This is a genomic window from Marinococcus halophilus (genome assembly GCF_002265875.1).
Lineage (GTDB): Bacteria > Bacillota > Bacilli > Bacillales > Marinococcaceae > Marinococcus > Marinococcus halophilus.
Window position 1 is genome coordinate 115,344 of the sequence record NZ_NPFA01000004.1, and the last position, 97,514, is coordinate 212,857.

The 97,514-nt window shown below is 48.5% G+C and carries 108 protein-coding genes and 2 riboswitches (1 of these 110 only partly in view); of the genes, 20 read left to right on the forward strand and 88 right to left on the reverse strand.

The window, feature by feature from the left end:
• The 5 genes in view from bshA to CHL76_RS05750 are tightly spaced (at most 12 nt apart) and all read right to left on the reverse strand, a layout consistent with a single transcriptional unit that may run on beyond the window.
• Positions 1-769: the 5' portion of an N-acetyl-alpha-D-glucosaminyl L-malate synthase BshA gene (gene bshA, locus CHL76_RS05730; RefSeq protein WP_079476570.1), read on the reverse strand. Its footprint begins 359 nt before the window's first position; 769 of the gene's 1,128 nt are visible here — the first part of the coding sequence; it begins with the start codon at positions 767-769; its stop codon lies off the left edge, out of view.
• Between the two features lie 2 nt (positions 770-771).
• Positions 772-1,482: a bacillithiol biosynthesis deacetylase BshB1 gene (bshB1, locus tag CHL76_RS05735; protein WP_094908089.1), complete on the reverse strand. Its 711-nt coding sequence runs from the start codon at positions 1,480-1,482 to the stop codon at positions 772-774.
• The gene (gene mgsA, locus CHL76_RS05740; RefSeq protein ID WP_079476572.1) at positions 1,472-1,891 is read right to left on the reverse strand and encodes a methylglyoxal synthase; all 420 of its coding nucleotides are present in this window, start codon (positions 1,889-1,891) and stop codon (positions 1,472-1,474) included. Before mgsA ends, bshB1 begins: the two co-directional genes overlap by 11 nt.
• Before the next feature lie 12 nt (positions 1,892-1,903).
• Entirely contained in the window at positions 1,904-2,707 is an 804-nt protein-coding gene (gene dapB, locus CHL76_RS05745) for a 4-hydroxy-tetrahydrodipicolinate reductase (protein WP_094908090.1), read from the reverse strand.
• Positions 2,704-3,045: a nucleotide pyrophosphohydrolase gene (locus CHL76_RS05750; RefSeq protein ID WP_079476574.1), complete on the reverse strand. Its 342-nt coding sequence runs from the start codon at positions 3,043-3,045 to the stop codon at positions 2,704-2,706. The genes dapB and CHL76_RS05750 overlap by 4 nt, the downstream gene beginning before the upstream one ends.
• Positions 3,046-3,172: 127 nt before the next feature.
• Between CHL76_RS05750 and CHL76_RS05755 the strand changes: the two genes are divergently transcribed.
• On the forward strand, positions 3,173-4,042 hold the full coding sequence (locus tag CHL76_RS05755) for a YitT family protein (RefSeq protein WP_079476575.1): 870 nt from the start codon (positions 3,173-3,175) through the stop codon (positions 4,040-4,042).
• 73 nt (positions 4,043-4,115) lie between these two features.
• Here CHL76_RS05755 and CHL76_RS05760 read toward each other — a convergent pair whose 3' ends face one another.
• The 36 genes from CHL76_RS05760 to prsW all read right to left on the reverse strand — a co-directional run bounded on the left by CHL76_RS05760 (position 4,116) and on the right by prsW (position 37,134).
• Positions 4,116-4,793: a zinc metallopeptidase gene (locus CHL76_RS05760; protein ID WP_079476576.1), complete on the reverse strand. Its 678-nt coding sequence runs from the start codon at positions 4,791-4,793 to the stop codon at positions 4,116-4,118.
• Between the two features lie 71 nt (positions 4,794-4,864).
• Complete coding sequence (locus tag CHL76_RS05765; protein ID WP_079476577.1) at positions 4,865-5,467, reverse strand: DUF1405 domain-containing protein; 603 nt, start codon at positions 5,465-5,467, stop codon at positions 4,865-4,867.
• A gap of 51 nt (positions 5,468-5,518) precedes the next feature.
• Positions 5,519-6,778, reverse strand: coding sequence for a tetratricopeptide repeat protein (locus CHL76_RS05770; RefSeq protein ID WP_094908092.1), 1,260 nt, complete (start codon positions 6,776-6,778; stop codon positions 5,519-5,521).
• A 285-nt stretch (positions 6,779-7,063) separates the two neighbouring features.
• Positions 7,064-8,164 (reverse strand): prephenate dehydrogenase, encoded by a 1,101-nt coding sequence (locus tag CHL76_RS05775; protein WP_079476579.1) that lies wholly within the window; start codon positions 8,162-8,164, stop codon positions 7,064-7,066.
• A 79-nt stretch (positions 8,165-8,243) separates the two neighbouring features.
• The gene (gene hisC, locus CHL76_RS05780; protein WP_079477043.1) at positions 8,244-9,344 is read right to left on the reverse strand and encodes a histidinol-phosphate transaminase; all 1,101 of its coding nucleotides are present in this window, start codon (positions 9,342-9,344) and stop codon (positions 8,244-8,246) included.
• A gap of 35 nt (positions 9,345-9,379) precedes the next feature.
• Positions 9,380-10,204, reverse strand: coding sequence for a tryptophan synthase subunit alpha (gene trpA, locus CHL76_RS05785; protein ID WP_094908093.1), 825 nt, complete (start codon positions 10,202-10,204; stop codon positions 9,380-9,382).
• Positions 10,197-11,399 carry a tryptophan synthase subunit beta gene (gene trpB, locus CHL76_RS05790; RefSeq protein ID WP_079476581.1) on the reverse strand — a complete coding sequence of 401 codons (1,203 nt, stop codon included), beginning with the start codon at positions 11,397-11,399 and terminating at the stop codon, positions 10,197-10,199. The genes trpA and trpB overlap by 8 nt, the downstream gene beginning before the upstream one ends.
• Positions 11,377-12,042, reverse strand: a complete 666-nt coding sequence (locus CHL76_RS05795; protein WP_079476582.1) for a phosphoribosylanthranilate isomerase — start codon at positions 12,040-12,042, stop codon at positions 11,377-11,379. Before CHL76_RS05795 ends, trpB begins: the two co-directional genes overlap by 23 nt.
• Positions 12,017-12,799, reverse strand: coding sequence for an indole-3-glycerol phosphate synthase TrpC (gene trpC, locus CHL76_RS05800; protein WP_094908094.1), 783 nt, complete (start codon positions 12,797-12,799; stop codon positions 12,017-12,019). The genes CHL76_RS05795 and trpC overlap by 26 nt, the downstream gene beginning before the upstream one ends.
• Positions 12,792-13,817 carry an anthranilate phosphoribosyltransferase gene (gene trpD, locus CHL76_RS05805; protein WP_079476584.1) on the reverse strand — a complete coding sequence of 342 codons (1,026 nt, stop codon included), beginning with the start codon at positions 13,815-13,817 and terminating at the stop codon, positions 12,792-12,794. Before trpD ends, trpC begins: the two co-directional genes overlap by 8 nt.
• Positions 13,795-15,318 carry an anthranilate synthase component I gene (trpE, locus tag CHL76_RS05810; protein ID WP_307725190.1) on the reverse strand — a complete coding sequence of 508 codons (1,524 nt, stop codon included), beginning with the start codon at positions 15,316-15,318 and terminating at the stop codon, positions 13,795-13,797. Before trpE ends, trpD begins: the two co-directional genes overlap by 23 nt.
• Positions 15,319-15,558: 240 nt before the next feature.
• Positions 15,559-15,948, reverse strand: a complete 390-nt coding sequence (gene aroH / locus CHL76_RS05815) for a chorismate mutase (RefSeq protein ID WP_332908337.1) — start codon at positions 15,946-15,948, stop codon at positions 15,559-15,561.
• 4 nt (positions 15,949-15,952) lie between these two features.
• A complete protein-coding gene (gene aroB, locus CHL76_RS05820) occupies positions 15,953-17,032 on the reverse strand; it encodes a 3-dehydroquinate synthase (RefSeq protein WP_094908096.1) in 1,080 nt (359 codons plus the stop codon).
• Positions 17,033-17,035: 3 nt separating this feature from the next.
• On the reverse strand, positions 17,036-18,208 hold the full coding sequence (gene aroC, locus CHL76_RS05825) for a chorismate synthase (RefSeq protein ID WP_094908097.1): 1,173 nt from the start codon (positions 18,206-18,208) through the stop codon (positions 17,036-17,038).
• 113 nt (positions 18,209-18,321) lie between these two features.
• Positions 18,322-19,137: a CheR family methyltransferase gene (locus CHL76_RS05830; RefSeq protein ID WP_158219084.1), complete on the reverse strand. Its 816-nt coding sequence runs from the start codon at positions 19,135-19,137 to the stop codon at positions 18,322-18,324.
• 180 nt (positions 19,138-19,317) lie between these two features.
• Positions 19,318-19,491, reverse strand: a complete 174-nt coding sequence (locus tag CHL76_RS05835; RefSeq protein WP_079476589.1) for a YqaE/Pmp3 family membrane protein — start codon at positions 19,489-19,491, stop codon at positions 19,318-19,320.
• A 69-nt stretch (positions 19,492-19,560) separates the two neighbouring features.
• A complete protein-coding gene (ndk, locus tag CHL76_RS05840) occupies positions 19,561-20,010 on the reverse strand; it encodes a nucleoside-diphosphate kinase (RefSeq protein ID WP_079476590.1) in 450 nt (149 codons plus the stop codon).
• An 83-nt stretch (positions 20,011-20,093) separates the two neighbouring features.
• Positions 20,094-21,065: a heptaprenyl diphosphate synthase component II gene (gene hepT / locus CHL76_RS05845; RefSeq protein ID WP_094908098.1), complete on the reverse strand. Its 972-nt coding sequence runs from the start codon at positions 21,063-21,065 to the stop codon at positions 20,094-20,096.
• Positions 21,066-21,076: 11 nt separating this feature from the next.
• Positions 21,077-21,937: a menaquinone biosynthesis protein gene (locus CHL76_RS05850; protein WP_158219085.1), complete on the reverse strand. Its 861-nt coding sequence runs from the start codon at positions 21,935-21,937 to the stop codon at positions 21,077-21,079.
• Between the two features lie 48 nt (positions 21,938-21,985).
• Positions 21,986-22,846, reverse strand: a complete 861-nt coding sequence (locus CHL76_RS05855; protein ID WP_079476593.1) for a UbiA-like polyprenyltransferase — start codon at positions 22,844-22,846, stop codon at positions 21,986-21,988.
• Between the two features lie 30 nt (positions 22,847-22,876).
• Complete coding sequence (locus CHL76_RS05860; protein ID WP_079476594.1) at positions 22,877-23,581, reverse strand: demethylmenaquinone methyltransferase; 705 nt, start codon at positions 23,579-23,581, stop codon at positions 22,877-22,879.
• Positions 23,582-23,596: 15 nt separating this feature from the next.
• Positions 23,597-24,355, reverse strand: coding sequence for a heptaprenyl diphosphate synthase component 1 (locus CHL76_RS05865; protein WP_079476595.1), 759 nt, complete (start codon positions 24,353-24,355; stop codon positions 23,597-23,599).
• Between the two features lie 98 nt (positions 24,356-24,453).
• Positions 24,454-24,681, reverse strand: a complete 228-nt coding sequence (gene mtrB, locus CHL76_RS05870) for a trp RNA-binding attenuation protein MtrB (protein ID WP_079476596.1) — start codon at positions 24,679-24,681, stop codon at positions 24,454-24,456.
• Positions 24,682-24,761: 80 nt separating this feature from the next.
• Positions 24,762-25,328: a GTP cyclohydrolase I FolE gene (folE, locus tag CHL76_RS05875; RefSeq protein WP_079476597.1), complete on the reverse strand. Its 567-nt coding sequence runs from the start codon at positions 25,326-25,328 to the stop codon at positions 24,762-24,764.
• Positions 25,329-25,442: 114 nt separating this feature from the next.
• Positions 25,443-26,477, reverse strand: a complete 1,035-nt coding sequence (locus CHL76_RS05880) for an NAD(P)H-dependent glycerol-3-phosphate dehydrogenase (RefSeq protein WP_079476598.1) — start codon at positions 26,475-26,477, stop codon at positions 25,443-25,445.
• A 14-nt stretch (positions 26,478-26,491) separates the two neighbouring features.
• Positions 26,492-27,148, reverse strand: coding sequence for a glycerol-3-phosphate 1-O-acyltransferase PlsY (gene plsY, locus CHL76_RS05885; protein ID WP_079476599.1), 657 nt, complete (start codon positions 27,146-27,148; stop codon positions 26,492-26,494).
• Positions 27,149-27,180: 32 nt separating this feature from the next.
• Positions 27,181-28,494, reverse strand: a complete 1,314-nt coding sequence (gene der / locus CHL76_RS05890; protein WP_079476600.1) for a ribosome biogenesis GTPase Der — start codon at positions 28,492-28,494, stop codon at positions 27,181-27,183.
• 142 nt (positions 28,495-28,636) lie between these two features.
• Positions 28,637-29,692 carry a type 2 isopentenyl-diphosphate Delta-isomerase gene (fni, locus tag CHL76_RS05895; protein ID WP_079476601.1) on the reverse strand — a complete coding sequence of 352 codons (1,056 nt, stop codon included), beginning with the start codon at positions 29,690-29,692 and terminating at the stop codon, positions 28,637-28,639.
• Between the two features lie 12 nt (positions 29,693-29,704).
• Positions 29,705-30,859 carry a 30S ribosomal protein S1 gene (rpsA, locus tag CHL76_RS05900; protein ID WP_079476602.1) on the reverse strand — a complete coding sequence of 385 codons (1,155 nt, stop codon included), beginning with the start codon at positions 30,857-30,859 and terminating at the stop codon, positions 29,705-29,707.
• A 63-nt stretch (positions 30,860-30,922) separates the two neighbouring features.
• Positions 30,923-31,507, reverse strand: coding sequence for a lysophospholipid acyltransferase family protein (locus CHL76_RS05905; protein ID WP_079476603.1), 585 nt, complete (start codon positions 31,505-31,507; stop codon positions 30,923-30,925).
• Positions 31,497-32,183: a (d)CMP kinase gene (cmk, locus tag CHL76_RS05910; protein WP_079476604.1), complete on the reverse strand. Its 687-nt coding sequence runs from the start codon at positions 32,181-32,183 to the stop codon at positions 31,497-31,499. Before cmk ends, CHL76_RS05905 begins: the two co-directional genes overlap by 11 nt.
• Before the next feature lie 164 nt (positions 32,184-32,347).
• Positions 32,348-33,022, reverse strand: coding sequence for a flagellar brake protein (locus CHL76_RS05915; RefSeq protein WP_079476605.1), 675 nt, complete (start codon positions 33,020-33,022; stop codon positions 32,348-32,350).
• A 47-nt stretch (positions 33,023-33,069) separates the two neighbouring features.
• Entirely contained in the window at positions 33,070-34,911 is a 1,842-nt protein-coding gene (locus tag CHL76_RS05920; protein ID WP_094908099.1) for a bifunctional homocysteine S-methyltransferase/methylenetetrahydrofolate reductase, read from the reverse strand.
• Between the two features lie 26 nt (positions 34,912-34,937).
• Positions 34,938-36,041, reverse strand: a complete 1,104-nt coding sequence (locus CHL76_RS05925) for a methionine biosynthesis PLP-dependent protein (protein WP_079476607.1) — start codon at positions 36,039-36,041, stop codon at positions 34,938-34,940.
• Between the two features lie 92 nt (positions 36,042-36,133).
• Positions 36,134-36,240, reverse strand: a riboswitch (SAM riboswitch).
• Positions 36,241-36,298: 58 nt separating this feature from the next.
• Positions 36,299-36,463: a hypothetical protein gene (locus CHL76_RS17180; protein ID WP_179124127.1), complete on the reverse strand. Its 165-nt coding sequence runs from the start codon at positions 36,461-36,463 to the stop codon at positions 36,299-36,301.
• A gap of 23 nt (positions 36,464-36,486) precedes the next feature.
• Positions 36,487-37,134, reverse strand: coding sequence for a glutamic-type intramembrane protease PrsW (gene prsW / locus CHL76_RS05930; RefSeq protein ID WP_094908100.1), 648 nt, complete (start codon positions 37,132-37,134; stop codon positions 36,487-36,489).
• Between the two features lie 102 nt (positions 37,135-37,236).
• Between prsW and CHL76_RS05935 the strand changes: the two genes are divergently transcribed.
• On the forward strand, positions 37,237-38,211 hold the full coding sequence (locus tag CHL76_RS05935) for an asparaginase (protein ID WP_079476609.1): 975 nt from the start codon (positions 37,237-37,239) through the stop codon (positions 38,209-38,211).
• 35 nt (positions 38,212-38,246) lie between these two features.
• On the opposite strand, the gene CHL76_RS05940 is transcribed toward CHL76_RS05935, so the two are convergent.
• Both CHL76_RS05940 and CHL76_RS05945 read right to left on the reverse strand, forming a co-directional pair.
• The gene (locus CHL76_RS05940; protein WP_094908101.1) at positions 38,247-39,233 is read right to left on the reverse strand and encodes a YpdA family putative bacillithiol disulfide reductase; all 987 of its coding nucleotides are present in this window, start codon (positions 39,231-39,233) and stop codon (positions 38,247-38,249) included.
• Between the two features lie 12 nt (positions 39,234-39,245).
• Positions 39,246-40,010: a metallophosphoesterase gene (locus CHL76_RS05945; RefSeq protein WP_094908102.1), complete on the reverse strand. Its 765-nt coding sequence runs from the start codon at positions 40,008-40,010 to the stop codon at positions 39,246-39,248.
• A gap of 129 nt (positions 40,011-40,139) precedes the next feature.
• Between CHL76_RS05945 and CHL76_RS16820 the strand changes: the two genes are divergently transcribed.
• Positions 40,140-40,346: a hypothetical protein gene (locus CHL76_RS16820; protein WP_143747442.1), complete on the forward strand. Its 207-nt coding sequence runs from the start codon at positions 40,140-40,142 to the stop codon at positions 40,344-40,346.
• On the opposite strand, the gene CHL76_RS05955 is transcribed toward CHL76_RS16820, so the two are convergent.
• Genes CHL76_RS05955 through CHL76_RS05965 form a run of 3 tightly spaced genes read right to left on the reverse strand, consistent with a single transcriptional unit; the run spans position 40,327 to position 43,121 of the window.
• Positions 40,327-40,611, reverse strand: coding sequence for a hypothetical protein (locus tag CHL76_RS05955; protein ID WP_079476613.1), 285 nt, complete (start codon positions 40,609-40,611; stop codon positions 40,327-40,329). The genes CHL76_RS16820 and CHL76_RS05955 overlap by 20 nt on opposite strands.
• Positions 40,604-42,094, reverse strand: a complete 1,491-nt coding sequence (locus CHL76_RS05960; RefSeq protein WP_158219086.1) for a RecQ family ATP-dependent DNA helicase — start codon at positions 42,092-42,094, stop codon at positions 40,604-40,606. The genes CHL76_RS05955 and CHL76_RS05960 overlap by 8 nt, the downstream gene beginning before the upstream one ends.
• Positions 42,066-43,121: a YpbB family protein gene (locus CHL76_RS05965; RefSeq protein WP_079476615.1), complete on the reverse strand. Its 1,056-nt coding sequence runs from the start codon at positions 43,119-43,121 to the stop codon at positions 42,066-42,068. The genes CHL76_RS05960 and CHL76_RS05965 overlap by 29 nt, the downstream gene beginning before the upstream one ends.
• A gap of 173 nt (positions 43,122-43,294) precedes the next feature.
• Here CHL76_RS05965 and CHL76_RS05970 point away from each other — a divergent pair, with 173 nt between their 5' ends.
• The 3 genes from CHL76_RS05970 (at position 43,295) to serA (ending at position 46,028) form a co-directional block, all read left to right on the forward strand.
• Complete coding sequence (locus tag CHL76_RS05970; protein WP_079476616.1) at positions 43,295-43,543, forward strand: ferredoxin; 249 nt, start codon at positions 43,295-43,297, stop codon at positions 43,541-43,543.
• 122 nt (positions 43,544-43,665) lie between these two features.
• Positions 43,666-44,157 (forward strand): inorganic diphosphatase, encoded by a 492-nt coding sequence (locus CHL76_RS05975; protein ID WP_094908103.1) that lies wholly within the window; start codon positions 43,666-43,668, stop codon positions 44,155-44,157.
• A 254-nt stretch (positions 44,158-44,411) separates the two neighbouring features.
• Positions 44,412-46,028: a phosphoglycerate dehydrogenase gene (gene serA, locus CHL76_RS05980; protein ID WP_233133227.1), complete on the forward strand. Its 1,617-nt coding sequence runs from the start codon at positions 44,412-44,414 to the stop codon at positions 46,026-46,028.
• Between the two features lie 38 nt (positions 46,029-46,066).
• Here serA and CHL76_RS05985 read toward each other — a convergent pair whose 3' ends face one another.
• The 10 genes from CHL76_RS05985 to CHL76_RS06030 form a co-directional block, all read right to left on the reverse strand.
• Positions 46,067-46,555, reverse strand: a complete 489-nt coding sequence (locus CHL76_RS05985) for a GNAT family N-acetyltransferase (RefSeq protein WP_094908104.1) — start codon at positions 46,553-46,555, stop codon at positions 46,067-46,069.
• An 81-nt stretch (positions 46,556-46,636) separates the two neighbouring features.
• A complete protein-coding gene (locus CHL76_RS05990) occupies positions 46,637-47,071 on the reverse strand; it encodes a hypothetical protein (protein WP_079476619.1) in 435 nt (144 codons plus the stop codon).
• Entirely contained in the window at positions 47,068-47,655 is a 588-nt protein-coding gene (locus CHL76_RS05995; protein ID WP_094908105.1) for a cob(I)yrinic acid a,c-diamide adenosyltransferase, read from the reverse strand. Before CHL76_RS05995 ends, CHL76_RS05990 begins: the two co-directional genes overlap by 4 nt.
• Positions 47,656-47,669: 14 nt before the next feature.
• Complete coding sequence (locus tag CHL76_RS06000; protein WP_094908106.1) at positions 47,670-48,998, reverse strand: ABC transporter ATP-binding protein; 1,329 nt, start codon at positions 48,996-48,998, stop codon at positions 47,670-47,672.
• On the reverse strand, positions 48,998-49,999 hold the full coding sequence (locus CHL76_RS06005; RefSeq protein WP_186807338.1) for a FecCD family ABC transporter permease: 1,002 nt from the start codon (positions 49,997-49,999) through the stop codon (positions 48,998-49,000). The genes CHL76_RS06000 and CHL76_RS06005 overlap by 1 nt, the downstream gene beginning before the upstream one ends.
• A gap of 22 nt (positions 50,000-50,021) precedes the next feature.
• On the reverse strand, positions 50,022-50,957 hold the full coding sequence (locus CHL76_RS06010; RefSeq protein WP_158219087.1) for an ABC transporter substrate-binding protein: 936 nt from the start codon (positions 50,955-50,957) through the stop codon (positions 50,022-50,024).
• A 19-nt stretch (positions 50,958-50,976) separates the two neighbouring features.
• Positions 50,977-51,711, reverse strand: coding sequence for a class I SAM-dependent methyltransferase (locus CHL76_RS06015; RefSeq protein ID WP_094908109.1), 735 nt, complete (start codon positions 51,709-51,711; stop codon positions 50,977-50,979).
• Between the two features lie 21 nt (positions 51,712-51,732).
• Positions 51,733-53,478: an ATP-binding protein gene (locus CHL76_RS06020; RefSeq protein WP_094908110.1), complete on the reverse strand. Its 1,746-nt coding sequence runs from the start codon at positions 53,476-53,478 to the stop codon at positions 51,733-51,735.
• Positions 53,475-54,194 carry a response regulator transcription factor gene (locus CHL76_RS06025; protein ID WP_079476626.1) on the reverse strand — a complete coding sequence of 240 codons (720 nt, stop codon included), beginning with the start codon at positions 54,192-54,194 and terminating at the stop codon, positions 53,475-53,477. The genes CHL76_RS06020 and CHL76_RS06025 overlap by 4 nt, the downstream gene beginning before the upstream one ends.
• 92 nt (positions 54,195-54,286) lie before the next feature.
• Positions 54,287-55,000 (reverse strand): pseudouridine synthase, encoded by a 714-nt coding sequence (locus CHL76_RS06030; RefSeq protein ID WP_079476627.1) that lies wholly within the window; start codon positions 54,998-55,000, stop codon positions 54,287-54,289.
• A gap of 80 nt (positions 55,001-55,080) precedes the next feature.
• Here CHL76_RS06030 and CHL76_RS06035 point away from each other — a divergent pair, with 80 nt between their 5' ends.
• On the forward strand, positions 55,081-55,608 hold the full coding sequence (locus CHL76_RS06035) for a hypothetical protein (protein ID WP_094908111.1): 528 nt from the start codon (positions 55,081-55,083) through the stop codon (positions 55,606-55,608).
• Here CHL76_RS06035 and scpB read toward each other — a convergent pair.
• Both scpB and CHL76_RS06045 read right to left on the reverse strand, forming a co-directional pair.
• Complete coding sequence (scpB, locus tag CHL76_RS06040; RefSeq protein WP_094908112.1) at positions 55,593-56,165, reverse strand: SMC-Scp complex subunit ScpB; 573 nt, start codon at positions 56,163-56,165, stop codon at positions 55,593-55,595. The two genes, CHL76_RS06035 and scpB, sit on opposite strands and share 16 nt — an antisense overlap.
• Positions 56,162-56,902 (reverse strand): segregation/condensation protein A, encoded by a 741-nt coding sequence (locus CHL76_RS06045; RefSeq protein ID WP_094908113.1) that lies wholly within the window; start codon positions 56,900-56,902, stop codon positions 56,162-56,164. Before CHL76_RS06045 ends, scpB begins: the two co-directional genes overlap by 4 nt.
• A 134-nt stretch (positions 56,903-57,036) precedes the next feature.
• On the opposite strand from CHL76_RS06045, the gene CHL76_RS06050 reads away from it, so the two are divergent.
• A complete protein-coding gene (locus CHL76_RS06050) occupies positions 57,037-57,567 on the forward strand; it encodes a DUF309 domain-containing protein (protein WP_094908114.1) in 531 nt (176 codons plus the stop codon).
• 54 nt (positions 57,568-57,621) lie between these two features.
• On the opposite strand, the gene CHL76_RS06055 is transcribed toward CHL76_RS06050, so the two are convergent.
• The 14 genes from CHL76_RS06055 to CHL76_RS06120 all read right to left on the reverse strand — a co-directional run bounded on the left by CHL76_RS06055 (position 57,622) and on the right by CHL76_RS06120 (position 70,391).
• Entirely contained in the window at positions 57,622-57,999 is a 378-nt protein-coding gene (locus tag CHL76_RS06055; RefSeq protein WP_079476632.1) for a GNAT family N-acetyltransferase, read from the reverse strand.
• A 219-nt stretch (positions 58,000-58,218) separates the two neighbouring features.
• A complete protein-coding gene (gene ribH / locus CHL76_RS06060) occupies positions 58,219-58,692 on the reverse strand; it encodes a 6,7-dimethyl-8-ribityllumazine synthase (protein WP_079476633.1) in 474 nt (157 codons plus the stop codon).
• Positions 58,693-58,704: 12 nt separating this feature from the next.
• Positions 58,705-59,913, reverse strand: a complete 1,209-nt coding sequence (locus CHL76_RS06065) for a bifunctional 3,4-dihydroxy-2-butanone-4-phosphate synthase/GTP cyclohydrolase II (RefSeq protein ID WP_094908115.1) — start codon at positions 59,911-59,913, stop codon at positions 58,705-58,707.
• Positions 59,914-59,943: 30 nt separating this feature from the next.
• Positions 59,944-60,543 carry a riboflavin synthase gene (locus tag CHL76_RS06070; RefSeq protein WP_094908116.1) on the reverse strand — a complete coding sequence of 200 codons (600 nt, stop codon included), beginning with the start codon at positions 60,541-60,543 and terminating at the stop codon, positions 59,944-59,946.
• Positions 60,544-60,547: 4 nt separating this feature from the next.
• Positions 60,548-61,630 (reverse strand): bifunctional diaminohydroxyphosphoribosylaminopyrimidine deaminase/5-amino-6-(5-phosphoribosylamino)uracil reductase RibD, encoded by a 1,083-nt coding sequence (ribD, locus tag CHL76_RS06075; RefSeq protein WP_158219088.1) that lies wholly within the window; start codon positions 61,628-61,630, stop codon positions 60,548-60,550.
• A 167-nt stretch (positions 61,631-61,797) separates the two neighbouring features.
• Positions 61,798-61,947, reverse strand: a riboswitch (FMN riboswitch).
• Positions 61,948-62,021: 74 nt separating this feature from the next.
• Positions 62,022-62,459 (reverse strand): peptidylprolyl isomerase, encoded by a 438-nt coding sequence (locus CHL76_RS06080; protein ID WP_094908117.1) that lies wholly within the window; start codon positions 62,457-62,459, stop codon positions 62,022-62,024.
• Between the two features lie 16 nt (positions 62,460-62,475).
• On the reverse strand, positions 62,476-63,801 hold the full coding sequence (gene lysA, locus CHL76_RS06085) for a diaminopimelate decarboxylase (RefSeq protein WP_094908118.1): 1,326 nt from the start codon (positions 63,799-63,801) through the stop codon (positions 62,476-62,478).
• 93 nt (positions 63,802-63,894) lie between these two features.
• Entirely contained in the window at positions 63,895-65,196 is a 1,302-nt protein-coding gene (locus tag CHL76_RS06090) for a pyrimidine-nucleoside phosphorylase (RefSeq protein WP_094908119.1), read from the reverse strand.
• A gap of 29 nt (positions 65,197-65,225) precedes the next feature.
• Positions 65,226-66,041: a purine-nucleoside phosphorylase gene (locus CHL76_RS06095; RefSeq protein WP_079476639.1), complete on the reverse strand. Its 816-nt coding sequence runs from the start codon at positions 66,039-66,041 to the stop codon at positions 65,226-65,228.
• A complete protein-coding gene (locus CHL76_RS06100) occupies positions 66,042-66,884 on the reverse strand; it encodes a purine-nucleoside phosphorylase (protein ID WP_079476640.1) in 843 nt (280 codons plus the stop codon).
• A complete protein-coding gene (deoB, locus tag CHL76_RS06105; RefSeq protein ID WP_094908120.1) occupies positions 66,877-68,070 on the reverse strand; it encodes a phosphopentomutase in 1,194 nt (397 codons plus the stop codon). The genes CHL76_RS06100 and deoB overlap by 8 nt, the downstream gene beginning before the upstream one ends.
• A gap of 19 nt (positions 68,071-68,089) precedes the next feature.
• Positions 68,090-68,977 (reverse strand): site-specific tyrosine recombinase XerD, encoded by an 888-nt coding sequence (gene xerD / locus CHL76_RS06110; protein ID WP_094908121.1) that lies wholly within the window; start codon positions 68,975-68,977, stop codon positions 68,090-68,092.
• A 157-nt stretch (positions 68,978-69,134) separates the two neighbouring features.
• Entirely contained in the window at positions 69,135-69,623 is a 489-nt protein-coding gene (gene fur / locus CHL76_RS06115; RefSeq protein ID WP_079476643.1) for a ferric iron uptake transcriptional regulator, read from the reverse strand.
• 225 nt (positions 69,624-69,848) lie between these two features.
• Positions 69,849-70,391 carry an NUDIX hydrolase gene (locus tag CHL76_RS06120; RefSeq protein WP_371862242.1) on the reverse strand — a complete coding sequence of 181 codons (543 nt, stop codon included), beginning with the start codon at positions 70,389-70,391 and terminating at the stop codon, positions 69,849-69,851.
• A 152-nt stretch (positions 70,392-70,543) separates the two neighbouring features.
• Here CHL76_RS06120 and uppP point away from each other — a divergent pair, with 152 nt between their 5' ends.
• Positions 70,544-71,374: an undecaprenyl-diphosphatase UppP gene (uppP, locus tag CHL76_RS06125; protein WP_079476645.1), complete on the forward strand. Its 831-nt coding sequence runs from the start codon at positions 70,544-70,546 to the stop codon at positions 71,372-71,374.
• A gap of 50 nt (positions 71,375-71,424) precedes the next feature.
• Here uppP and CHL76_RS06130 read toward each other — a convergent pair whose 3' ends face one another.
• The gene (locus tag CHL76_RS06130) at positions 71,425-71,925 is read right to left on the reverse strand and encodes a PTS sugar transporter subunit IIA (protein ID WP_079476646.1); all 501 of its coding nucleotides are present in this window, start codon (positions 71,923-71,925) and stop codon (positions 71,425-71,427) included.
• A gap of 286 nt (positions 71,926-72,211) precedes the next feature.
• Between CHL76_RS06130 and CHL76_RS06135 the strand changes: the two genes are divergently transcribed.
• The 3 genes from CHL76_RS06135 to CHL76_RS06145 are packed head-to-tail and all read left to right on the forward strand — an operon-like array spanning position 72,212 to position 75,527.
• Positions 72,212-72,922 carry a lysophospholipid acyltransferase family protein gene (locus tag CHL76_RS06135; protein WP_079476647.1) on the forward strand — a complete coding sequence of 237 codons (711 nt, stop codon included), beginning with the start codon at positions 72,212-72,214 and terminating at the stop codon, positions 72,920-72,922.
• Between the two features lie 14 nt (positions 72,923-72,936).
• The gene (locus CHL76_RS06140; RefSeq protein ID WP_094908123.1) at positions 72,937-74,043 is read left to right on the forward strand and encodes a glycosyltransferase family 2 protein; all 1,107 of its coding nucleotides are present in this window, start codon (positions 72,937-72,939) and stop codon (positions 74,041-74,043) included.
• A complete protein-coding gene (locus tag CHL76_RS06145; RefSeq protein ID WP_094908124.1) occupies positions 74,040-75,527 on the forward strand; it encodes a phytoene desaturase family protein in 1,488 nt (495 codons plus the stop codon). The genes CHL76_RS06140 and CHL76_RS06145 overlap by 4 nt, the downstream gene beginning before the upstream one ends.
• 86 nt (positions 75,528-75,613) lie before the next feature.
• Here the strand turns inward: CHL76_RS06145 and CHL76_RS06150 are convergent, their stop codons facing one another.
• Entirely contained in the window at positions 75,614-76,483 is an 870-nt protein-coding gene (locus CHL76_RS06150; protein ID WP_079476650.1) for an AraC family transcriptional regulator, read from the reverse strand.
• A 163-nt stretch (positions 76,484-76,646) separates the two neighbouring features.
• On the opposite strand from CHL76_RS06150, the gene CHL76_RS06155 reads away from it, so the two are divergent.
• From CHL76_RS06155 to CHL76_RS06170, 4 genes are all read left to right on the forward strand, one after another.
• A complete protein-coding gene (locus CHL76_RS06155) occupies positions 76,647-77,261 on the forward strand; it encodes a hypothetical protein (protein ID WP_094908125.1) in 615 nt (204 codons plus the stop codon).
• A 136-nt stretch (positions 77,262-77,397) separates the two neighbouring features.
• Entirely contained in the window at positions 77,398-77,766 is a 369-nt protein-coding gene (locus CHL76_RS06160) for a GntR family transcriptional regulator (RefSeq protein ID WP_079476652.1), read from the forward strand.
• Complete coding sequence (locus CHL76_RS06165; RefSeq protein ID WP_094908126.1) at positions 77,766-78,653, forward strand: ATP-binding cassette domain-containing protein; 888 nt, start codon at positions 77,766-77,768, stop codon at positions 78,651-78,653. Before CHL76_RS06160 ends, CHL76_RS06165 begins: the two co-directional genes overlap by 1 nt.
• Entirely contained in the window at positions 78,640-79,341 is a 702-nt protein-coding gene (locus CHL76_RS06170; RefSeq protein WP_094908127.1) for a hypothetical protein, read from the forward strand. The genes CHL76_RS06165 and CHL76_RS06170 overlap by 14 nt, the downstream gene beginning before the upstream one ends.
• 56 nt (positions 79,342-79,397) lie before the next feature.
• Here CHL76_RS06170 and CHL76_RS06175 read toward each other — a convergent pair whose 3' ends face one another.
• The 4 genes from CHL76_RS06175 to CHL76_RS06190 all read right to left on the reverse strand — a co-directional run bounded on the left by CHL76_RS06175 (position 79,398) and on the right by CHL76_RS06190 (position 83,927).
• Complete coding sequence (locus tag CHL76_RS06175; RefSeq protein ID WP_094908128.1) at positions 79,398-79,574, reverse strand: CsbD family protein; 177 nt, start codon at positions 79,572-79,574, stop codon at positions 79,398-79,400.
• A gap of 96 nt (positions 79,575-79,670) precedes the next feature.
• Complete coding sequence (locus CHL76_RS06180) at positions 79,671-80,480, reverse strand: SDR family NAD(P)-dependent oxidoreductase (RefSeq protein WP_307725191.1); 810 nt, start codon at positions 80,478-80,480, stop codon at positions 79,671-79,673.
• A gap of 102 nt (positions 80,481-80,582) precedes the next feature.
• On the reverse strand, positions 80,583-81,863 hold the full coding sequence (gene hisD, locus CHL76_RS06185; RefSeq protein WP_094908130.1) for a histidinol dehydrogenase: 1,281 nt from the start codon (positions 81,861-81,863) through the stop codon (positions 80,583-80,585).
• 141 nt (positions 81,864-82,004) lie between these two features.
• Complete coding sequence (locus tag CHL76_RS06190) at positions 82,005-83,927, reverse strand: right-handed parallel beta-helix repeat-containing protein (RefSeq protein ID WP_186807337.1); 1,923 nt, start codon at positions 83,925-83,927, stop codon at positions 82,005-82,007.
• Positions 83,928-84,045: 118 nt separating this feature from the next.
• Between CHL76_RS06190 and CHL76_RS06195 the strand changes: the two genes are divergently transcribed.
• Both CHL76_RS06195 and CHL76_RS17355 read left to right on the forward strand, forming a co-directional pair.
• Positions 84,046-84,813: a helix-turn-helix transcriptional regulator gene (locus tag CHL76_RS06195; protein ID WP_094908131.1), complete on the forward strand. Its 768-nt coding sequence runs from the start codon at positions 84,046-84,048 to the stop codon at positions 84,811-84,813.
• 260 nt (positions 84,814-85,073) lie between these two features.
• On the forward strand, positions 85,074-85,205 hold the full coding sequence (locus CHL76_RS17355) for a hypothetical protein (protein ID WP_261763919.1): 132 nt from the start codon (positions 85,074-85,076) through the stop codon (positions 85,203-85,205).
• A gap of 74 nt (positions 85,206-85,279) precedes the next feature.
• On the opposite strand, the gene CHL76_RS06200 is transcribed toward CHL76_RS17355, so the two are convergent.
• On the reverse strand, positions 85,280-86,038 hold the full coding sequence (locus tag CHL76_RS06200; RefSeq protein ID WP_079476660.1) for an SDR family NAD(P)-dependent oxidoreductase: 759 nt from the start codon (positions 86,036-86,038) through the stop codon (positions 85,280-85,282).
• Between the two features lie 136 nt (positions 86,039-86,174).
• Between CHL76_RS06200 and CHL76_RS06205 the strand changes: the two genes are divergently transcribed.
• A complete protein-coding gene (locus CHL76_RS06205) occupies positions 86,175-86,750 on the forward strand; it encodes a DUF4256 domain-containing protein (RefSeq protein WP_079476661.1) in 576 nt (191 codons plus the stop codon).
• Positions 86,751-86,754: 4 nt separating this feature from the next.
• Here the strand turns inward: CHL76_RS06205 and CHL76_RS06210 are convergent, their stop codons facing one another.
• From CHL76_RS06210 to CHL76_RS06220, 3 genes are all read right to left on the reverse strand, one after another.
• Positions 86,755-87,624, reverse strand: coding sequence for a PhzF family phenazine biosynthesis protein (locus CHL76_RS06210; RefSeq protein WP_079476662.1), 870 nt, complete (start codon positions 87,622-87,624; stop codon positions 86,755-86,757).
• Positions 87,625-87,693: 69 nt separating this feature from the next.
• On the reverse strand, positions 87,694-88,602 hold the full coding sequence (locus CHL76_RS06215; RefSeq protein WP_079476663.1) for an NAD(P)/FAD-dependent oxidoreductase: 909 nt from the start codon (positions 88,600-88,602) through the stop codon (positions 87,694-87,696).
• A gap of 67 nt (positions 88,603-88,669) precedes the next feature.
• On the reverse strand, positions 88,670-89,056 hold the full coding sequence (locus tag CHL76_RS06220) for an RrF2 family transcriptional regulator (RefSeq protein ID WP_094908132.1): 387 nt from the start codon (positions 89,054-89,056) through the stop codon (positions 88,670-88,672).
• Positions 89,057-89,238: 182 nt separating this feature from the next.
• Here CHL76_RS06220 and CHL76_RS06225 point away from each other — a divergent pair, with 182 nt between their 5' ends.
• Entirely contained in the window at positions 89,239-90,852 is a 1,614-nt protein-coding gene (locus tag CHL76_RS06225; protein WP_143745447.1) for a phytoene desaturase family protein, read from the forward strand.
• A gap of 72 nt (positions 90,853-90,924) precedes the next feature.
• Here the strand turns inward: CHL76_RS06225 and CHL76_RS17440 are convergent, their stop codons facing one another.
• The 6 genes from CHL76_RS17440 to CHL76_RS06255 all read right to left on the reverse strand — a co-directional run bounded on the left by CHL76_RS17440 (position 90,925) and on the right by CHL76_RS06255 (position 97,459).
• Positions 90,925-91,143 carry a helix-turn-helix domain-containing protein gene (locus CHL76_RS17440; protein WP_079476666.1) on the reverse strand — a complete coding sequence of 73 codons (219 nt, stop codon included), beginning with the start codon at positions 91,141-91,143 and terminating at the stop codon, positions 90,925-90,927.
• A gap of 119 nt (positions 91,144-91,262) precedes the next feature.
• Entirely contained in the window at positions 91,263-92,327 is a 1,065-nt protein-coding gene (locus tag CHL76_RS06235) for a MupG family TIM beta-alpha barrel fold protein (protein WP_079476667.1), read from the reverse strand.
• Positions 92,328-92,377: 50 nt separating this feature from the next.
• On the reverse strand, positions 92,378-93,736 hold the full coding sequence (locus CHL76_RS06240) for a PTS transporter subunit EIIC (RefSeq protein WP_079476668.1): 1,359 nt from the start codon (positions 93,734-93,736) through the stop codon (positions 92,378-92,380).
• A 23-nt stretch (positions 93,737-93,759) separates the two neighbouring features.
• Positions 93,760-94,650, reverse strand: a complete 891-nt coding sequence (gene murQ / locus CHL76_RS06245; protein WP_371862245.1) for an N-acetylmuramic acid 6-phosphate etherase — start codon at positions 94,648-94,650, stop codon at positions 93,760-93,762.
• Positions 94,651-94,792: 142 nt separating this feature from the next.
• Positions 94,793-95,647 (reverse strand): MurR/RpiR family transcriptional regulator, encoded by an 855-nt coding sequence (locus tag CHL76_RS06250; protein ID WP_079476670.1) that lies wholly within the window; start codon positions 95,645-95,647, stop codon positions 94,793-94,795.
• Between the two features lie 672 nt (positions 95,648-96,319).
• Positions 96,320-97,459, reverse strand: coding sequence for an IS701 family transposase (locus tag CHL76_RS06255; RefSeq protein ID WP_143747444.1), 1,140 nt, complete (start codon positions 97,457-97,459; stop codon positions 96,320-96,322).
• Between the last annotated feature and the right edge of the window lie 55 nt (positions 97,460-97,514).

Here is a 97,514-nt window from a genome sequence, read left to right on the forward strand (position 1 = left end):
ACAGCACATCCTGGTCAACGCCTAGTTTTTTTGCCTCGGCCCATGCCTTTTCCCGGTCCGGTCCGTCCCCGAGCATGACGAGCTTGCAGGAAACTTCGGTCTGTACTGCTGCAAATGTGCGAACAACGTCTACCACTCTTTTTACCGGCCGAAAATTAGAGACATGGAGAAGCACTTTTTCGTCCTCATCAATATTGTACGCTTTTTTTAAATCCTTTTTATCCTTTTTCGGGGCATAAACCCGTTCATCCACGAAATTGTATATTGTATGAATATCACGGTCGACTTCAAGCATATGCCGGGTCTGGTTAACTAAAGCGTCAGACACGGCCGTTACTTCATCCGAACGCTGAATGGCGTAGCGGATAATGTCCCGAAGCGATGAATCATGTCCGAGAACGGTAATGTCAGTGCCGTGCAGCGTTGTTACTACTTTCACAGGATGGTCGGTCATATCTCTGGCTAAAATCGCACAGACAGCGTGAGGTACGGCGTAATGCACGTGCAGCACGTCAAGCTGCTCCCGGTTGACCACTTCCGCCATTTTACTTGCGAGTGTTAATGAATAAGGCGGGTACTGAAACACTTCGTACTGATTCACGGAAACTTCGTGGTAATAAATATTCGGTGAGGTTTCGGTTAAACGATATGGGATGGCCGAGGTGATGAAATGGATCTCATGGCCTTGTTCAGCGAGCAGCTTGCCGAGCTCCGTCGCAATCACTCCCGACCCTCCTACCGTCGGGTAGCACGTTATTCCAATTTTCATGCTTAGTCACTTCCTTGTTTGCCGGGCACCTGTTGAAAAAGCATCGGAGTTTCTGCGATAAACCCTTCCGCGTAAGTCACTCCCGTTTCTTTGCCGAATAGTCGGTCTCTTGCCTGTATCGTTTCGAGGTACCCATCCGTAAGCGGCGTACTTGTGGCCTCTTCTCCCAGATTAAACTGGCTTTTATACGCCCGTAATGCCGCTTCTTTGTCACCGGCGGCCGTGGTGATATCCACATAAAAGGTCGGCCGGTGGTAGCCGTTAATCATGTAGTAGTACATGTCTGGCACCTTGTGGGCATTTTCATCCACACCCGGATAAAGCTTAACCCCCGCATCAAACAAAGCCCGCTTAACGATATTCCCGGCATCGCCGTGGTCCGGATGCCGATCGATATAGTAAGGGGCAAATATCGTGTCCGGCTGGATGCGGCGGATCAGCTGCACAAGCTGCGTGTACTCTTCCTGGGTTACTGCTGTAAGCATCCGGTCTCTCCAGGTAAGCTGAAGCCGCTGGGCACCGAGGATTTCCGCCGCACGCTCTGCTTCCTGCTGCCTTGTTTCCACCGTGCCGTTGGATGAAAGGTCCCCCTCTGTCAGGGAAAGCATATAGACATTGTCGGTTTTACTGTGCTGCGCTACCGTTCCGCCCATCCCGATTTCGATATCATCAGGATGGGCTCCCACGGTTAAAAGCGTTCGTTTATGTGTCATATTGATCTGTGGACTCCTTTAAAATCTCCCGAAAGGCAAACAATCCGTGTTCCAGGCCTTTAATCAGCACTTCAGCCGCAGCCATATTTGTTGCCAGCGGCACCCCATGTACGTCAGCAAGCCTCATCAGGGCCGTAATATCGGGTTCATGAGGCTGTGCAGTTAACGGGTCCCGGAAAAAAAGCACCAGGTCCACCTGCTGTTCCGCTATTTTTGCCCCGATCTGCTGATCGCCCCCGAGCGGCCCGGACTGATATTGTTTTACGTGCAGGCCTGCTTCCTTCTGCAGTCTTCCTCCGGTGGTTCCTGTTGCTGAAAGAGTATGACGCTCGAGAATATGTCTGTAGGCTTCGGCAAACCGAATGAGGTCGTCTTTTTTCTTATCATGGGCAATCAATGCGATATTCATAAAAAAGTCCCCTTACTCCAGAATATTTTCGAGGCCATACACAAGTTCTTTCATCGTGATTACCTGCTCGATTGCAAATTTAACTCCCGGCATAAACGACGCACGGTTAATCGAGTCGTGCCGTATAGTGAGTGTCTGGCCTTCACCGCCAAACATTACCTGCTGATGAGCCACCAGCCCTGGAAGACGGGTGCTGTGAATCCGCATCCCATCGAGCTCCGCCCCGCGGGCTCCCGGCATGGTTTCTTTTTCCTCCGGGTGCCCCTGGGTTTTTTTGGCCCGGTTTTCTTGAATCAGCTTTGCTGTTTTCACGGCTGTGCCAGACGGAGCGTCGAGCTTACGGTCATGATGGAGTTCAGTAATCTCTACATCCGGGAAGTAGGCCGCTGCCATTTGTGACATTTTCATCATCAGAACAGCACCAATGGCAAAGTTTGGAACAATCAGCACTCCCCGCTGCTGTTCCTTCGCTTTCTGCCGCAGGCGTTCAAGATCTTCATCAGAAAAACCGGTAGTCCCGACGACAGGTGCCAGTCCGTAATCGAGCGCTTTCTCTGTATGTACCTTTCCAATTTCCGGAGTAGTCAGATCTACAAACACTTCTGCTCCAATCTCGCTAAGACACTGGTCGACGTTCGTATAGACGCGGGCTTCCAGGTTGGGCATGCCTTCGATATCGGAAAGCAAAGCACCCTCGTATTTATGATCCACTACGGCAGCGAGCTCCAGGTGCTCTTCTCTTTCAATCATATGTACAGCTTCTTTGCCCATGTTTCCTCTTGGCCCGGCAACAATAACGCGGATTGATTCAGTCATTTGTCATTCTCCTTTTTCGTCCATCTATCCTGATCTCTTGTTTCAAACTTGTCCATTACGATACGAAAGGCTTCCTCTAGATCAATATCAAGTGAATTCGCAAAGCAAATAAGCACAAACAGCAGATCGCCCATTTCTTTATCCAGAGATTTATGCTCTTCGCTTTCTTTTTTCGGCTTTTCTCCGTAGTAGTGATTAATTTCTCTGGCAAGCTCGCCCGTTTCCTCGGTCATTCTTGCAAGCATGGCCAGCGGACTGAAATACCCTTCTTCAAACTGGCCGATAAAGGCGTCTACCTTTTCCTGCATATCTTTCATTGTTATTTGTTCCTGTGTCATACCGGCTTCCTCCCCTCAATCGTATAAAAATCCTTTTGGTTTGACAAACATCGATTGCCTCCTGCTGCAGGCTTTACTATAATGTAACGGTTGATACGAGCTTTCCGGCCAGAGAGGAGGAATCATTATTAACGTTTGGATACATACCCGTAATATCTTTTTTGTCGTACTTGGCTCTGCCATTATGAGTTTTGGACTCGTCTATTTTAACATGCAAAACCAGCTAGCGGACGGCGGCTTTACTGGTATTACCCTAATTCTTTATAATTTATTCAATATCAACCCAGCCTTCAGCAACCTTTTTCTGAATATTCCAGTTCTGATTTTGGGCTGGCGGCTGCTTGGCCGGCACGTGTTTGTCTATACGCTTATAAGTACAGCCGCTGTCAGCTTTTTTCTATGGCTGTTTCAAAAAGTCGATCTCCTCCGTCTACCGCTCCAGGATGACCTTGTGCTTGTCGCCCTGTTTGCCGGAGTTTTTGTTGGTTCAGGGCTCGGCATTGTTTTCCGGTACGGCGGTACGACCGGGGGAGCCGACATTATCGCCAAGCTTGCAAGCAACGTATTCGGCTGGACGATGGGGCGGTCATTGTTTATGTTCGATGCTTTCGTAATCATTGCTTCCCTGTTGTATTTGGACTACCGGGAAGCGATGTATACACTTGTGTTCGTGTTCGTGGCTGCGCGGGTCATCGATTTTATTCAGCAGGGCGCATACTCCGGCAAAGCTGCCATGATCATTTCCGATCAGGCGCCGGAGGTAGCTGATGCCATTTTACAGGAAATGAACCGAGGAGCGACCATATTAAATGGAAAAGGAAGCTTCACCCGCCAGGAAAAAGAAATACTTTACTGCGTGGTCGGTAAAAATGAACTGATGCGTCTGAAGCATCTTGTCGAGCGGGTGGACCCCCATGCATTTGTTACAGTTAATGATGTACAGGATGTTATTGGCGAAGGCTTTACTCTCGATGAAAACAAAAACCCGCTGCAATGAGGAAATCCCCAGGCTCTCAGTGTCTGACAGACAAAAACACCTGCGCCGATCGTTATCGGGCAGGTGTTTTCCACTATTCTTCGCTTGTCATGAGAAACATGGCGATAAAACGTCCCAGTTCCAGCACGGCTACCAGAGCAGCTGCAACGTACGTTAATGCTGCGGCGTCAAGCACTTTTTTCGTTTCCCGCTCTTCGTTGTTGCTGATAATACCGGTTGCCACTATTTGGTTCATTGCCCGGCTGCTCGCGTTAAATTCCACCGGAAGAGTGACAACCTGGAACAGTACGGCGGCCGAAAAGAATATGATACCTGCCAGAAACATGCCGGTCGATTGAAGAAAAATACCTCCAAGGATTAAAAAGAACGACAGGTTTGAGCCAGTCGAAGCAACCGGCGCAAGCGAGGAACGGAAGCGCAAGAACGCGTAGTTTTCTGCGTCCTGGATAGCGTGCCCCACCTCGTGGGAAGCAATGGCCTGAGCCGCTACTGTCGAATTGTAGTAGTTCTCCTCCGACAAGCGGACGACTTTTTTCGAAGGATCATAATGATCCGTTAATTTTCCTTTAGTTGGCTCTACGCGTACGTTATAGATGCCGTTTTCCTCCAGGATTTTTTTTGCGACAGAGGCGCCTGTCATCCCGGACGAATTGCTTACGTTCGAATATTTTTTGTATGCTTTTTTCACTTTGGACTGCGCCCAAAGCGGAATGAGGATCAGCGCTGCTAAATATAACAGAAGCATTCCCATTTTTTCTCATCCCTCCATTTATATATACTTACATTATATGCAGACGGGGGTATAAAGTCAAAGATTACGCACTATTCCTCCATGAGCCGAAGCTCTGGCCGGCCGGGGCTGAGCCTCCACCAGAGCAGCAGTCCGACCGAAAGAATGCTGAGCCAGAACGTGCCGTAGCCGATTAGGGAAATATACGGCTCAAGTGGTGTGGAAACCCACGGATACATTCCAAAAACATAATCAATCACGTCATTATGTAGCGTCCATACGGCCACTGCCCCGATATGCCAGAGCTTCACCCGGTAATATGGAAGATACAGCAGCGCCTGCAGTGCCATGCCCGCATGAGAGGCAATAAGCATGTAGTGCTGCCAGCTGAGCGCCTCTCCGGCAATGCCGGAAAACACATTCATTCCTACCGCCCAAAGCCCGTATTTCACAAGTGTTATAAAAGCGAATGCTTCCGCCAGTCCGCTTCTCCTGCCAATAATGTACAGACCGAGAACGACCGTAAAAACCAGGCTCGCCGTCGGGCTGTCCGGGACGAAAGGCAGAAACACAGCCGGAGTCTGCTGCAGCTGCCCTCCGTACCAGACGTAGCCGTAAATAGTGCCGAGCGCGTTAATAATAAAAAGCGGGATTAACACATAGGGCGTCCCAAACCATCCAAGTAGCTGTTTCACTGTATCATCCGCCTCATTGTATATGTAGGAAAAGACACCAGGTTCGTGTCTTTATTCGCTCATACGAAGGTCTTCAAGCAGAAGCTGCAGCTCTGTGTTGTCCGGCTGCATAACTGAAGCCTGTTCCAGATGCTTCAACGCGTTTTCACGGTAGCCAAGCTCGAGCAGCAGACGTCCGTATTCTTCGAGAAATACTTCGTTTTCCTGGTATACGCTGTAAACCTCTTCATACTTTTCCTTTGCCTCGACGGGCTCGTCCTGAAGGTTTTTGGCACGGGCATAGTACCACTGAAAACGCACGTCCGGCTCGCCCATTTCGTACAAATGATCAATCAGATCAATCATTGCCTCTGGTTCTTCCTGCTCCATCCACATGCTGAGGAGCGCATTCGCCGCTTCCAGATGTCCCGGATTTAAAGCCAAAGCCTCTTTCAGGTGTTTCTCTCCTTCTCCTTCATTGCCAAGTGCCATGTAAAGCTTTCCGGCTTCCGCATACAGATTCTCATTGTGTTCATCTTCCTTTATGCCAGCCTGTGCTGCTTCAAGGGCCTTTTCATGATCTTCGAGCCCTTCGTAGCTTCGCACCAGGTACGGATATAACGCCACAAAGTCTTTATCCATATTCCGGAGTTCTTCAAATTTCTCCGCGGCCAGCTGATAAACACTCACCTGTAGAGCCGTATACCCATAGCCGAACAGCGCATGAAGCTCGGTGTGTTCTTTCAGTCCGGCTTCGTAGTAATTCAGCGCATCCTCAAATGAACCGGTTACGCTGTATGCTTCAGCGAGACGTAGGTTCAGACTGCCGTCCGGAAATTTAAACCCGGCGCCCTCGGCCTGCTTCAAGTAAGGAATACTTTTGGCATAATCCCCACGCGATAAATAATAATCGCCGACAGCGGCAAGCAGTACCGGCTCTTCAGGGCTCTGCTTTAAGGCGTCCAGAAGTTTCTGTTCCGCTACTTCATCAAGCCCCTGCATCTGATACAGATCGGCCAGCAGAAGCTGAGCCCGTAAATATTCTTCGTCTGATTCTTTCACTTCGAGCAGCCACTCAATTGCCTCATCTTCATCGTCGAGGTCAATGGCATTCTCGGCCGCCGTAGTGAGCAGAGCCCCCTCGTCCGGGTAGTTCCCGAGCAGCTCTTCAATAAGTGGCTGAGCCTTATCCGAGCGGCCCAGCTCCTGGTACACTTCCACAATATCGTATTTTTCCTGATCGTTCGCAGATTTGGTATATTTCTCGAGCTCTTCCAGGCCTTTTTCCGTATCACCATTTTTTATCGTTTCGAGGATCGTTTCTAAATTCACGCCGTCAACAACCTTTCTCCCAGATAAATCTCGTTTAGCACTGTGTAATTATAGCAAACATTGCCTGCTGTGACGAACAGAAAACCTTTAATCCCGCCTCCTTGATAACGCTTGCAAAAACAAAAAAAAACACCCGATGTCTACTCATCAGGTGTGCCGCCATTCCGGCTAGTTTTAAGATAAAGAGTATGGATAGGAGTGGAGAGAAACCATACGCTAATATTAGTATAACGTAATTGTAAGCGTTGTCAATGATTCTCTCCTATTTTTTCATTCTTTTTTGCGTTACCCAATATAAGATTCATAATCATGCTTTTCAAGCTGCTGCATTCCAGCCCGCCGGTCGTTTTCAGTACGGAACGTCAGCTGCAGCACTCCCATGATGTCCTCTCTCGTTTCAAGAATTCGTATATTAATAATACTGATACCGCTTCGTCCAAGAATCCCGGTTACATCTGAAATCACCCCGGGGTGGTCCGGCACGTCGACAAACAGGTCATAAATAGCCGGTATGGCTCCCTGTTTTTTAGCCGGCAGGCCATCCCGGTACGACTTGGCATGCTCAAAAAATTGATATATTTGTTGCTTGTCCTGCAGGACAAGCATTTGTTCAATGGCACTCATCTGCTGTTTCCAGTCTTCCATCAGCTGCCGCATGACGTCATTGTTTTTCAGCAGAATATCCGTCCACATTTCGGGACTGGCTGAAGCGATTCTTGTAATATCCCGAAACCCGCCGGCGGCGAGCTTCGTTACCCAGGCTTGTTCGTCCTCCATCCCCTTCACCTGATGTACGAGTGCCGATGCTACAATATGCGGAAAATGACTGATTACTCCTGTCAGCATATCGTGCTGCTCGTAGGACAACTCAATAAACTTTGCCTGCGTGCCCTGAAGCCACTCTTTAATCTCTCCAACCTTTTCGGAAGAGCCCGGGCCGTTTGGCACCAGTACGTAGTAGGCATTTTCGAACAGGCGGACACGGGCGGCATGAACGCCGCTTTTATGTGAGCCGGCCATCGGGTGGCCTCCGATAAAATGTACTTGCTTTCCCGATAAAACTTCTGCCTGTTCACAGATTGATGTCTTTGTACTGCCGACGTCGGTGACGATGGCTCCGGATTTCAGAGACATGCCAGCCAGCTGTACCAGCAAGTTCTCGGTCGTTGCCACCGGGGTGGCAAGCACAATCAGATCTGCTTCCTTTACGGCTTCCTGCAGGCCCGGGGCAGCTTCGTCAATAACATTCAAAGAGACCGCAAGCTTGGTCTGCGCTTCGTCCACGTCTGTTCCTGTAATATACACGCCAGGGTGCTCCTGTTTGATGGCAAGGGCAATCGATCCTCCGATCAGTCCCAGCCCGATAACTGCTGCTTTTTTCTGCATCTGTTTCCCTCCAGGCCTCTCTTTGTTCCATACATAAAAACACCCGGCCCACGCGGAGCCGGGTTCCAGGCACTGCCCGCTAAAGCTTGGCCTGCTGGTGTTCAAGCACTTCACTCAATGTCTTTCGGAAGGCTTCGTTCTGCTCTTCAGTTCCTATCGTTACACGGATCGATTCCGGATAGCCAAGAGCTTCTCCTGAGCGGATGATAATCCCCTTTTTCAGCATCTCATTAAAAACGATGCTGCCTGCCACTCCGGTATGAATCAACAGAAAATTAGTCTGCGAAGGGACATAGTCCAGCCCCTGCCCTTCACAAAACGCCGTCATTTTTTCGAGTTCTTTTTTGTTTTGCTCCCGGCAATTTTCAATAAAGCTGCGGTCCTTCAACGCAGCTGTTGCTGCCCTTTGGGCAACAGCTGTTACGTTAAACGGCGGCCGCACCGGGTCCAGAGATTGAATCAGCTCTTCATGGCCGATTCCGTACCCGACCCGAAGCGATGCCAGGCCGTATGCTTTTGAGAATGTACGTAAAAGCAGGAGGTTCGGGTATTCCTTCAGCAGCTTCAGCGTGTCCGGATAATCCTTTGCAGTAACGTATTCGATATACGCCTCGTCCGACACCACCAGGACATTTTCCGGCACCCGGTCAAGAAAGTCTACAAACGCTTCCTCATTGATGTAAGCTCCCGAAGGGTTATTCGGGTTACACACCCAGATGATGCGTGTGTTCTCATCGATTGCTTCAAGCATTGCTTCGAGCTGATGCTCTCCGTGCACCGCCGGAATTTCCCGGATTTCTGCTCCTTCAATAACCGCGTTATGTTTATACTGCGAAAATGAAGGAACTGCCATGACTGTATTTGTATCCGGTCCAAGCATTGCCCGGCAAAGCATCAAAATCACTTCATCAGAGCCGGCGCCAAACAGCAGCTGTTTTTCCCCGACATTCAGCTCTTCAGCGACGGCCTGACGCAGTTCGGCCGCATAGCCATCCGGGTAAATTTCCGGATCGGCTGCAGCTGCTTGAATCGCCTGTTTGGCCTCCTGCGGAGCACCATATGGATTTTCATTGGAAGCCATTTTATGAACAGTGGCCAGGCCAAGCTCCCGTTTTACTTCTTCAATCGGTTTTCCCGGCTGGTAAGGCGTCATGCCTTTAATCTGTTTTTTAATATACAACATTGTCACCTCGTCTTTGTATGCTGATTACTATCTTACGACGAAATTAACGTGGAGACAAAGGTTTTAATTTCGTTCAGTGCCTGGTTTCGATCTGCTTTATTACTCGAAGTCAAGGCTTCCTGCTGCTCTTCAACAATTTTCATAATCGCACTGCCAACAACAATACCGTCGCTCACACCATCAAGCAGCTCCACCTGCCGGCGGTTGGATATACCAAAACCGACGGCGACCGGCACCGTACTTGTTTCTTTTACTTTGCGGATAAATGCATAGGCTTCATCCGGGAAGGCATCTCTGGTGCCGGTTACGCCGAGACTTGAGACGCAGTACAGAAAACCCCGGGCCTGGGAGGCAATTTTTTCAATACGGTGGGCAGACGTTGGTGCCACGAGTGAAATGACCGACAATCCTTTCTCTTTAGCAAAGGTACTAATCAAACTGCTTTCTTCCATGGGAAGGTCCGGAATCAGCACCCCGTTTGCTCCCGCAGATGCCGCTTCTTTGACAAACGTTTCTTCTCCCATGCGGAGTACCGGATTGACGTAGGAAAACACGACGACCGGAATGGTCAGCCCGTGTTCTCTCATCGTCCGGATTAGGCGCAGAGCCCCTTTCAGGCTCATGCCTCCTTTGAGCGCACGCTGGGCTGAGCGCTGAAGCAGCGGCCCATCAGCCAGCGGATCAGAATACGGAATGCCAAGCTCTAAAATATGAGCCCCCGCCTCCTGAAGCGAAAGAGCAATCGAAATGGTCGCCTCCTCATCCGGATCCCCTGCCATAATAAATGGCACGAACAAAGGGTACGATGCCCGAGTTGCTGCTTCTTCCACCGTCAGCACATTTGTTGCTTTATTCATCACTGCTCTCTCCTTCCATGCGGCGGCGGATCGTTTCGACATCTTTGTCCCCGCGGCCCGAGAGGCAGATAACGATTCGTTCATTTCTGTCCATCTGTTTGGCTTTTTCAAACGCCAGGTAGAGCGCGTGGGAGGATTCAATTGCCGGTAGAATACCTTCTTTTTTCGTTAACAGCGAAAGTGCTTCCAGCGATTCTTCGTCTGTCACACCCGTGTATTCTACGCGTCCGCTTTCGGCCAGATGGGCGTGCTCCGGCCCAATGCCCGGGTAGTCCAGCCCCGCGGAAATAGAATACGGCTCAATAATCTGCCCGTTTTCGTCCTGGATTAAATACGTCAGCGATCCGTGAATCACCCCGCGGGTGCCTTTTGAAATCGTTGCTGCGTGCTGGGCGGTATGAACGCCCATGCCGGCTGCCTCTGCCCCGTAAAGCTTTACATTGTCTTCGAGAAACGGATAAAACATGCCGATCGCATTGCTTCCGCCCCCCACGCATGCTGCAATCGCATCTGGAAGAGCCCCGCAACACGTCTGCATCTGCTGTTTTGTTTCGTCTCCAATAATCCGCTGGTAGTTCCGGACAATCATTGGATAAGGGTGCGGCCCGACAACGGATCCAATTAAATAAAACGTATCTTCAACGTTCGTCACCCAGTAGCGGATCGCTTCGTTGGTAGCATCCTTTAAAGTTTTGTTTCCGGACGAGGCAGGCAGCACTTCCGCTCCGAGCAGCTCCATGCGGAAAACATTCAGTGCCTGCCGTTCCATATCCTCTTCACCCATAAACACTTTGCACTCCAGCCCGAACTTCGCACAAACCGTAGCTGTTGCTACTCCGTGCTGGCCCGCTCCGGTTTCTGCAACAATTTTTGATTTCCCCATCCGTCTGGCCAAAAGCACCTGGCCGATGGCATTATTTAACTTATGGGCGCCGGTATGGAGCAGGTCCTCCCGTTTTAAATAAATCTGCGCTCCGCCCAGGTGCTCCGTCAAATGCCCAGCAAACGTCAGCGGGGTTTCACGGCCGGCATATTCACGCAGAATATCCTGATATTCTTCATGAAAGGACGCATCCCCCCAGGCAGCGTTAAATGCTTCTTCAAGCTCCTCCAGTGCATACATGAGCGTTTCCGGCACGTATTTTCCGCCATAATCCCCGTACCGTCCACGTTCATCGGGATATATCTGCTGCATAGCTATTCAACCTCTTCTCTAATTGTTCTAATAAGCCGGCATCTTTTATTCCGTCTTTTTCCAGGCCACTGGAAATATCAATACCTGCCGGATGATACGCGAGCAGGTCTTCAACATTTTCCGGGCGAACGCCTCCTGCGATAAATAGCGGAAGCCGGTGGGCTTTTCCAGCTTTTATATAACCGGGTACGTGCTCCCAGGCGAAGGATTCGCCTGACCCTCCAAACCGGCCATTGACTTTGGCGTCGATGATGAAGCCATCAACATAATCCGCATAGGCATCAATCTGTTGATGCGTATATTCTCCGTGCGGAAGGGCTTTCCACACATCCTTCCCAGTACGGTGGCGAATAACAGCTGCTTCCTCCGGTGGTTCTTCGCCGTGGAGCTGGATTACGTCCGCCTGAATTTCTTCAACGACAGCAATCACTTTCCGGACCGGGGCATTCACAAACAGGGCAGCTATTTTTTTACTGCACAGCGGGTGAGCCTGCAGCCATTTTCGCACGTTGGCAGGCTCTACGTTTCTTTTCCCCGGGGCGAAAACAAACCCTGCAAACGACGCGGAGGAAGAAGCCGCAAGCCGTACATCGTTTTCGGAATGCAGGCCGCACATTTTAAACATCGGTGTCTGTGGAAGCATGAATATTCACTCCCCGTAATTTTAGTAGCGCCTCCCGCACATCCGGCTGCCTCATCAGTGATTCACCGACAAGAGCCGCCTCTGCTCCGAGCAGCTGCACATAATCAAGATCTTCCTTTGTACGGATGCCGCTTTCGCTGACGAGCACACTGTCTTCCGGTATAAATGAAGCTGCTTTCCCTGTCTGCTCGAGCTCTGTATGGAACGTGTGAAGGTCACGATTATTAATACCGATAATTTCCGGGGTAAACTGATGAAGCAGTTCATGAAGCATTTCCGGGGAATGAGCTTCTACAAGTACTTCCATACCCAGCTTGTAAGCCTGTTGATACAATTCATGGAGTTTCTCCGGGGCAAGTGCTTCTGCAATCAGTAAAATGGCGTCTGCCCCCATTGCTGCACTCTCCTCCACCTGTCTGGAATCGATAATAAAATCCTTGCGCAGCACAGGCAGCGAGGAAAGGGTTTTAACCGCTGTCAAATAACTGCCGCTTCCCTGAAAATACGTTTCATCGGTCAATACTGACAGGGCGGCAGCCCCTCCCTGTTCGTAGTCTAAAGCGATCGTTTCCGGATCAAAATCGTTTCGTATCAGTCCTTTGGATGGAGAAGCTTTTTTTACTTCCGCGATAATTTGTACATTCAGCGGATCCTGCTGCAATGCGTTTTTCAACGAACGAAACGGCACGTCCGGCCGCTCGCCGATCACAATACGGGAGAGCTCTTCCTGTTTGGTTTGCAGTATTTTTTCAAGCATACGTTGATTTAACCTCATTTCCCCGCAGACGCTGCAGCTGTTGCTCGGCCTGGCCGCCGCCGATGGTCTCTTCTGCAAGCTGTACGCCATCTGCAATTGTTTCTGCCCGGCCGACAGCGTAAAATGCAGCGCCCATGTTTAAAAGTAAAATATCTTTTGCTGCCCCGGTTTTTGAGCCATTAAAAATATTTTCAATTAGAGATGCGCTTTCCTCTGCCGTTTCCACCTGTACCTCCTCGATAGGAGCCCTTGTAAGGCCTGCTTCCTCAGGTGTAATTTCATATTTCGTAATTTCACCATCACGAAGCTCCGTGATATACGTACTGTCTGAAATCGTCATTTCATCGAGGCCGTCTCTGCCAGTAACAAATAGCGCACGGCTCGCACCCAGGTTTCTTAGCACGTAAGCCATTTTTTCCCCGTATTCCCGGTCGAACACACCGACTACCTGGATATCGGCATTTGCCGGATTCGTTAACGGTCCGAGCACATTAAAAATCGTACGAAAGCCCAGTTCTTTTCTGGGAGTGACCGCATGCTTCATGGCTACATGGTACAGAGGGGCAAACAGAAAGGCCAGGCCTTTTTCCTGCAGAGCTTTCACTGCTTCCTCCGGCCCTGACTGTACGGGCACTTGCATCGTTTCAAGCACATCGGCGCTGCCGCTTTTGGATGAAACCGAGCGGTTGCCGTGCTTGGCCACCTTGATCCCTGCTCCACTCAACGCGATCGCAGAAGCAGTGGAAATGTTGTACGTGGAACTTACGTCGCCGCCGGTGCCGCACGTATCGAGAAGAGAAGGTTCTTCATGCTCTAATGAAAGGGCATGCCGGCGCATACTGCGGACAAAACCAGTTAACTCTTCCACCGTTTCGCCCCGAAACCTCATGATGGTAATAAGGCCGGCAATCTGGCTTGGTGTAGCCTCACCCTGCATAATAAAGTCCATAGCCTGTTCTGCTTCCTGTTCTTTTAGTGTATGCCCCTCAATGCATTTATTCAACAGTGCTTTGAGCATGAATATTCTCTCCCTTCTCATCGACAAACATTGCTTCAGCTGCAGCCACAGCACGGAGAAGAGCTGCCGCTTTGTTTTGTGTTTCTTCATATTCTGACTCCGGGTCCGAATCAGCAACGATGCCGGCCCCCGCCTGCACCTTTGCCACCTGATTTTCCACAAGCATCGTACGGATTGCAATACAGGAGTCAATGTTTCCGTCAAAACCCATATAGCACACGGCTCCGGCGTACATTCCTCGCCTTGTGGGCTCGAGTTCTTTCAAAATTTCCATCGCCCGGATTTTCGGTGCACCCGAAACAGTTCCGGCCGGAAAAGCAGACTGAAGGGCAGCTACCGGAGAGACAAATGGAGAAAGGCGCCCTGTCACCTTGGAAATGATGTGCATCACGTGCGAAAAACGGACCGTTTCAAGCAATACCGGTGTTTCCACCGTCCCGTAGGAGGCAATCCTGCCCACATCGTTTCGTGCCAAATCAACGAGCATAAAGTGTTCAGCCCGCTCTTTTTCATCGGCAAGGAGCTCTTGTTCAAACGTTTTATCCTCCTCATTCGTTTTGCCCCGCTTCCGGGTGCCAGCAATTGGATGAATTTCCACATGACCGTCCAGCACCTGGACAAGCCGCTCCGGAGAGCTTCCCACAACTTCTGTTTCCCCAAGGCGCAGGTAAAACAAATACGGTGACGGGTTAATCATCCGCAGTACCCGGTAAAGGTCAAAGCCGCTTACGGTCGTCGGAATCTCAAATCGCTGGGACAGCACCGTTTGAAATACGTCTCCGGCTACAATATACTCTTTGATTTTCTCCACCGCATTCATAAAGCTTTCCTTCGAATAATTAGATTGGACCCGGCTGAAGTCCACTGCTGTATTTTTTTCAAGCGGAGGATACATTGCAGAGCCTGAATTTCCATTCTGAAGGCTTTTTTGAAGCTTCCCGACCGTATTTTTTGCTTCTTCAAACCGGCCGTCAGGCGCTGTCTCTGTATGTTCATCGTAATAAATGATCGTCAGCTCTTTGTTTGTCTGGTCGAGTGCCATAATCGTCTGGCAGTACACGAAATGAATGCGCGATTCCGGAGACGTCTCTGGAGCAAGCTTTGGTTCAAACAGTTCTACTGCATCGTACGACAGCGCTCCAACAGCTCCTCCTTTAAAGGGAAGATCCACCTCCGGGAGCGCAGGGTCAATATAATCTGTTGCCTGCTGCATGCACGATTCCAGATCAGCTGCTGTAAGTACAAGGGTCCCGTCTATCTTCTCGAGACGAAACTCCCCTCCCTGTTCTACAATCCGGTAGGAGGGATGAAGCCCGACAAATGAGTACCTGGACCACGGGGATGCTTCGTCTTTACTTTCAAGCAGATACACCGCATCCTCCTGAAAGTGACGGAACACATCAATCGGGGTGAGAGTATCGGAAAAGTAATGCTCCATATAGGGAATCGTCCGGTGGGATGCACATGCATCAGTAAATACTTGCTTCGTTGTTTTGGTCACGGTTTTTCCTCCTTTAGTGGAAAAGCATGCCAGAACACAAGAAAAACCTCTCTGCAGGCAGAGAGGCATAATAGAAGAGAACCCTGCATATGCTACGCAGGATTGTTTTGTTAAATGTATCGTTAGGTATCTTCTATTCTCTGCTATTCTGTCTCTGCTCTTCTAACTCTCTAGGCTGCCTCCGGCGGCAGCGCTCGTCTATACCTTAACTGTCGATTCTCTAAACTTATCCTTATCCTACTAGGAATCGTTCTGCTTTGTCAAACCCAGATCCGGACGAAGCGCTACTGCCTCGTTTAAAAAGACATGCTGCACATCTTTTGCAGGCACTTTCACGTCCGCAGTCATCATCACGCGGATGCACTTCTCCAGACTGCCGGGCACTGGTATCTCCTGGGCACACATTACGGGCACAAATTCCCAGCCCGGGATTTCCCTTGCCGCTTTTGCTGGAAAAGCAGCGTTGAGGTCGGAAGTGACCGTAAACCAAATATGTGACACCTGATCTGCAGTAATATGATTTTCCGCAATCATCTCCCGGAGCACCCGTTCGGTTTCCTCCCAGATCTCTTCTGCACGATTTTCTTTTACCGTTGTTGCTCCCCTTACACCTCGTATCACTATGGTCACCTGCCTATTTGTAGTAGCGATCTAGCAGCTGCCTGATCGTATCTTCTTCCACTTTTGCTTTCCGTGGCTTCCCTGGTTCCTCAAGCAGCACGTAATGGATATTCCCGTGGGAAGTCTTTTTATCTCTTTTCATTGATTCCACCAGCGTGGCCGCTGAAAGCTCACCGGGGGCGTCCATTGGATAGCCGAGCGATTCGAGCCATTTTTTTTCTTTGCCCAGGTCCCAGTGGCCCACGCCCTCATCGTTACTTAAGGCGAGCGCAAACCAAAGGCCGGCCGCCACACCTTCCCCATGAGTAATCCGGCCGTACCCCAACTCTTTTTCCAAGGCATGGCCCAGGGTGTGCCCCAGGTTTAAAAACGCCCGCACTCCCTGCTCGCGTTCGTCTTCTTCGACAATACGGGCTTTGACTTCAATCGACCGTCTGATCCATGAAGCGACTTCAGGTGACTTCATATCTTCCACACTCTGGACGCGGGCTTTTAAATCCTGTAAAAAGCTCTCTCCGTCAAGATAGGCATGCTTGATCATTTCTGCGAATCCAGAGCGCCACTCGGCGTCTGGCAGGGTATGAAGCGTCTGTATATCGTATATTACGGCAAGTGGCGGGTGAAAAGCGCCAGCGAGATTTTTGCCGGCATTCAGGTTAATACCGGTCTTCCCCCCCACACTGCTGTCCTGAGCAAGAAGAGTGGTCGGCAATTGAATATAGTCCACACCCCGCATGTACCCAGCCGCTGCAAACCCGGTCAAGTCTCCTGCCACACCGCCGCCGAGTGCTACAAAGACTGATTTTCTGTCCATCTCCTTTTCCGCTGCGAACTCCCAAAGCCGGGCAAGCTCCGTTACCGATTTGGATCCTTCTCCTGAAGGCATCACATAGGTGCTTACGGGAAGCAGCCGGGCGAGCTGGCTTTCTGTTTCTCTCCGGTACAGAGCTTCTACCGCCTCGTCCACGACGAGCAGAAAGCGGCTTTTGCCGGCCGCCGTTTCCTGTAAAACGTCTCCAAGCTGATAGCGGAGCCCTTCCCCGATTATTACCGGATAGCTTCTTTTCTCCGCTTGTATCTGTACGGTTTCCATCGCTTAAAATTCCTTCGCTTCCTGTACGTACTCTTCAAAATTCCGGCGGATGCGGTCAACATTATCTGTGCCGAACATATCCAAAAAGGATACAGCCACTTCGAATGCTACAACGTTTTCCATCACAACTGAGGCAGCAGGCACCGCACAGCTGTCCGAACGCTCAATGCTCGCTTTAAACGGCTCTTTAGAATCAATGTCTACGCTTTGCAGCGGCTTGTAGAGAGTTGGAATCGGCTTCATCACGCCCTGAATGACTACTGGCATACCGTTTGTCATACCGCCCTCAAAACCACCAAGGTTATTGGTGCTGCGATAGTAGCCGTGCTCTTTGTCCCAGACAATTTCATCATGAACCTGGCTCCCCGGCCGGTTCGCTGCTTCAAAGCCAATACCGACTTCCGCCCCTTTAAAAGCGTTAATGCTTGCAACGGCCCCAACGATTTTACCGTCAAGCTTATGATCGTACTGCACATGGCTTCCCAGCCCCACCGGCAGGCCTTCCACCACAGTCTGTACAACGCCGCCAATGGAATCGCCATCTGCTTTCGCCTTGTCGATCGCTTCCATCATTTGCTTCTCTGCTTCCGGATCCAGGCAGCGAACCGGGGAAGCTTCTGTTTTTTCCTGCAGTTCCTGGATGGAGGAATAAGACGTCTGCGCTGAATGAATACCGCCAATCGTAAGTACCTGTCCGCCAACCTCTATTCCAAAGGTCTTAAGAATTTTTTTCGCGAGTGCCCCCGCCATTACCCGGGCGGTCGTTTCTCTTGCCGAAGACCGCTCGAGGACATTTCTCATGTCGCGGTGGCCGTATTTAATAGCCCCGTTCAAATCCGCATGACCAGGACGCGGGCGGGTAATTTTCCTTTTCACTTTTTCCGCTTCCTCTTCAGATAAAGGCTCCGTGCCCATAATTTTTTCCCAGTGTTTAAAATCGTCGTTTTCTACGACCATTGTGATAGGTGCTCCGGTCGTTTTTCCGTGCCGGACCCCGCTTAAAAACTTCACTTTATCTTTTTCAATCTGCATCCTGCGGCCGCGGCCGTAACCGCCCTGGCGCCTAGCCAGCTCCTGGTTGATGTCCTCTTCAAGAAGCTCCATCTGTGCCGGAACTCCCTCAACGATCGTTGTCTGTTGTGGTCCGTGTGATTCCCCTGCGGTTAAAAATCTCATGTGTGCCTTCTCTCCCCTTTACTCCATGCGTATCTCTTTAGTGCTTTTATGCAGTAAATGATAACATACTCCTCTATTTAGCGAAACTGCCTTCTGCCATCTTCCTGAAAAGCTTATATTTTACGGTAAAAAAAAGTCCCGACCGGCTCAAATTTATACTTTTCCGGATGAAACATCTGCTCCGTGCTTCCGACAAACAACACCCCGCCCGGCCGCAATGTTTGATAAAACTGATGATAAATATATTCCTTTGCTTCTTCAGTAAAATAAATCATCACATTTCTGCAAATGATAACATCTACATCCCTTACTGGTTTGTCTGCAAGAAGATTCTGCTTTTTAAAACGAATATCTTTGGCCGCAGCTTTTGTATCAAATTGGTAGGCAGGCGGGCCTGCCTGGAAATATTTTTGCAGATATGCCGGCGGCACATTTTCTACAGCCCGGCTTGAATAGATGCCCAACTGCGCCTGCTCAAGAATCCGGCGGTCAATGTCAGTGGCAGTAATAGAAAAAGATACTCCCGAAAATTGTTCTTTCATCATCATCCAAAGAGAGTATGGTTCTTCCCCCGTGGAACAGGCTGCAGACCAAATGTGCGGGTTGCTTTGCTTTTTAACTATTTCTGGAAGAATCGACGTCTGCAGCACCTCCCACCGGGAGGGATTACGAAAAAATTCGGAAACATTAATGGTCATCCGGTCCAGCATTTCTTCTAAAAGTACTTTGTCATTTTGAATCCCCCGGTTATATAAATCTGTAAACGAGTGAAACCCTTTTTTCTGCAGAAAGGAAAACAGGCGCCGCTTCATCTGCTCCTCTTTGTATAAATGCAGATCCAGACCGGTGAGGCCTTTCATTTTTTGCACAAACACACCATAATCATCGTTTATTTGATCTTCCACTACTGTGTTCTGCCTGCCTGTCATAGTATCCCCACTTTACTGAGTATCAATATTATAGCACGGCGTTCTTTTTTCATCAGAGACCGTGCGAAGACCTTTTTAATTATATCGACTGGCGGCATAAAAATATTCAATTGAAATAATACAGAAGGCGTTTTGATAGATTATAAAAAAACGAGCCCCCTGATGGGGACACGTTTTAAGTTAGTACCTTTTCGCTCGTTTTTCTGCTTTGGCATCTGCAACAACAAAGCAGGCATGAATGGACGCCGGCACCCAGAAAATCAGGAGCAGCAGAAAATTAATAAACGCCTGAAATGGCCGGCCAACGATTAATACAGCCACCGGCGGCAAAAGTATTGCCAGTAAATACATCATTAGTTATCACCCTTATCTTGGATTGTCTATAAGGGTGTATTCCCAAAAGCATGTCAGCTTAATCTTATTTTACAGCCAGGCATCAATGGCACGCTCGTACTCGAGCACTTCTTCTGCTTTGAAGAACAAACCAATTTCCCGGTCCGCACTTTCGAGAGAATCCGAACCATGGACTACGTTTTTTTCTTTTATATGGCCATAATCGCCGCGGATTGTTCCTGCCAGTGCTTCTTTTGGATCTGTTTTCCCGATCAGTGCCCGGGAAATATGTATGGCGTCCTGGCCTTCAAGCACTACGGCAAATACTGGCCCTGACGTAATAAAACTGACCAAATCATCAAAAAAAGGCTTTTCCTTATGTTCTTCGTAATGCGTTTGAGCTAATTCAGTTGAAATACGCATGAATTTACCGGCAGCCATTTTCAATCCTTTTTCTTCAAAGCGTTGAACAATTCTGCCGACTAAGCCGCGCTGGACCCCGTCCGGCTTTACCATCACAAACGTTCGTTCACTGGTCATAATACTTCCCCCATCCATAACTATTTACCAAAAATAGTATAGCAAAAGTTGAAAGCGTTAGCAATTACAGGCTGGACGGGAAATTAATATTTTCTGCCGCCAATATATGCAGCTATATCCTTTAAAGAGTCCTTTGCCTCTATTTCCGGCAAAGTAGCAATGGCTTCATATGCTTTCTCAAGATACCGTTCGCTCATCGCTTTCGCGTATTCTATTCCCCCGGAATTGTTAATTTTTGAAAGAATTCGGGAGACCTGCTCTTCGTCTACCCTCTCTTCCAGAATGGCCGCACTAATTTCTTCCTGTAGATGGGGATTGTGATACATGGCAAACAGCGCAGGGAGCGTTACATTTCCCTGCCTCAGGTCACCGCCGGCCGGCTTTCCGAGCTCTTTTTCACTGCCGGTGAAGTCAAGAATGTCATCGATAATCTGGTAGGACATGCCAAGGTGATAACCGTAGCGGTAAAGCTGGCGCTGTGTTTGCTTCGACGCTCCGGCACTAGCAGCTCCAAGTTCACATCCGGCAGCAATCAATACCGCTGTTTTTCTCCGGATTCTTCGCAGATAAGTACGCAGCGGCTGATCCCAGTTATACTGATCGCGAATCTGTTCGATCTCTCCTACGCATATTTCGATCAGCGTTTTCGAGATAATCCGGTTAATAACTGGGTCCCGGTAATAAGCAGCCCGTTCGACCGCACTACCAAAGATGTAATCGCCAGTATACATTGCTACTTTATTGTCCCACGCGGCTTTCACTGTAGGTTCACCCCGACGCAGTTCGGCATCATCTATCACGTCATCATGAACAAGAGAAGCCATGTGTATCAGTTCGAGCGAGGCAGCAGCGTGCTTAATGTGCCCGATATCATAATTTCCAAATTTCGCGCTTAACAACACTAAAACCGGCCGGATGCGCTTGCCCCCAGCTTTCAATAAATGATTCGACGCTTCTGTTAAGACGGCATGCTTCGAATCCACCGCTTCCTCGAGCGTCTTTTCAATCACTTTTATATCCGGTTTCAAGTCTCTGTACAGATCCATCAGCTTCATCTTATTCACCTTCAAAATAAATAATGCACCTCGTCTCCCGGCTGCAAAATATCTAAACTTTCAACTGCTTCATTTAAATACCCATACTTATAAGCGAGATGGTAATAATAAAGCAGGCCTTCCTGTTCTTTGGTCCCAAGCGTGAAATGAAGGCCCCGGAAGTACTCCTGCCAGTAAGCACTGCTCCCTCCAAGCTGCTGGCTGTACTCAGCGGCCATGCCGGTAAAATTATCTCGTTCAGCTTTCTGGCGGCTCTGTAAAAAATTCTGGTAAAGCACTGTCCACGTACTCTCATTCTGCTGAAACGAATCATTTTGGACAGCAAATACGGCATAAACCATTGGAAGCCCGGTATGAGCATACCACAATTCGCCGAGGTCGTACTGGAACCAATCACTCTCTTCCCATGAAGCTTTAATGGCGTCGTCGCCAATTAAAAGGTAAGCGTCGTTCTGTTCTTTCATTTTCACTGGGTCCGGGGTCTGTGTCTGGTAATCTGCCTCTGTCACCTGGTAGAATTCCTGCAGAATGATTTTCAGCAGATGAACGCTGGTGGCGCTTGTCGAGGTCAAAGCAATCCGTCTTCCCGAAAGCTCGTCAACCGGGTACCTGGAGTAGAACAGAATGGACCTTACCTTCCCCACAGAAGCTACACAAACAGAAGGCAGAAGCGAAAGAGCACGTATGCTCGAGCCAAAAGCAAACGAAGAAACGGCGCTTCCGCTCAGTTTCTGTTCTTCGAGCTTCCGGTTCAGCGATGCCGGAACGTCCTGTTCGAATTGGACTCCTTCCTGAAGCAGCTTTTGCCGGTCAAGATAATAAAAAAACGGTTTTGCATTCGTATAAGCGATTTCTCCCATTGTTATGGACATAACCATCTCTCCAAATCGTATACATCTTCAAATATGCTAAGCAAGCTTTTACATTAAAATATCCCCGAGGGTAAATACCAATATCACGATACTAATGATTCCATTCATAGGAAAAAAAGCTACACCAACCTTTGACAGATCGTAAGGCTTCACCAGGGAATGTTCGTAAATCATGACCGCTGCGGCGGCGGCTAGACCGAGAAGGTAGAACCAACTGAGCGGGGAAAGCAGATACAAAATCAAAAGTGAAATAAGGCTGACAAGATGAAAACCCCGGGAGATATAAAGTGCTTTCGTAATCCCGAAGCGGGCCGGAATAGACTTTAGGCCGACGCGCTTATCGTATTCCGCATCCTGCGTAGCATAAATAATATCAAATCCACCAATCCACATCGCTACTGCCGCAAACAGCAAAAAAGCCTCCGGCTGCAGTGTGCCTGTTGCTCCGACCCATCCTCCGAGCGGAGCGATTCCGATTGTTACCCCTAAAAACACGTGGCAGAGCCAAGTAAAACGTTTTGTGTAGGAATACAGAGTCATAAAAAAGACAGGGATTGGCAGCAGATAAACGGCCAGCATGTTTAACTGGAAGGCAGCGATAAATAAAATAAAAAAAGAACCAAGCACAAACAAAATGGCTTGACCTCTTGAAACGTCTCCAGCAGGGATGGCACGTGTTTCCGTTCTAGGATTGCGGGCATCTATTTCTGCATCGATCAGGCGATTCAATGTCATTGCAGCGCTTCGTGCGCCAAACATTGCAAGTGTAATCCAGATCCAGTCAGCAATGGACGGCCAGGCTCCGTTGATCATGAGGCCGCCGAGCGCCGCTCCCAAAAATGCAAATGGGAGGGCAAATACGGTATGTTCAAATTTAATCATTTCTAAAATAGTTTTAAGTTTACTCATTGGTTCAACTTCCTTATTATTATCATCTTATCATTTTTTCCGTGCAATATGGGCACAGACCGTTCCGGCAGAAAAAGGAGACATCTGTACCTGGCTGAATCCTGCTTCCATGAACATTACCCCGAGCGTTTCTTTTGATGGGAATGCCATGGTCGACTCCTGCAGCCAGCGGTATTCCTCGTACCGATTAATTAATACCTTACCTACTATCGGCATAACCGATTGAAAGTAAAACGAATAGAATTTTTCTACTACATTGTTTTCCGGCCAGGATGTTTCCAGGCATACTGCGGTTCCGCCAGGCTTTAACACCCGCTGCATTTCCTTCAGCACCCGCAGATAGTCCGATACATTACGCAGACCAAAGCCTATTGTAACGTAATCAAACGAGTTATCCTCAAATGGCAGGTTGTTCACATTTCCGTGTATCAAATCAATGTTTGCAAGCTGTTCCCGTTGAATTTTTTCCCGTCCGACTTCGAGCATCTTTTCGCTGAAATCGATCCCGGTGACACCGCCGCCTGGCCCTGCTGCTTTACCCAGCTGAATAGTCCAGTCTGCTGTCCCGCAGCATAAATCAAGCGCGGTTGTTCCGCGTCGGACGTTCATCTGCTTCATCGTTTTTTTCCGCCAGAGCTTATGCAGCCGGAAGCTGATCACGCTGTTCATGTGATCGTAGCTGCCTGAGATGGACTGAAATACTTGATATACTTTTTTTTCTTTTTGGGTAGCCATTATTGAAACCCCTCTTTACTCAATACCTACAGCTATCCATTCATCCATCAACGACTGCAGCGCAGTTGAAAGTTGATCGTCTTGTTTAACATGCTGATGAAAAAAGCTGTGTTCTTGATCGATTAATTGTTTTAGTATTTGCTGGGCGTTCTGTGATTGACATTCCCAGTGCTGCACCTGAACGGCACAGGCAGAAAATTCTTCACTGCGGTCAAACCACTCCCGTTCATGCATAAGCCTTTTCAAGGCGAATATAGATGAAGAAGCTACTGCCAGATGCTCTCGTCCGTAAAAACGAGTGACTGCTTCCACAATTCCTGCTTCGCCCGTTCTCAATGTTTGGAGCATATCGGCAAAATCCCGGCATTCCCCAAAATGCAGCTTCATTTTTGCCTCGTTCATGCTTCGGATTGCTGATGTAAAGATCAGAAGGATCTCCTGATGGAAGACAGTGCTTAGCAAGCGGTAGTAGAGACTGCTCATTAAATCGCCATTTAGAATCGTCAGCTGCCTTATCTTTTTGTCGTCTCCGTCATTATGGAGCTGAATTTGTTCATGAGCTTTAAACGCTGACTGTACGAGCAGCACAGCAGCGATTTGTTCCACTGCCTGCTCCTGGGAAACTTTGGTTTCCCTTAGCGCTTCCAGCAGCAGATAGATCGTTTCTTCGTGCGCTTCCGGCAGCCCGATTTTCTGCTCAATATACGAATGCTGGGTCAGGCGCTGAAACTCTTTTTTTATTTCCTCTGCACATTGTGTCCAGTAGTCGTTCATGCCGCTCCCCCCAACCCCTTAAATGCTGTTGATTTCATTTCTCGCATTCTCTGCTCTCCAATTATAGCACAGCCTCTTTATTTCCAAGAGAGAATGCTTTAATCTTCCTTGCTTCCTGCCTTCATTTCCCCGTAGCTCGTCTGTATAATCGCATTGCCGCGTACCTTAATCGCAGACGTATGCTCGGTAAACTGGGCGATGAGTACTTCTCCACCGTCCAATTTTTCCAGATGATGAAAACGGGTATCCTTGCCGCGGGTCAAACCCATGACATTGACACCATCTTCTTCTGCACGGATAACGATAAAATCATCTCCGTTCTGCATTTAAGACCCTCCCTGATTTCGGTTTGCGTTCATGGTAAAGCGCCCGCTCTCTGCAGGCGCCTGATAATTATCTGCTATTTTCAATGCTTGATAAGAGACAGAACTTCACTTCTTGCTGCCTGATCTTTTTCAAATGTTCCTCTCACCGCAGATGTCACCGTCATCGATCCCGGCTTTTTCACGCCGCGCATCGTCATGCACATATGTTCTGCTTCAAGCACCACCATCACACCGTGCGGTTCGAGCGTGGATACAATTTCGTTGGCGATCGTATAGGTGATGCGCTCCTGAAGCTGTGGACGCTTGGCGATCGTTTCTACGGTCCGTGCCAGCTTACTGAGACCTGTTACCATTCCGCCTTTAGGGATATAAGCTACGTGTGCTTTTCCAAAAAAAGGAACTAAATGATGTTCACACATCGAAAAAAATGGAATATCCTTTACCAGAACCAGTTCCTCATGGTCTTCCCCAAATACAGTTTTCAAATGCTCATCGGCTGATTCGTGCAGCCCGGCAAAAACTTCCTGATACAACCTCGCTACTCTGTCCGGAGTATCAAGCAGTCCTTCACGACCGGCATCTTCGCCTACTCCTTCGAGAATCAGCTTGACACCTTCTTTTATTTTTTCGTGATCGAAATTAGCCACCGTAAGTCCTCCAATCAACTTCTGCTGCCTTCAACTGCTGCTATTTGTCTTGAAAAATTTTAGCATAAGCCCTTTTAGAAAGCAAAAAAGGTGCCTTTGGATCTGAATGGCGCATTAATTATTATCAAGCAGCATGATGGAGTGCTCTTTTTCATTCTTCTTCCCACGCTCCATCAGGGATTTCGCCATGTTTTCCGGCGGCACGTGTTCAAACAGTACCTTGTACAGCCCTTCGGTAATCGGCATCTCTACTCCGAGTTCCCGGGACCAGTGGTACACAGCTTCAGTGGTGCGCACGCCTTCGACAACCATACCCATTTGTTCAAGCACATCTTCAAGGCTTTTACCCGACCCGATTTGATTCCCCGCACGCCAGTTCCGGCTATGTTCACTTGTACAAGTAACGATCAAATCCCCAAGGCCGGAAAGGCCGGTAAAGGTTAACGGCGAAGCCCCCAAATGAGTACCGAGGCGGGTGATTTCCGCCAGTCCTCTCGTCATTAAAGCAGCTTTTGCATTATCGCCGTACCCGAGACCTGAAGTAAGCCCAATGCCCAGAGCAATAATATTTTTCAACGCCCCGCCAAGCTCAACGCCAAGAAAATCATCATTTGTGTATACTCGAAAAGCCTGGTTCATAAACAATTCCTGTACAAGGGTCTGAACTTGTTCAGAGGTGCCGGATACCGCGACAGTGGTCGGCTGCTGCTCTGCTACTTCTTCCGCATGGCTGGGGCCTGAAAGTACTGCCATTCCTCGAAAAGAAAGATCCGCCCACTCTTCTTTCAGAATCTGTGACACTCTTAAAAACGATTCCGGTTCAATGCCTTTAGCTGCGTGGACGACAATGGTGTCCTCGTGAAGGTAGGGCATTAACTTGCGGGCGATTTTTCTGACTGCGCCGCTCGGGACCGCCAGCACAATATAAGAGGCCTTTTCGGCCGCTTCCTTCATGTCAGTGGTAGCCACGATGTTGTCGGGCAGTACGATGCCTTTTAAATAACCTTCGTTTTTGTGTGCCGTGTTGATTTCTTCAGCCAGTGCTTCCCTGCGGCACCAAAGACGTACTGTGTGCTGGTTTTGGCCTAAGACGGAAGCCAGGGCCGTCCCCCAGCTCCCAGCCCCAATAACAGCTGCCTGTTTCTTCATGTTTTTAACTCCTTTTATCCTTCCCTGCTTTTTTTATACAATGAACTTTCATTGCCGCGCAGCAGGCGGACGATATTTGTGCGGTGCTTCCATATCGACAGAAGGCCGAGGAAAACGGTTAGATACAAATAGGTCTCTGGATGGTCGTTGGTCGACTGGGTATAAAAGACGGCAACCGGAGTCAAAACAGCAAACAACAGTGACCCAAGCGACACGTAGCCAGTTATTGCAATGGCCGCAATGGCTATAATACCGACATAGATAGCCGGGAAAAAAACAAGTACACTGATGACCCCAATGGCCGTTGCTACTCCCTTACCGCCCCGGAACCCAAAATAAACCGGCCAGTTATGGCCAAGTACAGCAGCCAGTCCCCCAAGAGCGGGTGCCAGGCCATCCACCTGGCTTAATGACAAAAAGCCCGGCAGCAAAGTCGAAGCTGTCCATTGTAAAAAGAAGCCTAGCCAGACGGCCGCCATTCCCTTCAGCACATCCAAAAGAAGTACCACTACCGCCCATTTCGTTCCTAGTACCCGCCGGGTATTAGTAGCGCCGGCATTGCCGCTTCCTACAGAACGGACGTCCACCTTCTTTATCCGCTGAACAAATAGATAACTAAAACTAATTGAGCCAATTAGATAACCAATCACAACTGCAAGAACTACTCCCATTGCACTCTCCCCTTACCAAACATTTCCGGCTGCTATTCGTTTTTCTTTCTGGCTACAATCCGAAGCGGGGTGCCTTCAAACGAGAAAGCTTCGCGGCATTTGTTTTCCAAATATCTGCGATATGAAAAATGCAGAAGCTCCGGGTCGTTTACAAACAATACGATAACCGGAGGCCCGGAGGCCACTTGTGTTGCAAAATTAATACGCAGGCGTTTATTACTGTGGGTAGGTGTCGGATTCATAATCACTGCGTCCATGATCACTTCATTCAGAACGTTGGTAGGCACCCGCACGTGATGGTTTTCAGCCACCTGACGCACTACCGGCAGAAGGTTCTGCATTCTCCGCTTGGTTTTGGCAGAAAGGAAAACGATCGGTGCATAGTCCAGAAACTGGAATTCTTCCCGTATTTCTTCGGTAAACCGGTGCATTGTTTTGTCGTCTTTTTCTATTACATCCCATTTATTGACTACAATAACAATCGCCCGGCCAGAGTCATGCGCATAGCCAGCTACTTTTTTGTCCTGCTCCCGGATACCTGCTTCGCCGTCAAGCACCACTACGGCGACATCGGCCCGTTCCATGGCCCGCATCGCCCGGAGGACACTGTATTTTTCTGCTTTTTCATACACTTTTCCCCGCCGGCGCATACCCGCTGTATCAATAATGCTGTATTTTTGATCGTCTTTTTCAAACTCTGTATCCACCGCATCTCTCGTCGTACCAGGGATATCGCTCACAATTACCCGTTCTTCGCCCAGCACTGCATTCACGAGAGAGGATTTACCAACATTTGGCTGGCCAATGACAGCCATATGAATCGTGTCATCGTCCTTTTCTTCTTCTTCCTCCACAGGAAAACGTTCGAGTACTTCATCAAGCAGATCTCCGAGGCCGAGGCCATGGGAGCCTGAAATCGGAAATACTTCTCCAAGACCAAGCGAATAGAATTCGTACATCTGCTCCCGCATTTCATAATTGTCTATTTTATTCACAGCCGTGATGACTGGTTTCTTAGACCGAAGCAGAATATCTGCCACTTCTTCATCAGAAGCCGTAATACCATCCCGGCCATTCACGATAAAAATAATGACGTCTGCTTCATCAATGGCAAGCTTTGCCTGTTCCCGGATTTGCGTGAGCAGTGGTTCATCGTTTAGTTCAATGCCTCCGGTGTCAATTACGTGAAAGAAGCGGTGAAGCCATTCGCCCTCTCCGTAAAGTCTATCTCTTGTAATCCCAGGCTCGTCTTCGACGATAGCCATTCGTTCTCCGATAATGCGGTTAAATATTGTTGATTTGCCGACATTTGGCCTGCCGACAATGGCAACTGTAGGTTTTACCATCATTTTGATTCCTTTCTGTCTCTAAATCTATCTTCATTATCATAACACGAAACAGAACCGTTCCTCGCCCCCAAATTTGCATCAAGCCTTAAAACAAGGAAAGAACCAGGCACGTTTGTTGCGCCTGGTTGCTTTTCTGCCTTTATATTGAACGCCGGCTGTAGACAGTCGTGTCAATTCCGCGTTCTTTCAGCCAGTAGGCTGTCTCTCCGCGCAGGACTACCGGAGCTCTTTTCAGCTCCTCAATATTTTGTGCTCCCACCGCCGTCATCACTATTTTCAGTTCTTCCTGGGTCTGGCGAAGAAAAGCAGCGGCTCCATCCGCTCCGTGATTTTTAGCTTCCCGCAGAACCGCCCCTGCCATACCGCTTGCACTGCCTCCAAGGGCGATAATTTTTGCGATGTCCAGACCGTGCCGCACTCCGCCTGAGCCGATCACGCTTCCGGGGTGCCAAGCATGCACTGTTTCAGCAATGGCAGCTGCTGTCGGTATGCCCCATTGATCGAAAAAAGCAAATGGCTGGTTTCTCCTTTTATTTTCAATCATGGAAAAGTTAGTGCCTCCACTGCCTCCCGCATCAATGATGACCACTCCGGAACTACGCAGTTTGGCTGCTGTTTCAAAGGAGATACCAAATCCTACTTCTTTTACAATAACCGGTACAGAAAGACCTTCAGCAATACGCTTAATCCGCTCCAGGGCTCCCTGAAAATCCCTGTCTCCTTCCGGCATAACAAGTTCCTGAATAACGTTTAAATGAATCTGAAGGGCATCCGCCTGAATCATTTCTACTGCCTGCGCAGCCTGCTCCACGCTAACTTCACTTCCTGTATTGGCAAAAATAACGCCATCAGGGTTTTTTTCGCGGACGATTTTGTATGTATAGGATTCCTGTTCGTTTTTGATCGCCGATGTTTGAGACCCGACTGCCATAGCAACGCCGGTTGCTGCTGCAGCTTCTGCCAGTGACGCATTAACAGCGGCTGTTTCATCGCCGCCGCCACCTGTCATTGCATTAATAAGAATCGGCGAACTTAAGGAAAGTCCGCCGATTTCTACTGATGCATCTGTATAAAGAGAAGCTGAGTCAGGCAGACTCTGATGGACAAATTGAATGTCATCTAAACTGCTTTCGGCTGAAAAACCTGTGGATAAAGCATATTCAATGTGATCCTGTTTCCGCCTAGCCCGCGACACAAGCAAATCTCCTTACTTTTTATATTTTTTCAACTGATCGCCGACCATATCTCCGAGGGAGAAGCCAGCATGATCTTCTTCCGGTGCTTCGTATTCGCTTTGAACTTTCGAATCACTGGTCTCGGCGCTCTCAAGCTCTCTGATGCTTAACGAAATACGGTGCTCGGCAGGGTTAATATCAAGCACTTTAGCCGTTACTGCCTGACCTTCTTCAAGCACCTCTCCCGGCGTTCCGATGTGACGGTTCGCGATTTGGGAAATGTGGACAAGGCCTTCTACTCCGGGAGCCACTTCAACGAATGCGCCGAAGCTGACAAGCCGTTTTACATGACCGTCGATAACATCGCCGGCTTCAATTTGTCCTTCAATAGTTGTCCACGGTCCAGGGAGGGTATCTTTAATCGACAGAGATACTCTTTCGCTGTCCGGATCAACAGCCAAGATTTTTACTTCAATCTCATCGCCTTCGTTAACGACTTCTCCTGGTGATTCCACACGGTGATGGGCCATCTGCGAAATGTGGACAAGACCGTCGACACCGCCGACATCCACAAATGCACCAAAGTTAGTCAGGCGCTGCACTGTTCCTTTCACCGTATCTCCTACATTCAAGTTTTCAAGTACTTCTTTCTTCTTCACTTCGGCCTCCTCGTCCAGAACGGCACGCTGCGATAAAATCAGCTTGTTTTCTTCCGGATCTATTTCTGCAATTTTTAGTCTTAATGTTTTTCCCTGATAATCTGAAAAGTCTTCCACATAGTATCTTTCCACGAGCGAAGCCGGGATAAAGCCACGCACGCCTAAATCGACGACAAGCCCGCCTTTGACAATTTCAGCCACCTGGGCTTCAATGACATCGCCGGATTCATATTTTTCCTGAAGCTCGCCCCAGGATTTATCAGCAAGTGCTGCCCGGCGGGAGAGAACCAGCTCATCATCTTCCATTTTTGTCACTTTGAATTCGAGCTGATCTCCTTCCTTAAGCACATCGTCTACTTTCTCTACATGCAGGCTGGAAAGTTCACTGATCGGAATAACCGCATCAACTTTGTATCCTGCATCTGCATACGCTTGCTTTTCTTCTACTTTTGTTACTGTGGCAGTGATAATATCTCCCACGTTAAACTCTTTCATTCCTTCTAGTTCATTGTTCATTTCATCTGCCATTGACCATTGCCTCCTTCAGTGTCCTAAAATCCTGTCTATGGGGTTTTGGGGATTTCAAGGAAATTAACCGGTCTTCGCCTGCTGATGAACGGCTTTAATTTCTTCCATGATTACTTCGGTTGCTTCTTCAGCTTTCGCTTTATTCGTCCGAAGGTCCTGCATGGGTACCGGCCGGCCTATCACTACGTTCACACGCCTAAACAAACCGCAGCGGCCGCTGATGGCTACTGGAACTACTGCCGCGTCTGAACGGAGGGCGAAAAAACCGGCGCCGGTTAATCCTTTTCCTATTTCCCCGCTTTTACTCCTAGTACCCTCAGGAAAAAGACATAAAACCTGTCCCTCGTTTAAAAATTGAATTCCCTGTTTTAATGACTTTCGGTCTACCACGCCTCTGCGGACGGGAAAGGCTCCGACAAAATACATAATAAAACCGAGAACTTTTTTATTAAACAGTTCGCTTTTAGCCATAAAGTGCACTTTTCTGCGAATATGGGTGGCGAGCAGAGGCGGATCAAAGTTGCTAATGTGATTCGAACAAAGCAGGACGGGACCTTCCTTTGGGATATTTTCTCTTCCGGTGACCCGGACCCGCATAAGAATAACCGCAAGGAAGTAGGCAGAATACTTTACGATATTATACATCATGTGACTGATTCACCTTCTCCTCCGCGAGCGCCGTGATTTTACTGATAACCTCGGGTACAGTCAGCACCGTTGTATCAATTTCCACAGCATCCGCTGCTTTTTTTAACGGTGAATGCTCTCTGGCTTTATCAAGCTCATCCCGGTGAATGATTGCTTCATAAATTTCTTCGTAATCTGCCGGTTTTCCGCGCTCCTGCATCTCCTTGTACCTGCGCAGTGCACGTTCCTGTACAGAGGCGATTAAAAATATTTTCAATTCCGCATCCGGAAGGATAGTCGTGCCGATGTCCCGTCCGTCAAGTACCGCGCTTTTTTCTGCTGCAAGCCGCCGCTGCTTAACAGCCATTTCTTCGCGTACTCCAAGATGAGCCGCAGTTAGAGAGACCACGCTGTCAACTTCGCTCGTGCGAATAGCCTCCGATACGTTTTCCTCGTCCAAGTAAACTTCACTTACCTTCGGATTACCGACGAGACGGATGCTTGTGCTTTTTAACAGCTCCGTCATTTTTTCGCCGTCATCAAGCGGCGTGCCCGTCCGCAGCGCCTTTAATGAGAGCGCCCGGTACATCGCCCCTGTATCGATGTATGTATAATCAAGCTGTACGGCACATCCTTTCGATACAGTGCTCTTTCCAGCACCGGCCGGCCCGTCGATTGCAATATTGATTTTCCTCATCCTCCTGCACCCCGCCCATTAGATTGTTGAACATGTAGCCTTTGCCCATCATTTTCAAAACTAACATATTTCGCACGGTTTGCATATATTGTTCCGCCTGAACTTTTTATTTTCTCCTATTCAAAAGAGACAGTAAAAAGACCGCTTCTGCGGCCTTTAGTTTCTTAACTCCTTACTCGTTTTTCCTGATTCGCTGCTGCACGCTGCCGCTCAAAGCAGTACCTGATCACTGCCTGGCGCTCTTTTTCAGTAATCTCCAAAAACTCCATGCTTGCCCGCTTTGGCCTCCGCTCTTCTTTTTCAAGTACTCTTCTTACTGCAGCGGAACACTGCAAATATTGCATTGAGCCATCTTCCATCGGGAAAGCCAGCGTGATTTGTACGTGCTCCTCTTCCATCAGTTTTGCTTTTGGCGGCACAATGAGCATGCATCCACCACCGCTCACATTTACCGTCACAGTTGTAAACGGCCGGGAAGATCCGTGGACAGCTGCATTAACGCTCGTGTCGACACGTACATAGTTTCTGCGCTGGACACGCTGCCATTCTTTTTTTTCTGGACGTTTAATGATTAATGCCGGTATTTGCCCCTTTAGCCGGGAAAGGACCGTTGAACGGAATGAATAAACAGCACTGTCTTCTCCAACATACCAAACATGCACTGCTCTGCCTGCCTGAAAAGAAATGCTTTTCCCGGTTTCCTGGTCCGCGGGCAAAGCAATTGTAAACGTATTTTCATCTGCATCAAGCAGCTGGGATTTGTATTGAACCTTATTGTCATGCGGTTCCTTTGTATTTATGTTTTCATGCAAATGCCAAACGCTTCCAATTTCGTACAATAGCTAAAACCCCTTTTATATTATATGTCGGACGAAAGGAAAAACTGTTAAATTTCTGTAACGCCAGCTTCCGTCTGCTCCCGCACATACCTTGTCAGTTCAGCCGTAATTTCATAGCGCAGAAACGGCGTAATTAAATAAATACCGTTAAAGTACCGGAGTGTTTCATCAATCAGTTCTTTCGCAATAGCGATTCCTTCCCGTTTGGCTGCTTCAGCATCATTCCCGCAGGCTGCCATTCGCTTTCGCGTATCGTCTGTTAACTGAATGCCCGGCACTTCATTGTGAAGAAACTCTGCATTTCCAGCGCTCACTAGAGGCATTATTCCGATAAATACAGGAGCTTCGAGTTCCTTGACCGCTTCGTGAATTGTTTTAATCCGGTTAACATCATAAACGGGCTGACTCATAAAGTAATGCGCCCCCGCATTCACTTTTTTCTCCAGCCGTTTCACGGCTTTATCAATATGAAGCACGTTCGGATTAAACGCTCCCCCAATGGAGAAATTTGTTTTTTCTCCAAGCGACTTTCCGGAAAACAGACGCCCTTCGTTCATTTCCCGGATGAGGGAAATGAGTGAAACAGAGTTGGCGTCATATACAGACTTTGCTCCTGGAAAATCCCCCACCTTGGAAGGATCTCCGGTAATGGCAAGCAGATCCCGCACACCAATGGTATGAAGTCCCAGCAGATGGGACTGCAAACCGATCAGGTTCCGGTCCCGGCAGGCAATATGCAGGAGCGGCCGGGCAGAGCTCTGCTGCTTAAGCATCGCCCCCATCGCCAGGTTGTCGATCCGGGGGGAGGCGAGGGAGTTGTCGGCAAGTGTCACTGCGTCCGCCCCAGCGTCGTGAAGCGCCTGGGAGCCGCGCATAAATTTCCCCGTTTTCAGCTTCTTCGGCGGGTCCAGCTCTACAATAACCGTATTTTCATTTTTTACTTTTTCATGGAGAGGGACAAACTGTTCCTTTTCAGCTGGGGGCTCAGCTGCTGGGGGCTCCACCTTCACTGGAGGCTTAGTTTTTTCCGGCACGTCGTGTTTCACTGCTTCCGCTATCATGCGCACGTGTTCGGGGGTTGTGCCGCAGCAGCCGCCTATCAAACGTACGCCTTGTTCTTTAAAGCGGAATGCCTGTTTATAAAAGTACTCGGGATTGGACTGGTAGACATACCGGCCATCGTACCAGTTTGGCAGACTGGCGTTAGGGTAGGCGGAATAATACGCCTTTCCGGTCAATTCTGCCTGCTCAAGGGATTTCAATATATGATACGGGCCCATACGGCAGTTGAGACCGACCACTGAAGCGCCGGCGTCCTCGAGCCGGCTGAAAGCTTCACTGATCTGCACCCCGCCGTGCATAACGCCAACGTCTCCAAGCGCCACCTGGGCGATAACCGGGATTTCTGCATCCTTACTCCGGATGTAGCGGACAACCTGCAGAAGCTCTGGCAGGTCATAGAACGTTTCAAGCAGCAGGCCGTCCACCGGCTCCGCCAAAAAGACATCCACTTGCTCCTGCAGCGCATTTCTCAAATATTCATCCGAATATTCACTTACCTGGACGCCTTTAATGCCTCCAACTGTAGCAAATACATACGCTGTTTCACCTGCTGCTTTTCTTGCAAGCTGCACGCCGGCACGGTTAATATCCAACACTTTATCTTCAAGCTCATAGCCTTCAAGCTTCACCCGGTTGGCAGCGTAAGTATTCGTTTGAAGGATATCTGCCCCGGCCTCTGCATATTCCCGGTGAGCGCGCTCCACAGTATCTGGACTGGTCAGGTTCATGGCTTCAAACGAACCCTTATAGCCTTTCTGATAAAGATACGTCCCCATTGCCCCGTCGCCGATCAAAATTGAGGAACTGAGTTTTTTGAGTACGTTCATAGCTTTGCCCCTCTCCTGGTTGTTAGTTACAGCGCCCTTAGCGCCTGCTCGAGATCCTCAATTAAATCGTCTTTATCTTCGATGCCGATGCTGAAACGAAGCAGCCGGTTATCTACGCCGTTGTTAACCCTTACTGCCTCTGGCATGTCGGCATGTGTCTGCGTGGCCGGATACGTGATAAAGCTTTCAACTCCGCCCAGGCTTTCTGCGAAAGTAATGATTTTTATATTTCGCAAAAACGAGTCCACCCACTCTTCGTTTTCGAGACGGAAGGAAAGCATGCCTCCCCGTCCGGAGTAAAGCACATCCGTTATCTTTTCATGGCGGCTGAGATACTCTGCGATCGCCTTCCCGTTTTCTGTATGCTGCTTCATGCGGAGCTTTAAGGTTTTCATACCGCGCATGAGCAGCCAGGAATCAAACGGGCTTAAAATTGTCCCCATGCCGTTCTGAAGCGCACCAATTTTTTCGGAGAGCTCGTCCACGTTGGATACAATCAGGCCGGCAATCAGATCATTATGCCCTCCTAAATATTTCGAGGCCGAGTGTACTACAATGTCAGCGCCTTCTTCAATTGGGCGCTGAAGTACCGGGGTATAAAACGTATTGTCTACAATAAGCCAGGCCCCGTGCTTTTTCGCGAGCAGTGACAGTTCCTTCAGATCCGCTTCCTGCATCAGCGGGTTCGTCGGTGTCTCAATAAACAGCGCCTTCGTTTTCCCGGTAATCAGCTGTTCGAATGCTTCAAGATCCCTCGGGTCACCGTATGTAACCGTCACGCCCCAGCGCCGCCATCCTTCTTCAAACAGACGGTACGTACCGCCGTAAATATCGCTTGTTGCAATCACTTCATCACCGGTTTCAAAGATCGCAAACAGCGTCTGAATAGCAGCCATCCCCGAGCTGAGAGCAAACCCCTGTTTACCTCCTTCGAGCGCGGCGATACCATTTTCGAGAAGATCTCTCGTCGGGTTCGCCGTCCGGGAATAGTCGTATCCCGTGGACTCTCCAATACCTGTATGTTTATACGCTGTGGAAAAATAAACAGGAGGGTTTATTGCACCGGTCCGCGGGTCGGAATTATTCCCCAGTTGTGCAAGGATGGTTTCTATCTGCAGTTGCTTTGACATGTCACAGCCCTCATTTCTCTAAAATTAATGCATTAAATGTACGAAAAGGCCTTCTTCCGTAGACAGAAGAAGACCTTGGCATGCAATACTTCTTCTCATCTCGCAAGCACAGCTTGCAGGAGTTAGCACCTGACCGCATCTTTTGCAGCTGGTTGCTGAGACTTCCAAGGGCCGATCCCTCCATCTCTCTTGATAAGAAACGTTATATGATTACTTTCCAAAGTACATGAAACGAATCGATATTGCAAGTCACCATTTTACTCCGGCGCAATATCAATATGCAGCTGGCTTTCATTGCCGCAGACACAGCGGCGAAAACCCGTTTCCATTTCCCCGTTGGTGTTCTTTCTGCCACGTAGAATATACTTTTCGCCGCATTTCGGGCAGCGGATAACAACGCGGTAGCGGCGGTCTTCTGACATAGTAGCTTCGTCCTTTCGAGTTGTTATTTCGCATTGGCTTTATTAGCCTTTGACAACGCAAACCACCATAAAAATAGCATGAACGGTATGAGATAATACAGAATATTGCCTAAAGAAGCACTTAATATATAATCATACAGCCCGTGAAAGATAAGCGGAATGGCAAGGGCAAGAAAAAAAGAGAATAACCTCCTGCCATGGCGAGAGGCGCGCTTAGCCGATACCGCATAATATCCCATGATCACCCCGAGGAGCGCATGAACCGTTACAGGCAGAAGAGCTCTTGTAACCGCTGTTTCAATGCCGTTTGCAATTAAGTACAAAATATTTTCGAGCGAAGCAAATCCAAGCGACAGGGAAAGTCCGTATATAACGCCATCATAAGTATTTTTAATCGGAGCAAAACGCAGCACAAATGTATATAAAAGGAAAAATTTAATTCCTTCCTCCAATACAGCGGCCTGAGTGTACTGGGCCGCGAAAAGCGGCATGCCTACTCCTTCTGTTTCGAGCGCGTGCTCGATTACAAGCACTGGAAACACGATCAGCACCCCGATGACAAACGCCCGGATGACCGGCAGCCTCCGCTCCACGTCCGCCCGGCGTTTTAATGTAAAATATAGCAGTAAAGCGACAGCCGGCGCCAGGGCCGCCATAATCAGTGCGATCACCTTTCGTTCTCACCCTCTCTTGTTAAACGTATCGTATCATGCTATGTTCAGATTCGTAAAAGAATAATGACAGTCCAGCAGAGCCGACGAGGAGGAATTGAAATGAAAAAAATACTAGTTATCCATACAGGCGGCACGATCGCCATGACCCAGACAGAAGAAAGCGGCGTCGAGCCAGGGCTTCATAATCCGTTAAGCCAATGGAGCCGCATTGCTAATCAAATTGCTGAAATTGTGACGAGCGATTTTCTACATCTCCCTTCCCCTCACATTACTCCGGAGCATATGCTTTCTTTGCACGAACATATGCTTGAAAAGCTGTCCGAAGATATATATGACGGGGTCGTCATTACTCACGGCACCGATACGCTTGAAGAAACCGCCTACGCGCTTGATCTTTTTCATGACAAAGAGCTGCCGGTTGTCGTGACAGGCGCCATGCGTTCGAGTAATGAAATCAGCGCCGACGGTCCGCAAAACTTTCTAGCAGCGGTCCGTACTGCTGCAAGCGATAAAGCCCGCGGCATCGGCGTCCTCGTCGTTTTAAACGAAGAGATCCATTCTGCAAAAAACGTTACAAAAACCCATTCGTCCAACATCGCCACATTTCAGAGTCCGCAATACGGTCCGCTCGGCTTTGTAACGAACAATGAAATATTTATCCATCACTACCCGGCAAGCCGGGAGCATTTTTCACCGGTCCATCTGAACAAGAAGGTGCTCCTCTTAAAAATGGCAGCCGGCATGGATGCAGCTTTACTTTCCCCACTGCTCTACCAGCCTCTTGACGGAATCATTATCGAAGCGTTCGGCCAGGGGAACATTCCTCCAACTGTCGTGCCGCTGCTGGAGGATTCAATAGCCAAACAAGTTCCTGTAGTCCTGGTCTCCCGCTGCCATAGCGGTGTGGTCCAGGCTACCTACAGCTATGAAGGGGGAGGCTATCAGCTGAAGCGAAAGGGCGTTATTTTCACGAACGGTCTTAACGGCCAGAAAGCGCGTCTTAAGCTGCTCGCTGCTCTAGATGACCAACGGTCACTCGAGGAAATACGCGACTGCTTTGAGCATGTCGAATAAGGCGGATTAATTCATACTAAAAAGCCACTGGTTTGTTAAAACAAAGTGGCTTTTTTTCGTGCTATATCCTCCGCTATTTGTTCACCGTGAAAACGGCCGTTTTCAATAAATATTTCATTTGCTTCATCTCCGGCGGCAATAACACCGGCAATATAAATGTTTTCCCGGTTTGTTTCCATCGTTTCTTCGTCAAAGGAGGGACGGCCCGACTGTTCGTCAACAGCAATGCCAAGCTGGCGGAAAAAGGCCCGGGACGGGTGGTAGCCGGTCATGGCAAAAACAAAATCTGCCGCAACGGACCGCTCCCGTTCCTCCTGCTTGTATATAACCCGGTCCGGCTCAATGCGCACGACATCTGCTTCAAATTCCATACGGGCCGCACCACGCCGGACCATTGCCTGAAAATCCGGGAGAATCCATGGCTTGATGCTTTTGGAATATTCAGAGCCGCGGTAAAGCACTGTAACCTGAGCATTCACCTGCTCGAGGGCAAGAGCGGCATCCACAGCCGAATTTCTCCCGCCGATAATAACGACCTGCTGATTAAAATGGGGATGAGCTTCTTCAAAGTAGTGCTTTACGTGCGGCAAATTTTCCCCCGGCACGTTCATAGGATTAGGGTTATCGTAGTAGCCGGTGGCTATAATCACGTGCGAAGCTTCCCACTCCCGGGTCTTGCCCTGAAGTGTTTCGGTTTGCACCAGATAGCCGCTGCCCGTTTCCTGGATCTTTTGTACTTCCTCATAGTTATATATACGCAGTTTTTCCGCTTCCGCTACTTTCCGGTAATACACCAGAGCTTCCTGGCGCCGTGGCTTTCGGTCTACCACTGGAAAAGGGTGCCCGCCGATTTCAAGTTTATCTGCAGAGCTGAAAAACGTCTGGTGGACAGGATATTCATAAATGCTGTGCACAATATTTTTCTTTTCAATTATTGCCGCATCAATGCCACGGCGCTTTAAAGCGATAGCTGCCGACAGGCCGCAGGGGCCGCCCCCGATAATAATTACTTCCTCTTTCATATTCATACTCCCTTATTCGCTATAAGAATGACCGTTTGTCAGTACAAACAGGTGCGTTTCCGCCGGGGCGCCATGGCGCAGCGGTATGGTAGTCGTACCGTAACCGTTGCTGATAAACAGATTCTGATGTTTTTCGCGGTACCAGCCGCCCTTTAATTTTGGGCCCCACCCGAACAGCCGGATCTGGCCCCCGTGGGTATGGCCGGTAAGCATGTAGGCCGCCCGTTTCGGGAAGGGCCCGTACCGGTAATATGCTTCTGGGTTGTGGGCGATAAGCAGATCCGCCTCCGGCACGTGCGCTGGATAATGGTAGGATTCATAAAAGCGTTCCTCCCCAAAGGAAGCAATCGCAAAAGCAGTTCCCTTTAACGTATACACATTTTTTTCAAGAATACTGATTCTTTCCTGCTCCAGTAGCGGCCTCAGCCATCCGCGGCCCACCTGCAGGTCATGATTTCCCCACACAAACACAACCGGTGCATAACTGCGGAGCATACGAAGGTTTTGCCTGATCCGCTCCGCAGACACGCCAATTTCAGCCAAGTCCCCGCCGATTATAATCAGATCCGGAGTCAGGCCGAGCTTCCGGAACAACGCTGGCGACACCCGCCGCCGGTGGATGTCGGTAATAAAGAAAATGGTAAAGCCCTGCACTTCTGCCGGAAGATTTTCATATTCAAGCTCATGGGTTCTTACTTTATTCTGCCATGTCTCCGGCAGGACCCTGCCGGCATACAGCACAGAAAAAAGAAGAGGAGCCAGCAGCCATTTTTTCATGATGGAACCCCTCTTTTCTTTTATAAAATTTGAACGTTTCCGGACAATTTAAAAACGAGTATACGCACACCGCTTATCTCCGCTATACTTATGTAAGGAAAAAATTGACCGGAAAGAAGGTATCAAACAATGGATCTTATTGTCTTTTTAGCAGGAGCCGCTTTATTTGGAGGAGGCTTTTTTTTGCTTTTATATTTCTTATTTAGAAAAAAACCACTTACCTGGCCATTTATATTAATGATTTTAGGTGTAATTGCCTGCTTTGCCGGTCTCCTCCTATCTTCACCACTGACAGAAACTTCCACGGCGTTCCTTGCTACTGAAACATACTTATAATGAACGGCGAGGCGAGGGCTGTAATTACGATAAATATGAACGCAGCCAACAGCGTATGAGGAAGGGTGAGCATTGGCGGTTCTTCCTCCTCCGGTTCTTCTTTCCTGCCCGCATAGCGTGAACGTCTTGAAGCTGCTTCCTGCCCGGCTTCACTCGAAGGTTCTTCGCCCGTACTACTCCGGCGGCGTCCGAGTCGGCTTCGCTCTGTTTCCGGCTGTTCTGCATTTGAACCAGCATTTCGCCTCTCCATACGTGTTTTATTCATGCTCCCTCTCCTTTCCGAAAAACAGCTCCTGCAGTCGCATTTCCCACGGAGCTGTTACTTTTTCTTTTTCATTTCCCGGCTGCTTACGAACAGGAATAGTACTCCCGCATATATCGCAGCATGGGTCGGGGCGTTTCATTAATGCTTCCCCAAAAACCTGCAACAATAAACGTCTCCGGCAGGTATTGCTGTTTTCTAACCATTGTACCATAACCTTCAGCTTTTTTTCCTTTTCAAACCGCCGCTGCTGCACCTTTTCTTCCAGGTCTTCAAGAAGTTCACTTTTTCGTTTTCGGGGATGTTTCTCAAGGTAAAATGCGAGAAAACGGGCAGCGGTCTCTGTCCATCCCAGCTTATTGATCAAGTCGGCAGTTGTTTCTTCCTGCCGGCTGCTGGCTGCCGTCTCCCAGGCAGCGTCAAGCTCATCCACGGGGGGAAGCTCGGATTCCATCAGCATCTGTGGAATAATAATATCCTCCTCCAGGTACAGTACTGTGGCCCATGCCTGCCTTCCGTCCCTTCCCGCTCTTCCGATTTCCTGAATGTAGGATTCTGCATCTTTTGGGAAATGATAATGAAGCACAAATTCAACATCAGCTTTATTTAATCCCATGCCAAAGGAGTTTGTACATACTACTACATCCAGATCGCCGTGTAAGAACTGCTGCTGAATCATCAGCCTTGCCTCATTATCAAGTCCTCCGTGGTAAGCCTCCACCTGGTGGGCGCTTTCTTCTTGGAGCAGCTTTTTCAATTCTTCACATTTTTTCCGGCTGGTAACATACACCAGACCGGGGCCCGGGGCGTTCTGGATGATACGGACCAATTCTTTCTTTTTTTCCCGCTCGCTGGTGCATCTTTGAACAAACAGAGCGATGTTCACCCGGTCCACGGAATGAATATACTCTGCCGGTTCCTCCATCCGCAGCTGCTTTTTAATGTCGAGCTGTACTTCCGGTGTTGCAGTGGCAGTGAAAGCAGCCATACAAGGATTGCCGACAGCTTCCCGCACCGGCCCGATTTTTAGATAATCTGTCCGGAACTCATGGCCCCACTGCGAAATACAATGGGCCTCATCCACCACCATCATTACCACATTTACCTCCTTCAAGCGTTCAACAATAAACGGCAGCGAGAGCGCTTCCGGTGAAATATACAAAAGCTTTAATGACGACAGCCGGCGGAGCACCCGGGATTTTTCCTCCGGACTCATAAAGCTGTTATAGGCGGCGGCTGCTTTAATGTGTTTTGCCCGCAGCTCCTGAAGCTGGTTGTCCATCAATGACAGCAGCGGGGAAACAATAAGCGTCAACCCATTTTTCATTAAAGCGGGCAGTTGAAAACAGATGGACTTGCCGCTTCCTGTGGGCAGGACAGCCAGAGTATCTGTGCCTTCAAGCAGCTTATCCACGATCGGTTCCTGATACGCACGGAGGGAGGAAAAGCCAAAGTATTTATTCAATGCTTCTGTTTTTTTGTCCACTCTTCTGTCCTCCTTTTGCCAGCGCAAGCCGGATTGCAAAGTATGTCGTATCGGCATCGAGCTGTTCTTTCAGCGTTTTCAGCTTAAACGTATCAAGAGATGCAGCCGCCTGGCGTATTGCTTCCTGCTGTTTTGGAGGCACCAGCTGGTCAATGGAAAATTCTTTTATTTCGCCGGCAATTTCCACAAAATGATCTTCAATGGTGCTTACCTTTAGCCCTCGGGAACGGGCCACCGCTTCGAGGGTGAAGCCCTTGTTTATGAAATCCAGTGTTTTTTGGGCTGTGACGGTAAGCTCTGGCGTGCCACCAGTATCAAGACATTCATGAAGCACCGTTTCCGGCTGATTTTCCGCATTTTTTATTAACGTGTGGATGCTTCCCTGAAGCAGGTAGTCAACTTCCTCCTGTTCCCTGTGCTGCAGGCGTGAAATCTGCTCAGTCGTTTTCCCGAGAATTTCTGCACCTGTGAGCTTGTATACAAAAATAAAGGCCTGCAGCTCTGTCATGTCACGCAGACAGTCCGCCATTTCCTCATACAGTTTTTTCATGGCAGTATATTTTCCTTCTCCCCACGACGAAAGTTTCTGTTTTACCCATTGCTGAGACGCATGGTCCTGAATGATTGGAACAAATTGTTTTTTTCGCTGATACAAATGCGACAACGTTTGAATTAAAAGTGCAATCCTTTTCCAAAACTGATGGCCGGTATCCCGGTAGGCCCACCCGTCAAAGCCTGCTTCCTCCACCAACTTTTCCCACGGGCGCATAGAAGCAGAAATGGATTCAGCCGGAACGCCCCCAGGTTCGATCCAGCCGCGGTGGTACAAGGAAGCAGTGATGCGTTCAAATTGCAGCTTATCGAGCTTGGGAAGAGCCCCAAATAGATCCTTTGACTGAAACCACTTCGCGTCTGTGATCGTCTGCGAAGAGCGCTTTCCGGACAAAAGATGATAAGCTGATGCGTCCGTACGTTCTCCGCGGAGCCTTTTTAATGCTATCAGGATCATTGCCTCTTGAAACAGCAATACACCTCTTCCTTTCTATTCGTTCATCAAAATGCCACAAATTAGGCTGTGTGCCGCTTTTCGTTTCTGTTGAAAAGTTTATCATGAAGAAATACAATATGGAATAGACCTTACGACGCTCTTCATACAAGCGTATAAGTTATATAGATTTTTTATGACATGGAGGGACATAGATGGCGAAATACACCATTGTTGATAAAGATACATGTATCGCCTGCGGTGCCTGCGGGGCAGCCGCTCCCGATATTTTCGATTACGACGAGGAAGGCCTGGCCGAAAATATTGTCGATGACAATCAGGGGACAGAGAGCATTCCAGAGGACCTCGAGGAAGATATGATTGACGCTTTTGAAGGATGCCCGACCGATTCCATTAAAGTTGCAGAGGAACCGTTTTCCGGGAACCCTTTCAAGTTCGAATAAGCACTGTGCCCCCAGGCTGCTGGGGGTTTTTTTACAGATTCTGTTCCCCGCCTTTCTTCCGTGTTTCATTCCTGCTATAATGCAGAAGATGTTTACTATACATATTGAAGGAGGAGATTGCCTTGGCAGAAAACAAAGAAGTGGAAGTACTTATTGAAATTCCGACAGGCAGCCAGAACAAATACGAATATGATAAAGACAAAGGGGTCTTTAAACTCGACCGCGTGCTTTTCTCCCCAATGTTTTACCCGGCAGAATATGGCTATATTGATGATACTCTTGCACTCGACGGCGATCCGCTTGACGTACTCGTTCTCGTTACTAACCCAACATTCCCAGGCTGCGTTATCGACGCCCGGGTTATCGGTTACTTAAACATGATTGACGACGGCGATGAAGACCAGAAGCTTCTGGCTGTGCCAACAGAGGATCCTCGTTTTGAAGGTGTTACTACGCTTGATGATGTGCCTCAGCACAAGCTCGATGAAATCTCCCACTTTTTCCAGACGTACAAGGAACTTGAAAAGAAAACAACTAAAATCGGCGGCTGGGAAAACGAAGCAGAAGCGGCCAAGCTTGTGCAGGAATCCATCGATCGTTATAACAATCAGTAATTATTAAGCAGGCCGGCAGCGGGATACTTTTCTGCTGCCGCCAGTTTTTATACATGCGTGTAATTGAAGAGGCTGAACCCCAGTCTCTTTTCGTATTTTCAGCCGCGCCAGGTAAATTGACACTTATACTGGAGTATGATAAAGTACTTCCCAACTACGCATAGACATTTGTCCTCCAGAGATATACATTTGGACATTTAAGTAAAATCGTTAACGAACTTTTTGTGAATGAACGAACAAGGGAGTGGAGTAACATGCAGAAAACTATGAACGAAGAAGAAACAGTGACCAGCAATCAGACATTTCGTGTGCTTGTATCCGATTCAATGAGCAGCGAGGGGCTTGCCCCGCTGCTTGAAAGCGATCAGGTGCAGTGTGTCCAGCAGCACGTAGACGATGCAGAGGACCCCGGTTCCTTTGACGCTCTTTTGGTCCGAAGCGGCACCACCGTTACGGCGGAAGTGATGGATTCCATGCCGAACCTTCGCATCGTTGCCCGTGCCGGCGTTGGGGTGGATAATATTGATATCGATGCAGCTACTAAAAGAGGAATTGTGGTAATTAATGCTCCCGACGGCAATACGATCTCCACAGCCGAGCATACATTCGCAATGATGGCTTCACTCGCCCGGAAAATTCCCCAGGCAAATGCTTCACTTAAATCCGGTGAATGGAACCGTAAGGGTTTCCAGGGTACAGAGCTTCGCGGTAAGACACTCGGTATTGTAGGCTTTGGCCGCATCGGCTCGGAACTTTCTAAACGGGCGCAGAGCTTTGAAATGAGCGTTATCGTGTATGATCCATTTCTCACAAAGGAACGGGCAAATGAAATGGGAGTTGATCTCCGGGACTTTGAAGAACTGCTCGGAGAGGCGGATGTCATTACCGTACATACGCCGCTCACCAAGGATACAAAAGGCATGCTCGGCCACGAGAACCTCGGCAAAACAAAGCCTGGTGTCATGCTTCTAAACTGCGCCCGCGGCGGTATTATCGATGAAGAAGCACTCGCTCATTACCTTGAATCCGGCCACGTAGCAGGCGCGGCGCTCGATGTTTATGAAGAAGAACCAGCGAACGAAAATCCGCTCGTCGCATTCGATCAGGTTGTCAGCACACCACACATTGCTGCTTCTACAAAAGAAGCCCAGCTAAATGTCGCTTCCCAGGTATCTGATGAAGTGCTTCAATTTCTGCAGGGGCTCCCTGCCTTAAACTCCATTAATCTCCCGACAATGTCAAAAGAAAAGTTCGAAGCTATACGTCCATACTATGAATTTGCCCGCCGCATGGGCAATATTATGTCCCAGAGTGTAAAAACGCCTGTCCAGGAGTTGAACGTGCGCTACAGTGGCAACGTAACGGATCTGGAAACGTCTATTCTAACCCGTTCCCTGCTGGCCGGCTTTCTACAGAGCCGCATTGACGCACCGGTCAACGATGTGAATGCCTCCACGATCGCCAGGGAACGGGGCATTGACTACGGCGAACAGTTCGGCTCCCAGTCGCTGGGTTATTCCAACCTGATTAAGGCTACCGTCGAAGGGGAAGGCCGTTCGTTTGCCTTGTACGGCACATACGTAAAGGAATACGGTCCGCGCATTGTGCGCATTAATGACTTTAACGTCGACTTCTACCCAACCGGTCACCTCATTTATATCCAGCATACGGATAAGCCGGGGGTTATTGGTAAAATGGGCCAAATTCTCGGACGCCATCAGATTAACATCGCCACCATGCAGGTGGGGCGCCGGGAGGAAGGCGGCGAAGCTATCATGATGCTCGCCGTTGACCGTGAAGCCAACCAGGATGTTGTAAAAGACTTAACATCCATTGAAGAAATTTCTCTGGCCGATACCATTGAGCTATAGCAATAGTACAAAAGACGTGCCTGCGGGGGCGTCTTTTTTTATGTGCCTTGCCTTCCCTGCCTTTTATCCTTTTTTAAATAAATATTAAAATGATAGACGTCCTCCCGCTCGCCCATTGATTCATATAGTGCCACGGCTGGCGCATCCTCCTGGTCAGCCTGAATGAAAACAGCGGATGCATCAAGGTTTTTAGCTTCTTCCAGTAGAAACCCTAATAGGTTCGTCGCAATTTTCCGTCTGCGGAATTTAACATCTACGGCGAGGTCATAAACGTAGATTTCACACGTTTCCTCTTCCAGCTTGTTCATGACGTAGGCCGTGAGACCGGCCACCACCTGTTCGCCCAGGACAGCTGTACAAATGATCGTACTCTCGTTTGAGAGCTGCTTTAAAAGGTACGCCTCCGAAGGTTTATTTCCCGTATACATCTCTTCTTCTTCAAATACTTCTGCGTAAAGCTCGTTTAGTTTCCTCATTTGTTTCAGACTGTTCTCATTGTTCTTTAAACGTTGATAAATGATCAACATAAGAAAATACCTCCCAGAACAAGTCCTTTTGCGTTAATGATAGCAAAAAGGACGGGCCGCAGCCCGCCATTTTTAGCTTTTTCATGATTTCGGCCACAAATAGCCAAGCAGCTCATTAAGCTGTTTCTCACGGTTTTCTTTCAAATAGTCATCGCCTCTCCGGGTAATAAACGCATGCTTTCCGTCCTTTTGAATCCACTGCTTTTGCATGGCCATCTGCTCTAAAAAGCAGTAGATAAAAATATTTTTCGTTTTTGTATGCTTGCCGTGCCTTTCTAATCTTAAAGACTTCTCCATGACTTTCCAGAAGCGCCGGTGGATATGACCGTCCTCATCGAGCCGGATACGTTCGTGAACCCTTATTCGGATCAGAAAAAACAAACATGCCTCCAGCAGCCAGTTATCCCGTGCTACAGATCCGGACTGCTCGTTCAGCCAGCGGAGCAGTCCGACATCAATGAAAATATCCTCTCCACTCAGCTGGGTTTGAATAGTCCGGGCCGAAAGCTGCTTCATTGCTTGTTCTCCCTCTCCTTCTCAGTAGTGAATACCTTCGCACTTCGTTCATATTCAACATCTGTTTTTCCTGCGCGGCTATTGGCAATTCTTGCGGCACTAAACAAGTAGTCCGACAGACGGTTCACATACATAAGAACCGGGACGGGCACATCTTCATTTTCTCCTGCCCGCACAAGCTCCCGCTCGGCCCGCCGGCATACAGTGCGGGCAAGGTGAAGCTCTGCTGACAGCGACGTTCCGCCCGGAAGAATAAATTTTTGCAGTGGCGGTGCTTCTTCCGTGTACTCATCAATTCGGTTTTCAAGCCATACCACGGTGGAATTATCAACTTTGCGTACCGCCTCTGCCCTTATGTCAGCGACATCACTGCCACAGTCAAATAATTCATGCTGAATACGCTCAAGATCTGTCTGCAGATCCCTCCCGCTTTTTTCCTCCGCCGCCAACAATGCCGCTTTACCAATTAATGCGTTTACTTCTTCAAAGCTTCCAAACGCTTCAATCCGTGCATCACCTTTGTTTCTTTTTCCGCCCACCACGGAGGTATCACCGCGGTCTCCCTGCCTCGTGTACAGCTTCATGTTTTTCACCCTTTCTATCCGAAATCCGAATTGTAGTCATCTAACAATGATTCTATCAATTCTCCGATGTGAAGGTAGTGCCAATGTAACTGTTCTTCCGAAAATGTTTCATTCTTTTTTACTGGTGCTGTCACCATGATCTCTTCCAGCGCCCGGAGGGAAAGCCCGGTATTTGTATGGTAATACATCCATTCAAATGCTTTCCGCTGTATGTACAGCTGCAAGGCTGAAATTTCCTGGGCCGGCCACCCTTCTGCCATATGGAGCCACAAAAAGCACGACCGCCCAGCCCCAAACACAGCCTCCCGGGGGCCTGAGCTTTTTTTCCATATGCGCATCCCCGGCGAAAAGTGAATGATGTGAGCTGACCGCCTCCTCAGTCCATCCTCGAAAATATGCAGATCTCCATTTATTTTATCCACTGATAACACGGTGCCGTAAACCAGCTTTTTTAACGAAGGAGCATACACATTTAATGTTACGCTCGAAACCGCCTGGCATTGATCCGGTGTTTCCGACCATGACAGCGGGACATTCAAAATATTGTCTTCCTGCTTGGGAGGGCGCCAGTACACGGCTGGTGCTTTTATTTCATGCTGCAGACTGACACGAATATCAGCCTGGTACACTTCCGAAAGCCGGCGTTCGTCAAAAACAGCCGCCGGTTCATCGAACGCTTCCACCCTGCCCTCCGAGAGCATCAACACCCGGTCGCAGTAAAGAGCGGCCGCCTGAATATCGTGCATCACAACTATCACAGTTCGGTTTTGTTCCGAAGCCCAGCTGCGGATGTAATTCAACAGCTCAATACGATAGTGAATATCCAGATGGTTGGTCGGCTCATCGAGCAGAAGACATTCCGGTTCCTGTGCCAGCAGTCTTGCGAGCAGTACCCGCTGTTTTTCGCCCCCGCTTAATGCGTGGAACGAATGGAATCTTTTGGTCCAGACGTGCATTTGTCGCATAGCATTCTGAATCACTTGTTCATCTTTTTTATTATTTGCTGCCGGCCACCAGCTTTTTTGATAGGCGTATCTTCCCATTTCTACGACCTGGCGGGCCGAATAGGCCGCCGCTAATTCATCAAACTGCGGCAGGTAGGCGACAGTTTTAGCTCGTTCGGAAGAAGTGAACGAGTTCAAAGGTTTATCTTTATACTGAATACTTCCCGACCATGCCTCATGCAGGCCGGCCATCACGCGGAGCAGTGTGGACTTTCCACTGCCGTTCGGACCGACAACGCCAACCATTTCTCCCGCCCCGGCCATAAAGGAAACCCGGTCGACTACCGTGCTGCTTTTCCCGTAACCTGCAGTTATATTTTCGACTTGAACTTCCGACATTACTGCCACCGCCTTCTTCGCTGATGAAATAGGAGCAGTGCAAACACAGGCGCCCCGGCCAGTGCCGTAATCACCCCGACAGGCACCTCCACCGGAGCAGCAACTGTGCGTGCAATTAAATCTGCAAGCATTAAAAAAACTGCCCCGCCACCAAAGGATAATGGCAGCAGATGTTTATGGTCCGGACCCCACAAAAGCCGGATCATATGCGGAATCACAAGTCCTACAAACCCAATGGTACCTGAAACAGCAACCGCTCCGCCTGTCAGTACTGACGCTCCGGCGAGAAGCAGCATCCTTGTCCTCGGTACATTCACCCCTACCGAGGAAGCGCTGTCCTCGCCAAACGCAAATGCATTAAGGGCGCGCGCCTGTGAAAGCAGCAGTGCTCCTGCCAGAAGGCACGGAACGATCAGCCTAAGATAATCCCATCCTCTGCGGCTCACGCTCCCAAGAAGCCACTGAATAATCTGCCGGAGTTCTTCTCCGCTGAACGCAATCAATAAAGACATAAATGCGCTGAGAAATGAGGTGATAATAATACCAGCAAGAATCATGGTCTCGGTCCGCACGGTGCGTTCCACGGAATAAACAAAAAGCAACAGAACAGCAAGCGTCAAAAAACCGCAGATAATACTCACCACCGGCAGCGTAAAGCTGCCAAGCAAAGGCAGCTGCCAGCCAAAATACAATACGGCGACCGCTCCGAGCGAAGATCCTGAGGACACACCAAGCGTGTAAGGATCGGCAAGCGGGTTTCGAAGCAGTCCCTGAAAGACAGCCCCGGCGAGTCCCAGCGCCCCTCCTACCGCCGCCGCCAGGAGTACACGCGGCAGCCGCACCTCCTGAATAATCGCTTCAGCGCCAGCCGTTGTTTCAAGTGAAAAAGGGAGAAACGGAAATACCTGGGCTAACACCGCTTTGGTGCTTATAGAAAGAGGCACCGCTACACTCCCCATCGAAACAGCGAGAAGAAGCACCCCGGTAAATGCTCCGACCATTAGGAGATAGGTACTTGTGTAATTATTTTTCAGCCATCGCATCCGGATGAATTCTTTCCGCCATTTCCTCTAGCCCCTCAGTAAGACGCGGGCCCGGACGGCTCACTTTATCGCTGCTCAATGCGTATACTTCGTCGTTTTCTACTGCAGGAACAGTCTCCCAGCCTTCTCTTGAACCAATCATCTCCAGCGGTTCTTTCTCTGTAGGGTACGTCGTTAAAATGACATCTGGAGAGGCATCAATAATTTCTTCTTCGCTCACCATCGACCAGCCTTCCAATTCGCTGGCAGCATTTTCTGCATGAACTGCCGACAGCATTTCATCAATAAACGTTCCGCTCCCCGCGGTATACAGGTCAGGAGATGCACCTACTTCCACATACACCTCCTGGCTGGATTCTGCTTCTTCGGTCGCCTTCTTTACGTCTGATACGTCTTTTTTCATTTCACCGATGACTTCCTTGGCTTCTTCTTCCTCTCCGATAGCGGTGCCAATTAATTCGATGCTGTCGTACACAGCGTCAAATGACTGGGCGTCCGGTACGGTAATGACTGGAATACCCGCTTCCTCCACCTGGGATAGAGAATCTTCAATGCCGGAGGAAGCGTGTGCGAGCACCATATCCGGATCCATGGCAATAATCTCTTCAATATTTGGTTCAAGACCCGAACCTACGCTTTCGATGTCTGTCACTTCCTCCGGATATGTATCCGCGTCGGTTCTTGCTTCGATTTTGTTGAGTGCTCCCAGCTCATAAACAATTTCTGTATTGCTCGGCATCAAACTGACGATCTCGTCCGGCGCCTCGTCAAGTGTGATTGTTTCCCCGGAAGCATCCGTAACTTCAATGGCCTCTGTGTTTTCATTACTGCTGCCGTCGTTACCGCTTTCCCCATCAGTGCTGCAGGCAGCAAGTGTCCCTGCTGCCGGTATTATCATCAGTGCTTTAATTTTCATCCATGTTCTTCCTTCCTGCTTATTGTTCTGCAAGCTGGGCGATAAATATCTGCCTCGGGGAAGTTTGGAGTTGAAAAGGAGAAGCATCATAATCGCCGTAAAACGCATGAATCTGCAGGCCATGCGCTTCCATCATGCTTCGCAGCTGGCTTTCCTGATACATTTTCACTTTCTCCATATATCTTCTGGTGGACTCCCCTTCTACAATACTGATTCGCTTTACGATAAATTCATCCTGGATGCTCCGCTCCTGATAAATTTTCAGCCCATCTTTCACCGTTTCATCCCGGGGGACGATATGCTGCTTGATATACTCGGGGTTCAGGTAATCAAAAACAAACCAGCCACCCGGCTTTAATGCAGAAGCCGCCTGTTGAAATATTAATTCATTTTCTTCGTCGTCCGGGAAATAACCAAAGCTTGTAAATAAATTAAAAGCCAGGTCGTATTCCTTCCTAATATGCACGTTGCGGATATCCCCCCGCTGGTACTGCACCGGCAGCCCGTTCGTCAGCTCAATTGCTTTTTTCAGCAGCGCCGGCGACAGATCGATGCCGGTAACATCTACACCTTTTCTTGCCAGCCAACGCGCATGGCGTCCATTGCCGCAGCATAAATCAATAGCTTTCGCACCGGGAGTGAGCGGAATTTTTTCCATCAACGCTGTCAGTTCACTGGCTGCTTTTGTTTCATCACGGTGGTCGTACACTCGCAAATAATCTTCCTGAAAGTGTTCTTCGTACCAAGCTTTCATGCTTAACCGCTCCTCTGGTCTTTACTTATTCGGCAGATCAATATAAAATGTTGTCCCTTTTTCCTGCTCACTTTCTGCTACAATGGCGCCCTGATGGGCATCGACAATATTTTTGACAATGGCAAGGCCAAGTCCGGTGCCGCCCTTACCCCGTGTTCTCGCTTTATCCGCTTTATAAAAGCGTTCAAACACATAAGGCAGATCTTCTTTCGATATACCGCTGCCTGTATCGCTGACTTCCATATGCAGTGATTCGCCGTTTACAGCCCGGATAGTGATGACTCCCCCTGCCTCTGTATGGCGTATCGCATTATGGACCAGGTTTGTTAGAATCTGCTCTACCCGGTCAACATCAATATAGGCGTATTTTTCCGGGGCGTGCAGGTCCAGAACAAGCTGTACCTCAGATTCTTCGGCAAGTCCCTGGAATTTCCGCTCCACCCGCTGAAAGAAGGAGGTAACCTCTTCCTCTTCTTTTTCAAGCTTCAGGTACCCGGCCTCCATCCGGGCAAGGTCAAGCAGTTCATTCACCAGGCGCCCCATCCGCAGCGATTCATCATAAATGATGCGCCCAATCTCTTTCTTCTCTTCCTCTGACGCTGCGATATCATCTACAATTGCTTCACTGTAGCCCTGGAGCATGCTGATGGGTGTCCTCAGCTCGTGGGAGACATTGGCAATAAAGTCCTTGCGCAGCTTATCGTGCCGGCGTTCTTCTGTCATGTCCCTGACTACAGCTACTGCCCCGCGCACATCCTCGTTTCCGTAAAGCGGGGTGACAAGCACGGCAAAACTCCGGCCCTGCACCTCGAACTCATCAAGCTGCTCCATTTCTGTCTCTACCGCTTTTTCAAACAGACTCGTCAGTTCGACTGGAATGGCACGAGCTTCCTGCTTCTCTTCGAGCCGATTTAAACGAATGAAATAGTCCGCCGGAGGATTGGTTAATACCATAGTTCCTCCCCGGTCAAACGTGATTACGCCATCAGCCATACTGTGCAAAATGCGGCTGAGCTGCTCTTTCTCCTGATTCAAGGCTGTCAGATTCTGCGACAGCTCCCGGCGCATCCGGTTAAAGGCGTTACCGAGCTGCCCGATTTCATCGTTGCTGACTACAGGAACCTTGGATTCAAAGTCTCCCTTGAGCACATTGAGAGCGAGCTCCCTCATTTTCCGAAGCGGGGCTGTGATACGTGTGCTCAGAAAAAACGCAAAAACGGTCGTTAAAATAATAGCAATGCCGGCCGAAAGCAGGATAATCTGCTTTGTTTCCCCCGTCGTTTCTTCAATAACCGAGAGCGACTGATACACATACACTTCGCCCTCCCGGCCATCGCTTGTCGTAAACGGCTCACCCACAACAAAAATTTCGTCTTCGCCGCTGTCGGTGGAAAAGGTGTCGTGAACCGTCACCTGCTCCCTTGCTCCAGAGACACTGCCAAGCTCACTGCTATCCTGAATATCCGAAGCCGCCAGCCCTTCTCCTTCTCCTGAGCCGTACCAGAGATTATCATCGATAAATACCATCACTTCGGAATTATATGTGCCGGCAATTTGATCAATGACTGGCTGCGAACTTTCCGGGGAATTCTCTTCCTGCAGCGATGTAGCAATAATCTCAGCATTGTTGGTTAACTGGGTTTCCGCTTCCGAAATATTAAACTGTTCGAAAAACTGAAGCAGCAGGATGGTAAGAATTAGCAGCACCACTGTTAAGAGTCCCAGTATCGTCAGCCAAAGTTTTCCGACGACGCTGCGCCAGATCATTGCTTCTGTTCCACCTCGAACTTATATCCAACGCCCCAGACCGTCGCGATCATGTCTGCGGCATCTTCAGAAACCTTATTCAGTTTTTCACGCAGACGCTTCACATGGGTGTCCACCGTTCGAAGGTCTCCAAAGAAATCATATTTCCATACGTCTTTCAGAAGCTGCTCCCGCGAAAATACTTTGTCCGGAGATTGGGCCAGGTACAGCAACAGCTCATATTCCTTCGGTGTGAGGCCGATAATTTTATTATCCACTGTTACCCGGTGGGCATCATTATCAATAGTTAAATGCGGGAAAACCAGCACTTCATTGGCAGAAGCTTCCGGCTTCATATATTTGGTGGAAGAAGAGCGCCGCAGCAGTGCTTTTACACGCAGCGTCACTTCACGCGGACTGAATGGCTTAACGATATAATCGTCTGCCCCTACTTCAAACCCCTGCACCCGGTTGGACTCTTCTCCTTTAGCCGTCAACATAATCACCGGGGTCGCTTTCGTTTCGCGCAGCTGTTCACATACTTCCTCGCCGTCCATGCCAGGAAGCATTAAATCGAGCAGGATGACGTCGTAGTCCTTTTCCAAAGCCATCGCGAGGGCATCTTCCCCGTTTTCCGCTTCTTCGATCACAAAGTCTTCGCGTTCCAAGTACATTCGGATGAGCCGTCGGATCCTCGCTTCATCGTCTACGACTAGTATTGTTGTCTGCTGATCCATGAAATCCTCTCCTGTCTGCAAAGCTTATACATTCATTTTACCTACCGCCAGGTCAAGATTCCAAGCGGCAGAACTGAAACATTAATGAACTTTTAGGCCAGGTCTTTGAGCTGTTTGACTTCTTTTGGCTTCAGCGGGCGTGTCTCTCCCGGGTTCATTCCGAGCAGATCTAGCATGCCATAGCGTTCGCGCTTCAGTTTTTCTACCGGATGACCGATTTTTTCAAACATACGGCGAATCTGATGATTTCTTCCTTCATGAATAACAATTTCAATAATCGAGCTGTTGCCTTTTTTATTAGCCGACTTAACATTTACTTTCGCCGGAGCCGTTTTTACCCCATCAAGCTCAACGCCATGGCGAAGCAGCTGCAGCTTTTCTGCTGACGGCTTCCCGGTCACTTTCGCAATATACGTCTTTTTCACGTTACTTTTTGGGTGCATCATTTTATTGGCAAATTCACCGTCGTTGGTTAAAAGCAGCAGACCGGATGTATCATAATCCAGCCGGCCGACGGGAAAAATACGTGCTTTCACTTCCGGAAAGAAGTCGGTAACCACTTTGCGGTTTTTATCATCTGCTACTGCCGATATCACCTGCTTCGGCTTGTACAGCAAATAATACACTGGTTCCTCCTTCGTAAGAGGAATGCCGTCCACCTCCACTTGGTCATTCATACCAACTTTACTGCCGAGCTCTTTAACTGTTTTGCCGTTCACTTTCACCCGGCCATCGGTAATATAATCTTCTGCTTTTCTTCTTGAAGTGATGCCAGCCTGGGCAATCACTTTTTGTAGTCTTTCCATAAATGGGCCTCCTAGAGTTTCTTCTGCTTATTTTATTTTCTTCCTGCTTCCGCTACAATACGGAGAAAGGAGCGTTCCACATGACATTTCATTTTTTGATTCTTTATACAGCTTTGCTGCTTCTTGCCGGAACAGCTGTCGGCACCACTGCCCGTATTCGCCGCACAGGCAGGCGGCTCAGAGAGATAGAGCAGCGGGTAAGCCGTCTCGAAACTGAAGCGGAATCCGCCCGGTCACAGGCCTATACTGCCTCCGTCGAGCAAGAGATCTACATCCAGTTTATGACGGTGAAAGACGCCTTGTTTCAACAGCTTAAATCTCCTCACCCCCGGGCTCTCCGAGAATCCGAACACGCGATACGGCTTTCAGGGGAACAGCTGAATATCGCTTTTTCTCCCAGCGAAGCGGAGAACCTGCGGCAGTTTTTTCAGCACTACCATCTGTATCTCAATACATACTGGAAGACGGGCGGGAATGGGTGGAAAACCGTGTTTGTATCAAACGTACAAAACGGCGCTGACAGTTGGGAAACTGTCCACGCCGCCACGAAGTCGCTGTACCAGGAAGCAGAGCGCTTATCAGCGCTGTTTACTTATTCTTCATCTTGATACAGCTCCCGGAAAAACAAATCCGCCTGTTCTACTTGCTCTTCCTCTCCAAGCGGCGGCAGTTCCTCCAGGGTTTCGAGCCCAAAATACTCTAAAAAGCGGATGGTCGTTATAAAAGACATGGGCCTTCCCGGCTTCTGTGTCCGTTCAAATTCTTTTACGAGCCCTTTGGTCAGCAGAGTCTGCAGCGCCCGGTCCGACTTCACTCCGCGCACCTGATCGATATCTGCCCGCAGCACCGGCTGATTGTAAGCAATAATCGCAAGTGTCTCGAGCGCCGCCTGACTGAGCGTCTGCCGGTTCTGCTGCTCACTGAACTGCTCAATCGCTCCGGCCGCTTCCGGCACCGTTGCAAAGAAAAACGTATTCTCTGCCTGAGTGATCTGCAGGCCGCCTTCCCGCTCTGCCCAATCTTCCTTTAAGGAGGTTAAGTATTCAAAGGCGGCCTCCGTTTCTATGCCCAGTGCTCCGGCGGCCTGTTTGGCTTGCAAACCCTCATCTCCACTAATATAAAGCAAGGCTTCGAGTGTGCCCTCAATCGTTCTTTCCCGTTTCATGCCTTCACCTTTTCTGCCTGTTGAATCGTTATATCATCAAAGTTATTCGCCTGCTCGCAGCGAATCTGTTTTTGTTTCATCAGCTCAAGCAGAGCGAGAAAAGTTACGACCATCTGAGGCCTGGTTCTCGTTTCTGCGAACAGCTGGTAAAATGAACAGCCTTCAAGTCGTTCGAGTTCTTCCATTACTTCCGTCATTCGCTCTTCTACCGAGTACTCATCTGCCCGGACGGTGGCCTGGGGCGGGTGGGCATTTTTCGCCCGTTCTTTCATTTTCTGGAATGCTGCAACCATGTCGTATACCGTCAGCCCATCTGGAAGACCTTCATCCCTTGCATCATCGGTGCTCCATTCACTGAGTGGCTTTTTGTACACCTGCTGCTGTTCCTGCTCCCGGTGCTGCAGTTTTCCGGCTGCTTCTTTGTAGCGCTTGTATTCTTCAAGCTGCTCAATCAGCTGTTCTTTTGGATCTTCTTCCTCCATCCAGGTATCCTCGTCCACTGTCACAGGCAGTAAGGTCTGGCTTTTGATCTGCAGAAGCGTTGCGGCCATTACGAGATATTCTCCCGCTACGTCAAGCTCGAGCTCCTGCATAGTGCGCACGTACTGCAAATACTGATCCGTAATTGCAGCCAGCGGAATATCCTGGATATCCATCTCCGCCTGCTGGACAAAATGGAGCAGCACATCGAGCGGACCTTCAAATTGATCAATTTTTACTTTATACTGCTCGGACATAGTTCTCATCCTTCATCACTTGTTGAGTGCTGTTGCAAGTATATCATATCCGCTGTAAGCAGAGCATGCGTTTTCCCCGCCTGTTTTTGATACAATCAGTTTCATCAATAATTTTTAAAAGGAGAAATTACTGTATGTATCCGGACGCCTACATTCTATTTCTTGTCGAATTTCACAGCACCCGCGACTACTTTGAATGCCACGAAATACTCGAAGACCACTGGAAAGAAACCCCTTCCGGAAAACGCGATCCTGTATGGCCCGGCCTGATCCAGATCGCTGTCGGCCTGTATCACGAGCGGAGAGGAAATCTTACCGGCGCTTCAAAGTGTCTTCGGAACGCCTTCTCGATTCTCGAACCACTGCCTCTCCGGTTGCAGGAACTCGGGCTTGATGCTGAAAGACTGGCGCTTCGTATCCAGAAGCAGCTCGACCACCTCGGAGAGCCGTACCAGGACATGAATCTGCCAATTATGGATTCCGGGCTAGAAGCCCAGTGCCAGCATTTGTGTGAAAAGAAAAATATGCGGTGGCTTCAGGCATCGCCGCTTGAAGATACGGACCTTGTACACAAACACGTGCTTCGGGACCGTTCGGATATCGTTCATGAACGCGACAAACAGCTCCGTATCCGGGCCAAGCAGCGCCGGAGCCGTCACCCATGATTCTCCCCTCTGTACCTTTCCATAAAAAAACCCGCCGTTTACCGGCGGGTAATATTAGTTCACTTCATTTTCAAGAATATCTTTTTGGTGTTCATCACATACCTGCAGGAACTGGACTGTTTCTTTACTGGCACTCAGGTCCTGATCGAGCCGCCCCCGGACAGCCTGTACCATTTTTTTGCCAATTCCTTCATCCCGATAGGATGGATTTACGCACACATGGCGAAGCTCTGCTGTGCCGTTTTCGGTATAGCGCAGACCGACGACGCCGACAATGTCATCTTCTTCTTTCCACATAAACAGCTGCCAGTCATCCATTTCTTCATACTGCTGGACTGTTTCCTGAAGCTTTTTCACATCTTTTTCTTCCGGCATGTACGAAAGAAGCCCCATCGCTATCTTTTTATAGGATTGTTTATACTTAATCAACATAGCCAATTATCCCTCTTTGTGATCAGAATTTCAGACAAATTTGTCTTCATTTCCATAATTTACGCAAACCGGTATCTAAATTCACCATTGACCATACACGCTTTTGGGCAGAAATGCAAGAGGAATATAGGTATTTATAACTGAAAGCCGCTCATCCCTGCTCATGCGCATGTACTCAATCACAAAAGAATCACACGGCTTTAAACCGTGTGATTCATTCTACTCCATACGGATATTTTTTGCAAGATTGGCCATTTCCACTGCACCCATAGCCGCTTCCGAGCCTTTGTTCCCAGCTTTCGTACCGGCCCGCTCGATCGCCTGCTCAATGGATTCAACAGTAATGATGCCATTGATTACCGGAAGCTGTTCCTGCAGGGAAACATTCGCGACTCCCTTGGCTGATTCACTGCTAACATAGTCAAAATGCGGCGTTGCACCGCGTATGACGGTCCCAATTGCCACAATCGCGTCGTATTTTTTCGTTTTGGCTGCCTGCTGGGCAGCAAAAGGAATTTCAAATGCCCCCGGCACCCAGATGATATCTATATCTTCTTCCTTCAGCCCACTGCGGGTAAGCGTACTTTCTGCTCCTTCGAGCAGCTGTTTGTTAATGAATTCATTAAACCGTGCTACGACGATCGCTATTTTTTGTCCACTGCCGTTCACGTTTCCTTCAATAGTATTTCCCATTGTATATTCCTCCTAAAAATGAAGCATGTGTCCCAATTTTTGAAACTTCGTGCGCATGTATTTCTCGTTTTCCTCCTGCAATGGCAGCTGTATCGCAATTCGCTGTGTCACTTCAAGGCCATAGCCGGAAATGCCCGTGATTTTTCTGGGATTGTTTGTAAGAAGCTTCATTTTGCCAACTCCAATATCCCGGAGCACCTGGGCACCGATCCCATATTCGCGCAGATCGTCCGGAAAGCCAAGTTTTTTGTTTGCTTCCACCGTATCGTAGCCGGCTTCCTGCAGTTCATATGCTTTCAATTTATTAATCAGGCCAATGCCGCGCCCTTCCTGGCGCATATAGAGCAGCACGCCTTTCCCCTCTTTTTCGATCTGCATCAAAGCTGCTTGCAGCTGCGGCCCGCAGTCACAGCGCTTCGAACCGAATACATCCCCGGTCAGGCATTCCGAATGCACCCTCACCAGCGTTTCTTCCTCCGGATCGATCTTCCCTTTCACCAGCGCCATCATTTCTTTACCATCAATAGACGATGTGAAACCGAGCGCACGAAAATCACCGAATTCGGTCGGAAGACTCGTGTCCGCCTCCCGCTTCACTAATTTTTCACGATGGCGCCGGTAGCTGATCAAATCTTTAATCGTCACCATTTTTAAGCCGAACCGGTCGGCGATTTCGCGCAATTCCGGCACCCTGGCCATTTCCCCGTCTTCTCTCGTAATTTCACAAATCGTGCCTGATGGCGTCTTTCCGGAAAGCCGAGCAAGGTCTATCGCAGCTTCCGTGTGGCCGGCCCGCTGCAGCACCCCGCCTTCCTTTGCTATCAGTGGAAACACATGGCCCGGACGCTGAAAATCTCCCGGTTCTGCGGTCTGGTTGGCCAGTTGCTGAATTGTCAGCGCACGCTCGGAAGCACTGATGCCGGTTTTGGACGATACATGGTCAACGCTCACCGTAAAAGCAGTGCCGTGCGGATCGGTATTCTGATCAGCCATTGGCTGAAGCTGCAGGAGCTCCGCCTGCTCTTCTGTGATCGGCGTGCACACGAGGCCGCGACCGTGCGTAATCATAAAATTAATAGTTTGGGCATCAATATTTTCTGACAGGGCGACAAAGTCTCCTTCGTTCTCCCGGTCTTCGTCATCACAAACGATCACCACCTGCCCTTTTCTCAGTTCGTCTATCGCTTCTTCAATGGGGTCAAACCAGCGTCGTTCCTCCATGGTATCGTTCCTACTTTCTTTGCAAAGGTTTTATTTTTCTGCAGTCAACAAACGTTCTGTATATTTAGCAAGCATATCGCATTCGATATTGACCAGATCACCGGCCTGTTTTGCTGACAGGTTGGTTACCTGCCAGGTATGCGGAATAATCGAAAGAGTAAATGTTTCTTTTTCATCATCCACCCCGAAAATCGTCAGGCTGATACCGTCGACCGTGACGGAGCCCTTATTGGTCATATAACGAAGCTGCTCCTTTGGTGTCTGGACATGAACATAAATCATGTTTTCTTCTTCTTCAATGGAAGCAATGGTTCCAGTGGCATCTACATGCCCCTGTACAAAATGCCCGCCAAACCGTCCACCGGCCTGCATCGCAAGCTCCAGGTTTACGCGCGTGCCTTCTTCCATATGCTTTAGGCTTGTATGCTTGAGCGTTTCAGCCATCACATCCACGTATACCCTCTGGCCTTTTTTAGCCGTGGCCGTCAGGCAGATGCCGTTCACCGCGATGCTGTCGCCAATCCGGATACTATTCATATCCAAATCACTCTCAAGCTCCAGCTGAATTAAATTTTCCTGGTGCGTCATTTTTGACACTGTTCCTGTCGCTTCTACAATTCCCGTAAACATGCTTTCACTCCCCGGCCTGCAGCGTATATTTTCGGTCCTGCCCGAATGTCTCTTCTTTTATCAGTGAAAATGCCCGGGCCTCCTGAAGTGTCGAAATACCGCTTCCCTGGTATACTCCGGGTGCATTTTCCCCGCCAATCACCATCGGCGCTACGTACATTAAATATTCCTGAATCATTTCAGCTTCCAGAAAGGACCCGAGAACGCCGGCCCCTCCTTCCACAAATAATGAGACGATTTTCGTTTCTCCGAGTACATCCAGTACCGCGGAGATATTTTTCACGCCGGAAGCCACTGGTATCACTTCAGCCCCCGCTTCTTCGAGGCGGCGCGTCTTTTCAGTGTCGGCCGGCTCATTCGTAAGGATATAGACCGGAGCTGCTCCGTCCTTCAGCATGCGGCTGTTTTCCGGCATCCGGAGCGTACTGTCGAGTACTACCCGCGTCGGTGTCACTCCCGTTTCCGGCACCCGGGCCGTGAGGGACGGATCGTCACTCAGTACCGTCCCGATGCCGACCAATATGCCGTCGCACCGGCGCCGTTCCTTGTGGACGTCCTCCCGGGCTTCTTCCCCTGTGATCCACTGGCTTTCTCCTGTTGCAGTAGCCGTTTTGCCGTCCAGAGAAGAAGCTGTTTTGGCAGTGACATAAGGGCGGCCGGACTCAATAAAATGAAAAAACTTCCGATTTAAATAGGCTGCTTCTTCCTGCTTCACTCCGGTGACGACTTCAAGACCAGCGTCTTTCATCATCTGTATGCCATTTCCAGCTACAAGCGGGTTGGGGTCTGTCGCCGCTACCACGACCCTGGCTATTCCCGCTTCAATAATCTGCTTAGCACACGGCGGGGTTCGGCCGTAATGGCTGCAGGGTTCGAGAGTGACATAGATCGTCGCCCCTTCAGTTTTGTTCCCTGCCATGTCAAGGGCATGTACTTCTGCATGTGCTTCACCAGAGCGAAGGTGCGCCCCCATCCCAACGATTCTTCCCTCTTTAACGACGACGGCACCGACCATCGGATTCGGGTAAGTCTGCCCTTCTGTCGAGCGTGCCAGTTCAAGCGCTGTATGCATCCATGTATGATCCATATGGCCGGACCTCCTTTGGTGTTCACCTGTTTTCATTGATTACAAAAATAAAAAGCCCCCGGATAAACATCCGGGGGCTTTTACACATACGTATCCAAAATAATCTCCTATTCTTGTCGCACGAACCTTGCGGCGGCAGACAGAAAAACAGAATTTTTTCGAATACGGTTTTCCTTCTCCCATCCAGACTATTACTGTCGGCTTCAGAGTTGCACTGAATCCACCGTCCACGCCTTTGGCGCTTACCGGGTCACGGACTGAAAAGCATTCGCTTTATCACCGTCGGTTGGGACTTGCACCCGACCCCGAAGGATGTTGATCACTATCAACGTACCGTATGAAGTTAAAATACATTTTATTACTTTCTTATTTATCCGTCAAAACATTCAGCTTATGCTTCGTCCCAGACACGTACTTCCTTCATAACATCCTGCGCCTGGATCCGGTCCACCTGGTCCATATTGTCTGTCACACGGCCAAATACCGTATGTACACCGTTTAGGTGCGGCTGTTGGTCGAACAGAATAAAGAACTGGCTGCCGCCTGTGTCTTTTCCAGCGTGAGCCATCGACAAATAGCCTCTTTCGTGGGTGCGTGGATTGCCCTCCGTTTCACACGGGATTGTATACCCCGGGCCGCCATCGCCGCGGTTGTTCGGGCACCCCCCCTGGGCGACAAAGCCCGGAATAACGCGGTGGAACGTGAGCCCATCGTAAAAACCTTCATTTGCCAGGCTTTCAAAGTTTTTCACTGTTCCCGGTGCATCCTCCGGGAAAAATTCCAATGTTACTGTTTCTCCGTTTTCAAATGCGATTTTGCCTTTTTTCATTTCTCTCTACTCCTTTTTATTTGGTTTTTGCTTTTGCCGGTACGTAAGACAGGTCGTACTGAAGAATGTCTTCATACGTTTCTCCGCGGACCACCAGGTGTGATTCTCCGTCTTCGGCAAAAACGACTGGCGGACGCGGGAGGCGGTTGTAATTGTTGGCCATGGAATACCCGTAGGCTCCAGTACAAAAAACCGCCAATGTATCATTGGTTCTCACTTCTGGAAGCGGCAGGTTCCAAATCAACATATCGCCGCTTTCACAAAGCTTGCCGGCAACCGAAAACGTATCATCAGCTTTTTCATGACCGCGATTGGCAAGAATGCCTTCATACTCTGCCTGATAAAGCGCCGGACGAATGTTATCCGACATGCCGCCATCCACTGAAATGTAACGGCGGACCCCTGGAATGTCTTTTTTCGAACCTACGTCATATAAGGTTGTGCCGGCATCGCCACTGATGGACCTTCCTGGTTCGATCCAGATTTCTGGCACGTCCATGCCGGTCCGCAGCGCTTCCTGTTTAACCGACTGAATCATGTCCTGAACGTACTGCTCCGGCGCGAGCGGCTCGTCTCCTTCCACGTAGCGGATCCCAAAGCCACCACCGCAGTTCAGCACCTCCGGCGTGAAATGAAGGTGCTCCTGCCAGTGCACAAACTGATCGAACAGTTTTTTGATAGCCATGGTAAAACCGCTCGTTTCAAAAATCTGTGAGCCAATATGGCAATGCACGCCCTTTATATTGATGGACGGACTCTGCTGGAGACGGTAAATAGCCTGATCTGCCTGGCCGGAGGTGAGATCAAAGCCGAACTTTGAATCCTCCTGCCCGGTGGAAATGTACTCATGTGTATGCGCCTCGATACCCGGAGTGGTCCGGATCAACGCTTCCACATGGGTCTGCTGCTTCGCCGCCTGCTGTTCAATCAAATGAATCTCATGAAAATTATCGATCACAAAACAGCCGATGCCGAGCTCAATGGCAAGGGCGATTTCTGCTTCGCTTTTATTATTACCGTGAAAATGCACTTTTTCCATCGGAAAACCGGCTTTTGACGCCGTCATCAGCTCTCCACCGGAAACCACATCCAAACTGAGTCCCATTTCCTTCGCAAGCTGGGACATTGCGACGCAACTGAATGCTTTGCTCGCATAGGCAACCTGATACGTTATCCCGTTATCTTCAAAAGCTTGCTGAAACCCCCGGGCCCGCTCACGCATTAAAGCGACATCATACACGTAAACCGGGCTCCCGTATTCATGCTTTATATTAACCGTGTCCACTCCGCCAATCTCCAGGTGGCCGTGTTCATTTATATGGTGCGTTCCATGAAGCTGCATATTATTCTCCCCTTCGTTTCTCCTCCTCGTCCGTTTATTTTAGCACGCTTCTGAAAAAGACAAAAGCTTTATGCAAGTAAAGAAACCGTACAATTACTGCACGGTTTCATAAATGAGGACTGGCTTTTCAACAGCAGCTTCTGAAATTGTAAATGCCTGGGAAATTTTTTCTGCACTTTCGGTGCTGTCCTGGTCATTAACATGCATAATAGCTATCGTATCGCCCTTTTGCACAATATCACCGATTTTCTTCGTAAGTTCAATGCCCACACTATAATCAAGCACGTCATCTTTGGTGGCCCTGCCCGCTCCGAGAAGCATCGCACTTACGCCGATTTCTTCAGCTTCAATGCCATGCACGTAGCCGGAAGCTTTTGCTTTCACTTCGACACGGTGTTCAGCAGCGGCAAGGCTATCCGGGTTGTCTACAGCGGCGGCGTCGCCGTGCTGGTTTTCCACGAACGCTTTCATCTTTTCAAGTGCTTCGCCGTTTTTAATCACCTGAAGCACCATTTTTTCCGCCTGCTCGAGTGAGTCGGCTTTCCCGCCTGCAACAAGCATGTAGGAAGAAAGCTTGACGCTCAGCTCATGAAGGTCTTCCGGTCCGTCGCCCTGCAGGGTTTCAATTGCTTCTTTAACTTCGAGGGCGTTCCCGACGGTCCGGCCGAGCGGCTGATCCATGTTGGAGATAACTGCCATCGTTTTACGGTCCAAGGACTGCCCGATCTCCACCATCGCTTCTGCCAGACGCTTGGCATCCTCCACCTCTTTCATAAAAGCTCCCGAGCCTGCCTTCACGTCCAGCACAATCGCATCTGCCCCGGCTGCGATTTTTTTGCTCATTACCGAGCTTGCAATCATTGGGATGGAATTTACGGTAGCCGTCACATCGCGAAGCGCGTACAGCTTTTTGTCTGCCGGCGTCAAATTGCCGCTTTGTCCTGCGACTGCAATTTTATGCTCGTTAACAAGATTGACGAATTCTTCCTTAGGAATCTCTGTTTCAAATCCACGGAAGCTTTCAAGCTTATCAATTGTACCGCCGGTATGGCCGAGCCCGCGCCCGGACATTTTCGCTACGGGAACGCCGCAGGCTGCTACAATCGGCCCGATAATCAACGTCGTTTTGTCGCCGACGCCGCCGGTGGAGTGCTTGTCCACCTTGATACCTTCAATCGCCGACAGGTCAAGCTGGTCGCCGGACTCTGCCATCGCGTAAGTAAGCGCGGCGGATTCCTTCTGGGTCATGTCCTGAAAGTAAATTGCCATCGCAAACGCTGAGGCCTGGTAATCCGGCACCTCGCCGCTGCTGTAAGACTCCACAAACCAGCGGATTTCTTCCTCACTCAGTTCTTTTCCGTCTCGTTTTTTGGCGATAATATCCACCATTCTCATAGTATGGCCCCTTTACACATTGCTATTGATTACGTATTTTTAACAATTTCTTTCATTAGAGAAATAAAAATTGGTTTGGTTCTGGCTGCCGTTTCCATCACTTCTTCGTGGGAAATGCTGACGATTTCTTCGCCGATGGCCATATCAGTAATACATGAAACACCGAGGACTCGCAGGCCGGCATGCTGGGCCACAATCACTTCTGGCACCGTAGACATGCCCACCACGTCAGCGCCGACGTTCCGAAGCAAAATGAGCTCTGCCCGGCTCAGGAAGTTCGGCCCGCTGATGCCGCCGTAGACACCGCGTTTTAAATCAATTTCAAGAGCTTCAGCGGCCTGAAATGCCTTACCGCGAAGTACCGGATCATACGCCTGGCTCATATCCGGAAAGCGCGGACCGAGACTGCTGTCGTTCGGGCCTATCAGCGGACTGCTTCCGGTAAAGTTGATGTGGTCTTCAATAACCATTAAGTCTCCTGGGCGAAACGATGACTGCATTCCGCCGCACGCATTAGTAACAAACAAAAATTCGGCGCCAAGCGCTTTCATCACCCGGACCGGAAATGTCACATCCTGCATCGAATAGCCTTCATAGTAGTGAAAACGGCCCTGCATCGCTACAACGGTTTTGCCTTCAAGCTTTCCAAGTACAAGACGTCCTGCATGACCTTCAACTGTGGAAACAGGAAAATGCGGAATATCTTCGTACGGAATAACGGTGCCTGCTTCAATATCGTCAGCCAGACCACCGAGCCCGGAGCCAAGAATCATGCCGACCTCAGGAGCTGCACTGTATTTCGACTGGATATAATCCTTTGCTTCCTGTGTTTTTACAGCATCCATTCAGGCGTCCTCCTGTGCGATCCGCCGGAGGGTTTCTTTCATTAATTTCAAGAAATCTTCCTGGACCTTTGATGTTGTATCCATAACTTCGTCGTGGCTTAACGGCTGGTCAAGCATGCCGGCAGCCAGGTTTGAAATGCAGGAAATACCGAGCACTTCCATCCCACCGTGAACGGCAACGATCACTTCCGGCACCGTGGACATCCCAACGGCGTCCGCCCCAAGCACCCTTGCCATGCGAACTTCTGCAGGGGTTTCATAGGCCGGTCCGGTATTTGCCATGTAGGTGCCTCGCTGAATACGAATGTTTAACGACAGGGCCGCCTCGTCGGCAATTTTCGCGAGCCCTTTCGAGTACGCTGAACTCATATCCGGAAAGCGCGGACCAAGCTCTGCATCGTTTTCTCCGATGAGCGGGTTAGCACCAAGCCAGTTGATGTGATCATCAATAATCATTAAATCGCCCGGTTCAAAGTCATGATTTACGCCGCCGGCAGCGTTAGTGACAAGAAGCCGTTTGACACCGAGCGCATTCATTACGCGGATTGGAAAAGTCACTTCCTGGAGGGAATACCCTTCGTAGTAATGAAAACGCCCCTGCATCGCTGCGACCTGCATGCCTTCAAGTTCACCAAACACAAGCTGGCCCGCGTGTCCCTCCACCGTAGAAACGGGAAAGCCGGGAATGTCTTCATATTTTAAAACAACCGGGTTTTTGATCTCGTCGGCAAGCACGCCCAGACCTGAACCGAGCACAAGGCCGGTCGATGGCACAGTGGAGATATTGGATTGAATATATTGAACTGCTTCTTTGGTTTGCTGCTGGATACTCAAATTATTCACCCTTCCTTTTTAATTGCTGCAAAAAGCTTGTGCCATACTGCGGCATCGACAGCCGGAAGTTATCCGCTATCGTCGCACCGATATCAGCAAACGTTTTCCGGGCTCCAAGCGGAGCAGGACCGGTGCTTTTACTGTAAGCAAGCAGCGGCACGATTTCACGGGTATGATCGGTTCCGTGATGGACAGGATCATTTCCGTGGTCGGCAGTAATAAGCAGAAGGTCATCCTCATGCATCGCTTCCAGCAGCTCGGGAAGCCGGGCGTCAAATTCTTCGAGTGCTTCTCCGTATCCCTGCGGATCACGGCGGTGGCCGAACTTGGCATCAAAATCCACCAGATTCAAAAAGCTGAGCCCGGTAAACGACTTCTGCGCTGTTTCCGTTACGCGATCCATCCCATCCATATTGGAGGAGGTCCGGATCGACTCCGTCACACCCTCCCCGTCATAAATATCGCTGATCTTTCCAATAGCAATACTATCAAAGCCAGCGTCTTCAAGGTCGTTCATGACCGTGCGGCCAAACGGCTTAAGCGCGTAGTCGTGGCGATTGGATGTCCGTTCATAATTACCCGGGGACCCTTTGAAAGGACGTGCTATAACGCGCCCGATCATATACGGCGCTTCGTATGTCATCGCCCGGGCTTTTTCACAGATGTCATACAGTTCTTCAATGGGCACTTCGTCTTCATGGGCGGCAATTTGGAGTACCGAGTCCGCCGAGGTGTAAACGATCAACTTTCCGGTTTGTTGATGCTCCTCGCCAAGTTCTTCAATAATCTCGGTGCCGGAGGCTACTTTGTTTCCAAGCACACCCCGTCCGGTTTCCTGTTCAAGCTGCTGCAAAAGCTCGGCTGGAAAGCCGTCCGGAAATGTGCGGAACGGCTCATCAATATAGAGGCCCATGATTTCCCAGTGGCCTGTCATCGTATCTTTGCTTCGAGACATTTCTTCCATATAGCCATACGAGGCTGTCGGAGCTCCAGACGCTTCCACGCCTGGAATTTCCCGGATGTTTCCAAGACCAAGCCGCTCTAGATTGGGAATGTTAATTCCGTTCATATGCTGGGCGATATGGCCGAGGGTGTCGGCCCCTTTGTCTCCGTATTCTTCAGAATCCAGAGCTTCCCCGATGCCGACGGAATCCATCACAACTAAAAAAACGCGTGGATACTTGTAGTTTTCCATTTTTATCTCTCCTTTTCAGCTATGCTCTCGGGTGAGCCTGCTGGTATACATCTTTTAATTTATGGTTGGATACATGGGTGTAAATTTGGGTCGTGGAAATATCAGCATGCCCAAGCATTTCCTGCACAGCTCGCAAATCCGCCCCGTTTTCAAGCAGGTGGGTAGCGAAGGAATGTCTCAGGGTGTGCGGCGTTAATGATTTGTCGATCCCCGCCCTGCCAGCCGTCGCTTTTAATATTTTCCAAAATCCCTGCCTTGAAAGCGGATTGCCGTGATGATTTACAAAGAGCAGGTCGTGGCGTTTGTTTTTCGCCAGAGTACTCCGGCCATAATGTATGTACGTATCAATAGCCTCGGAAGCCACTTTCCCAAGCGGCACAATCCGCTCTTTATTTCCTTTGCCAACACAGCGGATAAATCCCATCTGCAGATGCACATCAGATATTTTCAATTCACACAGCTCTGTTACACGCAGTCCGGTGGCGTACATGCATTCAAGCATTGCCTGATTGCGTTTTGCAAAAGCCGAGGTTCCTTCTGCAGCCGTAAGCAGCCGGTCAACTTCCCGGGTGGACAGTACAGTCGGGAGCTTTTTCTCTCCTTTTGGAATTTCAATTAATTCCGCAGGATCTTTTTTTACCACCTGCTCTCGCAGCAGAAACTGATGAAACGCCCGGACTGACGACAAAAAGCGTGCCAACGTAGCGGTGGAGCGCCCGGCTTCTTTTTGGGCATACAAAAAATCCACGATGTCCGCACGGTCGATGTCTGCCCATACAGATTTATCCCGAAGCTGCATAAATGTTCTATAGTGTTCCAGGTCTCTTTGGTACGACTGAATCGTGTTTTTGGAGAGGCCCTTTTCAACTTGGCAATAATGTATAAAATCCAGTACCTCCGTGGTCATATGACCGCCTCCCGCTTCCCAATCTTCCCTTCTAAGAATAGCATAGTCACTTATTACTAGGGAAGGGCGAATGCAGCAGTAAATATACCGCTTTCATTTTTTATATGGCATAAAAAAAAGCACCGCTCTTTGTTAAAAGACGATGCCCGTACATGTATTAATTCGTGTGCAGCGAAGCAGCCTCCGCACTTTCTTCGTTCTTTTTCACCTTCGCCTGACAGCGGTGGCAGACCCCGTGGAACGTTAAACGGTGATCCTTTACTTTAAACTGATAATCTTTTTCTACAATTTTTTCAACCTCGGCAAGCAGGTCCTCCTGGATCTCATCCACTGCGCCGCATTCAATACAGACAAGATGGTGATGGGAGTGACTGGCGCCTTCTTTTCGCAGATCATATCGTGACACCCCGTCACCGAAGTTGATCTTATCCACAACTTCGAGTTCATTAAGTAATTCCAGTGTCCGGTACACGGTGGCAAGACCAATTTCCGGTGCTTTTTCTTTCACCAGAAGATATACATCTTCTGCACTTAAATGATCTTCTTCATTTTCCAACAGTACCTGGACAGTCGCTTCCCTTTGCGGGGTAAGCTTGTAGCTTTGTTCATGCAACTGTTTTTTAATACGTTCTACCCGATTTTCCAATTATCGCTACCTCCCTTATTCCTTCAAGGGTAATAAACTTATTATAATAATTTTAAATAAGCCTGTCAATATAAAAACGATAACCATTCTCATTTTAAAATTATTCTAAATAAATTGGCATGAAATTTGCATATAAGTCTCTTTCTTTCCGCAATTTCAGTGTATCGGGCATTGATTATCAATGAAAACGCCATGTGACAAATAAATGACGATATTCAATCTCAATTACTTTTTATCCAGAATAGTTTTTACATACTGGACCGCATACATGGTTTTGGCATCATGAATTTCTTCTTTCTGGATCAATTCATCCGCCTCCTCCAGGCTTACTTCTATTAGTTCAATGAATTCATCTTCTTCGGTTTCCGGCTCACCAGCTTCCAAGTCGAATGCTTCATACAGGTGAACGATTTCGTCTGCAAAACCGGGAGAGGTATAAAACGAAGCGATTTTCTGCAGGCGTCCTGCAGTGTATCCAGTTTCCTCCTTCAGCTCCCGTGCCGCCGTCTCTTCGGGACTGTCGGTTCCTTCCAGTTTTCCTGCCGGTATTTCCACCAGCGGTTTTTCAAGCGGCTTGCGGTACTGCTTCACCATAACTATTTTTTGTTCTGGCGTCACCGCCACCACAGCAACCGCACCACTGTGATTAATTACTTCCCGTTTGCTGCTCCTGCCGTCCGGGAGCGTTACGTCGTGAACTGATAAATCAACGACCTTTCCTTCAAATATCGTTTCCTTCTTCGTAGTTTTTTCTGTGAACTCCATCAAAAACGCCCTTTCTGCATCATATATGATTCAGCTGTTTTAGTTTACCAGTCTTTGACTGGCTGTGAGAATAGTCATTCGCTTATTTTCACTCTTCCTAATTATCACCAGATTTGCTACACTATCCAAGTAATCTGATGGAGGAGTTGGACCCCATGAATATTTTTGAAGCTATTTTTCTAGGAATCGTCCAGGGAATTGCAGAATTCCTGCCGATTTCAAGCACCGCCCATATCATCATCGCAGAATTTCTCCTCGGCCATTCGATCCCCGGCCTGTCATTCGAAATTTTCCTGCATTTAGGATCAATCGTAGCCGTGATTTTTTATTTTCGCAAAGACATCGTTCACCTGATTCAGGTGTTCTTCCGGTACATTGCCAAACGTCGGCGCGAGGACCGTCCCGAGTTTTTCCTCTGTTTATACATAGTACTTGCGACCGTCATCACCGGCATTCTTGGTGTTTTCCTCGAGGATTCTCTCGGCAGCGCCCTGAAAACCCCAGTGATGATTGCAATATCGCTTACGCTGACTGGTATTTTCCTGATTGTCATCGAACGGGCCTATACGATCGGAAATCGCACAGTTGATGAAATGACCACGCTGGACGCACTCATCGTCGGCCTAGCCCAGACGGTGGCTGTCATCCCCGGAATTTCAAGATCCGGCAGCACGCTGATTGCGGCGCTTTTCTCCGGCCTGGACCGGGAGACATCGGTCCGGTTTTCATTTCTGCTTTCTATCCCGGTTATTTTAGGATCAACCGTTCTCGCTCTCGGCGATATTACCGACGGCAGCCTCGCTTCTATTGGAGCGGTGTCACTCGTTGCTGCATTTATCGCATCGCTCATAACCTCATGGCTCGGCATTATTTGGCTGATTAATTTCTTAAACAAAGGCAAATTGACCTATTTTGCGATCTACTGCTTTCTGCTTGCCCTTGTAACTATTTTGTTTCTCGATCCGGGAAGCGTTGTCGTTGAATAGCTCCCCGTAAAAGAATCCAGCCGCACTGCGGCTGGATTCTTTTTGCTTTATTATTTTTTTACAGTGACGGTCGCCACTACGGTCTCGCCCGCTTTTAGGCGGTTTTCACTATGCATCTGAATATTATCCACCTGATCGCCTTCAGTAAATACGACCGGCGTGATTTTACTGGCGGCTTTTTCGCTGATCACATCCATATCAAACTCCATCAAAAGCTCGCCTTCCTCCACGCTGTCGCCTTCAGAGACTTTACATGTAAATCCTTCTCCGTCGAGTGATACCGTTTCAAGGCCGATGTGAATTAGTACATCCAGCCCTTCCTCGGAACGAATTCCGATGGCGTGCTTCGTAGGAAAAATCTGTTCCACCTTCCCTTTAACCGGAGAAAGTATAATTCCTTCTGATGGATCGACAGCAAAGCCTTCCCCCATCATTTTTTCCGAGAATGTCGGGTCCGGCACTTCTGTAATATCAACGAAAGTTCCGCTGACTGGTGATTTTATTGTAACGTCTACAGGTTTTTGTTCTTTTCCGAATAATTTTTTTAACATTTCATTCACTTCCTTTGTGTATATTCACAACCGGATACAAGCTGTGGGCATGCTTAAGTAAGTGTAACGAACTTGCCTCCTGTGCACAAACTTTTGAAAATTTCTTTTACCAGGTACCGCCCAGGAGACCAAAAACAGCTGGTCATTTCCTTTTCGTGTGTTTATACTGTACGTTTTAAATGGGCATGAATAAGGAATAGAATTCTATTCTATTTGTATATACCTTCTTTTTGTAATAATTTAAACCTGTATTCTATTCCTACAGCCAAACACAGGGGGTGCGCAGATGATTACAGAAAATAAACAACCGCTTTTTGAAAAGTTGTTTTATTTGTATGACCGGCGCTTGATCCAAAAGCATTTTTCTGCCGTACATATGCACAACAACAGCATCTACACCGACGATGCTGCACTTTTTTACGTAAATCACAGCAACTGGTGGGACGGACTTTTAATATATTTTTTAAATAAATACTGGTTCCGCCATCCCGGCTACGTCATGATGGACGAGGAAGGGCTTCGCGAATTTCCGTTTTTCCGCAGGCTTGGCGCCTACTCGGTGGACCGCAGCAGCCGCCGCGATATTATCGATGCTCTCCGCTACACGGAGGACAAGCTCGTAAATGGCCATCACGTCTGGCTGTTTCCGCAGGGGGCAGAAACTCATGCCGACCAGTTTCCAATCACCCTCCAGCCCGGTATTTCCTATCTTCTCCCCCGGGTGAATGTGCCGTTTGTGCCGGTTACGATGCACTATACCTTTTTGCATCATCAAAAGCCGGAAATCTTCATTAATATTGGCCCTCCGCTTCCGCGGACGCCGGAGAATCTCGCATCGAGAGCGGCTGCCCAGGACGCGCTGGAAAGTCATCTTCAACACCAGTGGGACGAGATGCGCGAAGATATCGCCTATGAGCATCTGGAGAATTACACTACCGTTTTGAGTGGGTCGCAGACAATGAGCAGCTGCTGGACTTCCCTCCGCCAGAAAAAATAGAAAGGACGCCCGCCATGTTGATATGGATCTTCGTATTTGTCCTCGGCTTTTGGACACTGTTTACGATCATTAATGTGTGGACCCTTCCTTCTCTTGCTACTTTTTCTGTTCCAAAGCGCCCGGGCGTAATCAGCGTGCTTGTACCGCTTCGGAATGAAGAACGAAACCTTCCGGCACTCGTGCGCAGCCTCCGCCAGGCCGATGACTTAAAAACAGAATTTATTTTTCTGGATGACCATTCCACCGACCGTACAAGAATGCTTCTCCAGGAAGCCGTCCGTCATTGGCCTAACGCCCGCTACATTGATGGGGCGGCACTTCCGGAAGGATGGAACGGCAAAGTGCATGCATGCCATCAGCTTTCCCAGGAAGCCTCCGGCCAGTACTTGTGTTTTATCGATGCCGACGTGCGCCTCCACGCGGATGCCCTCCGCTGGGCCGAAGGGGCACTTCAAAAACACCATGCCGGCCTTGTCACCGGCTTCCCTCAATTTGAAACTGAGGGCTTTTGGGGACGACTGCTTGTGTATATGCAGCATGTTGTCGTATATGCCCATCTGCCTGTAGCGGCTGCCAACCGCACCACCTGGCGGTCCTTTACTGCAGCACACGGAGCTTTTTTATTTTTCAGCCGGGAAGCCTACGACCAGGCCGGCGGCCATGCCGCTGTTAAAAATGCTCTTGTTGATGATATGGCTCTTGCCCAAAATGTGAAATCAAGCGGCCTGAAAACGCTGCTCGTTTCTCCAGGCCACGTCGTGACCTGCTATATGTATACGTCGAGCCGGGAAGCCTGGCTTGGCTTCAGCAAAAATATTTTTCCAGGTATCGGCCGCTCGATGCCTATTGCATCAGCTGTCATCGCTGTGCATACTCTTTTTTTTATCATGCCGGCCTTACTTCTGCTGGCTGCCATTTCCATGCTCGACTGGCAGCTTGCCATTCCATACGTTCTGACTGCTGCCCTGCGTGCAGCGATTACGATAAAGGCATCACACCCGTGGTGGACAGTGCTTATTCAGCCTCTTTCCTCCGGAGCAATGATTGCCGTGCTGCTCTATTCAATTTATTTGGATAAAACGAAAAAAGGTTATTCCTGGAAGGGGCGTACCTATCAATGACTACTGCTATTATCGGTGCCGGTCTCGGTGGCTTAAGCGCGGCCATTGTACTGGCTAAAACCGGTGAAAAGGTTACTGTATTTGAAAAAAATGAACGGGCGGGAGGCAAGCTCCGCCCGTTTCAATTAGGAACCCATTCCTTTGATTACGGACCGAATACCATTACGATGCCGGACGTGTTCCACCGGGTGCTCGCTTTTGCCGGCCGAGTTCCCGAACGACTCCTGCCATTCAGGCAGCTGTCGGAGCACACCCGAAATTACTTCCCTGATGGCAGCACGCTCGAGATTTCTTCAGACGCCGTAGAAACAAAACGGGCTATTGCCCGTCTTTCAGAAGCCGACGCCGGCCGGTACGATGACTATCTCCGGGAAGTCAAACGGCTTTACACGCTTGCTATTGAAAATTTTCTGCAGCGCACCTTTGAGTCTCCGCGGGATTACCTTTCTCCCGGACTCGCCTTCGCCATTCGCAAAGTCCGTCCGGCCACTTCCATGCATGCTTTCCACCGGCGTTTTTTCAAGCATCCGGATGTCCAGCAGGCGTTTGACCGGTATGCCACGTATATCGGGTCTTCTCCGTACGACGCCCCGGCGACATTTGCATTAATCGCCCATCTTGAGCTTGCTGATGGCGTATACTATACTCCGGGCGGAAATGTAAAAATTGCCGATGCGTTTTACGACACGGCTAAAGAGCTTGGCGTCACCTTTTCCTTCAATGATCCTGTGCATCACGTCTCCACCCGTAATGGCCGTGCCCAGACGGTGCATGCCGCCTCCGGCTCCATGGAAATAGACAGTGTGCTGCTGAATGGTGATCTTCTCAGCCAGTATCCTTTGCTTTTTTCCGCTTCCGGTCAACAAAACCGGACAGTTCCAAAAGATCCTGAGCCATCGATTTCCGCATTTGTAATCATGGCAGGGCTAAATACCCGCCTGCCGCAGTTAAAGCATCACCAGGTCTACTTTTCTGCCGACTACCCCCAGGAGTTCAGACAGCTGAAGCATGGTAGCTTTCCCCAGGACCCTACTGTTTATATCAGCAACTCCTCATATAGCGAGCGCGGACAGTCACCGGATGGCGATAACCTGTTTATTCTTATTAATGCTCCGCCTCTTCCGGGGGGAGCCATGGCCGAAGAGGAAAAACAGTCCTACAAAAACCTTGTCTATGATAAGCTCGAACAATTCGGGCTTTGTTTGCGCCCCTATATTGTCGAAGAACAAGTGCTTGGGCCTTCCTATCTTGAAGAAACGTTTAGCTCGTATAAAGGTTCTATTTATGGACTCGCGTCCAACCGGCGTAAAGACGCCTTTCTCCGGCCGTTTAACCGCTCCCGGGATTTAAAAAATGTCTACTTTGCCGGCGGCTCCACCCATCCCGGCGGCGGATCTCCAATGGTAACCACAAGCGGCGTTCTTGCCGCCTCCGCCCTGCTCAAGGATAACGGCATTCTGCTTGATTTCTGGGGGAATAGATAGCCTGTTTTTATATGCCCAGCTTATGCAGCAAGCCCCGCTCACGTTTAAAGCGGGGCTTGTTCTGCAGCTGAAGATTTTATTGGTTCTTAGCTTTTTACCGGAATCCATATTTCACTTGTAAAGTCCGGGTTATGAAACTGGTTATTCTCCATCCACAATATTTCCGGACCCTGAGCTTGCTGATACCCGGAAGACGGAAACCATTCCGAGTATATTTGTCCCCACGTTGTTTGAAGATGCTCCGGGAAAGGCCCTGACGAGGTGAAAACAGCCCATGTGGAAGCCGGCACCTCCAGCGCCTCCCACGCTTCTGAAATAGTTTTATCAGTAACTACACCAATATAATGATCCAATTCACCCTGTTCCTCCATACGTGCTTCAGAGAAATTCGTTGAAGCTTGTATCATCCCTCCCGGCTCTCCATTTGATAACGCAAGCAATTCATGTATTTTCTCCTCACTCAATGATTGCCACATAGCATTAATTTCAGGATTTTCTCCTTCGAAAATGATAGGGACTCTTTTACTTATGCCAACAATACGAAAAGCTTCTTTTTTTTCTATGCGATAATTCATTTCATTTCCTCCCTGAACAGATAGTTGAAAGGTCAGCTTCGGATACGCTTTTAAAGAAATTCCCTGCTCTTTTACTTTTGAAGGAGCTATTCCATGCAGCTTCTGAAAGGCCCTCGTGAAGGAGTCGGGCGAATCATACCCATATTTTAACGCTGTGTCGATGATACGGACCTGACGATTCTGAAGATCCAGCGCTGCCATTGTTAAACGCCGGCGCCGAATATATTCTGATATGGGGACACCGGCTAAAGAAGAAAACATTCGTTTAAAGTGGTATTCCGAGCAGGAGGCGATAAGGGCTGCCTTTTGTAAATCGATTGCTTCTGTTAAATGATTCTCGATGTATTGCAGGGCATTATTCATTTCTCTCAAGTTATCCATTACACTAACCCTCCTTATTTAAAGAATACCGGTTATAAATTAATTACACCCTGCTTTTCGTGCCTGATAATGCCGGGTAGTAACTTTTTTTATCTCATACGTCCATCCTGCTTTCTACCGTTTTTGAAGTTAATATTGCCTGACCAAAAGGAGGTACTTAGGAATGCATAAACACTCCAGAGTTAATTGGGATTATAATGGAAAGCCTGACTTTATTAATGGCACAGGGGCTTATTTGGAAGAAAAACTGCTCGGGTACAGCGCAGGCTTCATTGTGCCATTACTGCTTTTTATTCTTATTTTAACTGACTATGTAAACTGGAGCCTTCTTCAAATAGCTGTGGCTATTCTTATTGCTTTTGATGTCAGCGGAGGCGTAATAAGCAATTCCCTCAATTCCGGCAAACGCTTTTACCATTCCGGGCGCAAAGCAGACGAAGGAAAACAGGGTTTCATTTTTAAAAACAAATGGATATTCAGCTTTCTTCATATTCACCCTTTAGTAGTCAGCCTGCTGTTTACTCCTGTCAATATAACGTATGGAGTTGCATGGTACCTCTTCTTTATGGTGTCTGCTACCATTGTGATTGCTACGCCTCTGTACTTAAAAAGACCTGTCTCCATGTTAGTTATCCTGCATGCTATATTATTGAACCAATACGTTATAGCTCCCATCCACGGCTTTGAATGGCTAATGCCTTTATTATTTTTGAAAATTATTTACGGGCACCTGGTGAGAGAAGAACCGTATCGCAGGTTGCTAAAAAATATTATATAAAGATACGCTATTGGGCAAATAAGAAGCTTTGGAAAATTCCAGAGCTTTTTTCTTGTTATATCATTGACTTTCCATCGATTGGTTATATACTTATATATATAACCATATTACCTTTTCGCTTAAGGTGGTGAATATTATGGACGCCGATTTTCATAACAAAAAGCCGATTTTCCAACAAATTAAAGAGCAAATTGAAGATCAGATAATGGATGGGCGCTTAAGAGAAGAAATGCAGGCGCCTTCAACCACCCAGCTGGTTTCTTTTTATAAAGTGAACCATCTGACGGTTGCTAAAGGCGTCAATGAACTGGTGGAGGAAGAAATTTTATATAAAAAACGGGGAGTAGGAATGTTTGTTACTTCAGGAGCTAAAGAAAGACTAATTAAAAAGAGGCAGAAAGCCTTCGGCGAAGAGTATATTGATGAGCTTGTGAAAGAGGCCAGAAAATTACGTATGTCCGAGGAAGAGCTGGTAAATATGCTGCGGGAAAGGATGAAAAAGTAATGGATATGAACCTGGTATTAAACCATGTGGATCTGTATTACGGAAAAGAGCAGGCACTTACGAATGTGTCTCTGCAACTTCATTCGCCCAGGGTTTACGCCTTGATCGGACGGAATGGTTCGGGTAAAACTACTCTTTTGTCCCTTATCGCCAATTACCGGAAGCATTCTTCCGGCCAGATCACGCTGAACGGGGAGCCGTTGTTTGAGAACAGCCGCCAGACCAGGCATGTACAGTTCCTGTTCCAGCGAAACTTTGATGAATACTACGAATCCGGAGAAGAGCTTCTTCAAACTGCCGAGGAGCTTATTGATACTTTCGATATAGAAGCAGCTCGAAGAATCGCCAGTAGATTCGGCCTTGACTTAAGCATCCCTATGAAAAAACAATCAACTGGAAGAAGGTCTATGTTTCAAGCTGTACGCGGACTCGCGTCCCGGGCCCCGGTGACCATTTTTGATGAAGCTTATACGGGCATGGATGCTCCTTCCCGTGAAATTTTCTACGAAGAAATTTTGAAAGAGCAGGAAAACCATCCGCGATTGATTATCATGTCTACGCATCTGATATCTGAAATGGAGCATTTGTTTGATGAAGTAATCATGCTGGACCAGGGGCGCGTGTTGCTTGCGGACGATTATGAAAACGTAATCTCTAAAGGGATGACGATCACCGGAGAAAGCAGCCTGGTTGAGAAATTCACCGCGGAGCTCCACGTAGTCAAAACCCGGCAGCTCGGCGGCACCAAATCTGTCGTTATTTTTCAACAAGTGGATCAAAATTTTCTCCAGGAAGCAAAAGAGCTCGGATTAGATGTAGGCAGAGTCACGCTTCAGGATATATTTACCAGCATGACAAAAGGAGGGGAGCTTCATGAGGAACAATAAAGCTGTGCCACTAATAATAAAAGAGCAGCTCAAATGGACCCTGTGGTTTCTTGGCATCTTATACCTTGTTCGGGTTGCCGCTCATTTTATCAACCTTTTTTTCCTGGGTGCAGAATTTAACATTGTTTTACTAAATTTCGCCTATGAACCGAGTAAGGTTTATATGCTGGTAATTGGTTTAGTATCTGTATATACCTTTCTGGGATTTTGCATTGAACATGGACTGACAAGAAGACATTATTACCAGGCTGCGTTACTTTCTTCCGCTGCTATAGCTCTCGTAATCACAGCCGCAATAGCTGTGTTTAACCTTATGGATACGGTTATTTTCAATACAAATGCTTCAGTATTTTATCTGATAGATACAGATACACTTTTCGAAGTTCTTTTACCTGGAAGTGCAGCGTATTTTGTGACCGTGCTGCTGTATTATCTGCTCGGAATGTTCATTGCTTCCGGATTTTACCGTTTTGGCTGGCTCACGGGGCTTGGGTTTATTGCCGCCGGGATACTTTTCCTTTTGATTGAAAGCCTCATCTGGGGTACGGAGTTTGTGCTATTTGATATAGGTGTAATCACCGAAGGACTGCCGGTGTTCTCAGCCGTACTTGCTACAGCTTTCCTCGCCGGTGTTGTTTACACTGTTTCTGCAAAGAGTCTCAAGGATACCCCAGTAAAAATTGTGTAACAATAAAAAAGAACAGAAGCCTCAGTGTGGGGGGGCATCTGTTCTTTTCATTTTCATTACTTGTTTTTAATATCGCCTTTTTTATCCTGGGCGACGCCTTTAAGCTTGTCTTTCTTTCCTTCACGCTGCATTTTGGAATTATTTGTGGCGCTTCCCATCCGGTCTTTTGCTTCCCCTTTAACCTTGTTTGCATTTCCCTTCAGTTTGTCGCCAAAACCTTTTTTACCGCTCATTTGTGATCCCTCCAGGATGTTTGTCTACAGCAGGAGTTCCCTTCAGCAGGCATCGTCAAACAAAAGAGTTTCAGTTTGTGTATTATTTGCAGCTTCTCACCAAACCGTCCAGCCGCCATCGACCATGATCGTCTGCCCAGTAACCATATCGGAGGAAGCCGAGCTGAGAAATGCCACCGCTCCAAAAAGGTCTTCGGGACGAGCCAGTCTGCCAAGCGGAATTCTGGCAAGCACTTCTTTTTTAAACTCTGTATCCTCGAACATTTTTTCTGTCATCGGTGTTTCTATAAAGGTCGGAGCTACAGCATTCACATTGATGCCGTGAGAAGCCCACTCAATAGCAAGTGACTTGGTCAGCTGCGTAATTCCTCCCTTGCTCGAGCTATAGGCTGCACGGTTGTAATAGCCCACAAAAGCCATCTGGGAGGACATATTAATGATTTTTCCGTGTCCTGCTTCACGCATCCACTTTCCAGCTGCCTGGCAGGCAAAAAAAACGCTTTTTAAATTAATGTCGTGGATACGGTCCCACTCCTCTTCCGTGACTTCTTCCGCCGGGGCTGGGATGTTCGTGCCGGCGTTGTTCAGAAGCACGTCAATTTGGCCCAACCGTCTGTGAATACTGTCGAACAATTCATCCAGTTTGTCGATTTTAGTTAAATCGAATGGAAATGATGCTGCTGATCGATTTTTATCCTGAATAGACCATTCCGTTTCCTGTAAAGCCTGCTCATCCCGGGCTACCATTGCTACGCTGGCCCCAGCCTCAGCCAGCATAATCGCTATTTCTTTCCCAATGCCTTTATTAGCACCAGTAACGACGATCGTTTTCCCTTCTAAAGAGAATAGATTAGAACTGATGGCCTTCCCTCCTTTTTTGTATACGTATTCAAGACACTCAAAAATTTTATAAACACATGGACCATAACAGTCAAACTTTTATTTATAATCGTTCACTTGGTTTTATTAATCATTTACGTGATAATCCACTCAATATCACGCCGATATTCAGTCAGTTGTACTGTATCTCTGCACACGTAATGAAGCCTGGGCTTTATGGCCTTTGAAGCCTTCGAGCTCACACAGCCGTTCGGCGTACTTGCCTATTTCCACACTGACTTCTCTTGTTACGCGCTGATACGTACAATTTTTCAAAAACTTGCCTACCCATAAGCCGCCCGTGTATTTTGCCGCCTGCTTGGTCGGAAGCGTATGATTGGTGCCGATGACTTTGTCCCCATAGGCGACGTTCGTTTCAGGCCCGAGAAAGAGCGCCCCGTAATTTGTCATATTTTCCAGAAAGTAATCCGGGTCCCTGGTGAGAACCTCTACGTGTTCATAGGCCAGCTTATCCGCTTCCTGGACTGCTTCTTCCACATTTTCCACTACAATAATAGAACCATTGTCCTGCCAGGCCTGCTCTGCCACTTCCGCTGTCGGGAGTGTTTTTAACTGACGGGCAATTTCCTCCTCCAAAGATTCGGCAAGCGATTGGGACGTTGTAATAAGGGCGCCTGGAGACGTTGGTCCGTGCTCTGCCTGCCCGAGAATATCGGTAGCTACCATTTCGACGTCGGCCGTCTCGTCAGCAATCACAAGCGTTTCCGTCGGTCCAGCAAATAAATCAATCCCCACTCTGCCGTACAGCTGCCGCTTGGCTTCCGCTACAAAAGCGTTGCCCGGGCCGACAATCATATCCACCGGCTGAATCGTTTCTGTGCCAACAGCCATGGCAGTCATTGCCTGTACTCCCCCCAGCAGATAGATTTCGTCCGCCCCGGCCATATGCATTGCCGCGACCGTAGCTGCCGGTATTTCCCCGTTACTTGGAGGCGTGCAGGCGATCACCCTTTCAACTCCGGCCACCTTCGCTGTCACAATACTCATATGGGAAGAGGCTACCATCGGATAGCGCCCGCCCGGAATATAGCAGCCCACACTGTTCACCGGAATATTTTTATGCCCTAAAATCACGCCGGGCCGTGTTTCCACTTCAATATCCTGAATTGACTCCCGCTGATAGCGGGCAAAATTTTGAATTTGCGACTGCGCAAAAGCAATATCATCAATCACCTGCTGCGGCAGCTCATCGATCACCTGCTGAATAGTTTCGGATGACAGGCGGAACGATTCCGGCGACCACTTGTCGAATTTCTCAGATAGCTCCCGGACCGCTTCATCTCCCCGCTGCTCTACGTCATGAATGATTCCCTGCACCGCCTGCTGAACCTTCGTGTCCGCCTCCTGTTTTTCCTGATCGCTTTTTCCTCTTTTCAAATAAGTGGGCATCGAGTATCCTCCTTTTTTTTGAATACGTATTCAACATAAAACAAACTAACTATTTTGTAAACGCTTTATTAAATAACCTGGCGTTCTCTCATAGAAAATACGGTGCCTGTTTATGGTAAACAGGCACCGTACCATTGAAAATTAACCCCACACCTTTATTTCATTCTTACCAGCCTGCAGCTGCCCAATCGGTCCCAGCACGTCTGTTTTGGCTTTTTGTTTACCGAAAAAGTCGGTATCTATCCGGAGCTCGCTTCCATCCGGATTTTCAAAATCTGCATCTACGATACGCGCCCGCTCCAGGTTTCCTGTATGCTTTATCTCACCGCGCATGTGTTCAAATTCGTCAGGAAGTTCACAGGACAGATACACCTCGTTCTCCTTTTCGATTATCGTAAGCTGGGGGTCAAAAGCATCTTTGGTTAATGCCTCCTGCTCTCCTTGAAACGGCACCGCTCCATTAAAGTAAGCATTATGGTTAATATAGACCGGCTGCTCGATACTGTGGAACGCTTCATGGTCCCCGCCGACCTGATCCACCTTTTCGATATATTCCTCAAGCGATGCTGTGTAACCGTTAAAATGGGACGTGCCCACATCATTCAAATCCGATTTTCCAACAAACATATTATTGTAAAAACGGTCGTCTCCGCCGTAGACAGGCGCAAATCCGGCTACCTCCGTGCTGTGGGGCACGTGATACGGTGTGGCCCGGTCCAGCATCTTCTTGTGCACCATTTTGCCCGCAATCAGATTGTTAACGTAAGCTCCTCCCTGCGCATGATTATCCAGAGCGTAGTCTGCTGTTAAAATATTATTGTCCACCACATACGGTCCGCTGCTCACTTCTACAAAAAGATCACGGTTGTTTCTGTAAAATAGGTTTTTACTTACTCTCGTGCCCTGGGTCTGCCAGTCGAGCCATACTCCAAGCGAGCAGTCATGAATGCGGTTGCTGTGAATCTGGACATCAATCGCTGCGTGCAGCTTAATTCCGGCGATTTCGTGGCCAAAAAATTCCCGCTTTAATGCGATATTGTAAATGTGGTTATGATAGATTTCACTGAACACGCAGCCCAGATGACCGACCACTCCGTTCTGGCCACAATCATAAATGGTGTTGTTCCGGATAATGTGAGAGCCGATACGCTCCCTGCTCCAGCCAATATGCCGGGCCATAAACACAGATTCCAGCTGGTACTGATAGCCTGGTTTGTCCTTTCTTCTCGTCCGGTAATTGTCTCCGGTGGATGCTTCCTTTCCAATACTGATTGCACTGCATTTGGCATCGTGAATCACGTTGTTTTCAATAATCCATCCCTTGCTCCAGTTCGGTCCGATCAATCCCGGCTGATCCGCTGTCGGAGGTGTCCACGGCGTTGCTGCCTGGGCCATTTCAAACCCCTGCACCGTGATATAGTTAAGCCCCGTCAATTCTGGATAAAAGCAGGCTTTCCGCACGTTTATTTCCACCAGCTCTTTATTGGGATCAGCGCCCTGAAAGTTGGCGAAAATCGTCGTATGGCTGCTGTCTGCTTCCGCATACCAGCGGTACGTCGTCTGCTCCGGATCGAGGACAGGAACAGTCGTTTTTGTCCAGTGGTCCAAAACCTCGTTCTGTTCTTCGGGGTTCAGCACTTCCGCAAAGGTTTCGGATTCGTAAAAGGACATGCCGTTTAAATATACATCGCCCAGATGCCTGCCTGGATTGTGAACGATCCAGTCTCCGAATATTTTTTCCGTATACGGATTGTAGTCGCCAAATAACGTGTTTGGGACGACTGCCTTCCAGACCGTGCCCTCCGCCTGTTCCCAGTAGTCAATTTGTTCCGAACCTTTAATCACCGCCTTTTCTCCAGGAGCAGCGGTATATGTAATTCTCCGGGTCTCACTCCGGCCGCCATTTCGCGGCTTCACCCATTCTCTATATTCACCTTCATGCACCACTACGGTGTCTCCCGCTGTGGCTAGTGAAGCTGCTCGATTAATTGTTAAAAAAGGATTTTTCGGTGTGCCTTCGTTTTTGTCAGAGCCATTTTTTGCTACATGATATTCCAATGCCATGAAGCTTTCCCCCTTCTATCAATCTGGTTTTATTATAGGCGGGAAGCTTCTTATGCTTCTATTCAAAAAATAGTATAATATAAGACAATATTAGTGTTTCTGAAAGGGGGAGCCGGCTTTGGTCTTTTTTGAGCCTCATGGAGTCGAAGAACAGGAATCATTTCAACGTGTTACCTTAACCAATTTCAGCTTTCCGCTTCACTTTCACCGTGCCTATGAACTGATTATTGTCCATGAAGGGCAGGTGCGGGTAACCATTGACCACAAAGAGTATCTTCTGCAGCAAAACGAGGCAGCCTTTATTTTTAACAATCAGATGCATGAATTTACCACAGTCGGGCATTCCGCGATTACCATCATTATTTTTTCTCCTGAATTGATCGGCCGTTTTTTTATGGATTATAAAGGCTTCACCCCTGTAAATAATACGTTCTCTCTTTCGCCGGACGTGCTGCTGCCGTCCCGGGGCTCCGTCTACAGGCAGAAGAGCTTTTTGTACGGCATATGCAGTACGTTAGAGGAAAACACCGATTTCAAGCCCGTCCAGTATTCTGCTAAAACGAAAATTCTTCATCAAATGCTTTTGTATGTGGATACTAATTACGCCGCCGAGTGTACGTTAAAAGCAGTGGCTGAACATTTACAGTACGACTATCCCTACCTGTCCAAGCTGTTTGCTCACATGGCGGGCATGACCTTTACCGAATACTTAAACTATTACCGGATATCGCGTGCCTGTTATTTACTGAAAAGCAGCCAGCAGCCGATCGGGGAAATTGCTGCAGATTGCGGGTACAGCAGCCTCCGCTCGTTTAACCGGAATTTCCAGGCATTCGTCCGCGATTCGCCCCGCAGATTTCGGGAGCTTTCGTCCCGACAGGTTTAATTACCGGCGGAAGATTTCGCGACTTCCAGAAACGAGTCCGCATTCCGTCGATGGGAAAGTCACAGCTCAGACGGCGGACATCCATAAATAGAAAATAAGCAGACAAATGGTGTCGAAGCTGTCTCCCCAAAGGGCAGTACTGCTGAAGCATACCGGTTAATAGTGTTACATATAATCATCCAAAGGGTATCGGTAGTATGGTTAATAAAATTTCTCAGAGTTTAGAAATACTTATGGTCTGAAGAAAGGAGTAAATTTTAATGAAACAGTGGCTTAAAATCATTATGGTTACTCTTCTTATGATCGCCCCCTTAAGCTCTCTTTCAGCCTGCGGGGATGATGAGGAGTCCGACGGTATGCCGGAAGAAATTCCAAATAATGAAGATGAATAACAACAAAAATGTTCTGCGTGTCTATGTACGCAGAGCATTTCGTCTTTAATTTACAAACGAAACGAGGCTGGAGATTACGCTAACGAGCCTCCGTCAACAACCATCTCGTCCCCGGTTACAAACCGGGATTCTTCGGAAGCATAGTACAGGGCGGCGTAGGCAATGTCCACCGCTTCCCCGTGGTGAGGCGGAAGAGGCACAACGTCCTGATTATCCTTTGAAATGGTTTTCTGCCGCTCGCCCATGATTGGCGTCCGGATCGGGCCGGGATGAATGCTGTTCGCCCGAATGCTTTCTTCGGCAAAATGAGCAGCCACGTGCGTCGTCATTGAACGTATCGCCCCTTTGGCCGCGCTGTAGGCTGTGCCGTTGCCGCCAGCCGCTCCGGAACCGGTTAAGGCAGCCATCGATGCTATATTAATAATCGATCCCTGCCCGGCCTTCTGCATTTCCGGAATAACCTCGCGCATGCCGAGAAAGTACCCGGTCGAATCTACGTTCATGACTTTATTCCATTCCTCCAGGGAGGTTTCGAGAATCTTGCTCGGATAGTGGATGCCCGCGTTGTTTACCAGAATATCCACCTGCCCGTAGGTATCCACCGCTTGTTGCACCGCTTTTTTCCAGTTTTCCTCTGAGGTGGTATCCAGTTCGAAGGCAGTGATATCCGCCCCATCTTCCTGTATTTTCTTTACTTCCTCCTGCAGCAGGTCGAGCTGAACGTCGGCTGCTATAACCTTCGCTCCTTCTTCTGCAAACAGTCTGGCAGTGCCGAGGCCAATCCCACCGGCTGCCCCGGTCACAATTGCAACTTTGTTTTGTAAACGTGCCAATCTATTTCCTCCTTCGATGCTTCAGGCTCCTCCGTTTTCTCTCGTATAAATACCCATTATGCGCGGCGGGTAATCAATACCCTTTGAAATGGTATAATTTCTACAAACCCGTAAAGTCTTAAGGAGGGATTTTCCCATGGTGGAGAAAAACGATACATCCAAGCAGCTTACTCCCGAACAGAAGAAAGCCATTCTGGCAATCCTCGAAGACCGTTTCGAACAGCATATGCACCGCCATGAAGAGGTAACATGGTCTTCTGTCCTGAAAAAGCTTGAGGCAGACGACGAAAAGCTGTGGTCATTAAACGAGATGGAAGTGACCGGCGGAGAACCGGATGTGATTGGCTATGACCATAAAGAGAATAAATATTTATTCTGTGACTGCTCGACCGAAAGCCCTAAGGGTCGCCGGAGCGTCTGCTATGACCGCGAAGCACTGGAGGCAAGAAAGAAGCATAAGCCTGAAACAAGTGCTGTCGACATGGCTCAGGCTATGGGCATCGAGCTTTTAACCGAAGAGCAGTACCACACTCTTCAACAGCTGGAAACAGTCGATACGAAAACATCCAGCTGGATTCAGACACCTGCGGATATAAGAAAACGGGGCGGCGCTTTGTTTGGTGACCACCGGTACGGCCGCACGTTCGTCTACCATAACGGCGCCGAATCGTACTATGCCGCGAGAGGCTTCCGGTGCATACTGAAAGTATAAAACACTATTTCAATTCTTCGGCACTTCCTTTGCTACGGGTGTTTACAATTTGATTATCTTGTACAAACGTTTCCGATTCAATCATGCTCGGCTTCCCCATAGCGACTCCCTGAATGATGCGATAGGTATTCCATCCTTCCTCTACTGGAGGCAAAATCTTATGAACCGTTAAATAGGCGCCTAATGCCGAGGCAGCTACCCCGGTGGCCGGGTCTTCCGGATACCCGGCTCTTCGGGGAAACTGGCGCGCCTGCACGTATTTTTCATGTTGTTGTGAAATAGCGAAAGGATAAAAGCCGGTCGTGTTGAATTCGTCACATAAATCCCAAAGATAATTAAAATCAGGACGAAGCATGTTCAACGTCTCTACACTATTTAAAGGGATAATTAATTTATAACGGGACGTGGAAACGGATTGAACCGGCCATTTCGCCAGTTCCTCTGTTTTAATATTCAGTGCCCTGCCTATTTCTTCTTTCGACGGAACGGTGTTCAGAAACCCGGGCGAAAACTGTTCGACACTTATTTCCAGCTTTGAATCATGCTTTTCCCATTTTACATTTACAGGCCCAAGCATGGTCTCTACAATGACCGGGGAGTGGCTAATGGCCCCTTTGTTCACTAAAACCGTGATGCTCCCTATGGTGGCATGAACGCACATTTCCATCTCATGGGAGGGAACAAAAAAACGAAGCTTTAGATCACAGTCCGGGCGGGTGGAGGATATAACGAAGGCTGACTCATGCGCAAACTCCTTTGTCATCTGCTGCATTGTTTTTGTGGAAAGATGATCCGCGTCTAAAACGACAGGGCACGGGTTACCTCCGCCCTCTTCCAGAGAAAACACGGTGGTGTGTACAACCTGATAGTTCACTTTTCTCCCTCATTTCGTTAGCTTTCAGGTTTATTATAGCACTCAGGAGGTATTTAAAATCCGCCCCTTTTACACTTCTTTGTTAAACGCCTCCTGTATCTGCCCCGTCATCATGAATCCTGCAACTTCCCCGCCGTTCGCCGCTGCCGCTATCAGCTGGCTCCCAAAATTGTCCTTTGCTTCGCCTGCCACATACAGGCCTTTCACGGAGGTTTCTCCGAATTGACTGAGCACAAATCGGTTGTTTTCATCCCACTCCACGTCCAGACCGCTTAAAAATTCATAGTTGGTGTTCCAGTGCACGTACGTAAAAGCAACCTCTACCTCCACCGTTTCCCCGCCGGCCATTCTGATCGCCTTCAGCTGTCCCTTCTCTCCAGACATTTCGTCTATTTTCTCCAGATGATAAGGGATATTTTTATCCTCGAGTACCTTTTTGCTTTCCTTCGTCAAATCGTCGTGGCCGTCGGTGAATACTTCGAGCTGGTTTGTCCAGTTGGAGAGAAGCATAACCATATGCAAGACCCGTTCATCCGGATTGATGACGGCAAGCTTTTTGCTTCTCATTTCCCAGCCGTCGCACCACGGGCAGTAAAAGACGCTTTGTCCGTAATAGTGTTCGATATTTTTAATCGCTGGCAGCTGTTCGATTAATCCGGAGGCGACCAACACCTGCTTTGATTGAAACTGACCCGCTGGCGTTTGGACGATAAAGCCGTCATTATGCTGTTGGATTGCAGTCACTCTATCATTTAACAGCGTATTGCCCTCGTACTTCAGCGCATCCTCCCTGGCCCGCTTCCGGAACGTCTGCGGAGTCACTCTGTCCTGGGTTAAATAGGAATGCGTTTCATGCGTTACGATATTTCTCGGCTTGTCCTCGTCGATAATCAGCGCCCTTTTTAATCCCCTTCCAAAATAAAGCGCCGCACTTAACCCTGCAGGTCCTCCACCAATAATAATTACGTCATAAATCATTTTAAAACTCCTTTCTGTATATTAAAGATTCTTATTATCTATAATTATAATAAAGCAAAAGAATCTGCTACACCGTCAAATCCTTCAGCTTTTTGTTTTTTAGCGTGTTGATTAAATTTTCCTGTGCTTCCATCATAGTCGCCTGAATTCTGCATTCTTCTCCGTGATCAAAGCTGTCCTCAAATAGCGTCTGCACGCCGTCGATCGCAACTACAATATCGTACACGCTCACGTTTTCCCAATTCTGCTGCAGCCTGTATCCGCCCTTGGCACCGCTCGTCGAACTAATGTAATTCGCCTTTACGATACGCGTTAATACTTTGGATAAATACGTGGTAGAGACATTCAGCGCTAACGATAAATCCTGGACCGGGATTTTGGTTGTCTCCCCGTCACGATGAATCATATACATCAGCGCATGCAGGGCATAATCGGTGGCTTTTGAAAATTTCATTCCGTTTTTCACTTCCAATTATAGATATTATAAATCTATTATATACTGTTATTTTTCAATTCACAAGTTTAAATGCTCAATAAAGGGGCACAACCGATAATTCGACTAATCAGGCTCTTATTTTTGTCGTTTTCTGGGAAAAGATATAGAAGTTCCTTATACAACCGACAGCTATAAATAATATGAGTAAAAAGGAGAAAAACATGAAATATGACATAGTCGTCATTGGCGCTGGCCATAACGGCCTCGCAGCTGCCATTCAGTTTGCCAAGCAGGGAAAGCAAGTACTGGTGCTTGAGAAAGAACCCCGCCCAGGGGGAGCTGCTAAATCCGGTGAAGTAGCCGCTCCGGGCTTTATTCATGATTTATTTTCCATGAACGTCAGCCTGTTTTTAAAATCCCGTTTTTATTCGGAAAATCAGCGGGAGCTCGAGGCGAATGGCTTCACCCCTGTTTACGGACCCCACCCGTACGCAAGCGTTTTTCCCGAGGGGCATGGGCTCGCCATTAACAAAGACCCGGCCAAAACACACCGCAATATCGCCAGCTATTCCCTTGCCGATGCGGAGACCTGGAAAGATTTTGATGCCTTATACGACCGTGTCTCCCCTTATTTATATAAACTGATGCACCGGGAGGTTCCCTCGCTCCGTGCCGGTCTTGTGGTATTCAGGGCGCTGCTTGATTTAAAAATCAAATCCGCCCTGGAGGTCTCCAGCCAGCTCGCCAAGACCCCGCGGCAATTTGTCGATTCCTGGTTTGAAAATGATAAAGTAAAATCACTGGTCGTTCCGTGGGGCTACCAATTGGACTACGCCCCGGATGTCAGCGGGGGTGCTGCCTTTCCATTAATAGAAGCCATAGGACACTACCGGGAGGGGATTCCATTTGCCCGCGGCGGTATCCAAACGATGATCCAGGCGATGGTAACGATGCTCGAAGCAAGAGACGGCGAGCTGCAAACCAGCACCTGGGTAAATGAAGTTTACGTTGAAGATGGCGCAGCCAAAGGAGTGATTCTGGACGACGGAACGTATATAGAAGCCGGAGACGTCATTGCAACCGCTACGCCTACCCAGATCATTGATCATTTAGTCGATACGGCCCGTTTGCCGGCTTCCTTTGTCACTAAAGCAAACAATTACCAGTACGGACCGAAAACGATGGTGATCCACCTGGCACTGGACGAGCCGCTTCAGTGGAGCGCCGGGGAAGAAATCGGGCAATCTGCTTATGTCCACATAGCGCCGTATGTGACAGACCTCGCCCGCACGCATACCCAGGCGCTGAATGAGACGCTTCCGGACAGCCCCCTGCTGATCGTCGGACAGCCAAGCGCCGTCGATCCAAGCAGAGCTCCGGAGGGAAAAGCGGCGGTATGGATTATGGTTCGCTCCCTTCCCGCTCATCCTGAGTATGATGCACTAAATGAAATCGAGCCGGGCCCCTGGTCCTCCATCAAGGAACAATACGCCGACCGTATTATCGATAAACTGTCGGAATACGCTCCTAATGTGAAGGATACTATTGCAGGCCGGCACGTCTTTTCCCCGGAGGATCTGCCCCAGGAGGATCCGAATCTTGTCGAAGGTGACCATATGGCGGGCAGCCACCAGCTGTTTCAGCATTTTCTATTCCGCCCCTTCGTCGGCCACTCCCGCTATCAAACACCGATCAGCCATTTTTATATGATCGGGGCATCCACGTGGCCCGGCGGAGGATTAAACGCCGGCTCCGGGTATTTATTAGCAGAAAAGCTTAAAAGTAAATCCTTTTTTAAAATTTCGCCTTTGTGATCGGATTAATAGTCTTTTGATGTTTTTTCCTTAGTTAGTGTCAGCACATTGTTAAATTTTTATATGTGAGAATCACAATTTATTTGAATGTGGGAAAAGGATCTCTATGTTTTGACGACTCTCCGATGATAAAGGTAATGATAGCACTTGGCCTATCTCAATTAAGGTGCCTACACTTAGCATCGTTGAACCCGATTCGATACGCCGAATCGTGGACACCAACATTCCTATTTGTCCAGCTAGTGCTTGTTGCGTACACCCCTGGGCGTTTCGTATCTGTTTGATTTGAATGGCAGGCGTCCCCGAATTTTCGCCTCCTGCGCCTGGAAGTTTGACGTTTGTATACGGCTCTCCTCAGGGTCCTGCCTCGTAATAAACATTCTTGATAGAAGCTTTGTTTTCGCGGACTTCTAAACAAAACTAAAAGCCTCACCAGGTTGGATTAATGATAAAAGTAAATGAGATTTCGGGTGAACTCGTCCAACAACATTGACATTTGGATCAGCCGGCAGATCCTTCTTCGTTATTTGAAGCTCTCCATGGTACCTGCCGTATCGTTCGTTATCAACTGTAATCGTTCCAACAGGCCGGGGTTCTGCTGAATGAGAGGGTGAAATTTGAATTTGATTTTTTGCAGTGAAAGAGCGGGAAGGTTCCGACCGGATCACATCTCTTGCCGGGTCTGGCCGCTGCCAGTGTAGCATGCGAAGTATATCTGAGATACCAGTATCTTTCACAAAAAATGAAGAGCGAATTGGTATTTCATTCGTTTCTTCGTAGGTTTTAAAAAGTGAAGCTTCTTCAGAGGACAGCATGCTGTCCCCTATACATATATCATTGACAGCGCAAGTCCGCCATAAATCTAAAGCGGCTGCAAATGGAGCTGCTCCCCGGTGTTCTTCAAGTGTGGGAAGAAACTGATATAAAGGGCCCCGGGGCTTTTCATCCCCCGGTACAAAGGCGCAGGTCTGAATGTTTTCTGATTGCAGCCATTTATTCTGTTGGATGATTTGTTGTCGGTCGAGCCCAGTCTCAGGCCGGGGATAAAAGTTGTGCCAAGCAGCTAACGAGGAAAAATTAATGTCCCAGTCTTTCAAATCCTTGATCATAGATTCAGTTATTGTACTGGCGTTTAATAGCACACTGACATGTTCGGCAAGCGAGGCAATTTCAGGGGCCTCAATGCCATAATCCATCCTCACGCCGGTAAGGCCCCACTCCTTAAGCTTTTTCCCATCTGCATCTGAAAGATTCAGCAGCTTGAAGGATTTTGGTGATATATCTGCATATAATTTGAGTCCGAGCGACTCCGTCTGGCGTGCGAGCATTTGAAGCTGTTTTTTATAGGAAGAAATTTCGTCTTCTGGTATATGAAGTGAAGTAAAAACGTAAGAAAAACCACTGGTTTTCATGCGCGCTAAATAAGAGAATTGTTCCTCAGCAACATCAGTAAGATAAACGCTAAACCCTCTCATGGATGCCCTTCTTTCTGTGTAAAAGGAAGTTGCAAAAAAGCTTCCTTACCTTATTGAATATTTTCAGCCATTTTTTCGTTGTATCCGAAAAGATAAGTGAATAAAAAACCAAAAAAGTAGGCTGCCAGAAGGCCTAAAAAGTACATGACATATTGGCCATCGATAAGAGGAATCAATGACAGACCCGAAACCCCAATACCAGTCGAGGCTGTACCCATCACTGCCTGAAAGGCCCCTCCTACTGCCGCGCCCAGGCAAGCGGTTACAAATGGACGTCCAAGCGGCAGAGTCACGCCGTAAAGGAGAGGCTCACCGATTCCTAGAAAGCCGACTGGCAGAGCCCCTTTTACTGTATTACGAAGCTGCTGATTTTTTGTTTTTACAAAAACGGCTATTGCGGCACCAACCTGGCCGGCTCCAGCCATTGCAAGAATTGTAAGAAGCGGCGTAGCGCCCATGCTGTCAATAAAATCTAAATGGATGGGTGTCAGTCCGTGATGCATTCCCACCATAACAAGAGGAAGAAAGAAACCAGCAAGGGCTGCTCCTGCTACCGCCCCACCAATATTTAACACAAAATTGATAGCAGCAGTAATACCGGTAGAAATGAATCCCCCGAGTGGCTGCAAAAGAACGATTGTAGCAATACCTACAATTAGTACGGTAAAAAATGGAGTGAAAATCAAATCGAGTGTACCTGGAATAAATTTTCGGATAGTACGTTCAACAAAGGCCATCGCCCAGGCGGCCAGAATAACTGCAAAGATTCCGCCCTGCCCGGGTACAAGAGCTTCTCCAAACAGCGTAATATCGGCAAGGGCAGGATTGATAATTAAAATACCAGCAACAGCGCCAAGAGCCGGGGTCCCGCCGAACTCTTTTGCGGTATTCCAACCTACAAGAATGCCAAGATATGTAAAAATTCCTCCGCCGATCACAAGCAGAATCTGCAGCCAGGTCGTTTCCGGATCGACACCGGCATTTTGTGCAAAGTTGGCTGCACCATTAATTAACCCAGAAGCGATTAATGCAGGAATTAATGGAATAAAAATATTTCCGATACGTTTTAAGAAGTTTCGAATCGGCGTATGCTGCCGTTGTTTGATCCCAGCCTTAACATCTTCAACTGTGTGATCATCTCCCTGCACACTACCTGCTGAAAGATTTGTTATTTTTTCCAGTTCAGCCGCTACTTTGCCTGCAGTGCCGGGCCCGACCACAATCTGAATAGTATCCTCCTCTACGACCCCCATAACATTTTCGACCTTTTTTAATTGTTCGATGTCAACTTTTTCCGGATCGCGCACATTCAGACGAACCCGCGTCATACAGTTGTATAAAGAAACGATATTTTCACTACCGCCAAGGGGCTGAAGAACATCTTCAGCAATTTGTTGTTCTTTTTTCACCAGAAACACTCCCTTTTATGCAATTATTTGTTAATAATAGCTTCCCGGACCCTGCCATGATTTTGTTCAAGAAGTACAGTTGCTTCAGCAGGAGTGGCATCAGCCAGAATCATGACCACTGCTGTTTTCACATGCCGGCCGGAAGCTTCAAATATGGACGCGGCTGTTTGTTCATCCACACCGGTGACCTCCTGTATTATACTCATTGAGCGACGGGCCAGCTTTTGATTCGTTGCCTGTACATCTACCATGAAATTTTCGTACACTTTGCCAAGTCTGATCATCGTTATGGTAGATATCATATTCAATATGTTCTTTTGAGCAGTGCCGGCTTTTAAACGAGTAGAGCCAGTAAGTATTTCAGGGCCTGTTTCGGCTTCCACAGAATAATCGGCAAGTGCACTGATGGGGGCATCCTTATTACAGGAAATGCTTCCGGTTACGGCTCCGATTTCTTTAGCGTAGCTAAGAGCACCGATCACATACGGCGTACGGCCGCTTGCTGCGACTCCGATAACGATATCCCGGGAAGCCAGATGAATTTTTTTCAGGTCAGAAGCGCCAAGGTTTTCAGAATCCTCTGCTCCTTCCACTGCGGTAAGCAAAGCTTCTTTCCCACCAGCGATGATTCCCTGCACCGTTTCCGGTGTAGTGCCGAATGTAGGAGGGCATTCGGCAGCGTCCAGAATGGCGAGACGTCCGCTTGTTCCAGCGCCTACGTAAATCAAACGTCCCCCTTGGCGGATAGAGGTTTCTGCTTTTTCCACAAGAGGCTCAATGAAAGGAAGAGCTTCTTCTACTATGTTTGGTACAATTTTGTCCTCGTAGTTCATAAGTTGAAGTATTTCCCTGATGCTTAAATTGTCGAGTTCGTATGTATCCGGGTGCCTTTTTTCTGTTTTAAGTTTATTCATTTTCATCCCTCACGATCTTTATGGAAAACGCTTACAATTAATTATAATAACTATGAAATTTTAAATCAATATATAAATTAAAAAAGTGAAATTTAATTTTAAAAGGTAAAAAAGAACTTGAGTAGAATAAAAAGCATAAAAATTATAATTTCCGATGCTCTTCTGTTGTCTCTCTTGCTTGTTCGAATGCTTCTACCAGTTCTTCGCCAATAAGATGAAAAACAGCTACATATAAGGCATCAATATAATTCAACTGGCTGGTCCGTGAAGCAATGCTTCCAATTCTTCCTGATTGTTCGATATCTGGAATTGCCAGAACATAATCCGAATGCTTAACTAAGGGGGAATTGGCGTATTTAGTAATGCTAATAACTGTTAAATTCTTTTTTTGGGCATAATTGGCTGTATCAACCACTTCCTTCGTATAACCGGAAGTACTAAAACAGATTAAGACATCGTGTTTCTTCATCATTGTAATAAATGGAATTATGTAATGATAATCAGAAGAAGCAGAAGCATGAAGGCCGAGCCGCATAAATTTATACTGGCCGTCCACCGCTGGAGTGAAAGAACCGCCAACGCCAAATAAGCCAACAGTTTTTGCCTGGGAAATCAGTTTTACAGCTTTTTCAAATGATTGGTGATTGACGGTTTTTGTCATCATGTCAAGTGAAGCCCGGTTCAAAGAAGTAACTTTTTGAAATAAACTGTGGGAAGTATCACTGCTTTCAAGGAGGGACAAACTATTAATGGAAGCATCCATCTGAGACAACTCCTGGGCAAGGGCAACTTTAAGCATACGAAAACTTTCCATACCTATACGCTTGCAGAAACGGACAATACTTGCTTCACTCGCATTTGCCTGAACAGCCAATTGCTTGGTAGTCATTGTAGGCACAAATTCTGCGTGAATAAGCACATACTCTGCTACTTTTCTTTCAGAATTAGTGAAACTATTATATTCGGAACGAATTTTAGACACTAGTCGTGTTTGCATCGTGTGCTCCCCTTTTAATTATGATCATTCTATTATGAATATACTGAAGTATTTTTAGCAAATAAATCAATAAATATTGAAAAACCGCTATTGCCCTCGGCAAACATTTGCTTTTCCCCTGTTTTTACCAGTTATCGCCAGCATAAAAATTTCTTAGTTCATATACAAATATTGCAAATGTAAAGAAAATATAACAATATGCTGTTATGCAATGCTTTTTATCAAGCTTTCCCAACTCTTGCACTTACTTTAAATATTCTACCGGATCTAAATACCGAAATTTTTGTTTACGTATAGCTTTACGTTATATTTCCCGGCCCCCTTTGCATTAATCCGGTACGCTCATGCACTGTTTCGTTTCTTTCAGGACTATAAAGATTCTATCCAGGATATCTATTATAAGCCGGTCATGAGAAGATCTATATCGAAACGTCCAACACCCATGCACACAATTGTTGGAAAGACTTGGCAGCTATTCATGAACACCTGAACATTTTTTCTGGCTTAAGTGAATCAAATACTAAAAGCAAATAATTTTCAACGCTGTTATTTTTCCATAAATTGTGATATTTTAACAGAAGCTCTACTGTTGCAGGTTTGAAAACAAATGCTGGTCATGGATTTAAATATTGGAAATCATCGACAATATCATCCAACCGATGGCTTTGCGGGTCAGGCCACGAGGTAGGTTTTATACACGCTCTCCAGGGTCGCGCCCGCCCGGGCGCGCTGGTGGCTGGCATGAAAGGCCTCGCTGATGGTACCCGCAAACGTCCAGGCCAGCAGCAGCCAGGCGGTTTGGAGGAGCAGCAGGTAGCGTCGGATGGCCGGGGCGCTMCGCAACCGGTATCCGCCCATCGACAGCTTGCCCTTGGCTTCCTGGAAAAAGGTTTCAATCGCCCACCGGTGCTGATACCAGGATAAGACGTCCGCCGCAGTCATCGAGGAATCGGTGGAAAAGAAAAACCGGTATGCTTCATGAGAAGCAAAAGCCCGGGAACCAACGACGACGCCTGAGAGGCCGCCTTTCAACCGCCCCTGAAACCGAACCATTTCATACGTGGTGGCCCGGACGGTCACAAGGTCCGGCTTTTCCACCTGCCGGGCCCGTTGGGCCCAGTCTCTGGCTGGTAACGGCATGGGGGCCGTCTCGAGCACCCGGTTGCTTTTGATGGCACCGATAAAATGCCARCCCCGGTCCCGGACGGTACGGRTCAGTTTTTCCGATGCGTACCAGCTGTCGGCCAGGACATAGACGGGACGATCGCCCACATTGATGGTGCGAAGCTGCTGAAGGGCCAGATCGATTTTGCTGGTCCCGTGTTCTTTCTCATATCGCTCGATATGATAGGGATACAGGCGCTTGTTCGTRCCTGCCATGATGGTGAGCCATTGATGCCCGTAAACGGTGGTGCCGGTCTGATGATCGAAATGGTATCCACCGTCGTCCATCGGGTGGTGCGCCTGGGACGAAGGTTTCGATTTGGGAACGACGGTATCATCGATGGCGATCAGCACCGGGTTGGCGGAGGACGCCTGCCGCCGGATGTGCTGCAGCACCGAGCGTTGGAGCTTGCGCTCCAGGGCYTGGTCATCCACCCGGGACGTGCGAAAAAACCGGGTGACCGACGAATGGTGAGCATCATGATTGGCAGCTTCCTGGAGGGCCTTTACGCTCCCGTTGCGGTGCTCCYGGGTCCAGCCTTCCAGCAGCTTTTGCATATGTCGGGCAGCTGGGGCAGACATAAAGAACCGGAGGTTCCATTGATCAAAGGCATTGGCGATGCAGGAGGAATATGATACGGTAGACATGAGGCAGAATCCTTTCTCGATGGTGTTTTCGTCGATGTCATCGTACCGTATCAAC

What these genes read in the sequence shown, in the direction of transcription:
- bshB1 (WP_094908089.1), bottom strand. Translation starts at nt 1,482, where the DNA reads ATGACACATAAACGAACGCTTTTAACCGTGGGAGCCCATCCTGATGAT.
- mgsA (WP_079476572.1), bottom strand. Translation starts at nt 1,891, where the DNA reads ATGAATATCGCATTGATTGCCCATGATAAGAAAAAAGACGACCTCATT.
- dapB (WP_094908090.1), bottom strand. Translation starts at nt 2,707, where the DNA reads ATGACTGAATCAATCCGCGTTATTGTTGCCGGGCCAAGAGGAAACATG.
- CHL76_RS05750 (WP_079476574.1), bottom strand. Translation starts at nt 3,045, where the DNA reads ATGACACAGGAACAAATAACAATGAAAGATATGCAGGAAAAGGTAGAC.
- CHL76_RS05760 (WP_079476576.1), bottom strand. Translation starts at nt 4,793, where the DNA reads ATGGGAATGCTTCTGTTATATTTAGCAGCGCTGATCCTCATTCCGCTT.
- CHL76_RS05775 (WP_079476579.1), bottom strand. Translation starts at nt 8,164, where the DNA reads ATGCAGAAAAAAGCAGCAGTTATCGGGCTGGGACTGATCGGAGGATCG.
- trpA (WP_094908093.1), bottom strand. Translation starts at nt 10,204, where the DNA reads ATGAATAAAGCAACAAATGTGCTGACGGTGGAAGAAGCAGCAACTCGG.
- trpB (WP_079476581.1), bottom strand. Translation starts at nt 11,399, where the DNA reads ATGCAGCAGATATATCCCGATGAACGTGGACGGTACGGGGATTATGGC.
- CHL76_RS05795 (WP_079476582.1), bottom strand. Translation starts at nt 12,042, where the DNA reads ATGCTTCCACAGACACCGATGTTTAAAATGTGCGGCCTGCATTCCGAA.
- trpC (WP_094908094.1), bottom strand. Translation starts at nt 12,799, where the DNA reads ATGCTTGAAAAAATACTGCAAACCAAACAGGAAGAGCTCTCCCGTATT.
- trpD (WP_079476584.1), bottom strand. Translation starts at nt 13,817, where the DNA reads ATGCTCAAAGCACTGTTGAATAAATGCATTGAGGGGCATACACTAAAA.
- aroB (WP_094908096.1), bottom strand. Translation starts at nt 17,032, where the DNA reads ATGGAAACCGTACAGATACAAGCGGAGAAAAGAAGCTATCCGGTAATA.
- aroC (WP_094908097.1), bottom strand. Translation starts at nt 18,208, where the DNA reads ATGAGATTTTTAACCGCAGGGGAATCACACGGACCACAACAGACAACG.
- CHL76_RS05830 (WP_158219084.1), bottom strand. Translation starts at nt 19,137, where the DNA reads ATGACAGGCAGGCAGAACACAGTAGTGGAAGATCAAATAAACGATGAT.
- CHL76_RS05835 (WP_079476589.1), bottom strand. Translation starts at nt 19,491, where the DNA reads ATGATGTATTTACTGGCAATACTTTTGCCGCCGGTGGCTGTATTAATC.
- ndk (WP_079476590.1), bottom strand. Translation starts at nt 20,010, where the DNA reads ATGACCAGTGAACGAACGTTTGTGATGGTAAAGCCGGACGGGGTCCAG.
- hepT (WP_094908098.1), bottom strand. Translation starts at nt 21,065, where the DNA reads ATGAAGCTGATGGATCTGTACAGAGACTTGAAACCGGATATAAAAGTG.
- CHL76_RS05850 (WP_158219085.1), bottom strand. Translation starts at nt 21,937, where the DNA reads ATGTCCATAACAATGGGAGAAATCGCTTATACGAATGCAAAACCGTTT.
- CHL76_RS05855 (WP_079476593.1), bottom strand. Translation starts at nt 22,846, where the DNA reads ATGAGTAAACTTAAAACTATTTTAGAAATGATTAAATTTGAACATACC.
- CHL76_RS05860 (WP_079476594.1), bottom strand. Translation starts at nt 23,581, where the DNA reads ATGGCTACCCAAAAAGAAAAAAAAGTATATCAAGTATTTCAGTCCATC.
- CHL76_RS05865 (WP_079476595.1), bottom strand. Translation starts at nt 24,355, where the DNA reads ATGAACGACTACTGGACACAATGTGCAGAGGAAATAAAAAAAGAGTTT.
- mtrB (WP_079476596.1), bottom strand. Translation starts at nt 24,681, where the DNA reads ATGCAGAACGGAGATGATTTTATCGTTATCCGTGCAGAAGAAGATGGT.
- CHL76_RS05880 (WP_079476598.1), bottom strand. Translation starts at nt 26,477, where the DNA reads ATGAAGAAACAGGCAGCTGTTATTGGGGCTGGGAGCTGGGGGACGGCC.
- plsY (WP_079476599.1), bottom strand. Translation starts at nt 27,148, where the DNA reads ATGGGAGTAGTTCTTGCAGTTGTGATTGGTTATCTAATTGGCTCAATT.
- der (WP_079476600.1), bottom strand. Translation starts at nt 28,494, where the DNA reads ATGGTAAAACCTACAGTTGCCATTGTCGGCAGGCCAAATGTCGGCAAA.
- rpsA (WP_079476602.1), bottom strand. Translation starts at nt 30,859, where the DNA reads ATGGCAGATGAAATGAACAATGAACTAGAAGGAATGAAAGAGTTTAAC.
- CHL76_RS05905 (WP_079476603.1), bottom strand. Translation starts at nt 31,507, where the DNA reads ATGATGTATAATATCGTAAAGTATTCTGCCTACTTCCTTGCGGTTATT.
- cmk (WP_079476604.1), bottom strand. Translation starts at nt 32,183, where the DNA reads ATGAGGAAAATCAATATTGCAATCGACGGGCCGGCCGGTGCTGGAAAG.
- CHL76_RS05920 (WP_094908099.1), bottom strand. Translation starts at nt 34,911, where the DNA reads ATGAACGTACTCAAAAAACTCAGTTCCTCAATTTTGATCGGCGACGGG.
- CHL76_RS05925 (WP_079476607.1), bottom strand. Translation starts at nt 36,041, where the DNA reads ATGTCAAAGCAACTGCAGATAGAAACCATCCTTGCACAACTGGGGAAT.
- CHL76_RS17180 (WP_179124127.1), bottom strand. Translation starts at nt 36,463, where the DNA reads ATGTCAGAAGACCGCCGCTACCGCGTTGTTATCCGCTGCCCGAAATGC.
- CHL76_RS05935 (WP_079476609.1), top strand. Translation starts at nt 37,237, where the DNA reads ATGAAAAAAATACTAGTTATCCATACAGGCGGCACGATCGCCATGACC.
- CHL76_RS05940 (WP_094908101.1), bottom strand. Translation starts at nt 39,233, where the DNA reads ATGAAAGAGGAAGTAATTATTATCGGGGGCGGCCCCTGCGGCCTGTCG.
- CHL76_RS05945 (WP_094908102.1), bottom strand. Translation starts at nt 40,010, where the DNA reads ATGAAAAAATGGCTGCTGGCTCCTCTTCTTTTTTCTGTGCTGTATGCC.
- CHL76_RS16820 (WP_143747442.1), top strand. Translation starts at nt 40,140, where the DNA reads ATGGATCTTATTGTCTTTTTAGCAGGAGCCGCTTTATTTGGAGGAGGC.
- CHL76_RS05955 (WP_079476613.1), bottom strand. Translation starts at nt 40,611, where the DNA reads ATGAATAAAACACGTATGGAGAGGCGAAATGCTGGTTCAAATGCAGAA.
- CHL76_RS05970 (WP_079476616.1), top strand. Translation starts at nt 43,295, where the DNA reads ATGGCGAAATACACCATTGTTGATAAAGATACATGTATCGCCTGCGGT.
- serA (WP_233133227.1), top strand. Translation starts at nt 44,412, where the DNA reads ATGCAGAAAACTATGAACGAAGAAGAAACAGTGACCAGCAATCAGACA.
- CHL76_RS05985 (WP_094908104.1), bottom strand. Translation starts at nt 46,555, where the DNA reads ATGTTGATCATTTATCAACGTTTAAAGAACAATGAGAACAGTCTGAAA.
- CHL76_RS05990 (WP_079476619.1), bottom strand. Translation starts at nt 47,071, where the DNA reads ATGAAGCAGCTTTCGGCCCGGACTATTCAAACCCAGCTGAGTGGAGAG.
- CHL76_RS05995 (WP_094908105.1), bottom strand. Translation starts at nt 47,655, where the DNA reads ATGAAGCTGTACACGAGGCAGGGAGACCGCGGTGATACCTCCGTGGTG.
- CHL76_RS06000 (WP_094908106.1), bottom strand. Translation starts at nt 48,998, where the DNA reads ATGTCGGAAGTTCAAGTCGAAAATATAACTGCAGGTTACGGGAAAAGC.
- CHL76_RS06005 (WP_186807338.1), bottom strand. Translation starts at nt 49,999, where the DNA reads ATGGTCGGAGCATTTACCGGGGTGCTTCTTCTCGCTGTTTCGATGGGG.
- CHL76_RS06010 (WP_158219087.1), bottom strand. Translation starts at nt 50,957, where the DNA reads ATGAAAATTAAAGCACTGATGATAATACCGGCAGCAGGGACACTTGCT.
- CHL76_RS06015 (WP_094908109.1), bottom strand. Translation starts at nt 51,711, where the DNA reads ATGAAAGCTTGGTACGAAGAACACTTTCAGGAAGATTATTTGCGAGTG.
- CHL76_RS06020 (WP_094908110.1), bottom strand. Translation starts at nt 53,478, where the DNA reads ATGATCTGGCGCAGCGTCGTCGGAAAACTTTGGCTGACGATACTGGGA.
- CHL76_RS06025 (WP_079476626.1), bottom strand. Translation starts at nt 54,194, where the DNA reads ATGGATCAGCAGACAACAATACTAGTCGTAGACGATGAAGCGAGGATC.
- CHL76_RS06030 (WP_079476627.1), bottom strand. Translation starts at nt 55,000, where the DNA reads ATGGAAAGACTACAAAAAGTGATTGCCCAGGCTGGCATCACTTCAAGA.
- CHL76_RS06035 (WP_094908111.1), top strand. Translation starts at nt 55,081, where the DNA reads ATGACATTTCATTTTTTGATTCTTTATACAGCTTTGCTGCTTCTTGCC.
- scpB (WP_094908112.1), bottom strand. Translation starts at nt 56,165, where the DNA reads ATGAAACGGGAAAGAACGATTGAGGGCACACTCGAAGCCTTGCTTTAT.
- CHL76_RS06045 (WP_094908113.1), bottom strand. Translation starts at nt 56,902, where the DNA reads ATGTCCGAGCAGTATAAAGTAAAAATTGATCAATTTGAAGGTCCGCTC.
- CHL76_RS06050 (WP_094908114.1), top strand. Translation starts at nt 57,037, where the DNA reads ATGTATCCGGACGCCTACATTCTATTTCTTGTCGAATTTCACAGCACC.
- CHL76_RS06055 (WP_079476632.1), bottom strand. Translation starts at nt 57,999, where the DNA reads ATGTTGATTAAGTATAAACAATCCTATAAAAAGATAGCGATGGGGCTT.
- ribH (WP_079476633.1), bottom strand. Translation starts at nt 58,692, where the DNA reads ATGGGAAATACTATTGAAGGAAACGTGAACGGCAGTGGACAAAAAATA.
- CHL76_RS06065 (WP_094908115.1), bottom strand. Translation starts at nt 59,913, where the DNA reads ATGGAGGAACGACGCTGGTTTGACCCCATTGAAGAAGCGATAGACGAA.
- CHL76_RS06070 (WP_094908116.1), bottom strand. Translation starts at nt 60,543, where the DNA reads ATGTTTACGGGAATTGTAGAAGCGACAGGAACAGTGTCAAAAATGACG.
- ribD (WP_158219088.1), bottom strand. Translation starts at nt 61,630, where the DNA reads ATGGATCATACATGGATGCATACAGCGCTTGAACTGGCACGCTCGACA.
- CHL76_RS06080 (WP_094908117.1), bottom strand. Translation starts at nt 62,459, where the DNA reads ATGAAAAAAGGCAAAATCGCATTTGAAAACGGAGAAACAGTAACATTG.
- lysA (WP_094908118.1), bottom strand. Translation starts at nt 63,801, where the DNA reads ATGCAGCTTCATGGAACGCACCATATAAATGAACACGGCCACCTGGAG.
- CHL76_RS06090 (WP_094908119.1), bottom strand. Translation starts at nt 65,196, where the DNA reads ATGAGAATGGTGGATATTATCGCCAAAAAACGAGACGGAAAAGAACTG.
- CHL76_RS06095 (WP_079476639.1), bottom strand. Translation starts at nt 66,041, where the DNA reads ATGGATGCTGTAAAAACACAGGAAGCAAAGGATTATATCCAGTCGAAA.
- deoB (WP_094908120.1), bottom strand. Translation starts at nt 68,070, where the DNA reads ATGGAAAACTACAAGTATCCACGCGTTTTTTTAGTTGTGATGGATTCC.
- xerD (WP_094908121.1), bottom strand. Translation starts at nt 68,977, where the DNA reads ATGACCACGGAGGTACTGGATTTTATACATTATTGCCAAGTTGAAAAG.
- uppP (WP_079476645.1), top strand. Translation starts at nt 70,544, where the DNA reads ATGAATATTTTTGAAGCTATTTTTCTAGGAATCGTCCAGGGAATTGCA.
- CHL76_RS06130 (WP_079476646.1), bottom strand. Translation starts at nt 71,925, where the DNA reads ATGTTAAAAAAATTATTCGGAAAAGAACAAAAACCTGTAGACGTTACA.
- CHL76_RS06135 (WP_079476647.1), top strand. Translation starts at nt 72,212, where the DNA reads ATGATTACAGAAAATAAACAACCGCTTTTTGAAAAGTTGTTTTATTTG.
- CHL76_RS06140 (WP_094908123.1), top strand. Translation starts at nt 72,937, where the DNA reads ATGTTGATATGGATCTTCGTATTTGTCCTCGGCTTTTGGACACTGTTT.
- CHL76_RS06145 (WP_094908124.1), top strand. Translation starts at nt 74,040, where the DNA reads ATGACTACTGCTATTATCGGTGCCGGTCTCGGTGGCTTAAGCGCGGCC.
- CHL76_RS06150 (WP_079476650.1), bottom strand. Translation starts at nt 76,483, where the DNA reads ATGGATAACTTGAGAGAAATGAATAATGCCCTGCAATACATCGAGAAT.
- CHL76_RS06155 (WP_094908125.1), top strand. Translation starts at nt 76,647, where the DNA reads ATGCATAAACACTCCAGAGTTAATTGGGATTATAATGGAAAGCCTGAC.
- CHL76_RS06160 (WP_079476652.1), top strand. Translation starts at nt 77,398, where the DNA reads ATGGACGCCGATTTTCATAACAAAAAGCCGATTTTCCAACAAATTAAA.
- CHL76_RS06165 (WP_094908126.1), top strand. Translation starts at nt 77,766, where the DNA reads ATGGATATGAACCTGGTATTAAACCATGTGGATCTGTATTACGGAAAA.
- CHL76_RS06170 (WP_094908127.1), top strand. Translation starts at nt 78,640, where the DNA reads ATGAGGAACAATAAAGCTGTGCCACTAATAATAAAAGAGCAGCTCAAA.
- CHL76_RS06175 (WP_094908128.1), bottom strand. Translation starts at nt 79,574, where the DNA reads ATGAGCGGTAAAAAAGGTTTTGGCGACAAACTGAAGGGAAATGCAAAC.
- hisD (WP_094908130.1), bottom strand. Translation starts at nt 81,863, where the DNA reads ATGCCCACTTATTTGAAAAGAGGAAAAAGCGATCAGGAAAAACAGGAG.
- CHL76_RS06190 (WP_186807337.1), bottom strand. Translation starts at nt 83,927, where the DNA reads ATGGCATTGGAATATCATGTAGCAAAAAATGGCTCTGACAAAAACGAA.
- CHL76_RS17355 (WP_261763919.1), top strand. Translation starts at nt 85,074, where the DNA reads ATGAAACAGTGGCTTAAAATCATTATGGTTACTCTTCTTATGATCGCC.
- CHL76_RS06205 (WP_079476661.1), top strand. Translation starts at nt 86,175, where the DNA reads ATGGTGGAGAAAAACGATACATCCAAGCAGCTTACTCCCGAACAGAAG.
- CHL76_RS06215 (WP_079476663.1), bottom strand. Translation starts at nt 88,602, where the DNA reads ATGATTTATGACGTAATTATTATTGGTGGAGGACCTGCAGGGTTAAGT.
- CHL76_RS06220 (WP_094908132.1), bottom strand. Translation starts at nt 89,056, where the DNA reads ATGAAATTTTCAAAAGCCACCGATTATGCCCTGCATGCGCTGATGTAT.
- CHL76_RS06225 (WP_143745447.1), top strand. Translation starts at nt 89,239, where the DNA reads ATGAGTAAAAAGGAGAAAAACATGAAATATGACATAGTCGTCATTGGC.
- CHL76_RS06235 (WP_079476667.1), bottom strand. Translation starts at nt 92,327, where the DNA reads ATGAGAGGGTTTAGCGTTTATCTTACTGATGTTGCTGAGGAACAATTC.
- murQ (WP_371862245.1), bottom strand. Translation starts at nt 94,650, where the DNA reads ATGAATAAACTTAAAACAGAAAAAAGGCACCCGGATACATACGAACTC.
- CHL76_RS06250 (WP_079476670.1), bottom strand. Translation starts at nt 95,647, where the DNA reads ATGCAAACACGACTAGTGTCTAAAATTCGTTCCGAATATAATAGTTTC.